The organism is Salinivibrio sp. IB868, assembly GCF_001995655.1.
GTDB lineage: Bacteria > Pseudomonadota > Gammaproteobacteria > Enterobacterales > Vibrionaceae > Salinivibrio > Salinivibrio siamensis.
On the sequence record NZ_MUEW01000012.1, the window covers coordinates 57,672 to 168,058 of the forward strand.

General features: G+C 48.7%; 90 protein-coding genes and 3 pseudogenes. 47 read left to right on the forward strand and 46 right to left on the reverse strand.

Features of this window, described 5'->3' with window-relative positions:
• Nucleotides 1–9 precede the first annotated feature (9 nt).
• From pcp to BZG20_RS13150, 4 genes are all read right to left on the reverse strand, one after another.
• Nucleotides 10–654, reverse strand: coding sequence for a pyroglutamyl-peptidase I (pcp, locus tag BZG20_RS13135; protein WP_077579293.1), 645 nt, complete (start codon nucleotides 652–654; stop codon nucleotides 10–12).
• Between the two features lie 74 nt (nucleotides 655–728).
• A complete protein-coding gene (gene msrB / locus BZG20_RS13140; RefSeq protein ID WP_077579294.1) occupies nucleotides 729–1,868 on the reverse strand; it encodes a peptide-methionine (R)-S-oxide reductase MsrB in 1,140 nt (379 codons plus the stop codon).
• 120 nt (nucleotides 1,869–1,988) lie between these two features.
• Nucleotides 1,989–2,696, reverse strand: coding sequence for an LrgB family protein (locus tag BZG20_RS13145; RefSeq protein ID WP_077579365.1), 708 nt, complete (start codon nucleotides 2,694–2,696; stop codon nucleotides 1,989–1,991).
• A gap of 6 nt (nucleotides 2,697–2,702) precedes the next feature.
• Nucleotides 2,703–3,134 carry a CidA/LrgA family protein gene (locus BZG20_RS13150; RefSeq protein WP_077579295.1) on the reverse strand — a complete coding sequence of 144 codons (432 nt, stop codon included), beginning with the start codon at nucleotides 3,132–3,134 and terminating at the stop codon, nucleotides 2,703–2,705.
• 416 nt (nucleotides 3,135–3,550) lie between these two features.
• Here BZG20_RS13150 and BZG20_RS13155 point away from each other — a divergent pair, with 416 nt between their 5' ends.
• The 3 genes from BZG20_RS13155 (at nucleotide 3,551) to BZG20_RS13165 (ending at nucleotide 6,075) form a co-directional block, all read left to right on the forward strand.
• Nucleotides 3,551–3,814: a helix-turn-helix transcriptional regulator gene (locus tag BZG20_RS13155; RefSeq protein WP_051503382.1), complete on the forward strand. Its 264-nt coding sequence runs from the start codon at nucleotides 3,551–3,553 to the stop codon at nucleotides 3,812–3,814.
• Between the two features lie 12 nt (nucleotides 3,815–3,826).
• Nucleotides 3,827–5,074, forward strand: coding sequence for a HipA domain-containing protein (locus tag BZG20_RS13160; protein WP_077579296.1), 1,248 nt, complete (start codon nucleotides 3,827–3,829; stop codon nucleotides 5,072–5,074).
• A gap of 98 nt (nucleotides 5,075–5,172) precedes the next feature.
• Nucleotides 5,173–6,075 carry a LysR family transcriptional regulator gene (locus tag BZG20_RS13165; RefSeq protein ID WP_077579297.1) on the forward strand — a complete coding sequence of 301 codons (903 nt, stop codon included), beginning with the start codon at nucleotides 5,173–5,175 and terminating at the stop codon, nucleotides 6,073–6,075.
• Nucleotides 6,076–6,316: 241 nt separating this feature from the next.
• Here the strand turns inward: BZG20_RS13165 and BZG20_RS13170 are convergent, their stop codons facing one another.
• The 16 genes from BZG20_RS13170 to folM all read right to left on the reverse strand — a co-directional run bounded on the left by BZG20_RS13170 (nucleotide 6,317) and on the right by folM (nucleotide 19,717).
• Nucleotides 6,317–6,772 (reverse strand): hypothetical protein, encoded by a 456-nt coding sequence (locus tag BZG20_RS13170; protein WP_077579298.1) that lies wholly within the window; start codon nucleotides 6,770–6,772, stop codon nucleotides 6,317–6,319.
• A 418-nt stretch (nucleotides 6,773–7,190) separates the two neighbouring features.
• Nucleotides 7,191–8,105, reverse strand: coding sequence for a hypothetical protein (locus BZG20_RS13175; RefSeq protein ID WP_077579299.1), 915 nt, complete (start codon nucleotides 8,103–8,105; stop codon nucleotides 7,191–7,193).
• 129 nt (nucleotides 8,106–8,234) lie between these two features.
• Nucleotides 8,235–9,749 (reverse strand): SIR2 family protein, encoded by a 1,515-nt coding sequence (locus BZG20_RS13180; protein ID WP_077579300.1) that lies wholly within the window; start codon nucleotides 9,747–9,749, stop codon nucleotides 8,235–8,237.
• 60 nt (nucleotides 9,750–9,809) lie between these two features.
• Nucleotides 9,810–10,382 carry an HNH endonuclease gene (locus tag BZG20_RS13185; protein WP_198531492.1) on the reverse strand — a complete coding sequence of 191 codons (573 nt, stop codon included), beginning with the start codon at nucleotides 10,380–10,382 and terminating at the stop codon, nucleotides 9,810–9,812.
• Between the two features lie 98 nt (nucleotides 10,383–10,480).
• Nucleotides 10,481–11,083, reverse strand: coding sequence for a hypothetical protein (locus BZG20_RS13190; RefSeq protein WP_077579301.1), 603 nt, complete (start codon nucleotides 11,081–11,083; stop codon nucleotides 10,481–10,483).
• Nucleotides 11,084–11,190: 107 nt separating this feature from the next.
• Complete coding sequence (locus tag BZG20_RS13195; protein ID WP_077579302.1) at nucleotides 11,191–11,634, reverse strand: hypothetical protein; 444 nt, start codon at nucleotides 11,632–11,634, stop codon at nucleotides 11,191–11,193.
• Between the two features lie 471 nt (nucleotides 11,635–12,105).
• On the reverse strand, nucleotides 12,106–12,987 hold the full coding sequence (locus BZG20_RS13200; protein WP_077579303.1) for a metal ABC transporter permease: 882 nt from the start codon (nucleotides 12,985–12,987) through the stop codon (nucleotides 12,106–12,108).
• Complete coding sequence (locus tag BZG20_RS13205; protein ID WP_074214347.1) at nucleotides 12,984–13,829, reverse strand: metal ABC transporter permease; 846 nt, start codon at nucleotides 13,827–13,829, stop codon at nucleotides 12,984–12,986. Before BZG20_RS13205 ends, BZG20_RS13200 begins: the two co-directional genes overlap by 4 nt.
• Nucleotides 13,826–14,707, reverse strand: coding sequence for an ATP-binding cassette domain-containing protein (locus BZG20_RS13210; RefSeq protein WP_077579304.1), 882 nt, complete (start codon nucleotides 14,705–14,707; stop codon nucleotides 13,826–13,828). Before BZG20_RS13210 ends, BZG20_RS13205 begins: the two co-directional genes overlap by 4 nt.
• Entirely contained in the window at nucleotides 14,694–15,578 is an 885-nt protein-coding gene (locus BZG20_RS13215) for a metal ABC transporter substrate-binding protein (RefSeq protein WP_077579305.1), read from the reverse strand. The genes BZG20_RS13210 and BZG20_RS13215 overlap by 14 nt, the downstream gene beginning before the upstream one ends.
• A 172-nt stretch (nucleotides 15,579–15,750) precedes the next feature.
• A complete protein-coding gene (locus BZG20_RS13220; protein ID WP_158010044.1) occupies nucleotides 15,751–16,458 on the reverse strand; it encodes an HAD family hydrolase in 708 nt (235 codons plus the stop codon).
• A 37-nt stretch (nucleotides 16,459–16,495) separates the two neighbouring features.
• Nucleotides 16,496–17,194, reverse strand: a complete 699-nt coding sequence (locus BZG20_RS13225) for a transporter substrate-binding domain-containing protein (protein WP_206744458.1) — start codon at nucleotides 17,192–17,194, stop codon at nucleotides 16,496–16,498.
• A gap of 220 nt (nucleotides 17,195–17,414) precedes the next feature.
• On the reverse strand, nucleotides 17,415–17,984 hold the full coding sequence (locus tag BZG20_RS13230) for a YceI family protein (RefSeq protein WP_046075932.1): 570 nt from the start codon (nucleotides 17,982–17,984) through the stop codon (nucleotides 17,415–17,417).
• Complete coding sequence (locus BZG20_RS13235) at nucleotides 17,981–18,520, reverse strand: cytochrome b (protein ID WP_046075931.1); 540 nt, start codon at nucleotides 18,518–18,520, stop codon at nucleotides 17,981–17,983. Before BZG20_RS13235 ends, BZG20_RS13230 begins: the two co-directional genes overlap by 4 nt.
• A gap of 111 nt (nucleotides 18,521–18,631) precedes the next feature.
• The gene (gene folX, locus BZG20_RS13240) at nucleotides 18,632–19,000 is read right to left on the reverse strand and encodes a dihydroneopterin triphosphate 2'-epimerase (RefSeq protein WP_198531495.1); all 369 of its coding nucleotides are present in this window, start codon (nucleotides 18,998–19,000) and stop codon (nucleotides 18,632–18,634) included.
• Between the two features lie 18 nt (nucleotides 19,001–19,018).
• Nucleotides 19,019–19,717, reverse strand: coding sequence for a dihydromonapterin reductase (gene folM, locus BZG20_RS13245; protein WP_077579309.1), 699 nt, complete (start codon nucleotides 19,715–19,717; stop codon nucleotides 19,019–19,021).
• A gap of 194 nt (nucleotides 19,718–19,911) precedes the next feature.
• Between folM and BZG20_RS13250 the strand changes: the two genes are divergently transcribed.
• Complete coding sequence (locus BZG20_RS13250; protein ID WP_077579310.1) at nucleotides 19,912–20,502, forward strand: DNA-3-methyladenine glycosylase I; 591 nt, start codon at nucleotides 19,912–19,914, stop codon at nucleotides 20,500–20,502.
• Here the strand turns inward: BZG20_RS13250 and BZG20_RS13255 are convergent.
• The 3 genes from BZG20_RS13255 to BZG20_RS13265 form a co-directional block, all read right to left on the reverse strand.
• Entirely contained in the window at nucleotides 20,499–20,981 is a 483-nt protein-coding gene (locus BZG20_RS13255; protein WP_077579311.1) for an NlpC/P60 family protein, read from the reverse strand. The two genes, BZG20_RS13250 and BZG20_RS13255, sit on opposite strands and share 4 nt — an antisense overlap.
• Nucleotides 20,978–22,207: a GGDEF domain-containing protein gene (locus BZG20_RS13260; protein ID WP_077579312.1), complete on the reverse strand. Its 1,230-nt coding sequence runs from the start codon at nucleotides 22,205–22,207 to the stop codon at nucleotides 20,978–20,980. Before BZG20_RS13260 ends, BZG20_RS13255 begins: the two co-directional genes overlap by 4 nt.
• A gap of 216 nt (nucleotides 22,208–22,423) precedes the next feature.
• Nucleotides 22,424–24,406, reverse strand: coding sequence for an exoribonuclease II (locus BZG20_RS13265; protein WP_077579313.1), 1,983 nt, complete (start codon nucleotides 24,404–24,406; stop codon nucleotides 22,424–22,426).
• A gap of 351 nt (nucleotides 24,407–24,757) precedes the next feature.
• Here BZG20_RS13265 and BZG20_RS13270 point away from each other — a divergent pair, with 351 nt between their 5' ends.
• Nucleotides 24,758–26,560 (forward strand): DEAD/DEAH box helicase, encoded by a 1,803-nt coding sequence (locus tag BZG20_RS13270; protein ID WP_046075924.1) that lies wholly within the window; start codon nucleotides 24,758–24,760, stop codon nucleotides 26,558–26,560.
• 235 nt (nucleotides 26,561–26,795) lie between these two features.
• On the forward strand, nucleotides 26,796–28,256 hold the full coding sequence (locus BZG20_RS13275) for a potassium transporter TrkG (protein WP_077579314.1): 1,461 nt from the start codon (nucleotides 26,796–26,798) through the stop codon (nucleotides 28,254–28,256).
• Here the strand turns inward: BZG20_RS13275 and BZG20_RS13280 are convergent, their stop codons facing one another.
• The 3 genes from BZG20_RS13280 to BZG20_RS13290 all read right to left on the reverse strand — a co-directional run bounded on the left by BZG20_RS13280 (nucleotide 28,257) and on the right by BZG20_RS13290 (nucleotide 32,671).
• Nucleotides 28,257–29,924: a pyridoxal-dependent decarboxylase gene (locus tag BZG20_RS13280; protein ID WP_077579315.1), complete on the reverse strand. Its 1,668-nt coding sequence runs from the start codon at nucleotides 29,922–29,924 to the stop codon at nucleotides 28,257–28,259.
• A gap of 98 nt (nucleotides 29,925–30,022) precedes the next feature.
• Nucleotides 30,023–31,933, reverse strand: coding sequence for a methyl-accepting chemotaxis protein (locus BZG20_RS13285; protein ID WP_077579316.1), 1,911 nt, complete (start codon nucleotides 31,931–31,933; stop codon nucleotides 30,023–30,025).
• 504 nt (nucleotides 31,934–32,437) lie between these two features.
• Entirely contained in the window at nucleotides 32,438–32,671 is a 234-nt protein-coding gene (locus BZG20_RS13290; protein ID WP_046075920.1) for a DUF3283 family protein, read from the reverse strand.
• 149 nt (nucleotides 32,672–32,820) lie between these two features.
• On the opposite strand from BZG20_RS13290, the gene BZG20_RS13295 reads away from it, so the two are divergent.
• Nucleotides 32,821–33,198 carry a hypothetical protein gene (locus BZG20_RS13295; protein WP_046076095.1) on the forward strand — a complete coding sequence of 126 codons (378 nt, stop codon included), beginning with the start codon at nucleotides 32,821–32,823 and terminating at the stop codon, nucleotides 33,196–33,198.
• On the opposite strand, the gene BZG20_RS13300 is transcribed toward BZG20_RS13295, so the two are convergent.
• From BZG20_RS13300 to pdsR, 4 genes are all read right to left on the reverse strand, one after another.
• Nucleotides 33,166–33,372: a DUF1289 domain-containing protein gene (locus BZG20_RS13300; protein ID WP_046075919.1), complete on the reverse strand. Its 207-nt coding sequence runs from the start codon at nucleotides 33,370–33,372 to the stop codon at nucleotides 33,166–33,168. The two genes, BZG20_RS13295 and BZG20_RS13300, sit on opposite strands and share 33 nt — an antisense overlap.
• A gap of 91 nt (nucleotides 33,373–33,463) precedes the next feature.
• Nucleotides 33,464–34,132, reverse strand: a complete 669-nt coding sequence (locus BZG20_RS13305) for a glutathione S-transferase N-terminal domain-containing protein (RefSeq protein WP_046075918.1) — start codon at nucleotides 34,130–34,132, stop codon at nucleotides 33,464–33,466.
• Between the two features lie 111 nt (nucleotides 34,133–34,243).
• Nucleotides 34,244–36,469, reverse strand: a complete 2,226-nt coding sequence (gene pdsS / locus BZG20_RS13310; RefSeq protein ID WP_077579317.1) for a proteobacterial dedicated sortase system histidine kinase — start codon at nucleotides 36,467–36,469, stop codon at nucleotides 34,244–34,246.
• Entirely contained in the window at nucleotides 36,466–37,164 is a 699-nt protein-coding gene (gene pdsR / locus BZG20_RS13315) for a proteobacterial dedicated sortase system response regulator (protein ID WP_077579318.1), read from the reverse strand. The genes pdsS and pdsR overlap by 4 nt, the downstream gene beginning before the upstream one ends.
• 201 nt (nucleotides 37,165–37,365) lie before the next feature.
• On the opposite strand from pdsR, the gene pdsO reads away from it, so the two are divergent.
• Nucleotides 37,366–38,082 (forward strand): sortase-associated OmpA-like protein PdsO, encoded by a 717-nt coding sequence (gene pdsO, locus BZG20_RS13320; RefSeq protein WP_052708148.1) that lies wholly within the window; start codon nucleotides 37,366–37,368, stop codon nucleotides 38,080–38,082.
• 102 nt (nucleotides 38,083–38,184) lie between these two features.
• The gene (locus tag BZG20_RS13325) at nucleotides 38,185–38,613 is read left to right on the forward strand and encodes an N-acetyltransferase (RefSeq protein WP_077579319.1); all 429 of its coding nucleotides are present in this window, start codon (nucleotides 38,185–38,187) and stop codon (nucleotides 38,611–38,613) included.
• A gap of 7 nt (nucleotides 38,614–38,620) precedes the next feature.
• Here BZG20_RS13325 and BZG20_RS13330 read toward each other — a convergent pair whose 3' ends face one another.
• The 3 genes from BZG20_RS13330 to BZG20_RS13340 form a co-directional block, all read right to left on the reverse strand.
• Entirely contained in the window at nucleotides 38,621–39,145 is a 525-nt protein-coding gene (locus BZG20_RS13330) for a methylated-DNA--[protein]-cysteine S-methyltransferase (RefSeq protein ID WP_077579320.1), read from the reverse strand.
• Between the two features lie 41 nt (nucleotides 39,146–39,186).
• Nucleotides 39,187–39,618, reverse strand: coding sequence for a DUF3010 family protein (locus BZG20_RS13335; protein WP_046075914.1), 432 nt, complete (start codon nucleotides 39,616–39,618; stop codon nucleotides 39,187–39,189).
• Between the two features lie 76 nt (nucleotides 39,619–39,694).
• Nucleotides 39,695–40,846, reverse strand: a complete 1,152-nt coding sequence (locus tag BZG20_RS13340) for an HD-GYP domain-containing protein (protein ID WP_077579321.1) — start codon at nucleotides 40,844–40,846, stop codon at nucleotides 39,695–39,697.
• A gap of 172 nt (nucleotides 40,847–41,018) precedes the next feature.
• Between BZG20_RS13340 and BZG20_RS13345 the strand changes: the two genes are divergently transcribed.
• The 3 genes from BZG20_RS13345 (at nucleotide 41,019) to BZG20_RS13355 (ending at nucleotide 42,941) form a co-directional block, all read left to right on the forward strand.
• Nucleotides 41,019–41,558, forward strand: a complete 540-nt coding sequence (locus tag BZG20_RS13345) for an NUDIX domain-containing protein (RefSeq protein WP_077579322.1) — start codon at nucleotides 41,019–41,021, stop codon at nucleotides 41,556–41,558.
• Between the two features lie 11 nt (nucleotides 41,559–41,569).
• The gene (locus BZG20_RS13350) at nucleotides 41,570–41,785 is read left to right on the forward strand and encodes a DUF3820 family protein (protein ID WP_101494499.1); all 216 of its coding nucleotides are present in this window, start codon (nucleotides 41,570–41,572) and stop codon (nucleotides 41,783–41,785) included.
• A 208-nt stretch (nucleotides 41,786–41,993) separates the two neighbouring features.
• Nucleotides 41,994–42,941 (forward strand): hypothetical protein, encoded by a 948-nt coding sequence (locus BZG20_RS13355; protein ID WP_131825356.1) that lies wholly within the window; start codon nucleotides 41,994–41,996, stop codon nucleotides 42,939–42,941.
• Nucleotides 42,942–42,948: 7 nt separating this feature from the next.
• Here BZG20_RS13355 and BZG20_RS13360 read toward each other — a convergent pair whose 3' ends face one another.
• On the reverse strand, nucleotides 42,949–43,467 hold the full coding sequence (locus BZG20_RS13360) for a hypothetical protein (RefSeq protein WP_077579325.1): 519 nt from the start codon (nucleotides 43,465–43,467) through the stop codon (nucleotides 42,949–42,951).
• 208 nt (nucleotides 43,468–43,675) lie between these two features.
• Here BZG20_RS13360 and BZG20_RS13365 point away from each other — a divergent pair, with 208 nt between their 5' ends.
• Nucleotides 43,676–45,373 (forward strand): SgrR family transcriptional regulator, encoded by a 1,698-nt coding sequence (locus BZG20_RS13365; protein WP_077579326.1) that lies wholly within the window; start codon nucleotides 43,676–43,678, stop codon nucleotides 45,371–45,373.
• Here BZG20_RS13365 and BZG20_RS13370 read toward each other — a convergent pair.
• Nucleotides 45,370–46,023 carry a hypothetical protein gene (locus tag BZG20_RS13370; RefSeq protein ID WP_046075909.1) on the reverse strand — a complete coding sequence of 218 codons (654 nt, stop codon included), beginning with the start codon at nucleotides 46,021–46,023 and terminating at the stop codon, nucleotides 45,370–45,372. The two genes, BZG20_RS13365 and BZG20_RS13370, sit on opposite strands and share 4 nt — an antisense overlap.
• A 401-nt stretch (nucleotides 46,024–46,424) precedes the next feature.
• On the opposite strand from BZG20_RS13370, the gene BZG20_RS13375 reads away from it, so the two are divergent.
• Nucleotides 46,425–46,853 (forward strand): hypothetical protein, encoded by a 429-nt coding sequence (locus tag BZG20_RS13375; protein WP_077579327.1) that lies wholly within the window; start codon nucleotides 46,425–46,427, stop codon nucleotides 46,851–46,853.
• Nucleotides 46,813–47,907 carry a L,D-transpeptidase family protein gene (locus BZG20_RS13380; protein WP_241829537.1) on the forward strand — a complete coding sequence of 365 codons (1,095 nt, stop codon included), beginning with the start codon at nucleotides 46,813–46,815 and terminating at the stop codon, nucleotides 47,905–47,907. The genes BZG20_RS13375 and BZG20_RS13380 overlap by 41 nt, the downstream gene beginning before the upstream one ends.
• A gap of 102 nt (nucleotides 47,908–48,009) precedes the next feature.
• Here the strand turns inward: BZG20_RS13380 and BZG20_RS13385 are convergent, their stop codons facing one another.
• From BZG20_RS13385 to malT, 8 genes are all read right to left on the reverse strand, one after another.
• A complete protein-coding gene (locus tag BZG20_RS13385) occupies nucleotides 48,010–48,255 on the reverse strand; it encodes an Lpp/OprI family alanine-zipper lipoprotein (RefSeq protein WP_046075907.1) in 246 nt (81 codons plus the stop codon).
• A 175-nt stretch (nucleotides 48,256–48,430) separates the two neighbouring features.
• Entirely contained in the window at nucleotides 48,431–48,907 is a 477-nt protein-coding gene (locus tag BZG20_RS13390) for a copper chaperone PCu(A)C (protein WP_052708145.1), read from the reverse strand.
• 2 nt (nucleotides 48,908–48,909) lie between these two features.
• Nucleotides 48,910–49,497, reverse strand: coding sequence for an SCO family protein (locus tag BZG20_RS13395; RefSeq protein ID WP_077579328.1), 588 nt, complete (start codon nucleotides 49,495–49,497; stop codon nucleotides 48,910–48,912).
• Nucleotides 49,494–49,976, reverse strand: coding sequence for a hypothetical protein (locus BZG20_RS13400; RefSeq protein WP_077579329.1), 483 nt, complete (start codon nucleotides 49,974–49,976; stop codon nucleotides 49,494–49,496). Before BZG20_RS13400 ends, BZG20_RS13395 begins: the two co-directional genes overlap by 4 nt.
• Nucleotides 49,977–50,906, reverse strand: coding sequence for a DUF368 domain-containing protein (locus tag BZG20_RS13405; RefSeq protein WP_077579368.1), 930 nt, complete (start codon nucleotides 50,904–50,906; stop codon nucleotides 49,977–49,979).
• Nucleotides 50,907–50,987: 81 nt separating this feature from the next.
• Nucleotides 50,988–52,754, reverse strand: a complete 1,767-nt coding sequence (locus BZG20_RS16270) for a PAS domain S-box protein (RefSeq protein ID WP_077579330.1) — start codon at nucleotides 52,752–52,754, stop codon at nucleotides 50,988–50,990.
• A gap of 330 nt (nucleotides 52,755–53,084) precedes the next feature.
• Complete coding sequence (gene pulA, locus BZG20_RS13415) at nucleotides 53,085–55,961, reverse strand: pullulanase-type alpha-1,6-glucosidase (RefSeq protein WP_077579331.1); 2,877 nt, start codon at nucleotides 55,959–55,961, stop codon at nucleotides 53,085–53,087.
• Between the two features lie 191 nt (nucleotides 55,962–56,152).
• Complete coding sequence (malT, locus tag BZG20_RS13420; RefSeq protein WP_077579332.1) at nucleotides 56,153–58,861, reverse strand: HTH-type transcriptional regulator MalT; 2,709 nt, start codon at nucleotides 58,859–58,861, stop codon at nucleotides 56,153–56,155.
• Between the two features lie 505 nt (nucleotides 58,862–59,366).
• Between malT and BZG20_RS13425 the strand changes: the two genes are divergently transcribed.
• The 3 genes and pseudogenes from BZG20_RS13425 to glgB all read left to right on the forward strand — a co-directional run.
• Nucleotides 59,367–61,817, forward strand: a complete 2,451-nt coding sequence (locus BZG20_RS13425; protein WP_077579333.1) for a glycogen/starch/alpha-glucan phosphorylase — start codon at nucleotides 59,367–59,369, stop codon at nucleotides 61,815–61,817.
• Between the two features lie 116 nt (nucleotides 61,818–61,933).
• On the forward strand, nucleotides 61,934–64,120 hold the full coding sequence (gene malQ, locus BZG20_RS13430) for a 4-alpha-glucanotransferase (protein WP_046075902.1): 2,187 nt from the start codon (nucleotides 61,934–61,936) through the stop codon (nucleotides 64,118–64,120).
• A 156-nt stretch (nucleotides 64,121–64,276) separates the two neighbouring features.
• Nucleotides 64,277–66,130: pseudogene (gene glgB, locus BZG20_RS13435) on the forward strand (1,4-alpha-glucan branching protein GlgB); the annotation flags it as partial.
• A 130-nt stretch (nucleotides 66,131–66,260) separates the two neighbouring features.
• Here the strand turns inward: glgB and malK are convergent.
• Nucleotides 66,261–67,400, reverse strand: a complete 1,140-nt coding sequence (gene malK, locus BZG20_RS13440) for a maltose/maltodextrin ABC transporter ATP-binding protein MalK (RefSeq protein WP_077579335.1) — start codon at nucleotides 67,398–67,400, stop codon at nucleotides 66,261–66,263.
• A gap of 499 nt (nucleotides 67,401–67,899) precedes the next feature.
• Here malK and malE point away from each other — a divergent pair, with 499 nt between their 5' ends.
• The 3 genes from malE (at nucleotide 67,900) to malG (ending at nucleotide 71,620) form a co-directional block, all read left to right on the forward strand.
• The gene (gene malE / locus BZG20_RS13445; RefSeq protein WP_077579336.1) at nucleotides 67,900–69,081 is read left to right on the forward strand and encodes a maltose/maltodextrin ABC transporter substrate-binding protein MalE; all 1,182 of its coding nucleotides are present in this window, start codon (nucleotides 67,900–67,902) and stop codon (nucleotides 69,079–69,081) included.
• Between the two features lie 62 nt (nucleotides 69,082–69,143).
• Entirely contained in the window at nucleotides 69,144–70,718 is a 1,575-nt protein-coding gene (gene malF, locus BZG20_RS13450) for a maltose ABC transporter permease MalF (RefSeq protein WP_077579337.1), read from the forward strand.
• 11 nt (nucleotides 70,719–70,729) lie between these two features.
• Nucleotides 70,730–71,620 carry a maltose ABC transporter permease MalG gene (gene malG, locus BZG20_RS13455; protein ID WP_046075898.1) on the forward strand — a complete coding sequence of 297 codons (891 nt, stop codon included), beginning with the start codon at nucleotides 70,730–70,732 and terminating at the stop codon, nucleotides 71,618–71,620.
• 83 nt (nucleotides 71,621–71,703) lie between these two features.
• On the opposite strand, the gene BZG20_RS13460 is transcribed toward malG, so the two are convergent.
• Nucleotides 71,704–73,668: an alpha-amylase family glycosyl hydrolase gene (locus BZG20_RS13460; protein ID WP_077579338.1), complete on the reverse strand. Its 1,965-nt coding sequence runs from the start codon at nucleotides 73,666–73,668 to the stop codon at nucleotides 71,704–71,706.
• 412 nt (nucleotides 73,669–74,080) lie between these two features.
• Here BZG20_RS13460 and BZG20_RS13465 point away from each other — a divergent pair, with 412 nt between their 5' ends.
• Nucleotides 74,081–75,388 carry a carbohydrate porin gene (locus BZG20_RS13465; protein ID WP_077579339.1) on the forward strand — a complete coding sequence of 436 codons (1,308 nt, stop codon included), beginning with the start codon at nucleotides 74,081–74,083 and terminating at the stop codon, nucleotides 75,386–75,388.
• 65 nt (nucleotides 75,389–75,453) lie between these two features.
• A complete protein-coding gene (locus BZG20_RS13470; protein ID WP_077579340.1) occupies nucleotides 75,454–76,317 on the forward strand; it encodes a MalM family protein in 864 nt (287 codons plus the stop codon).
• A 103-nt stretch (nucleotides 76,318–76,420) separates the two neighbouring features.
• On the opposite strand, the gene BZG20_RS13475 is transcribed toward BZG20_RS13470, so the two are convergent.
• Nucleotides 76,421–78,508, reverse strand: a complete 2,088-nt coding sequence (locus BZG20_RS13475; RefSeq protein WP_077579341.1) for a methyl-accepting chemotaxis protein — start codon at nucleotides 78,506–78,508, stop codon at nucleotides 76,421–76,423.
• 802 nt (nucleotides 78,509–79,310) lie between these two features.
• Here BZG20_RS13475 and tssB point away from each other — a divergent pair.
• The 24 genes and pseudogenes from tssB to BZG20_RS13595 form a co-directional block, all read left to right on the forward strand.
• Complete coding sequence (gene tssB / locus BZG20_RS13480) at nucleotides 79,311–79,820, forward strand: type VI secretion system contractile sheath small subunit (RefSeq protein ID WP_077579342.1); 510 nt, start codon at nucleotides 79,311–79,313, stop codon at nucleotides 79,818–79,820.
• 43 nt (nucleotides 79,821–79,863) lie between these two features.
• Entirely contained in the window at nucleotides 79,864–81,336 is a 1,473-nt protein-coding gene (tssC, locus tag BZG20_RS13485; RefSeq protein WP_077457793.1) for a type VI secretion system contractile sheath large subunit, read from the forward strand.
• A 2-nt stretch (nucleotides 81,337–81,338) separates the two neighbouring features.
• Nucleotides 81,339–81,776, forward strand: coding sequence for a type VI secretion system baseplate subunit TssE (gene tssE, locus BZG20_RS13490; protein ID WP_077579343.1), 438 nt, complete (start codon nucleotides 81,339–81,341; stop codon nucleotides 81,774–81,776).
• Between the two features lie 5 nt (nucleotides 81,777–81,781).
• The gene (tssF, locus tag BZG20_RS13495) at nucleotides 81,782–83,551 is read left to right on the forward strand and encodes a type VI secretion system baseplate subunit TssF (RefSeq protein WP_077579344.1); all 1,770 of its coding nucleotides are present in this window, start codon (nucleotides 81,782–81,784) and stop codon (nucleotides 83,549–83,551) included.
• Complete coding sequence (gene tssG, locus BZG20_RS13500; RefSeq protein ID WP_077579345.1) at nucleotides 83,515–84,516, forward strand: type VI secretion system baseplate subunit TssG; 1,002 nt, start codon at nucleotides 83,515–83,517, stop codon at nucleotides 84,514–84,516. Before tssF ends, tssG begins: the two co-directional genes overlap by 37 nt.
• A 2-nt stretch (nucleotides 84,517–84,518) precedes the next feature.
• Complete coding sequence (gene tagH / locus BZG20_RS13505; RefSeq protein WP_077579346.1) at nucleotides 84,519–85,985, forward strand: type VI secretion system-associated FHA domain protein TagH; 1,467 nt, start codon at nucleotides 84,519–84,521, stop codon at nucleotides 85,983–85,985.
• A gap of 2 nt (nucleotides 85,986–85,987) precedes the next feature.
• A complete protein-coding gene (gene tssJ / locus BZG20_RS13510) occupies nucleotides 85,988–86,464 on the forward strand; it encodes a type VI secretion system lipoprotein TssJ (protein WP_077579347.1) in 477 nt (158 codons plus the stop codon).
• A 5-nt stretch (nucleotides 86,465–86,469) separates the two neighbouring features.
• Nucleotides 86,470–87,804: a type VI secretion system baseplate subunit TssK gene (tssK, locus tag BZG20_RS13515; RefSeq protein WP_077579348.1), complete on the forward strand. Its 1,335-nt coding sequence runs from the start codon at nucleotides 86,470–86,472 to the stop codon at nucleotides 87,802–87,804.
• A 2-nt stretch (nucleotides 87,805–87,806) separates the two neighbouring features.
• The gene (icmH, locus tag BZG20_RS13520) at nucleotides 87,807–88,574 is read left to right on the forward strand and encodes a type IVB secretion system protein IcmH/DotU (protein WP_077579349.1); all 768 of its coding nucleotides are present in this window, start codon (nucleotides 87,807–87,809) and stop codon (nucleotides 88,572–88,574) included.
• Between the two features lie 38 nt (nucleotides 88,575–88,612).
• Nucleotides 88,613–91,252: a type VI secretion system ATPase TssH gene (gene tssH / locus BZG20_RS13525; protein ID WP_077579350.1), complete on the forward strand. Its 2,640-nt coding sequence runs from the start codon at nucleotides 88,613–88,615 to the stop codon at nucleotides 91,250–91,252.
• A 2-nt stretch (nucleotides 91,253–91,254) separates the two neighbouring features.
• Nucleotides 91,255–92,826 carry a sigma-54 dependent transcriptional regulator gene (locus BZG20_RS13530; protein WP_077579351.1) on the forward strand — a complete coding sequence of 524 codons (1,572 nt, stop codon included), beginning with the start codon at nucleotides 91,255–91,257 and terminating at the stop codon, nucleotides 92,824–92,826.
• A complete protein-coding gene (vasI, locus tag BZG20_RS13535; RefSeq protein WP_241829538.1) occupies nucleotides 92,823–93,497 on the forward strand; it encodes a type VI secretion system-associated protein VasI in 675 nt (224 codons plus the stop codon). The genes BZG20_RS13530 and vasI overlap by 4 nt, the downstream gene beginning before the upstream one ends.
• A gap of 2 nt (nucleotides 93,498–93,499) precedes the next feature.
• Nucleotides 93,500–94,915: a type VI secretion system protein TssA gene (gene tssA / locus BZG20_RS13540; RefSeq protein ID WP_077579352.1), complete on the forward strand. Its 1,416-nt coding sequence runs from the start codon at nucleotides 93,500–93,502 to the stop codon at nucleotides 94,913–94,915.
• 61 nt (nucleotides 94,916–94,976) lie between these two features.
• The gene (gene tssM / locus BZG20_RS13545) at nucleotides 94,977–98,477 is read left to right on the forward strand and encodes a type VI secretion system membrane subunit TssM (RefSeq protein WP_198531497.1); all 3,501 of its coding nucleotides are present in this window, start codon (nucleotides 94,977–94,979) and stop codon (nucleotides 98,475–98,477) included.
• A gap of 51 nt (nucleotides 98,478–98,528) precedes the next feature.
• On the forward strand, nucleotides 98,529–99,815 hold the full coding sequence (locus BZG20_RS13550) for a type VI secretion system ImpA family N-terminal domain-containing protein (protein ID WP_077579354.1): 1,287 nt from the start codon (nucleotides 98,529–98,531) through the stop codon (nucleotides 99,813–99,815).
• Between the two features lie 186 nt (nucleotides 99,816–100,001).
• Nucleotides 100,002–100,520, forward strand: a complete 519-nt coding sequence (gene hcp-2, locus BZG20_RS13555) for a type VI secretion system effector Hcp-2 (RefSeq protein WP_077579355.1) — start codon at nucleotides 100,002–100,004, stop codon at nucleotides 100,518–100,520.
• 123 nt (nucleotides 100,521–100,643) lie between these two features.
• Nucleotides 100,644–102,371 (forward strand): annotated as a pseudogene (locus BZG20_RS13560) (type VI secretion system tip protein VgrG); the annotation flags it as partial.
• Between the two features lie 43 nt (nucleotides 102,372–102,414).
• Nucleotides 102,415–102,903, forward strand: a pseudogene (locus BZG20_RS13565) (type VI secretion system tip protein VgrG); the annotation flags it as partial.
• Between the two features lie 218 nt (nucleotides 102,904–103,121).
• A complete protein-coding gene (locus BZG20_RS13570) occupies nucleotides 103,122–104,012 on the forward strand; it encodes a DUF4123 domain-containing protein (RefSeq protein ID WP_077579358.1) in 891 nt (296 codons plus the stop codon).
• Nucleotides 104,009–107,296 (forward strand): T6SS effector BTH_I2691 family protein, encoded by a 3,288-nt coding sequence (locus BZG20_RS16210; RefSeq protein WP_077579359.1) that lies wholly within the window; start codon nucleotides 104,009–104,011, stop codon nucleotides 107,294–107,296. Before BZG20_RS13570 ends, BZG20_RS16210 begins: the two co-directional genes overlap by 4 nt.
• The gene (locus BZG20_RS13580) at nucleotides 107,297–108,028 is read left to right on the forward strand and encodes a hypothetical protein (protein ID WP_077579360.1); all 732 of its coding nucleotides are present in this window, start codon (nucleotides 107,297–107,299) and stop codon (nucleotides 108,026–108,028) included.
• A gap of 71 nt (nucleotides 108,029–108,099) precedes the next feature.
• The gene (locus tag BZG20_RS13585; protein WP_077579361.1) at nucleotides 108,100–108,744 is read left to right on the forward strand and encodes a hypothetical protein; all 645 of its coding nucleotides are present in this window, start codon (nucleotides 108,100–108,102) and stop codon (nucleotides 108,742–108,744) included.
• A gap of 196 nt (nucleotides 108,745–108,940) precedes the next feature.
• Nucleotides 108,941–109,675: a hypothetical protein gene (locus tag BZG20_RS13590; RefSeq protein ID WP_077579362.1), complete on the forward strand. Its 735-nt coding sequence runs from the start codon at nucleotides 108,941–108,943 to the stop codon at nucleotides 109,673–109,675.
• 57 nt (nucleotides 109,676–109,732) lie between these two features.
• Nucleotides 109,733–110,387, forward strand: a 655-nt coding sequence (locus tag BZG20_RS13595; protein WP_077579363.1) for a hypothetical protein, incomplete at its 3' end; no start/stop codon positions are given.

Consider the following 110,387-nt stretch of genomic DNA (forward strand, 5'->3'; position numbering starts at 1 on the left):
TATCTTGCGTTAGTGCAACATGCCTTCACACACGGTGGTGACATCGTCATCCAATAAACTCAACTCAATGGCTATCTTGATCGCCGCCACCACATCACCCACTGGCATGCTCGGGGCGCGGTGCTTACACGCTTGTGCTGGGCTGTAGGGAATATGGATAAAGCCGGCGCGTACCTCAGTATGATGAGCCAGCGCATGCATCAAGCCATAAAACACGTGATTACACACAAAGGTGCCCGCGGTGTAAGAAATACTGGCAGGGTGATGGGCTTCGTTTAACGCGTTCACTAAACGGTTGAGCGGCAAGGTAGAAAAATAGGCATTGGGCCCAGATGACACCACCGGCGTGCCATGTGGCTGCTTACCGGCGTTGTCGGGAATAGGCGCATCTTGATAATTGATCGCTACTTTCTCCAAGCTTATCTCAGCGCGACCACCGGCTTGGCCAAGAGCGATCACCATCACCGGACTGAGCGATTCCAACGCGCTGTGTAACGTCGATAAGCTGTCTTCAAAAGTGCAGGGCAGCCGCACGGCTTTAACGATGCACTCCTCATTAGGCTGCCAGCCTTCTAATGCTTTTGCCACTTGCCAAGACGGATTGTCACTCTCGCCGCCGAAGGGTTCAAATCCAGTGATCAATATCGTGTGCATCCAATGCCTCGCGTAAAAAAGCGGTATAGCTTTACTCTACCGCAGGTTTACAAGCCAATCACGCACTGGTTGCGTTATTCAAACAGATAAAGATAATCCTCATAACCCGCCTCGGCCATTTTATCGACCGGCACAAAGCGCATCGCGGCTGAGTTCATGCAATAGCGCAAGCCGGTGGGGGCGGGGCCATCTTCAAACACATGGCCAAGGTGCGAATCGGCAACCTTGCTACGGACCTCGGTGCGCGTGTAGAACAGGGAGTTATCCGGCTTGGTAACCACATACTGCTCATTGATGGGCTGTGTGAAGCTCGGCCAGCCGGTACCGGATTTGTACTTATGGGTGGAGGAAAACAGCGGCTCACCCGAAACAATATCTACATAAATCCCGGCTTGCTTGTTGTCCCAATACGGGTTGCGGAACGCGGGTTCGGTACCGTCTTCTTGCGTGACTTCGTACTCAATATCTGACAACATCGCGCGAATTTTTTCATCCGAGGGGCGCGAGTAGCGGGTGTTCGTTGCTGTCATCTCTTCCGCTTTTTGCGCATCAATCATTTCTCGCAAGGTGACCGGATTGTCTTTGCGATCGTCACCAAAAATCTCGTCCAGATACTGGTCACGCCCTGAGGCATAGCGGTAGTAGCTATAGCGAATGCTGTGGTTTTTGTAGTAATCCTGATGATAGCTTTCTGCTGGCCAGAATTTCTCGAACGGGATCAGCTCGGTTTTCAGCGGCTTTTTGAACACGCCTAACGCTTCAATTTCCGCCATAAAATCCGCGGCAATTTGCTTTTGGGTTTCAGAGCGATAAAAGATCGCGGGACGATATTGCGGGCCACGGTCAACGAACGAGCCTTGGTCATCGGTGGGGTCGATATGACGGAAAAACTGATCGAGCACCTGTTCGTAATCCACGACTTTTGGATCATAGGTGACATCAATCACCTCAATGTGGCCACTGGTGCCGGACGAAACCTCTTTATAGGTGGGATTTTCAAGCTCACCGCCTGAGTAGCCAGATACCACATCAATCACGCCGTCGAGTTTTTCAAGATCAGCTTCCGTACACCAAAAGCAGCCGCCGGCAAGGGTCGCCTTTTGGTAGCCTTGCGACGTGGTGGCAGTGTCTTTCACCGCCGCATAACTTGCTATCGATAGCAAACTGAACGCTGTGAACGCGATAACTCGCCACATTGATTTGTGCTGTTTCATGATCGCCTCGTTATTAGGGTTGGTGAGGATCAAGACCTGCGCATCAAGCAGAAACTTTCATCCACTCCCACTTTTCTGTTGTTACAGATAACGTAGCGCAGAAAAGCCTTTAGCGATCACCTACCAAAGCAGCTGACCCAATATAGGCGCAAGCAGCACAGTGACCATGCCCGCAATCATCATTACCACACTCGACACCACCCCTTCGGCATGGCCTATCTGATAGGCTTTAGCGGTGCCCGCTCCGTGTGCCGACGCCCCTAAACTTGCGCCGCGACCTAAGCGCGAGCGAATCGCAATCACGGTCAGAATACTTTCACCAATCGCCATGCCAATCACCCCAGTGAGAACCACAAACAGCGCAGTGAGATCGCTTTGCCCGCCAATTGCTTTGGTGGCTTCTACAGCAAAAGGGGTGGTGATTGAGCGCATCGCCAAACTGCGTTGCAGCAGTTCAGATAGCTCAAACACCCGCGCTAGCACCACGGTACTGGTAATGGCGACCAGCACAGACACTGTGACGCCTATCGATAGTGACAACCAATGGCGGCGGATGAGCGCGCGGTTATCATACACGGGGATCGCAAACGCTACAGTCGCCGGGCCCAGCAGCCACAGCAGCCAGTACGATTGCGCCATGTAGTCTTGATACGGGATGTTAAACCCAACCACCACCGCCACAATCAGCAAGGGCGCGAGCAACAATGGCATTACCAGAATGGAGGGGTGACGGCGATACAGCCATTTGCTCATGTAATAAAAGCCAAGGGTCATTAAAAAGCAGGTAACGCTTAATAACGAGGCGTGAAGCCAAGCAGGTAAAGACATCATGGCTTAGCACTCCGGTTTTAGATCAGGATGATGCGTGTGATGATGATTACTGCGGCGGCGCGCCATTTTAACCTCAAAACGATACACTTTATCGACCACCCAAGCGGTTGACGCAATCACCATCGCGGTACTTAAAATCAGTACAACCATGATCTTACCGCCTTCTTGCAGCAATAAATCTTGGTAGTTGACCACCGCCACCACCGCCGGCACAAAAAACAGCAACATCTCGGCTAACAGCCACGCTGCCCCGCGACGTAACCAATCGGCACGGACAACTTTCAACATTAATGCGCCTAACAACAGCAACATACCGGTGAGGTTGGCCGGTAGTGGAATAGCAAAGGTTGTGACCAACCAATCAGACAAAAACCAAATGCCTGCTAAGACAAAGACTTGCAGTAAGGTAAGTAAGGCGTTTTTAATCAATTGCATCGAAGGCGTGCCAAGAATCTGTGAGATGGCTCATAGTTTACGTCTTGGCAGAGAGTGAATAAAGTGACTTTTTTTTATTTAAACTATGCCAAAATGGCATGATTTGTTGAGCGATAAATCTGCGTTAGCGACGACCCAGTCCCGTGAGGAATCAGTTTTTCGTCATACATGCCTGGCAATAAAAGTGAAACTATGTTTTCATATAACTCCTTAAAAATAATTTATAGTTTCATTTTTATGGGCAGTCCGTCATGTTGTTTTTGACAAAATCGAGTCTTATCAGATTGTCTTTGATTTCTTTTTAATGTGAAACTATGATTTCATATACTGAGTTTTTATCTAGTTTTAATTTCATTATGGTGAAGTGTGATAAGGAATCGCCGCCCAAGCGCGGTGCCACCGTGTTCCCGCGGCAGATGAAAATATTGCATCAATTGGGTGAAAACATCTTATTGGCGATGAAACGTCGAGGGATCAGTCAAGATAGAATGCATCAGCGCACAGGGATCTCGAAACCAACGCTACGAAAAATCACAAAAGGCGATCCGACAGTGTCGTTAGGCCATTATGTTAATGTGCTCGCCGTACTAGGTTTGTTAGACGATCTAGGTAAAGTCGCGCTCGATGATGAACTTGGTAGGAAACTGCAAGATATCGAGTTGTTGAAAACGAGACGATAGGGCATCAAACGAATGGAAATCTTTGTCTACGCTGATTGGATTGAAACTGAGCCGCCCTTGTTTATTGGGACACTGAGAGCATCGCGAATCCGTGGTAAAGAACATTTCAGCTTTTGCTATGACAAGACCTGGCTTAAATCTAAGTATGCTTCTCAAATCGACCCTTGCCTTCATTTATATAGTGGCGAGCAGCACGCTGAAGATGACAAAAACTTCAAGATATTCTTGGATTCTTGCCCTGATCGATGGGGGCGCTTGCTGATGCAACGTCGAGAGGCTGTTATAGCCCGCATTGAGGGACGTAGAGCGAACACATTGTACGAAACCGACTATCTCCTCGGTGTTCATGACTCTTTTAGAATGGGCGCTTTAAGGTTTTGCACCGAGCATGGTGGCAATTTTCTTGACGACAATGACGATCTGGCGGCTCCAGCTATGACTTCACTCGCGGAGCTAGAATGTGCAGCGCAAGGCATCGAGGACAAACCCGACTTTGATAATCCTGACTACCTCAAATGGTTGAATATGCTTATCTCACCAGGGTCATCGTTGGGCGGAGCTAGGCCGAAAGCTTCTGTAAGAGATGTCGATGGTACTTTATGGCTGGCAAAGTTTCCAAGTCGGTATGACGATTATGATATTGGCCTGTGGGAATACTTGGTTTACCAAATGGCCTTGGACTCTGGGATCAATATGGCTGAATGTAAAGTGCAGGCCATTGGTTCAGACCACCATATTTTCCTGACTAAGCGATTTGATCGTACCGATGACGGCAGGAGACTGCAATTTACGTCAGCAATGACACAGCTTGAATATTTCGATGGCAATGATGATGGAGCGAGCTACTTAGAGTTAGCGGAGTTTCTTATCCAGAATGGTTCTAATACGCGGGCGGACTTGGCACAGCTTTGGAGACGTATGCTGTTTAATATCATGGTTGCCAATAGTGACGATCACCTACGTAATCATGGCTTTATTTTTGACACGACAGGTTGGCGACTGTCACCCGCCTACGACATCAATTCAACACAACATGCCCACGGTCTGCACTTAAATATTGACGACAAAGATAACGCTTTAGATATTGACCTAGCGTTTGAGGTGGCAGAGTACTTTCAACTCGATGTGAAAACAGCTGACAAGATTTATCATCAAGTCGCCCAAGCCGTGTCAAAGTGGGAGAGCTTGGCAAAAGAAGCGGGTATCAAACGCGGTGAGCGAGACTTAATGAGAGACTGCTTCATGCTACCGAAAGTGTAACCTAGTGACGCATGGTAACAAGTGCCAGTTCCTCTGCTTTTTTCGCCATCAACTATGCCAAAATGGCATGGTTAACGATTAGCTTTTAAGGGCCGTTTATGGATATTCGTGCGTTGCGCTATTTTATTGCCTTGGTGGAAAAGCAGAGCTTTACCGCGGCATCGGCGTCGTTGCATGTGACGCAACCGACAATCAGTAAAATGGTGCGTAACCTTGAGCAAGATGTGGGTCAGCCATTGTTGCACCGAGAGGGAAGGCGGTTTTGGTTAACCGATGCTGGTGAGGTGGTGTATCAGCGTGCGCAGAGCATTATTGCTGAGTTCGAGCAGCTAAATACTGAGCTCGACGATCTCAATCAACTGGCACGCGGCCAACTCAGGTTGGGGATGCCACCGATGATAGGGCCGCTGTATGCCAATGTATTGCGTGAGTACCGCCAACGATATCCGAATGTCGCGCTCAGTATTGTCGAATACGGTGGGCGGCGCACCGAACAAGCCCTGATCAATGGTGAGATTGATGTGGCAATCACCATGCTCACTGACACCCAGCCTGAGTGTTTGCAAAGCTTACCCTTACAAACTCACCCCATTTATGCGGTGCTGCCCAACCAAGCCGTGTGGCGCGCGGAAAAAAGCCTGACATGGCAGGCAGTCAAAGACGAGCCGTTTTATCTGTATAGCGCTGAATTTACCTTAAGCGATCGGATTATTGCCCGTTGTGAAGAGCATGGTTATCAGCCAACTATTGCCGCGCGTAGCAGTCAGTGGGATTTTTTAGCCGCCTTAGTGAAAAGTGGTGCAGGGGTGGCGTTCTTACCTGCGCCCTTATGCCAGCGCCTCAGCGCCAGCTTGGAAGACAGTGAGTTATTGCTGGTGAAACCGATAAGCCCAGCGATTGAATGGCAACTGGGGTTAGTCTGGCACGGCGAGCGTTATGTCTCACGCACCGCCGAGGCTTGGATGCAGTTGTGCCAGTCGACAGAGGTAATGGAGAAATGACGATTCCTTTCCCAAAATTGTTCCACCGAAAGACAGAGCTATCGCTCGAGTAGAGAGCTAAGTAAGCGAGTGGGTCGTCACAAGGATAGCGGCGCTAGGTTGTGTGATGGGACGTAAACCTAGGTATTGGTAAACTAAAAGGTGTAAAACGGGAAAACTCTAATTGCCAGTGACCCGCTTTTTGGGAGTGAAAGAAATAAAAAATCGACAAAATCTAATAATTGAGAATATGGTATTTTTGCTATTTTTCTTTCAGTTTTTTATATAAAATGTATTCTCTAGCATATAGAAAAAACTGAAAGCAAATAACTATTGAGAATAGAATATATGCATAATTTGTATACTCAGGTGAGAAATTGACAACTAGATCTTTTAAAGAAAAGTTCCATATGCCAATCGCAGCTATTACCATTGTCAAAATCAACACAAGAAATGAGTGAGGGCTTTTGTGCGAATATTCACCTGTAGTCACGTTATATAGTCGATTCACATTCTTACCAAGACCAACGGCTATAGTGATTGTGTTGCCATTATTAATGTTCATTGCAGAACCAGGTCGCTTAAAAATATAAAGCTTATCATGTAACAAGAATTTTTGAACTTGATAGGTGACTTGCCTTTTATTATTTTCAGAGCCTTCAGACTGTTGATAACTAGAAGTATGAACTTGAGATACTTCTCCAGTAATGATTTTCATGAGTTTTCTCTTAAATTCAGCTGGTTGGTGTGCATAGGATCCAAGTTTTATAACCAAATTCAACATCTAGTTTTATTTTGGTTGTTTTTTTGAGATGTGAATCTCGTTTTTTGTGAACTAATTCGGCATTTAACAAAGGCTGTGTTTCCTAAATCATTGAACTTATCATCCGATCCGCGATCGGATCATCAAAGCCTCAAAACAGGTCATCAGATGATGAGTAAAGCCAAGTACAAAATTAGCAATTGGAAGCAATACAATCAGGCATTGGTAAACAAAGTCATAAGACTTGGGATACCTGTTAGTTATTGAGTTGATTGATGGGTTCAATCCCTTTGGGATTAGTGTGTTAGGTGAATAATTTGATCAACAACGCCGATTGACGACATACTCGTTAGCTGTATTTACTACGATATACCTAGTTCAATATTTCACGTAAAAATATGAGTTTAGGTAGCTTTTTACCTTGCTTATCAGTACCCCAAACTACAGTTATATGACCGTCAATTGATAGGCGATTCTTCAAGTCCATTGGCTTAATTGAAGGATCTAGCTGTAACTTTACACGACGTTTGTGTAATGACGGAGCTACAACAGCCCAGCCTCGCTTAGTTGAATCTAAATCAATCGCTCGTATTTCTAGTCGAACGTCATGAAAATCTTCGATTATGTCTTCCCGCTCATCAGATTTCTCCTTATATTCAGGCATAGCTCGAACTGACGCATTAGATATTTGAATGTTTGGATCTTCGTTGAACGTGATCGTAGCCTTTGAATCACGTTTGGCAGGTTTGACAACCTTTGAGGAGTTTTCTGCTAACTTTTCTTTATCTTTAATGGCCGATATAACTATTGAAGTAAACTCCTCTGCTGTCATATCCACCATACCAGCACCAATTTGAATAATAGTATTACTATTCGCCTCGATTGTCGCTTTAGCTTCTTTGTCCGTAGGGGAAGAAGTTCTCCCAAGATAATACGCACCGCCAGCTAAAATCATCGCCACCAGTATAGCGGATAAGAAATTAGGGTTGTTTTTCATGATTTTTTCTATACCCAATTTTTGCCTTGTATTATCTATGCACTCATCAAATCGTTGTTGATTACCAAATATAAACTTAACAACAAGATCTTCCCAAATACTGTCAGAGCGTATCTCCTTAATAAATACTTCTACATCAATAATTTTTGCATCAGGGAAAAGAGCCTCAAGCACCTCCGGTGCTTGCTTCACTAAGCTTTCAAAAGCAATTAATGAGTGGGCAATTTCTCCTACAGGTACATATTCCTTATTTGAGTAGTATATACGTTGGCTGACTGTTTGATATTGCATGTATTTTCTTCTAGGGTGAATGGTATTCTGCTAATGATACACTGTTTCTATATAGTACGTAATTGACTTTTATCACYATAAAGTTGACGCCGAATTCAACGGATTGTAAGTTGAAATGCAGTGTTAGTTTTAAGGCTGTAATATTTGATTAATGATATTAGGGATATCATCGTAGGATTCATACCAAATAATAGTAACTCCTAATTCCTTCATTAACTCTTCATTTAAAGTGTGATGTCGCTCCAAGAATTTTTCTGAAGCATCAATGTTTTTAATAACTTTTGATCTTTCCTTGCCATTTCCGTTATAAGAAAAATCGTTATTTGAAAGCCTCTTCATAAATGAAAAGTGCTTACTTCTTTCTATGTTCTTTGATGATATATCAAGTAATCTACGGAGATTCGGATCTGTCATAGAAAGGCCTATCATCAAACAATTGTTCTCACGAAATGAGTTTAGCTGAACTAGGTTTGACCAGTGATATGAATCTGAGTATATCTGATGATAACCTTCCTCTGAAAATACTAATGTTGAGCTATCGAGCCCATGATATGATTTTCTATCTTCAGGTAAGAAACCGTGTACATGATATATAGGAAGCTCATCAGGATCATAACTCTCATTATCTGAAAAGATACAACTATGAAGAATAGAGTTTGAAGTCAGCTGTCGTTCTAAGAGATCATCAAAATTGTAAGTAACAACTGACTTGACTTTTGCCCCTGTTCTTCTTGGTAAGCACATGGAGGAAATTGATTTAATCAACCTTGAATCTATATTGAATTTAGGATTTCTCAGCTTATATAGGTTCTTCGTAACTGCTTCTATGAAATCTTGTGCTTCATGCTCTCGCTTAGACAAACCTTTTCTCAAATATCTTGCAGCCATTAATGCTGACGGCTCATCAATACTATTAAGCCTATTAACTAACTCACTAATATCCTCATCACCAATGGCTACATCTCCATCAAATTCCTGTGTAAGGTAGGTAACAAAAAGTGAGTTTAACAATGTATTCCAATCAGGCATTCCTGCACTACTTGAAACTCCAGCACCTAAAAACAAAGAGAACTGACCTTTTTTATAACAAAACTTAAGGTTTTCTATGATTTCCTCTCGCTCTAACTTCCAGTCTCTAAGAGGCTTTGTGATTGCTGACTCTAATCTCAATGAAAATAGATTATTGGCTATCTTATTAACTATTTTTCTGTTTTTTGAGGCAACACGATTTAATTCTTCTGGCCCCCAAAAAGTGACCTTGTAGGGCAGTTGATATCGTTCAATACTTTCTTTGAGTCTGGTAAGCATTCTTGATGAAATTGGTCTAGCAGAAATTATCAAGAGATTTGAAATACTCTGTTCTTCCGACTCATGATTAAACTGATGGGCTATCCTTTTAAAAAGCAAAGTGGGTGGCACTTTTCCAAGGTTAAACTTGATTTCAATAAGGGTAGGGCCTTCAAATAAGTCGAATCCCTCAGGCGCAATAGCGTCGCCAAATCCATCTCGTTGACTTAGAGTTTGGAATACTTTTCCTTGGCTTTCAATATGGTGCTTGAATAAATTTTGAATGAAAGTTTCAAAAGAGTAGTAGCTCCTAGGCCCACCTTCATCTATTCCCTGTATAATATCATCGATGATCATTGTTCAATGTTTTCCTTTGAAAACTAACGTCGAGATAACCGGCGCGTAGTTAATTGTTTTTTATAGCTTTACATATGCTTTTTCTATTGTCTGTTTTATTTCAGTTGCCAACGATTGAGCTTGGCGCATAGTGTTTTGTACCGACTCCCAATTTGCCCAGTGTTGCTCCCACTGTTCTTTGCCAACCACGGATTCAAAATCAACTTTTGTTGGCTCTAGCCATGCCTCATAGTTTTGCAGCTTTTCAATGCGGTGATTAAGGTCTTGCACACCTCTAGATTTTGGCGACAGCTTTGCAGAGCTTGTAATCCAAGTATGCCACGGCTTATTGCCCTTTGATTGATTGCACTTTCCGCAAGCGGGAACCAAGTTGTGGATTTCGGAAATATAACCTGTTGGCTTTTTGTTAAGTACTAAAGGTCGCAAGTGATCCCACTCCGAAGCAGTGGCACCACAGTAGGCACATTGGAAATTATCGTGATCCATGCCAAGTATTTCCAATGCCTGTTTCACTTGCTCATTCGTTGGAACAATTATTGGGATAATTGAGTTTATAAATGAGTTTGTGATACTTGACGATCTCCCCGTGATTTTCATCGGGGTTGGCATTCTGAATAGTGATAAATAATCCATAACTCTCTTTAGCTATAACGCCGCTAACATGCGCGGCTACGAAATGGAGGCAAAGCGGCAGTTTAGCAGTGCTTGGCATTGTTATGGTATCTCTCAAACTAACCCGTTTGCCTTATTATTTTATCGAATTCGTGCGTCAGATCCCGTGAAACCCTGGCATCGTTGAAGATATGACAAACCTCCAAGCACGCTAGAAACGAAAGCATCATCGACTGTCGGATCAGCCAATCCAGTTGCTTAGGTTCATATCCACTTGAGATACGGTCGCCTTTGTCTCGGCTAGCTGACTGGTAGAGGCCTCCGTGAGTATGATCATTCAGAATATCCTTGATTGCCGCCATCATTGACGAAAGCTTACCGTGACGGTACCCATCTGTTTTCTCAACCTGTTCAAGTAACGTCTTTATACCAGGCATATTTTTTCCGTCCATAAAGTTCATCAGTTGGTGAGCCGATGCACACCTGAACATCCATATTCCGCGTAAAAACGCATCTCTCTGGGGACGTAAAAGTGCAAATGCAGAACCATGAACTCCTGCCTTCACCAAAGTAACAACTCCAGAATTGTGCTCAAGTGAAACATGCAGCAACGAGATCGATACCAACTTTTTATCATCGCGCTCAAACTCCAACCCATTGAGCAGTAATCGATATTGGTTGATCCACCTCTCGGCTAAGTCAATTTCCATGATTGATTGCATTTAAACCTCATCCATAACGCCGCCAGCACGCGCGGATTTGTATTGAAGGCGAAGCCGCAATGGAAAAGCCGTCACTGTGCCTGGCATTGTTAAAACCGCTACGTTAACTATTTTTGCTTGAATGCCTGTTTGAGTTTCGCGATACCTTCACCCAAAGGTGGAATCTCTATTTTCAGCTTGGTCAATCCGAACTCGAATTTACCACCAGAGACTATGAGGGCGGCCGTTAAGGCGACCCCTATACCCAAGAAAACGATTTCAAAAGGGTTGCGGCGCATAATATCTTGGATGTACAGCTCTTCTTGGGTAGATAGTTTCTGTTTAGTTAATCGATTAAAGTCGGCTGCTGAAAGACTGTTTGCGTGATGGATAATTGCCCCGGATAGATGTTCCACGCTAGTATCAACAGCAATATCGCCATCCTCCATTTCAAACCTTATTTCTTCGAGTGCCAAAATGTAACAGACTCTCAAGAGTTGAAAATATTCAGAAAACTGGTTGATGGGCACAGGACTACCGTCCGAGTGTATCGTTACTTCAACTTTTTTCATTATTTTCTCTCTTGAGTTTTAACATTGTATTATTGCGCATGCGCGATTTCCCAAAACCGTTATACGCACTCTTATTCATATAACCAACTGAAATAGATAGAATTTATCTCTCTTCATGCATATCTCTTTCCGCGAAATTGCGTATCTATCACGGATAAACACGCATGCTTGGCGTTTATCTAGCCGATAAACAGGTTAACCAGCCTGTATTTTGCCATGCTACCGCCAGCTAGTTGTCGGCACCTAACACGCCATTGAGCTGGCAGATTTGAGATTAGTGTATCAAGGGCTGTTTTGGTTTTCGTACGCTATTGTCCAAAGTGTTAGGTAAGCCATGTTTTGTGAGATGGGTACAAGAAGTTGGTTAGAATACAAGGCGAATCGTTTTGGTGGGGTGGTGCGCGATTAGAACGAGGCTCTGTCTCGCGCACTGCTGAGGTTGAAACGCTGCTGTGCCCGTCGCGATGCCGGTTAGTGTGATTGCGCCGAATGGGTGGTGGCAGAGCGCGTTGCTTTTGTTGTTTGTTGCGTCGGCTGTGGGCGTTGTTGGTTGCGGTGGATTTGATATTGCTGCCACGCAAAGGTCACCACGAAGCAGCCGGTGAGGAGCAATACAATGGTTGGGCCGGGTGCGCTGTCGAGGTAAAACGACAGAGTGACGCCGCCCACGGCGGTGACTAAGGCGATCGCACAGGCAATCCATAACATGCGGCTAAATTGTTTGCTGAGCATAAAGGCGGTGACGCCCGGTGCAATCAACATCGCCACCACTAAGATAATCCCCACAGCATGTAACCCCGCCACAATGGTGGCAATCATCACCGAGAGCAGGAGCCAGTGAAGCTTTTGTACTGGGAGCCCGAGCACGCTGGCTTGTGCAGGGTCGAACGATAGCAGCATTAAATCTCGCCCTTTAAGCAGCACGAGCGCGAGCACGACCAAGCCGGTGATGGCGGCGGTGAGCAGTTGTTGGTGGTTAATCCCCAATAGGTTACCAAACAGAATATGGTCAAGGTGCAAATCAGACGGGAACTGGCCTTGCAAAATCAGCCCCAGCGCGAAAAAGCCAGAAAACACAATCCCCAGCAAGGTGTCTTCTTTCACACGGCTATTTTGTTTGAGCCAATGCACACTGGTGGCGCATGCGGAGCCGGCGGCAAAGGCGCCGACAATCAGCGGCAGGCCAAATAAGTTTGCCAACACCAATCCCGGCAGCACCGCGTGAGCTACCGCATCGCCAATTAACGACCAGCCTTTTAATACTAAATAGCAAGAAAGCAGCGCGCAGGGCAGTGCCACTAAGACGGCCATCAGCAGTGCATCTTGCATAAAAGTCAGTTGATACGGATTCATTGCAGTGCCTCCTGACGTTTGGCGCGCCGCGCGAGTAAACCGTGTTTAGGGCCAAACACAAAGGCGGCTAGGAAGAGTCCCACTTGGGCCAGCACAATCAGTGCGCCGGCGTTAAGGTTGGCGAAATAGCTGATGTACACCCCAAACAGTGAGGTGAGTGTGCCGATGACACCGCTTAGCACCAACACGGGCCCAAAGCGATCACTCAATAAATAGGCGGTGGCGCCGGGGGCGATCACCAAGCAAATCACCAAAAAGGCACCGACACTTTTAAGTGCCGCCATGGTGCAGGCGCTGAGCAGCGCAAAAAACAGCACTTTGAGTCCCACTACAGGTAAACCAATGCAGCGGGCGTGGCTTTCATCGAAAAAGGTCAGCATAAAATCACGCCATTTCACCGCCAGTACGGTGAGGCTCACCAAGGCAATGATCAGCATTTGCACCGCATCGAGTGGGGCAATGGCGAGCAAATTACCCAGCATAATTTGTTGAATATCGACCGCGACGGGCGAAATGGAGACTAAAAAGAGGCCGAAGGCGAAAAAGCTCGAAAAAATCAAACCGATGATCGCATCTTGTTTGATGTGGCTGCGTTGGTGCAAAAACAGCATCACACTCGCGGCCATGCCGCCGGCAACAAAGGCACCGAGCGAAAAGGGCAGGCCTAGCATATAAGCGCCGGCAACGCCCGGTACAATCGCATGGGAGAGGGCATCGCCCATCAGCGACCAGCCTTTGAGCATCAAAAAGGCGGAGAGCAAGCCGCACACGCCGCCAATCAAAGTGGTGACCAGCAATGCTTTTTGCATGTATTGATAGGCGAGGGGATCGAGTAAGCTCATTCGCGGCGCTCCTGCGCGCTTTGTTCGCGCTTGCCATACACCACCAAGGGCCGCTCGTCGTCGGAAATCACCGATAGCTCGCGCGGATCGGCGTCTTGGTGGAGCTGATCGCTAGGCATGACATACTGGCGCAGTTTGCCGCCAAAAATGGCACTGAGATTCTCGGTAGTAAACACATGTTCGGTGCGCCCGCCTGCCACCACCGCGCGATTGACCAACACGGTGCGATCGCAAAAGTCGGGTACGGTGCCAAGGTTATGGGTGGCGATTAAAATGGTTTTGCCTTCGTCTTTGAGCTCGAGCAGCAAACGCATAATCGACTCTTCACTGGTGACATCTACGCCAGTAAAGGGCTCATCCAGTAGAATAAGCGGGCTGTGCTGAGCCAAGGCGCGGGCGAGAAAAACGCGTTTTTTCTGTCCGCCGGACAGTTCGCCAATTTGGCGCTGGCGAAATGCACTCATATCTACCCGGGCCAAGGCCTCATCCACCGCTTGATGATCCGCCGCTTTGGGGCGACGCATAAATGACATCTTGCCGTAGCGGCCCATCATTACTACATCTTCCACTAACACCGGGAACGACCAGTCGATCTCTTCGGATTGAGGGACATAAGCGACCAAGCCTGCTTTTTGCGCTTGCTTAATGGGAGTACCGTTGACCGCAATGCTGCCACTGCCAGGATTCACAAACCCCATGATGGCTTTAAACAAGGTGGATTTGCCGCTGCCATTGGCACCCACCAAGGCAGTGATGGTTTGCGCTGGCAGCGAGAAGCTGGCGTGCTCAAGGGCACACAAGCCGTTTCGATAGACGACACGTACCTCGTTGACATCTAACACACTGGGCGTGTCGTCGGTTAAATCATAGTGCGTCATGGCGCAACCCCGCTAAGACGGTTTCTGTGGTCACTGTCAGTAAGGATAGATAGTCAGGGACGGGTCCGTCAGCTTGACTGAGCGAATCGACATATAAAATGCCGCCATAGTGCGCGTCGGTTTCCGCGGCGACTTGTTTAGCGGGCGCATCAGACACGGTACTTTCAGAGAAGACAGCTCGCACTTGGTGTTCTCGTACGGTATCAATCAGCGCGCGAACTTGTTGCGGTGTGCCCTGACGCTCAGCGTTTATCGGCCATAAATAGGCTTCGTTGAGGTTTAAATCACGCGCCAGATAAGAGAAAGCGCCTTCGCTGCTTACTAGCCAACGCTGGGATTCGGGGACAGCGGATAGTGCGTCTTGTGCACGCGCGAACACGGCTTGAATTTGTGCCTTGTAGGCTTTGGCATTGGCTTGGTAGTGCGTTTGATTGGCAGGATCGTACTTAATCAGGGCTTGCTCGATATTATCAACGTATCGCATTGCATCAGAGGGCGACATCCACGCGTGCGGATTGGGTTTGCCGCGATACGGGCCCGAGGCAATCACAATCGGCTCCACGCCCTCAGATAAGATCACATTCGGCACTTTATCGATGTGCTGGAAAAAACGTTCGAACCAACGCTCTAGGCCTAATCCGTTCCACATCACCACATCCGCACCTTGCGCACGCAGAATATCCCCCGGGGTGGGTTGGTAGTTGTGGATCTCAGCACCGGGTTTAGTAAGTGACACTACCTCGGCATGATCACCCGCTACGTTAGCGGCCATATCAGCGAGAATGGTAAAGCTGGTCACCACTTTTAACTTGTCCGCGTGCGCCAGTGGAGAGAGCAAGAGCGCGACGATAATGATGATGTTCTTCTTCATAAGCCTTTATCTCTTTAACGATGCGTGTGACTACGGCGCGGTGCCGCCAGCCGATCATAAGTTAAAGATAACGGTTATGATAATCATTCTCAAGTAAGTATTGTTAAAAAGGACGCCGATAGCGCCCGTGAGAGATTGCATTTGTGTATTTGCACGTAAGGTGCATGACAGATTAATCGCGAATGGTATCGTGTCTCGCCCACTCCATGATGGTCCAATCTTTCTTTTGTGCGTGCAGACTTAGGTGTGGATCGGGGTTCACTGCAAACGCATTATCAACTTGTTCGAGAAGCGGCACATCCCAGTGCGAATCACTGTAGCCGTAGGTGTGACCTACGGTGTCGTGGCGGTCAGAGAGCCATGCCTGCATATAGTCATGCTTACCACGAAAATCACGTACACAATGAGAAATACTGCCCGTATAAACACCATTAATGGTTTCGAGCTCAATTGCGATCACAGTGTCGAGTTTGAGTAATGCGCCAATCGGTCTTGCTAAGTGTGCGGCGGTATTAGAAACCAGCACGCAGTGGTCGCCACGGTTGCGATGCCATTCAATGCGTTCTAACGCTTGCGGAACCACCACTGGGGCGACGAGCCTATCGATAAAGTCCGTGGCCCAATCATCGACCGTTTGGGTTGAGCGGCCTTTGAGTGGGGTAAGCTGAACGTGCATATATTGTTCAAGGTTAATTCGACCCTTTTTAAAGTCGATATAGGCTTGCTGCTCTTGAGCGACTCGATCACTCGACGCGTGCCCTTGTTGGTATAAATAATCCAGCCACGCTTGTTTGGTATCGGTGGCGATCAGGGTTTCGTCGAGATCAAAAAATGCGATGTTGATAGGTGCAGTCATAGCCAATTGCTGATTGTTTTTCATGCCGTCCATCCTAGACAACAACTATGACGATTGGGTTTCAGTTTGCAGTGGTATCGTCTGGTAAGAGCAGCCCGTATTTTTGCTTCAAATCGTCAAAGGTGCCATTTTGTTTGATTATTTCCAACCCGCGGTTAAAGGCTTGAATGTATTCTTGCGCTTTAGGGTTGGCTTTGCCGGCGGTGACATGGATGTGCTGTTTGATCATCGGGGTGGGAGAAAAGTGAAAATCATCAGTATCTAGGTTTAAAGGTTCGAGCTCTTGTTGCATGACAAAGCGATTGCCCACCGCCATATCAACGCGACCGGCGGCGAGCATTTGTAAGCTAGACATCAGTGAGGTGGTTTCCACTCGCTGAAAATATTCTGCGTCTAAAAACCATTGATCATAGCCGTAGTCACGTACGCTGGCGATACGTTTTCCCTTGAGGCTTTTAGGGCCGTTATAATCAAAAATTGTATCTTTTCGCATCATAATATCGATATTGGTTGCGAAATAGGGATCACTGTAAACGAGATATTCACTGCGTGCGTCGGTGTACCAGGTGGTGGTAATTAAGTCGATGCGTGCGTTTCTGACTTCGTGTAAGCCGCGCGCCCAAGGGAAGAGTAGAAATTCGATATCGTAGCCTTGCGTATGGAGTGCCGCGGTGACAACTTCAACAGAAAAGCCGGGTCTTGCATTATCGCGGGTGACGTAAGGTGGCCAGGCGTCGTTCACTGCGGTAATGATTTTCATCTTGCCATACGCAGAGAGAGTGAAGATACAGAGAGCAAAAACAAGGAAAAAACGCTTAAAAGAGGTGGGCCTCATAGATAGGTATCCTTATCGAACAATGGATATCATCGCCAGACCAAGGCGTCGCTTTTCATGAGTATAGTGAATGTTTTAGTGGTCGATAAAAAACACCCCAGCAGATGCCGGGGCGTTTGGATTCGGATGGTGAGAGACTCGCCGCTTATTGACGGATACCTTCGACGTGAAGCTCCATATCAACATAGGTGGCAGGGCCCATGGTAGGAATACCGAAGTCTTCGAGCTCAAGACGGGTGTTACCCATAAAGCCTGCGCGGTAGTTGCCCCATGGATCTTCACCGTGGCCAACCAGTTCTGCGTCGATTTCAATCGGCTTGGTTTGACCATGCAAGGTGAGATCGCCTGCAATGGTCATTGAGCCGTCGCCGTTGTCGGTGACCTTGGTGCTTTCAAAGGATGCTTGGCCATACTCGCCCACATCCAAGAAGTCACCGCTACGAATGTGCTTATCACGCTCGGCGTGGTTAGAATCGACACTGGTTGTATCAATAGTGACAGAGACACTGGATGCGCCAATGTTGTCTGGGTCGAATTCAAACTGGCCGTCGAACTGATTAAAGCGACCTTTGATAAAGCTGTAACCTAGGTGTGGCACTTTGAAGTTGACCGAGGCGTGTGCGCCCTTGGTGTCAATCATATAAGTGTCTGCGAGTGCAGGCCCAGATAAGAGTGTCGCGGCGCTCATTCCCATGGCTAACATGAGTTTTTTCATTTCGAGTTTCCTCCGATCATCTTCCGTAACGTATTGTCTTTATCAATAAAGTGGTGTTTAAGTGCCATGACTGCATGGCCAGCGGCCAATACAATCAAGGTAATGGCAACGTAGTAGTGTACATCCCCAGCAATATCTGACTGGTTGGGGAAAAGCTCACCGGCGCTTGGCACGGTAAACCAAGTGAAGACATCTATCCCTCGCCCATCTGATGTTGAGATCAGATAACCGGAGACAAACAAAGTGATAAGCAACAGATAGATTGTATGATGCCCAGCCGTTGCCGCTTTACGCTCCCACGCTTTGCCTTCGACAGCAGGCATGGTGTGTGTCGCTTTCCACACGAGCCTAAACAAGGTGGCAAGGGCGAGCAATAACCCAATGGATTTGTGCCAATGCGGCGCCGTCTGATACCAGCTGCTGTAATAACTGAGATCGACCATCCAAAGCCCAACAGCGAAAAGACCAATGATCACAATGGTTGATAGCCAGTGTAGCGTACGCATTATCAGATCGTAGCCCGTTTTCGTTGTCATCGTTGCAGCTCCTATTCACTATGCCAACACAGTATATAGGGTGAATGGTAATTCAGAACCGTTTCCCCTTGAACAAGATGTTCGAATAATTCTAACGAACTCTTGACTGGATTAGGCCTCGTCGGCGGTCCAGCTCAAGCTCAGAGAGACGGAATCAGCGAAGCGAAGTGCGTGAGGCTTATCAATGGTGACTTGCGCATAGCGCACCCAGTGATGATCACGTGCAATGTCTAGCACGCCTGCCACAAGCTTCTCCAGCAATAAAAAACGGCCATTTTCGACGTAATCGATAATCGCTTTCGTGATCACTTTATAGTTGAGTGCATCATCTACGTTGTCTTCTTCACAGGCTTTGTGGCCGGGATAGTGGATCTCAACATTGATCACTACATCTTGTTTTTTCTCTTGCTCGTCGGGATTAAAACCAATGTAAGTACGCAGGCGCAGGTTGGTTACTTTAATGACAGCGTCGTTCATAATCTTTCCCTGGTCACGAAATTAAATGAGATGGCGTCCGCCATCCAGCTTGATAGATTGGCCGGTCATATGTTGACTGGCGAGAATAAATCCGCAGGCATTCACTACCTCTTGTTCACCCGGTACAGTGCCTAAAATCGATTTACGGCGAGCTTTATCACGATAGGCGTCATCATCGCCTTCGTTGAACATGATTAGCGCAGGTGAAATGCTGTTCACCTTAATATGTGGCGCAAGCTTTTGCGCGAAGGAGAGCGTCAGGTTTTCTAGCGCCGCTTTGCTGGTTGCGTAGGCGGTATGCTTAGCGCTGCCCTTTTGCGCGACATAGTCGGTAAGGTGAATAATATCGCCCTGCTGCATCCAGCGTGACGCGGCCATGTTAATGAGATAAGGCGTTTTGGCGTGAATTTGCATCATATTATCGAATAACGTGGCAATATCTTGGCTTTGCGTTTCACTGTCCCACGACGATGCGTTGTGTATTACGGTATCGAAGGTCGGATGCATCGCATCGAGCGACTCGATAAATGCGTACACGCCCTCATCAGAGGAAAAGTCGGCTTGGAGACAGTGTGCGCCGCGTGCACGTAAGTCAGCCACTTGAGGCCGTTCGGTGCGATAAGATAGGGTCACCTGATGACCTTGGTGAAGAAAGTGACAGGCAAGTGCGTAGCCGATACGCTGCCCGGCGCCAGTGATCAAGAGATGCTTTTTTGTCACGCGTTTTCCTTTCTGTTTATGGATGTCATCAACAACAGGGAGTAACGGTTTTATTACGTTTCATGAACTTATCGCGATCAAAGATAGCGTGATATTCAGCGAAACGATAGCTTTTGCAAGGTTAAGCCGCTGATTTCGTGCCACAAGCAACAAAACGGCTGCGCAACGATTGTATGACAAGGGTGAGGGAAAAGATGGACATTTGCCAATGGGCACAACACAGTGAAGCTGAGCGGGCATACCACGATAGCGAGTGGGGTGTGCCGACATTTGATGATCAGCTGATTTTTGAATTCATTTGTTTAGAGGGCGCTCAAGCTGGGTTGAGTTGGCGCCTCATCTTACAAAAGCGTGCGGCTTATCGCGCGGCTTTCTTCGATTTCGACTTTTACCAACTCGCGAACGTGGCCGAACCGAATATCGCTGAGATCATGGCCAACCATGAAATTGTCCGTAATCGTTTGAAGGTAGCCTCTGTATTTACCAATGCCAAGGCGGCGGTGACGCTGGTGGAGGAGTACGGTTCATTGGCTAAAGCCCTTTGGCAGTTTACCGGCGGCGTGCCCATTGTAAACCATCACCAATCGGATGCCGATGTCGCTACCGCGACGGACGAGTCCCGCGCCATGAGCCGTTTTTTGAAAAAGCGCGGCTTTAAATTTGTGGGTGAGACGATTTGTTATTCGCTGATGCAAGCGCTCGGCATGGTCAATGATCATGTCGTCACGTGTCCGCGGTATCAACCCTGTTGCGAACTGGCTGACTCGGTAAAAGCCTCGCCTTAGAAATAACGACGGAATTGCCAGAAGCGCGCTTGCCAATAAGGGTTATCTAGTCGTGACACTGTCACGCCCTTTGAGGCGGAAGCATGCATAAAACGCTGTCCACCCAGAAAGATGCCCACATGGCGAAGGCCGGGGCGAATATGAAAAAACACCAGATCCCCTTGGCGTGCGGATTGATAATCAATGGCATAGCCGGTTTTTGCTTGGCCGTGGGTGGTGCGCGGTAGTGGGGTAGCGAGCGCCGATTGATACACGTGTTGGGTGTAAGCGGAACAATCAATACCTTGCCGCGTGGTGCCTCCCCACCGATAGGGGGTGCCTTGCCACTGACGATAAAGTTGAGTAAGTGCTTGGTCTAGCGCTTGATCGCTAATCGTCCTGTCCGAACTAGGCATATCAGATGTTGTTGCCGCGTCACGCTGCGTGACACAGCCTGCTAACATCAAGGCTAAAAAAGGTATCACTAAAACATGTTTCATACGCTGCCCTTAATGCAGTTGCGCCCTGCTTCTTTGGCTTTGTACAAGGCTTTATCCGCTAACTGCAATACCTCATCGGGCGTGTCGGCTTGTGAGGCATCGGCAAAGCCAATACTGACAGTAATATTAACGGGCTTTTGTTCGCTTGCACGTCCACGCTTTTGTCGGCCTTGCTTGTCATCATGAGGACGAGATTCATCACGCAGTATCAAAGGGTAGTTGGCGATGTCCTCACGTAGGGCGTCGAGAAACGGCAAGCAATGCTCAGTGGTTTTTCCTTTGAATAGCAGGGTAAATTCTTCACCGCCGTAGCGAAAGGCACTGGCTCCTCCTTCACAATGTGCCATATGTTTGGCAACGAGCTTAAGAACATCATCGCCGGTTTCGTGACCGTATTTATCATTGAAGTGCTTAAAGTGATCCACATCCAGCATGGCGAGCGTGTATTGTCTGCCTAGGTGTTTGAGCTCGTCTTCAAGTGCGCGACGCCCCGCAATTTCGGTAAGCCCATCAATGAATGCCAGTTGGTGGCTTAGCGAGACTTGGTTGGCAATTAATAACACGCCGGCCAATGAAAATATCAGCGAAGAAATGAAAGGCACATTAAAAAACACCAAGGTCGTGACACCGCATAATACACTGACGAAGGCGGCATGATCTTCAATGCTATTTTTGCGCAACAGTCGAATGGTGCTGACACAGACCAAAATCGAGAGCAACACGATCAGCAGCAGCGGCATGGGGCTAACGGCGGTCACTCTGACTAATACCGGATGCTGATGGAGGTAGGTGGAGAGTTCACCGAATTGCTGCACCAAAAGGCCGCACCAACCAATTTCCATACCAATCGCGAGGAAAAAGAACAGACCAAACCGAGAGGTGAGTTTTTGATCACGCACGATGATCATATACAGCAAGTTAATCGGAAGGGCGACGGTGAGCAGCAAGTACTCCATGTAGGTTGTGCCGTGATTGAGTGGAGACTGCAGCCGCGTAAGGATCACTGTGTATCCCACCAATAAGATCACGACCATCATACCGACACGGGCGCTTTTGAATAAGTGGCTTAAAAGTAGTGCGGTGAATAACAGAAAATACGGCGCTGCGTAAATTAAGTTGTAATAGGGGGCTAGCGCAGCAATCAAGGGTTGATAGCTCGCGGCAAGCAGCAGCAGTAAAACAATGGGCGTCCCCATACGGACCACGGATGAACGCAAAAATCCCATGAAACCTCTTATTGGGTTGAGGTAACACCATTAACTTACCACGGATCGCTTGTTAGGGGATGGCCTGACGCTCAGAATGTGATAACAGCAATGGTCTAGCGAGTCTCTTTAATTTAATGATTAGATTATCATTCTGGGGGCAAAAAGAAAGCCAAGCGATGGCTTGGCTTTCTGCTGACGTTTCGCATGACGTGCGTGGTTAGAGCGAGAACACGTTTATTCGCTCTGTGACGCCTCAGGCAGGGTAAATACCTGGGTCGGCTTGGCCACAATCGAGCGCGTTGTCTCTTTAATATCGGCAATCACCACTTCTAGGCTATCACCGAGCTTGAACTCAACGTTACCGTCGATAGTGACTGTGCCTGTTTCTTTATCGCAGGCAATCCGGCTTTTGTTATCGATGATCAGCGACGATGGAATAAAGGCAGGCGCGCCGTTTTCCAGCAAGCGTACACGCATTCCGGCCCGGTTGATGTCAAAAATCTCAGCGGTATAGCGGGTTTGCGCTTCAACTTCTGGCTTGAGCAAGCGGGTGTATAGCCAGTCAGCGACATCACGCTCAGCCATACGGTGATGTTTACGGTGGCCGGCAAGCTCTTCACCCACGGTATCGGCAGGGGCATTGGCCTCTGTTTCGCCGCGAATAATCGCTTTGAGCAAACGGTGGTTAATCATATCGCCGTATTTACGGATAGGTGATGTCCACGTGGCGTAGACATCTAGGCCCATCGCGTAGTGTGGCGCTGGCTCATGGCCAATCTCGCTGTATGCTTGGAAACGGCGTAAGCGATTATCGAGATAGGTGGTATCTAGGCTGTTTAGCCAGCGACGGAGCGCACTGAAGCCTTCGACGGTGGCTAGGCTTTCGCTGTCCGCCTCGCCGTCATGCGCTTTTACTAGCTCGACCACGTCGTCGAGTTTTTCACTGTTAAAGCCGGCGTGTGTGTTAAAGATACCAAACCCGAATGCGTCACGAAGCTTTCGACCCGCGCAGATGTTGGCGCTGATCATTGACTCTTCCACGATACGGTTAGCGATACGACGCTGATCGGTGTGGATAGCAATCACATCGTTATCTTCGCTGAGTTCAAAGCGGTAGTCAGGACGGTCGGGGAAGGTGACGGCATGCGTCTCACGCCACTGAATACGGGCTAGCGCAAATTGATGTAATTGATGGATTTGATCCGCAATGTCGCTGCTCTCTGGCTGCCACTGCGCTTGTTCACCGAGTTCGATGTAATCAGAGACTTTATCGTAAGCAAGCTGACCGTGTGATTGGATCCAAGCGGAGAAGAATTCAGCATCGTCGGCAATGGTGCCATCAGCATCGATATTAAAGGTGCAGCATAGTGCTGGGCGCTTTTCGTTTGCACGCAGTGAACATAAGTCATCACTGAGATCACGAGGCAGCATTGGGATGTTGCGCCCAGGCAAGTAAATAGTGAACCCACGGTCACGAGCGACTTGATCAAGCGCCTCATCGGCATCGATGTATGCTGTTGGATCGGCGATAGCCACTGTCATGGTGAAGCCACCTTGCGGGTTAGCTTTTACATACAGAGCATCATCCATGTCTTTGGTGGATTCGCTGTCGATGGTCACAAACGGTAAATCAGTCAGGTCGCGACGCTCTAGCCCTTGCTCCAACAATGGCCACGCATCTTTTGGCGCTGGCTCTTGGTTGGGCAAGTTGTGTTTGGCCAGCGTGACCCACCAAGGGGCAATTTTATCGTCCGCATCGGTGATTTTTTCACTGACCTGGCACATAAAGTTGTCATCGCCTTTCAGTGGGTGGCGGATGAGGGACGCCACGACCCAGTCACCTTCTTTCAAGTTGTCTTGCGACAAGCCACGCTGCGTTTTAGCGCGCAGAGCGTCTTTCATTTGCGGGTGATCGGGGACGACGTTTAAGCGATTACGGATCCACTGCACACGGCCAATAAAGCGATCTAAGCTGGCTTCTACCAGCGTATCCGGCTCAGCCACTTCGCGGTCTTTCTCGGTGCGAACAAAGGCTTCTACACGATCACCATGAAGCACTTTCTTCATATAAGGAGGCGGAATGAAAAGGCTGGTTTTGTCATCAACTTCGAGGAAGCCGAAGCCTTTTTCGGTGGCTTTTACCTGGCCTTCTTTTTTGGGCAAGGTTTCTTGGATCTGTTGCTTTAGCTGTGCTAGCAGGGGATTGTCTTGAAACATAACTCGGGTCTCGATAAACGGATCGCCACACTATACGGATTCACTGTTTCAAAACCAACCCGTGGCACTAAAATCCTGTGACCTGACTTAAATGCATGGAAAGTGCGGGGAATACCTGCGGATTTCGATGCCTCTGTGAACAAATTGCTATAAACCTGCCCACACGCCGCAAATTTTGTGAACTTGTTCAACTTTTTCTGGCTTTTTTGGTGTAAATAGCGCAGAATGCACATCCTTAATGACCGAGGCCCATGGCGCTGGTGACTGTCACTGCATGAAAGACAGTGTTGCATGGTTGAGCAGAACGCTTGAGGGGCCCCGTTTCGCTACACTCTATAGATTGGGATCCCAATGCAAGAATCTGTAACCAAATTTCGCCAGTTAGATCTGGCCGACACCCTTTTGTCTGCGCTTGACTCAATGGGCTTTGAAACACCGACACCAATTCAAGCCGCTTCCATCCCTGTTCTTCTTGAAGGCCGTGACGCACTTGGTAAAGCACAAACCGGTACAGGTAAAACCGCTGCATTTTCGCTGCCACTACTGAACAAAGTCGATCTAAGCCAGCGTAAACCACAAGCTATCATTATGGCTCCGACTCGTGAGCTTGCTATCCAAGTCGCGGCGGAAATGAAGACGCTGGCACAGAACATCAAAGGCCTCAAAGTGCTTGAGATCTATGGTGGTGCATCGATTGTTGACCAAATGAAAGCGCTAAAAAGCGGCGCGCACATCGTGGTGGGCACACCAGGGCGTGTGAAAGATTTGATCAACCGCGATCGCTTGAAGCTTGACGAAGTGCATACCTTTATCCTCGACGAAGCGGATGAAATGCTCAAAATGGGCTTTGTGGACGATGTTACCTGGATCATGGAGCAAGCGCCTGAGAGTGCACAGCGTATCCTGTTCTCGGCAACCATGCCTCCTATCGTTAAACAAATTGTTGACCGCTTCTTGCGTGAACCGGCGCGTGTTGATGTGGCGGGAAGTAATCGCACCGTTGAAAAAGTTGAGCAGCAGTTCTGGGTGGTTAAAGGCGTTGAAAAAGACGAAGCCATGAGCCGTCTGCTAGAAACGCAAGATACCGACGCTTCAATCGTGTTTGTGCGTACCCGTCAAGATACTGAGCGCCTTGCCGACTGGTTATCAGCGCGTGGTTTTAAAGCCGCGGCATTGCATGGGGACATCCCACAGTCACTGCGTGAGCGCACGGTTGATCACTTAAAGCGTGGTGTGATTGATATTTTGGTCGCGACCGACGTCGTGGCACGTGGCCTTGATGTGCCGCGTATCACTCACGTGTTTAACTACGACATTCCGTTTGATGCCGAATCGTACATTCACCGTATTGGTCGTACGGGGCGTGCAGGCCGTGCCGGTAAAGCGATTCTGTTGGTGCGTCCTAACCAAATGCGCATGCTACGCACGGTTGAGCGTGTCACGCAGACCAAAATGGAAGAAATTCAGCTTCCAAACCGCGATAAAGTGGCGGAAGCGCGTGTCGCTCAGCTAGCGGGCGAGTTGGCTGAGAAGAAAGATGGCGATGCCATGGCACCTTTCGTTGAGCTGATTGAGCAACTGCAAAACGATATCGATGTGGATGCAACCACTTTGGCGGCGATGTTGCTGCAACGCCAGCAAGGCAAGCGTCCATTGTTCTACAAAGGTCCAGACCCGATGATTGCAGCGATGGAGCGTGAGAAACAACGCCGTGAACGTCGTCGTGACGATCGTCAAAATGGTACTGACCGTCGTGATACTAACCCGGCTGATTGGGATACTTATCAGTTGGACGTGGGTCGTGAGCAAGGTGTACAAGTTAAAGATATCGTCGGTGCAATTGCCAATGAGCTTGGCTTAAACAAGCAAAACATTGGCGCGATTAAACTGGCACCGGCACACACGTTTGTACAGCTGCCTAAAACCATGCCGAAAGACGTGTTTGCACAATTGCAAAAACTGCGTATTCGTCAAAAAGAGACCAATGCACAGCGTGTTGAAGGTCAAATCATGCGCGAGCGTCGCGGTGGTGACCGCAATGGCGGTGGTCGTGGCCGCAATGAACGTGGCCGTGGCGAACGTCGTTTCAATCGTGACCGCGGCAACGAGCGTCGTGGTGGCCCTGCGCGCGGCGAACGTCGTCAAGCACAGTAAAAGTAGGAAGCCGGGCAGTGATGCCCGGCTTTTTTATAACGTGTCTGCGATGTAATGCCTTGTATGCAGGGTATTAACGACGTAGATATGAGGTCTTTAATCCACCATGACATTCTGGAACAAGACCGATATAGTTAAGCGGTGAGGTGATAAGCGTCACGCCACTGTTTGTCGCTACGCGTGGTGGCGATGGATCGATAAACCACGAGCGTGTTAATGATGAGTTGCCTCTGTCATGATTAACTTTAAAAATACCCTGCGTCTTCTGGGCATGCCTATTTTATGGATGGGTGTTGTCCAATTTGTTTTTGGACTCTTATCGCTTTTTATTTTCCGCGATGGTGTCTCAACCGATTTCTTTTACCCTTCCTTGCTAATGATGATTTCATCATTGGCCATCTCGTGGCTTTTTCGGCAAAGCAAACTCAATCAGGTCACTTTTCGCGATGCTCTACTATTTTCGACGCTGACCTGGATACTGGTGGGGTTGCTTGGCGGTATTCCGATCGAGTTGGTCACTGGGGTCAATTTTACCGATGCTACCTTTGAGTCGATCAGTGCCTTGAGTACGGCGGGTGCCACCATTTTAAGTGGCCTGGACAATATGCCTGCTTCGTTCTTGCTCTACCGCCAGTTTTTACAATGGATGGGGGGCCTTGGCGTGGTGATCTTCGTGGTTGCGGTATTGCCGATGCTCAATGTGGGTGGCATGCGGCTATTAAAAGCGGAAACACCTGGACCAATCAAAGACGAAAAACTCTCCCCCCGCATTTCAAAAACAGCCCACTATTTGTGGGGGGTATATGTGGTGATCACCATCGCATGTGCGCTGGCCTATTATATGGCCGGGATGAGCGCGTACGATGCGATCGCACATAGCTTTTCTACCGTCTCAACGGGGGGATTCTCCACCCACGATGCCAGTATGTGGCACTTTCAAAGCCATCTTATCTTAATGATTTCTAATGTTTTTATGCTGTTGGGGGCGATCAACTTTGGTTTACATTTTCGCATTTTCCGTATCGGTTGGCGCGGTTTAAAGCTGTATATCGATGATGAAGAGTCACGCGTGTTTTTGATTGTAGTGGCCTGCTTATCTCTGGTACTGGGCTTTTACCTTTATGGTGAAGCCCGTTATGAATCGCTCTGGATGTCACTGAGCTTTGCAGCGTTTCATGTGGTTTCGTTCATTACCAGTACTGGGTTTGGGGCAGCGGATCTAAGCTCGTGGCCAGCGGCAACCGCCTTATTCCTGGTGTTTTGTGCCTATCTTGGCGGGTGCTCAGGCTCAACGGCGGGCGGCAATAAAATTATTCGCGATATTGTTACCTTTAAAATCATTCGTCGCCAATTGCATCAATTGGTGCACCCCTCCGCGATCATCCCCATCCGTTATCAAGATAAGGTGGTCTCGAACGATGTGACCCAAGCGGTAATGGCGTTTATGTCGCTAGCAGCGCTGACCACAGGTGTGTTTACCCTATTGATGATGATGACAGGGCTCGATTTCTGGTCTGCATTTACCGCCGTAGTCGCTTGTATCAATGTGCTTGGGCCAGGGTTTGGTGAAGTCGGGAGTAACTTCCAGCCCGTGACAGACACAGGGATCTGGATCCTAAACATTGCCATGATCCTCGGTCGTTTGGAGTACTTCACCGTGCTGGCGTTGTTTATGCCGCATTTTTGGCGTTGGTAACTAAACCAATTGCTCCGCGTGCTCGGGGCATAGTGAAGCCACAAACTCATCAATGTGTGTGTAGCGCGTGTAAGGGTTTAAAAATACCGCTTTTTCACCAGGAATAAATAGGCATTGGCCATTGGGGTCGAACTCCGTGTGTGCAATGGACTCGACCCAGTTGGTTTGCAGCGTTTTACCTTGCCGGGCAAGAAAGTGCTGACGGTGAAACAGGCTATGTTGGGTAATGCTGTCAATGCGCGCCCCGACTTGATGCAAGGTTTGTTCTTGCTGGAACATGACATTTACATCCAGTGTAGGGGAAGGTTGGTAGAGGCGAAACGCCACCGTAGGGCCCAGGTTATCACCAGCGACGATCTTGCAATGGGGGAGGGCGTCTAGGTGGGCTTTTAAATACTCGGCATTTTGCAGGCTGTGCGCAATCATGGTCTGATAACCACGTTTTCCCAACATATTGAGGGCGCAATAACTCCCATAGGCGCCTGCTGCACCACGCGAGCACTCTATTGTTGACTGCAAATGCGTTTGCTGTGTTTTGCTGGTTTCAAAATAAGAAAAGTAATGCGGATCTTGCTTAAGATGTTCCATGTCCGTTTTCTGTTTGAACATCACCAAGCTGGCGGTATAGGGTACAAACCCCCACTTTTGAAAATCGATAGTGATGGAGTCGGCAAAGCGTAGTCCGCGAATACGGGGTATTAATGCTTGCAGTTTATTCCGTGTCGCCACGTTGATCCCTATCGGGTTGGCGGCAAAATCATAGTCGTTGAACATCACTAATGGCCAGCCCACGGCCGCATCGACGTGAATGTGTGGCCTAACCGGCGTGTTGAAACGCTCACAGGCGCGTGTTGTGATTTGATAGACGCGTTCAATGTCGTCAATGGCGAACGTGTCTGTGGTACCAAAGGTCAGCAAGATGGTGGGCACTGGCATCTTTTCTGCTAAACAATGATTGAGCGAATAGGCAAAGTCATCCAAGTCAAGCCGGTTGTTGGCATCCACTTTAATACGCAGGACTTGGTTGGGGATATCTGTGCCCAGTAAGCCGAGGTTGGTCATATTGGAATAATGGCCAGCCAGTGAGTTAATCATGCGGAAGTCTTGTCCTTGGAACCCCCGCTGGCCTGATAGCGGGAACTGCTTTCTTAGCCCCATTAAATAGCCGTATAAGTTGCCGAACGTCCCGCCTTGGGTAAAGATCCCGGTTGCCTGGTCAGGATCATAGCCAATCAAGTTTGCGACTTGACGTACGAGTGTTTTTTCTAGTTCAACTGACATCCCCGCGTATTCGCTATACACCAAGTTGGGATTAGCCATCGTCGCCAGTAATGCTCCATGTATCGCGGGATCACACGGCGCCGTGATCACGTTTTCCACGGCACGGGGCGATGTCCAATCTTTGGAGTAGGTGGCGGCTTGCAGTGCTAGGTTAGGCAGTGTCTTGGCGCTAATATCACTTTGTTCGGGAACATGCGTTTGTTGACTAAATGGATGCGCAGCGTCGGCCACCGCAGGATGCATGCCGTTCTCCAACCAATGAGCCAGTTCTGGCGTCCGATAGACGGGCCAACGATCAGGGTCTCGATTGAAAAAGTGCTGACGAATGGTTTGGTATTGTTGTGTAAACGTCGCGGTTAAGGCGTGTGTTGGTAAGGAACAAGACATAAAAACAATCCTCCCCAATGGGGATCAGGCAGCGTCTCGCTGCCTGATTCAGTGAACGTCAGCCATACTCACTCGCGTCGCGGTCTGGCCTTGGCGATTTACTGCAATTTAAAGTTATGCACCATGCGATCCAGCTCCTCATTTGAATGGGTGAGGGATTGAGTGGCCGCCGTGGTTTGATTGCCACTGTCTACCAGCTTGTTCACCATATCGCGAATCGACAGCATGTTTTTACTGAGCTCTTCAGCGACAGAGCTTTGCTGTTCAGTCGCTGTCGCAATTTGGGTGCTCACATCGTCGATTTCGGTGACAGACGAACTCATGATGGTCAAGCTGTTAGACACTTCCGAGGTTTTGTCTGCGGTGGTCTGACACTGTTCTTTGGTTTTCTCCATGGCCTCGACCACACTCGAAGTGCCATCGAGTAACGCGGTAAGCATTTCGGAAATTTCCGTGGTGCTGCTTTGTGTGCGAGCGGCTAACGCACGCACTTCATCGGCGACGACCGCAAAGCCTCGTCCTTGTTCGCCAGCGCGCGCTGCTTCAATGGCGGCATTCAATGCCAGCAAATTAGTTTGTTCAGAAATTTCGCCAATCACTGTCAGCACGTCACTAATTCGATTCGCATCTTTGTTCATGCTAGTGATCCGTCCCGACATTTCTTCCACCTCATCCACTAAGGCACTGACCGTGATCACCGCATTGTCGACCACTTTAAGTGATTGACTTGCCTCCTTACTTGCCGAGGCAGTGATACTGTTCGATTGGGAAACATTTTCTGCAATGTTTCTCGCGCTTTCGCTCATTTGAGTGATGGCAGTAACCACTTGCTCGGTTTCAGCTGAGTGAGCATCCAATACGGACTCATTTTCGCTGGTGGTTTGCGAAAGCTGGCTAATATTGGCTGAAATGGCTTGGCTGGACTCGGCGACGCTCAACATCATGCCTTGTAGATTTTCGACAAAGCGGTTGAAGCCGTCACTGATTTGCGCCAAATCATCATTGCCGTTCACATCGAGACGAGCAGTGAGATCCCCTTCGCCACGTGACAGATCCAGCACCGCTTCTTTGAGTTTGAGTAAGGGGCGATATGAAAATTGAATAATCGCATAAATCGCGCCAAGACTGACGATGAGCAGTATCACGCCTGTTCCGACAGAATCGATTTGTGCATCGCGAACCCCGGCCAGGGCGGTTTTTTGGTCAACAAAGACCATCAGGGTCCAATACCTGTCTTCGGTTAAGTTGACCCGTTGGAAATAGCCATCAAATTGAATGCCTAAATAGGGGAAAGTAAGATGACCCTGCTCGCTACTGCGGAACATGCTTTCCATCTGTGCAAAGTTCGCGCTTACCTGCGAGGGGGTCTTGCCGATATCATTAGGATCATCACTCGCGAAAAACACTGCGTTTTGATCCGCCAGTGTAGCCGCGCCCCCTGCAAAGCGCATGTCACTGACTTGAGTGATGACATCTTCTAACGGAATATCACCGAGGAGTGCCCCGATAAACTGGCCGTTTTCAAACACAGGCGCAACGGCACTGATCACTTTTCCACCGGTGACCTTGTCCGTGTAAATGTTTGTCAAGTGAATGGCCTGGTCGGATTTAACCGTGCGATACCAATCTCGATTGCGGAAGTTATATTCGTTGGTGGTCACGCCATTGCCATTGTGGTTTGACATGTACGAATCGCCGCTTTCATAGGTCATGATGACATTAGCAATACCGGCGGTATCTGCCAGCATTCGCACTTGCGCCACATTCTCCTGACCGGTGAGATCGGTTGAGAAGTGGCCAGCACCTTGCTCTACCGCAGTGAGCTGAGACTGCACCAGCTGCTCCAACTCGATGACATGATGATCGAGTTTATTTTGAGTTTGGGTGACCAAGGCTTCAACCATTCTGTCACGCAGCGACAGTGCGTTAATTGAGCCGAGGATCACGAGTGAGAGTGTGACGAGCAGTCCTACCCCCCAAATAATGCGAGACTTAAACCCTAAGGTCATAGCGATTACCCCTTACTGAGCGCGAGTTTGCCTGTCTAAAAAGTAAGGGTGCTTCCTGTGCTTGATGAGCGTGTTCTGTCCGCTTTTTTGTGCGGATTTTTGTGTTGCCCACCAAGGAGTCACCCAGCCAACGTTTATTAGAAATTAGTTTATATGGCGTCTATCTGCCAAATAAGAAAGAATTCTTGATAAGAATAACAATAGGGCGAGTGTTCATTTTTTGCTAGGTGAGGGGGTGAAAAATGTATGACATTTTAGCGCGCTTTTAATGAAGGTATTGTTAGAAAAAAAAGACAGGCGTTCGGATTTTAAACGCGCGTGTAAGATGCTTACTGACCTAAGCGTCTTATTTTAAGCATTTATCCGCAGCAAGTGAGATAAAACCAAACAGTGGCAAGGCGTTGAGACGCCTGAAGGGATGGCGCGATGCGCTCGGCGATAAAAACCGTGTGGCGTACGCTGACTGACAGGTTCCAGCACCAGTGTGAGGGTGCTGGTGAAACCTTATTCGGAGGGAGGGGCCTCAGGGATGATAAAAGCGTCAGGTTGCGCACGGTATTTTTCTACACTGGCGAGATACACCTCGCGTTGCCAGTCGACTAAGGCGCTGGCTTCTTGCTGGTAAAGGCTTTGTGGGGCTTGGTTATTGACTACCTTCCATACGGCGTAGGCAGCTTGTTTATCGAGTTCAATTTTTTGTTTCTCGTCGGCAGGTAGATTCGCCAAGTTGACGTCCATAGCACATCTCTTATCTGATCAGGGCACTCGGATCCTAACCGAGCCGCACGATTCCAGCAAGATTTACTCGCCGTTTACCCCGTGCTGACATTATAGGTAACAGGATTGCTAGGCTGGATGCTTTTAAATGATAGCCAGTGGAAACCGTGATGACCTTTAATGACCAAGACAGACAGGCTTTGTACGAAACATGGATGTCTTATAAAGCTAAAGCTCGGATTACCCAGATAGAAATGGCAAAAAAGCTTGAGATCAGTCACCTTAGCTTCTCTCGGTGCATTCATGGTGACGCCGTGCTCGATAGTCGGTTTGTGTTTGCGTTTTGCCAAGCTATGGGGGTGGAGCCGAACAAGGTCATACCGAGCTTGCGCGATCGTGAACAGGTTGATCAAGACGTGCTCGTCACCAGTAAAGTGATTGTCGATGGGGCGATTGAAGCCGTGCATTATGAAGGAAGCACGGTGATCATTGAGTATCGTAAGCCGCTTGCGCCTTCAGCCAGTGCGGCGCTTGAACGGGTTTCGTGACCGATAAGAGGGAACGGCAGAGGTAGGATCGGGCCGTTTGGGGAGTTGCGCCATAATGGATTCGCGCTCATCGTCGGTCATTTTTCCCCAGCGGACAATTTCATCAAGTGTACGTTTGCAGCCGACGCAAATATCGTCTTCACGTCGACAATGACCAATGCAAGGTGTTAACACGCGAGCTCCTCAACACTAATAAATGACAGACAGGCCGCGGGATACGCTGCCTGTCTGGTACCTAAGATCACGATCTAGTATAGCGATTTTGCTATCGCGTCACCATGCCACGTACTTGTTCGGCACGTTCGTCGTCCGTTGCCTCGTTGGGCGCGGGGGTGAGTAAGGCTTTTTGACAAGCAGGGCGCGCGGCAAGTTTATCGAGCCACGCGCTGAGTGCGTCTAATCCGCTGACATCAACGCCACTCCATTCGTGAATCCTTGCCCATGGCCAGGTCGCCATATCGGCAATGGTATAGCTATCCCCTGCCAAGTAAGGATGCTGTTGCAGTTGCTTATCCACCACTTCAAGCAGGCGGCGGCCTTCTTTTTGATAGCGCTCAATGGCGGCGGGGATTTTTTCAGGAAAATAACGATAGAAGACATTGGCTTGCCCCATCATTGGCCCCACGCCCCCCATTTGAAACATCAGCCACTGAATGGCTTGTGAGCGTGCCTTGGGCTCGCTGGGTAAGAATTGCCCCGTTTTTTCTGCGAGATAGAGTAAAATCGCCCCGGATTCAAACACCGGAAAGTCGCCATTGGCTTTATCGACAATCGCGGGAATGCGACCGTTGGGGTTGATGGCTAAGAAGTCAGGCTGTTTTTGCTCATTTGCCATCAAATCAACGCTGTGTAGTTGATAATCCAGCCCCATCTCTTCTAGTGCAATCGCAACTTTTTGGCCGTTGGGTGTCGCGGCAGAATAAAATTCAATCATATTGGCTCCTTGCTCGGGGCGTCACGCTATGTGTGACCCCATGAAAAGTGCGGGCCCTTATCAGTGTCGGGCATTATTAGTCAGTATTGGGGCCAATAGGGTTGAGATCAATCAGTGTGTCATTAACTGTGTATTGGGCCAAATAAGTGACAGCGTCACTCCATCTTGTTGTGGCCGGTTGTCAGCGACAAGATCGGCTTGATGAAAGTCAGCGATCAACCGTGCGATATACAGTCCTAAGCCAAGGTGCGGTTTATCCGCGCCGTGACCTTCAGGGCGGACACTGACCATAGAGTTAAACAATTGCTCGCGCATATGCTCGGGAAGCAATGGGCCGCTATTGCTGACGGTCATCGCGACCTGATGCGCATTTTGTGACAGCGATAAGGCGATGGGGGCGGCGCCGTTGTCAAACTCCACCGCATTGGCGATAAGCTTGTCGAGTAATTGTGCCAGATAATCAGGGACACCTAACACGTTTACCGTGTGGTGGGGAAGGCTTAAGGTAAAGGCCTTATCTGGATAAGCGAATTGGTAGCCTTGGGCACAGCCTTCAAGTAGGGCATTGAGATCCACCATCTCTTTATCGGCGTTATCAAAGCTCTGTTCTAGGCGTGTGGCCTCGGTTAACGTCGATAAAATGCCCGCTAAGCGGTGAACACCGTCTTGCGCGCGGTTAATATAGGTCAGTTGATCGGGGTTTTCCTGGGTGTAGGCCATGTTCTCAAGCGAGGAGCGCACCACGGCAATCGGTGTGCGTAGCTCGTGGGATAACCGTGAGCTCATGGCCTCCAAGTAGTGATTATACCCGGCAATTCGGCTGACCATATCGGCCATGGTGCGTGATAGTCGACCAATTTCATCATGGCTATGTGTGGTGGTGATATGCCCGGTAACCCGGCCTTGGCTATCGATTGCATGATCGGCCTCGTGCTGGAGGCGACGTAAACGCTTAGCGATATGCGATCCAAACAAGAGCAGTAAAAGCACGCCGGTACATATAACCGCCAGCATGACTGAAAACAGGGTTTCTAACGCTTCATTACGTAAGCTGCGAATGCCATTGGTCGTCTCTTCGACGATCACTGCACCGGCGACACGGTCGTCAAGCCAGATGGGATAAGCGGCCGATAAAATCATTGCTTGATTGTCGTCTGAGCTGCGCCAGCCTGCGTAAGGCCGCCCCTGTAATGCTTGCTGTGCTTGCACCCCTTGGTAGATGGATGCTTGTTGCATGGCGTCGACAAAGTGATCGGGTGGCGTCACGAGCAAGCGGTCATACCAGGGGCGCAGTAGTGTGTCGGTTATCCAGGGGATCAACCCTTCTGATTGGTCTGAGGGCGACTGAGGCTGCCAAACGCCATTGGAGGTTTGAATATCGCCGTCTTTGGCGAGCACGCGACTGTGCTTATCGACTACCCAAACCCGCGAGGCGTCGTTATTCATTCGCTCAATCAAAGATTGGATAGCCGCAGAGGGCATCATAAAGCTGCCTAATGAGGTGGGAGCGCGCGTTGAAGCACTGCCAATAATGGCGTTGAGTGGCCGCTCGAAACCATTGCCGCGATCATAGTAGGCGAGAGCCAGCTGCTGGCCGACCCAATTTGCCGGGAGTTTAACCTCAATGCTGTAACCCTTGTCTGTCGGTTGCCATTTTGCAGCAATAGGTAGGGGCTGAGCCGGGCCTTCTGTCGAGGTCTCGTCAGCTAATGTGGGTAGTCCACTGGTCAGGTGACGGATGTGAGCATTATTGCTGTGACTGTCTTGGCTGAGCGCAACACGATAAAAGGCACCTTGGGGGGAAGTGAGCGCCAAGATCATGTGATCTTGGCTGGTGATATCGCCGGTACGCTGTGCTGGGGTAGGACTGGCATCGGTCACTGTGATGCCAAAGTATACGGCATCTCCATTACTCCCAGTGAGCACAGATAACGCTAATTGATTGCTGTGGTAGGGACCTTGGTTAAAAATAAGCCCATCACGCTGATAGTGGCGTTGATGGTGGCGATCGCGCTGCCAGTCGCCTAAGTCACCGTCCAAGGTGATTGGATGATTGAGGCGAAACGCGTGCAGATCTTTTCCTGGGTCGAGTTGAGAGGGGATGTCTCGATAGGAAAACAAGCTGGGCCTGTCGTTCATCCCCATGGCGAAAGCGCGCGCGGTACCCATCAAAGTCTGTTCTTGTCCCTGTCGTAAGACGTTTTCCATCTCCCACACATATTGATAACCCAAGTAGGGCAATAGGAGTAAAAAGCTCGATAGCACCACAATCTTGGTACGGATACCCGCGATGTGTTGCCATAAATGCCGGGCAAGCAAATGTAACTTCGCGATCATTCGGGTGCCTCATCCCAACGGTAGCCCATGCCATAAACGGTACTGATGCAATCAAACTGTTCATCAACGACCATGAATTTCTTACGAATTCGTTTAATGTGTGAGGTAATGGTGCTGTCATCCACCACAGCATGTGCTTCATCCATGAGTGCTTGACGACTTTTAACATGCCCGGGTCGTTTGACGAGGGCGTGCACCATCCAAAATTCGGTCACGGTGAGATCAATCAGTTGGTTATGCCAATAGACCTGCATACGATCAAGATCGAGGTAAAGAGGACCACATTGGAGACGCTTATCTTCTTTTGAGGGGGTTTGTGCCAAAAGATCAGAGCGCCGGAATAATGCGGCGATACGTGCCATGAGGTGTGGGAGGGAGACATCTTTAGTGAGATAGTCATCCGCGCCCATCCGCAAACCAACCACGGTATCAATATCACTGTCTCGGGCGGTGAGGAATATAATTGGCACTGTCGCCGACACGGCGCGGAGGGATTGGCAAAGGGCAAAACCACCATCGATCTCACTGCCTAAGCCAATATCAATGATTGCTAGATCGGGCAATTGCCGCTCAAAGGCCGCTTGCGCGCTGGGCCGGTCTTGGTAGGTATGGACTTGGTAACCCTGGCGGCGGATAACATCGGCGTAGTTTTCTCGGATCGCCGCTTCATCTTCCACTATCGCGATGTGTTTCATAACTCTGTCTTCTTACTTGCGTTGTGATGACTATACCCAAACTGTGTGCAGAGAAAACCCTCTTCGCGTATGAAACGTAAATTGCCATTTTTTTGCCACTATTGATCGCCAGATTGCCATTTTTACTCCCGCAAAATGCCTTAAGTGCTTGCTGTAATAACGCCATATCAAACAGCACGATTCATCGTAAGCGAGGATAAGATGGATATTAAAAAACAACTGATTCACTCTGTATTTGCCGTTTCAATGTTCGCCGTTGCCACGCCACAAGGGATGGCCGCCAGTGAGGTTGAACGTAATAAACAACCCGAGTTGATCGGGATGGGAAGCGGCGCTATCGCGGGAGCGGTGGTGGCGGGCCCTGTCGGCGCGGTGGCAGGGGCCATTATTGGTACCGTGATGGGGCAAAATGCCAGCTATGAAAATTTGGCCACCGAGCAGGATGAAACGATTCAAACTATCCGGGATGAGAATCAATCATTGAGTCGCATCAGCCAAAAATATAATGAAGCGCAGCTTGAACTTGCGCGGTTACGCAGTGCGCAGAATCAGGTGGAAGACCTTACGCTGGCGATGAATATTCAATTTCGCACGAGCTCGGCTGATATTGAGCCGCACTTTATGATCCAGCTTGATGAGCTCGCAGGATTTATTCAACAAATGCCAAACGCTCAATGGCAACTCGCAGGCTATGCCGATCCAAGAGGACGTCAAGGCTATAACCAAGCGCTATCGGAACGTCGTGTGCAGGCCGTAAAAGATTACCTTGTGTCCGTGGGCGTCGATCCGCGTCAGCTCAACACGGTGGCGTATGGAGACAGTCAGCCACTGGATAGCCAAGCGGGGAATGAGGGCTTTTTCTTTGACCGCCGCGTGACAGTAAGCCGTATGTCGGGGACGCAAACCGCCCAGCGTTAGTCACTAATACGTGCGAGTGTTGCGACGTGATAACTCATAAAACCTCACCGGCAGATTGAACGGCGGTCTGCGGGTGGGGAAACCCAAACAAGGAAGGCGACAATGATAAGACAAGCCACTGATAAAGATATAGAAACCATTAGCCAACTCTGCGCCCATTGCCAGTCAGATGAGATAGACAAACGTCAGATGCACCGGCACATCAAGCATCTACTTAATCAGGACTTGGTGTCAGTGAGCGTGGCCGAGCTTTGCGGTTTGGTGGCGGGTGTGGTGGTCTGTCAAGTGATCCCACAATTAGGTTTGTCAGGCCACGTGGGTCGTATTAGTACCATTATTGTCGACGAGCCATTCCGCGATATGACGTTGGGACGCCAACTGCTTAATGCTGCCGAGCAGGCGCTGATAGCAAAAGGATGTGATCACATTGAAGTGGTCCCAAGCTACCAAAAAGACGACGCACAAAGCTTTTATATCCATTGTGGTTTTCATCTGACCCCGGAACGGCTGACCAAACCGCTTGCCGCCTGAGTGGAGACTAAGGCAGCGCTGGATCTGTGCTGGTCAGCGCATTGGAGACGTAATCGGGCCACTTGCCTGTGGCCTCCCAAATCAACAAGGTGCGTTTGGCGGTTAAACCACCCCCATAGCCGACCAACTGACCTTGACGGCCAATAATCCGGTGACAGGGGACAATAATCGAAATCGGATTCTTGCCATTCGCACTGCCCACGGCTTGGTTGGCTTTTGGGTTACCGATAAGATGAGAGATGGCTTGGTAACTGGCCGTTTCACCAAAGGGAATGGATTGAAGCGCCTGCCAAACGCGCTGTTGAAAGGCCGTTCCCTGCGGTGCAAGTGGCACCGAGAATGTCTGTCGCGTACCTGCAAAGTACTCATCCAGTTGATGGCAGGCAAGATCGAGAATGGCGACGCTGTCTTGCGAACTGTCTTGAACAAGGTGATTAGGTGCGCGGTTAGGGAGATACAGAGCCGTTAATCCCTGGCTATTGGCTTGCAGTGTTAATGGCCCTAGCGGGGAAGAGTAGATTTTCTTGCTCATGGTACCTCCGTGTTCGACGTGTTTTTTTGTCTTTATTACTGTTATTTTTTGTCTTTATTACAATAGGCGCACGCGGTTAGAAAGGCATTTTCCTGAAATTGCTTCAAGCCTAGCTCTTTTAAGTTTACATCGATGGGATGACGTTTTAGCGTTTGTTTCATCACGCTGGAGGAGAAGACTTCGGCGTCAACGCCTTCGATCAGTTGTAGGGCGGCCTCCATTTTAAAGCCGGCACTACTACCCGCGAACTTCCCTTTGGTTTGGCGCTCGCGAATAATGATTTTATCCACCTGATAATCTTCGATGAGCTTGCTCATGGTACGATGGAAATGTTGAATGCTCTCTTGCGCTTCTGGCGAGGGCAGCGTGATTTTCTTGGCTCGACACTCAGGTACCGAAAACAAATCGTTGTCACTGTCGAGTAACACAACATTCGCTTCGTTAGCTTTTAAATCAACCGCGCAAACTCTCATTTTTCTCTCTCTTTCTTAAAAGGCATTGTCACTGAGGGAGGGCAGTATACGCAAAAGCCCTCGCCTCGTCACAGGATTAACGAAATGCATCGACATTGATATCAAGGGCTGTCTCGCTGGTGGCGCGGGCGATACGCAAATCATGGCGCTTAGCGAGATCAATATACTCCACTTCACGAAACCGGTGACTGCGGACTGAATAAAACAACTTGACCACAGGGCGAGTCAAGTCGTCGAGGTTTTCTTGCCATACCAAGCCAACGCGTCCATCGGCTAACTCAACGAGGGAGCCAACGGGGTAAAAGCCAATACACTGAATAAAGGCGCGCAATAAATTGGGATCCAAATGAAACGGCGTGAGTCCCATCATGATCTTAAAGGCTTCAGACGGTGACATCGCTCGTTTGTAACAACGATCCGCGGTCAGTGCATCGTAAATATCGACAATGCCACTCATGCGGCCAATGGTATGTAACGCTTCGCCTTTTAGCCCGTTTGGGTAACCAGTGCCATCCAGTTTTTCGTGATGCATTAAACTCACGTCGCGAGCAATTTGTGATAAGTCAGGGATACTATCCAGTACCGGCTGAGAAAATACTTGGTGGAGTTTCATGTGGTCGAACTCTTCAGCGGTCAGTTTGCCCGGTTTATTGAGCACTTCGTCGGCAACTAGCACTTTACCAATATCATGCACCAGCCCACCGACGGCGAGCTCTTGCAAGGTCGCGTGATCAAACCCTAGATGCCTGCCAAAACTCACCAACAAAAAGGCCACGTTGAGCGAATGCTCCATCAGGTAAGCACTTTTATCTCGAATGCCACTGATCCAAGCAATGGCGTGCTGACGTTCAAAAATGTTGTCGACAATGTCACTGCCCAATGCCTCAAGGGGCGCGACATCAATGGCTTTATTGGCATAAATGTCATTTAACAAGCGACTCAGTTGTTGCTTCGACGAATCGATGAGCGCGCGTGCTTTGTCGATATCCGCGCCGGTWGACGCATACTTACCTTGATAGAGTGCGTCTTTGTACTGGATTTCATTGATATCTAGGATCTGATCAGCATCTACCCAAACATAGTTAACACCACATTGTTTTAGTTTTTGGATTGTCTCGGGACGGCGAACATAGCCAGGTTTGGTCATCCGGGTGGGTGACTGGGCTGTTTCTATTTGTTCCACGTACATCCCGAGTGTCAGCTTGTGGATACTAATTTTCTGCAGCATCGTACCCAGTCCTACCTTGTGTGTTTATCACCAATAATACTAATGATTTTTGGGCGGCTTAAGGTATCGGGTGCGAGACATATTTCATTTTTGTGCACCTGTTAGCGCCTTTCTGCTCTCTTGTTTGGTTGTGCTATACTCCCGCGCTTGTTTTTTGACTATCTGAGTAGTAATGGAAATCATAGCCAAATATACGGATGAGCGGGTGCTGCCGCTGCAAAATAAATCCGTCATTAAGCGCGACGCAGCACGCGCGATTGCCTTAGATGGCGATGAGATTTTGCTGATGTATACCGCACGTTATGATGATTATTCGCTCCCCGGTGGCGGTATGGATGCGGGCGAAACCCCAGAGCAAGCAATGATCCGTGAGCTGCAAGAAGAGACGGGCGCACGACAGATCCGTGATATCACTCCATTTGGCTGTTTTGAAGAGTACCGTCCTTGGTATCGAGATGGTGCGGATGTGATGCATATGTTGTCATACTGCTTCTACTGCCGCGTTGATCGAAATCTCGGTACACCGACCTTTGAGCATTATGAAATCAATAATGGTATGCGACCTGTGTGGGTGAGCCTTAATCATGCTATTGCGCATAACAAAGCAGTGATGGCGAACAGTGCCAAAGCCGGGCAATCGTTGATACGTGAAACCATGTTGCTTGAAATGATTGCAAGTCAACGTCTTGAACAGCGACATGCGACAGCCTAAAACGGGATGCATTGATGGATAAACAACAGCTTATGAAATTAGCCACAATGCCCATGCCATTCGGCAAATACGCTGGGCGCGTGTTGATTGATCTGCCAGAGGAATATCTGTTGTGGTTCCAAAACAAAGCCGAGTTTCCGAAAGGCGAATTAGGGGAGTTGATGAAGCTGTGCCTGGCACTGAAAGTGGAAGGGCTTGAGGAAGTGGTTCGCCCTCTCAAGAACTAATTATTGGATGGCTAGTGTGCAGCGAGTTACAGATACCTCGTGCGCCGTGTGAGTGGGTCATCTCTGGACTCTGGTCGACAATCTGAGACATATTTGTCGCATTTTTCTGGGCAATAGCGTATTTTTACGCGCGCCTTGAGCGTGAAGCCGTATCGTGTTTCGCGCGCTTAGCATACCAACATTATTATTTATCGCAGAGACGCCCACCATGAGTATTAACATACATTCTAACACCGCACCTAGCGGGCTTCTGATTGCAGGGATCCTCATGTTCCCTTTCTTATTTGTTTGGCAATTACTTGACAGAAAGTATAGCCAACTGAGCCGGATCCTTGGCTTTGGCTATATGTTGCTCATTTCGGTCTTGTATGTTGGTGGCCCAAATGAAGCTCAAGAAATATTGATGACCTTACTAACGACGGTTGCAATGTGTGCGGTCGGTTTTGGGGTTTATATGGGACGACAAGCTCATAAGTGGGGATGGAAAGCCGCGATTCAACAACTCAAACAAACTGTTAAAGAGACGACTCATGGTGCAAGTAATACGCAACCTGAGGCGACCAATGGCTTGCCTGGTTGGATGGGCAAGGATATTGAAGTCAGTGTCAATGCCGATGGTTCAATGCATCTTACTTTTCCTGCGGAGATGCCAGTATTAGCCAGAGATAACACGTTGCGCTTTTGCCGGGGAATGCCTGAGTTTCGCAATATGACTTGGGCTGTGGCAGAGACATCGTCTGATACGGCGGCGGTAGAGTGGAGTGATGAGGTTATCCCAAACACTGAGTTATTTGACGATAGCCGTGAAGAAATGCCGACTCAAACACACGATATCCGAGAAGAAATGTCGACTCAAACTCACGATATTCAAGAGGGTGTCAAGCTCCCTGTCCCCAAACATGGTTGGTTTAAAGTGAGCTTTCTGGGTTTTCCTAACGAAGAAGAAAGCGCACTGTCTGAGATGACGTTACAAAATGGGATGACAGTGAACGATCACGCGAGTGAAGCCGTTGATGTATTATGTTTCGGTGATTTTGCCAGCAACGCCATGATGGAAAAAGCAGAGTCGGAGGGGGCTGTTGTGCTCGATAAAGCCGCTTTCTTGCACTTTATTGCCAGTGGTGAGGTTCCCAAAGCCTGTTTATCGTGCGTTTAATCATTCACTAGCGGCCGATGAACCACAGCCTGTCATCGCCGTTCTCCTCCTGAGTGAGCGCATAGAGAAGTTGTGCTTGTGCGTTCTCATCAGGGGCGACGACATCATAAATACCACTGACTGCTTGACCGTCTAACACCGTATCGACCCGCATGGCGGCGGCGCAGGTTTCCCCGTTTTGGGTGCCGATACAGAGCGACACCGTGGCGTCAGCGATTTCAACACCATCTTCAAGCGCAAGCTGGGCAAAGTAAGCGAGCATATTGGCACGATCTGACTCTGGCCACTGTTGCGCCTGAAGCTTGGCATACTGAATCATCAGTGGGTGATTGTCGACCCAATAGAGAGTGAGTGGCTGATGAGTCGGTGCGTCAGGTTTGTCAAAAGGGTGTGGGGGATGAGCAGCGGCATGATAGATATCAAAACCCGCAAGGCTTTCCTTGGTTGGGAATTGCGCTTTTTTTACGTGGCAAGCCATCCAGCGTTGTTTGATATCAAAATGGGAAATAATAGCCGACGCGATCATAAACACCCTACTCATTATCGACAAAGAGAGGCATCATAACTGAGTCAGACGGAATAACAAACGTCTGCTCGTGAAAGCCGGTGATTATTGCCTGCCAGAGATCACAGCCTGAGTGCGTGTGATCAAGATATGAGCAGACGCTATGCCTTGTTCTGCGTAAAATAGGAAATACTTCCACTAGTTTTTGTGATTGTTGGGTTCCTCTTTTATGTCAGGTCAGCGACTTCGTGCTCAGTTCTCCCGCCTTTATCATCATTTCAATGGCGAAAACACCGATACAACGCTACAAGCTGTGGCGGATATTTTGGTCTGTACGCGGCGTAATGCGCGAATGGTGCTCAGTAAGTTAGAAGAGCAAGGATGGTTAACGTGGCAGCCTTCCGTGGGGCGGGGCAAGCTCTCTCGTTTAGCGTTTTTACGAAGTGAAATGGCACTGCGAGAAGAGCAGGCAGCACATTGGTTGGCGCAGGGCAAAATGGATCAAGCCTTGGCGTGCCTTGATCATGACTCCACCAAGCTCGCCGCCTTAATTCAAAAACAAATGGGACCGAGTACGCAAAACGGGCGGCAAATTGTTCGCCTGCCCTATTACCGTCAGCTTGAGACGCTGGATCCGCGCGAACCTTTGCGTCGCTCAGAGCAGCACTTGGTCGGTCAAATTTTTAATGGTTTGGTGCGTTATCGTGGTAGTGAACGTATTGTGACACCGGATTTAGCCCATCATTGGGAAGCGTTGTCGCCGACACATTGGCGATTTTACCTTCGTCCTGGTGTCCGCTTCCATGATGGTCAGCCAATGTGCGAGCAGGATGTGATAGCGAGCCTATCGTCGCTTTCTACGCGGCGTTTTTTTGCTCATCTTTCGCGTGTTGACTCGCCGGGCCCGCGAATGATTGATGTACATCTTTCGTCTCCCGACTCAAGGTTTGATCATGCGCTCACCTTGCCAGAAGCGGTCATTCGTCCTGCTGAGCGCCATCCAAGTCAATCCCTTGGTTATCAACCGATTGGGACAGGTCCTTATCGCGTGGCAGAGAAACAGCCACACCGTTTAGTGCTCGAGGCATTTGATGATTATTTTGGTTATCGTGCCCTGACCGATGAAATCCAGATTATGGTGTTTGATGAGGCCGCAATGTGCTATCTCACTCCCAGCACCTCACTGACGCCGGAGAGATTAGCAAGCCATCAAACCACGCTGAGTCAAAAGTTAGAAATGGATCAGGGGGCTGGTTACCTGTTGTTGAATTGTCGCGATGGATTAGCGAAGCAACCCGCATGGCGTGAATACCTGCATGCAAAGCTGTCATCGCTGCAATTACTGCCACGCTTGGCGCATTGTGGAATGGGTGAGTACCGATTGTTCAATGCGTATGGGCTGATGCCAGGTTGGATGCATCATGGTCTTTCGTCCATGTCGCCAGTTGCTCCGTCACCAACGTCACTGACCGTGGCGTATTTATCCGATCATCCTTTATACCCGCTTATCGCCAAGGCAATACACGCGCACTTACTTGAGGATGGTATTCAAGTGAAAACCTTGGCATTGTCATCCGCCGACTACTTTAGTGGTCAATATGGCCGCAAAATCGACATCTGGTTAGGGGCGATGAGCTTTGGTGAACGCGGGCAGGCGGGGTTATTTAACTGGCTAGGGACGCATGATCTGGTATTGAGTGCCTGCACAGATACCATGCTCGAGTCCATTGAGCGTCATACTCAGCGCTGGCGAGAGACACAAGACGATAGCTGTGCTGAGCACTTAGCCCGTCGCCTGGTTGAGCATCAAATGGTGCCCTTGTTTCATATTTGGATGGGTGTCATGGCGACGCCAGATCTCCAAGATGTGGCATCGAATGCGGTGGGATGGTTTGATTTCAAAGCCGTGTGGCACAAACCACATTAAAGACTGCTATTATCCTCTTCAACACCGAGCGGAAAGGTGGCGGTGAGCAAAAGGTATTTGTGCAGGGGTAAGCCATCTTTTTTGCGAAACAAAGGGTGAAAGATACGATATCGCCCCTCGGTTAACCCCAAGGGCGCGATGGTCTCAGCCAGGCTCGATGTTGCGCTGGTCAAGCGTATTCCTTGCGCGCGATAGGCGTCTGCGTGGATAGGTTGGTGTCCCAACCACCAAGAAGGAACAGCCTTACTGGCGTTGGTGCGGTCAATCCAGTGGTCACTGACCACAATGACACGCCCAGGCTCGGCAGGGTTTGTGATGCCATGATTCAGTAGCCAAGCAACGTCACGCACCAAGGCATCACGACAGGCGTTATTACCACTGAGTAGGCGATGGGCCAGTATGTATATCGCGCTGCCGTCAAGTTGTAGCTGATAGACGGTTTGGCTATGTGGTCGGGTATCGTCGAGCAAATTAAACGTTGCGGGTTTATCATGCGCCTCGAGAACCCGCATGAGTCGACGTGCGAGTGCTTTGCCCATGTGGGGATCACGCATTCCCCGATTGTGGACTGTGGGATAGTGATGCTCGCACAATTTGACACAATCTTGCTGAAACTGGCGCAGTGCCAGCGAGACCAGATCATCTAACAAAAACCCGTTACTCCTACCAAAAACGTCTTGAAAGCGGATGCTGCCTTGTCACGCATACTCGTAAAGGCGCACAGACTAAAGTATGCAGTATATCACTTAAATCGCCCAATAAATCAGGGAGAAACGCTACTTTGTGCGCACTTTCTCATCGATGGGCGGGGCGAGCGGCGATCGTTGTCATGTTGTGACCGATTAAAGCGGCATGGTTTGTACGCTTTGTACCTTTCCGTATTGGCAGATTATTGCCTCTTTCTGTGGGTGCTTGGTGATGCGTTCACCTCGTAACGCGAGTGATCACCGTATTCTTGCTTTGCCTGCCTAGCCCTGTTTTATGGTGTTATAACCTTGGCACTAAAATTGCTTTAATCCATGTGCTTATCACAGTAATACAACGGAATACCATGAATTTTAACCTTTGGCTTCGTGCGGCAGTCTGTTTGGCTGTTGTCTCATTTCCCGTTTCTTCTTACGCGGCTGATGGCCTTGCTGCGGGGGTTTTCCTTGGTTCGCCAATGTCTGGTGTGACCTTGAAGCAAAACCAATTTAAAATTCAAGCTGGCATCGATAAGGTGGGAGTGGCCGTCGATGGGACTTGGAATTTGGGTGAATGGCTCGGGCGAATGGAGTATGCGCCTATGTATGTCTATGCCGGAGGTCAGTGGGTAGACGATTCAACGCATCAGTGGGGACCACGTGCCGGGCTCGGTGTGACTCTTCCGGTGGGTACGGGTGATGTGGAACTATTTGCAGAAGCGGGCACCACTTGGTATTGGGAGGAGAAAGGCGATATTGAGTTTGAAGGCGCTGCTGGAGCACGAGTTTATTTCTAACCTCTCTTGGCCGATGGTAAGCAAAGGCGCCATACAGAGATTATTAGCCTGTGTGGTACTTTGGGTGTTAGCTGTGCCGACAGCATTTGCCACCCCGTATCCGTTACCCACCGACGGCAGTCGACTTGTTGGCTATCCAGAGGCGCACATCGTCAAAGAGGGCGAGCACTTAGAAGCCATTGCTAAACACTATGATATGGGGTTTCTAGCGCTTTTAGCGCTCAACCCAGGGATTGATCCCTACTTGCCTGAGCCTGGCTCTCTGGTGCGCTTACCCAACCAGCTCTTGTTGCCCTCACCACCTCACTCAGGGATAGTGATCAACCTTGCTGAACTACGCCTGTATTATTTTCCTGAACCAGACGCTAAGGTAACGGGAGAAAAGGCGGACGCGCAACGTGATGTTCATGTGTTTCCCATCGGGATCGGTAGAGTGGGTCGCGAAACCCCCACAATGAACACCTATATTAGCCAAAAGCGCGAACATCCGACTTGGACGCCACCGCAGAGCATTCGTGAGGAATATAAAAAACAGCGTGGCATCATTTTGCCTGATGTGGTGCCAGCAGGGCCAAACAACCCCTTAGGTGAGCATGCGCTAAGGTTGGGCTTCGGTAACGGTGAGTATTTGATTCATGGCACTAACAAGTCGTTTGGTATTGGGCTGCGAGTCAGTGCTGGCTGTATCCGGCTTCGACCTGACGATGTGGCATGGCTGTTTGAGCAAGTGGATGTCCACACCCCGGTTAGAATTATCAATCAACCCGCGAAGCTAAGCGTTGAGCCTGATGGGCGAGTGATGGTAGAGGCGCATCGTCCTTTGTCAAAAAATGAAAAAGAGACCAAAGCGCGTTTATCGGTTGAGCCTGATCCTCAGGTGTTAGCGATTTTAGCGCGGCTGGAACTGTCACCTCGGCGCTACCGAGCGGCGTTATCTGTCCAAGAAGGCGTGCCGACAGAGATCGCTACACTGACCCCAGCACAGTTGAAAGCCTGGCAGCGTCTAGAGCGTGTGGACGTAGATGCTAAGCAAATGACGCGATCTGAGCAGTAAAAGTCCGGATAAGGCGGATAAGATCACAGCATAAAAAAACGGCGCATCGCGCGCCGTTATTCATTGTTTGTTCAGCGAGTAATCGGTGCTTTAATCGATACGCTATTTCGTGTAAGACTGCGCCATATTATCAATGCGCTTATTGGCACGTTTTGCTTCGTCATATGCCATTTGAGAGGTATCTTTGGTATCGCTCACGTCGCTTTTCATCATAGATACATCATTCGATAATGCATCGACTTTCGCTGATAAATCATCAACGCTTTGCTGTAACGCTGTGTTGCTGGTACAACCGACGAGCAACATGCTCGATGCGACGGCAGCTAGCGCCATTGGACGGATTTTCATAAATAACCTCGCTATTGTTGTTTGTCATAGCAATCGCGTCATTAGGGTCACGCATCCACGCGACTATTGTCAACCTTAGACGCTTAAACGCATTTTTGCTGGATAATCCTTTACTTAAATAGCAGAGCTTGACCGAGTTAACACTTAGCGAGGTAAGAGGTATCCGATATTGTGCTTATTCGTGGTTTGCGTGCATCTCTTTGTTGTGATGTTTCATGCCCGCCATGACCGATTTCACTGGGATCTGCTTGGTGAGTGAATGACCGTCCGCGGTGTTTAATGTCAATGAAATGTGCTCGCCTACTTTGAGTGGCTGAGTCAGATCAAACAACATTACATGTAGGCCACCTGGCTTTAGGGTCACTTGCTCGCCTTCAGGCACCAGGATTTGCGCAATTTGTCGCATTTCCATCATGCCATCCACCATAGCATGCTCATGCAACTCTACCCGTTTCGCTGCCGGCGTGCTCGCACTCACTACCCGTTTTAGCACCTTGCTTTGATTATCGAGAACCATGAAAGCGGCGCTATTTGGTGCGCCTGGTGCAGTGGCACGCGCATAGGCATCATGAATAAAAAACTCACCATGGGCATGCACGAATGGTGCAACCATAAAGGCGATAGCGGCAACAAAAGATTTGAATGATGTCATTGTTATTCCTTATCTTGATCAGTCACCCGTTCAATCGCTGCGATCAGCATTTCAGGGTTTAAGGTATGAGGGACTTTCTCTAAGAGTTCACCGTTCGGTGAAAGAAAATAAAAAAAGGAGCTATGGTCAACGGCATAGTCCATGGCGGAGTCTTCCAGCTCGGTGATGCGATACAACACACCGTAGCGCTTTGCCAGCTGCGCAATTTGCGCCTCAGAACCACTGACACCGGTGATGGCCGGATGGAAAAAATGGGCATACTCCGCCGCTTTTTCGCTTGTATCACGCTTTGGGTCGAGGGTGATAAAGATTGGCGCCACCGCGTTTCGTGTCGACTCAGGGAGCGATTTTAACGCGGCAGATAACACGGCGAGCGAAGTGGGACAAACGTCAGGACAATGGGTATAGCCGAAATAAACAATGCGCGGACGTGGGTCATCGGTATTGTAAAGATTAAACGGTTGCCCTTGTGATTGTAATGCCCCTGCTTGAGCCTGCTTTTGTGACGTTTGATAGTTATCAAATAGCGCGCGGGCACCTAAGCCAAAACAAACGGCAATAATGGCGACAAGCCAAGCTTTCTTACTCATAGTCGCTCCATGCGTACTTTAATGGGGAACAGCGTGTTTGCGTCAGCATTTAGGGTAATGGTTCCTGCCCATGTCATGCTGTCTTCGGTGCAAACGGGCAGCATCAGTTGCCCTTGATAAGTCAGTTTATCGGTTTGTTTAAGCACCAGCCGATATTCACCCATGTTCATTTCGACGCCTTTGAGCTTAACGAGCAATGTATCCGTGTTAAGCGCTTGGGGGGCGGTCACAGTGAGGGTATTGGCGTGTAGTGGATGAACATCCGGATTGCCCAAGCGAGCTTGATAGCCCTCGTATTGGCACGTTTGCTGATTGAGTGAGCAGTAGGCGGCTGGTGCGATAGTTGTACTCGAGGCGGTCGAGAAAAAGCCAGACAGCCACGAGGGGATAAAAAAAGCCATCACTGCCAGCATCGCAATACTGGCGGTCATTATTAAGGGGTGACTCACGGCGAGCCGTGAGGAGGGTTCATTCATCATCTATTCCTGCTCAGGCGAGAAACGCTCCAGCAATAATACCAGCACAAAGCCACCTATCATGGCAACGATAGCCAAGCCAACTTGTGCCGAGTGTCCCACGATTGCCTCGTAGGCGCCGGGTAAAAGGTTATCTTGCACGAGGGGGACTTGTTCACCGGATGAATTTGTACGCCATGTGAGTGTGTGTTTCCAAGGCCAAATTTTGCCCAATGTGCCCAACATCAGACCGGTGAGAAACGCGAGCGTCAGTGCATAATAGCGGCGCAGCAGCCAGGACAATAGGTGCGAAAACGTCAGTAAGCCAGTTACTGCGCCGACAGCGAACAATCCTAATAAGCCGAATTGCGCTTGGTGAACCGCATCCAGAATGGGGCTGTACATTCCCAGCAATAGTAGGATAAAACTGCCAGAGATCCCCGGCAAAATCATGGCGCAAATCGCGATGGCACCGGCGAGAAAGACGGTGAGCGGACCTGCGGTGAGCTGCAGCGGGTTAGCAATGGTAATCCAGTAGGCAAACCCAATCCCTAACAGTACGGCGAGAACCGTTTTAGGCCGAACCTTGGGGGCGGGCAACTGTTTGGCAATATGCAACGCTGAGGCGATGATCAAGCCGAAGAAAAACGACCAGAGCGGGATCGGATGATGGGTGAGGGTCCAACTGATCCCTTTTGCCAAACTGGCAATACTGGTCAGGATGCCGGCTAGCAGCACACAAAGAAAGGTGCCGTTGGCATGTTGCCAGACGGCCTTGAAGCCTTCCTTGCGCCACAGTGCAAAAAGGCGCGGCGTGATACGCCGAATACTCTCCAATAGCTGCGTGTAAATGCCAGTAATAAATGCGATCGTGCCGCCAGAGACACCAGGAACCACATCCGCAGCGCCCATCGCCATGCCTTTTAGGTAAGTTGAGACCAGGTTCTTGATCATAATGCCATTCATCGATAAAAGCTGAGACGCGCATTATACCGATATGAATGGTGAGTGATAGGCCTCCTTATGCTAGGACGACTAGTCGTCTTCGCCATTTAAATTTTGAAGTGCATCGGCTAATGCGCGAACGCGCTCGTTGGTTTGGTCGACTAGCCGGCGGATCTCTGCTGCAGACTCTCCCGAGCGTTGTGCCAATTGTCGTACCTCATCGGCGACCACGGCAAAACCTCGGCCCGACTCACCGGCACGAGCTGCTTCAATCGCCGCGTTGAGCGCGAGTAAGTTTGTTTGTTCGGCAATGCCGTTTATTACACCAATAATTTGTTGTATCTCGCTGCTAGATGCTTCGACTTTTGTCATCTCCTTCTCGGTTACATCAACCGCTTGAGCTCTATTGGTCACATCAATGCCGTAGGAGACGAGGTAAACAGGGTTTCCTTCGGAGTCAAAAATGGGGGCGACGACAGTATCGAAACGGCGTTCGCTTCCGTCTGCAGCGGTAAACGTCAGTACTTCTTTTATTTGTTGACCCGATAGCACATCACTAAACACCGACTCTCCGAGCTTATTCTTAAGGTTGTTGCTTAGAATTTCTGAGTTTGATGCTGTTTCTGCGCGCAAGTGGTCGAGCATATACGAGTTAAACGAATCAGGTTTACCATCAAGCCGCCACTGCATAATCCCGTTGCTAACACTGATGGCTTCGAAGCGTCTTTCTGCTTCCAATGAGCGTTGCTTGGCTTCGGTGATATCAGCTTGAATGGAAATAAAGCTAGATAAGTGCCCGTTGTCATCAAAAATTGGATTAATAGAAACAGAAATCCAATAGGCATCACCCTGCTTGTTATAATTAAGGAGCTCGTCGTAAAAGGGTTCGCGGTTTTTTAGTTTCTGTGAAATCTTCGCGACTGTTTCGGTGTTAGTCCCTGGCCCTTGAAGCATAGTACCTGGTTTTTTGCCGCGCATTTCCGACATGGTATACCCGGTGAGTTTTTCAAACCCTTGGTTAACATAACGAGTATAGCCATCGGCATCGGTAATGATGACTGAATTATCTGTCTCATCCGCCACCATCGATAGCATTTTGAACTCTTCCCGACGCTCAACGTCTTCTGTGACGTCTTTGACAAACGCGGTGTATTGGATTTCGTTGTCGAGTTCAATTTTCGAGATCGAAAAGCTGCCCCAACGCTGCTCACCATCTTTGCGCACAACGGGCACTTCCCGCGTTGAACCCACAATTTTATTGATGCCAGTCCGGCGGTTTTTGTTGACCAATTCATCGTGCTCATGGCGGTGTTGCTCTGGCACCAGCATTTTGACATTGTTTCCTAACATCTCTTCACGCGTGTATCCCCACAAGCGCTCCGCAGAGCGGTTGGCGAAGGTGATAATGTTATTACCGTCAATGGTCACCACGGCATCCAATGCTTGTTCGAGCGTTTGGTTGACTATTTCTTGAGCTTGTTTTTGTGCAGAAATATCGTGAACAAACGCGGTGTAAGTAGATTTGCCAGCATGTTTAATGTGGTTCAAAGAGATATTGACCCATACACGAGAGCCATCTTTTCGTTCTAATTGCACATCGCGAGAGGTTCCGACGATGCGATTTTCTTGGGTCATACGGTGATGATTAATGAACCCGTCATGACTGCCCCGAATTTCTTCTGGAACCAGCATTTTGACGTTGTTACCCAATACTTCGTTGCGCTGATAGCCCCACAGTGATTCCGCAGCATCGTTGAAATAGATGACGTCATTTTTTTCGTCGATGGTCACGATAGCGTGTATCGACTGATCCAGTGTTTTTTTATAACGCCCATCAACGACCAAATCTTTTAACATTAACTTATTCCTTGTTGACCGTTCACACTCATCAATGGCTATTGATGAGTGTGATATCAGTTCCAATTAGAGAGAAATACCGTACCACATCCTGTACTCGGGTGTTGAGTGAACCGATCAGCGTTTATGCCAATAGCAACACAAAAAACGAGGAAATACTGTCAAAGCGTATTCAAGCGTTGATATCACTATAAATAACGCGAGCGCGGGCCATAAAACTAGTGTAATTAACGGCCTTTTAATGGGGGGACGCGGTCGATGAGGATTGTGCTACGGGTAGATGTCCGGGCGGCAAGTGAAACGGGGGAGCAGCACTCCCCCATATAATAGTTAAGGTTGATGAGGTTTCTCGAATACGGCGACGGACCAAGCGGGTACGGTGAGTTTGCCGTTGGTCACTTGAGCAGCCCTTTGGTTATACGCTATCGAGCGGTTGCCCGCATTAGCTTGCAAGCTGTGAAGTTGATAGCCGGTGGCGTCGATGTTGGCAAAGTCATTGATGGCTTGGCTTGAGGCATTGATCGCGACGATAATGCCGTCTCGCGTCGCATCAATCGAGCTGTCGTGCAGACTGCCACTGTTATCAAGCTGTATCACAATCAGCCCGGGGATTTGTGAGGCGCCCGTGTTGTGAAAGCTGACACGTTGGTTGATCACACTGCCTTGGCCTAAGTGGAATAGCCCAGATGAAGTGCGCAGCGCCACCAGCTCATTAAAGTAACTGTCCATGTTGCTGATTGCCTGCGGTGTTGGTTTGGCCTCGCTGTTTTGGTTGGCAATCACGGTTTCAATCATTGGCCAGTTGTCGCCGTCTTTATCTTCACGCGGCAACCCTTGATCCCACTGCGTGGTTTGTTGAGTAAAGTCGACGCGGTTATACCAATCGCCTGAGTCGTACGAGTCACGCTGCATGGATTTTGAACGAAGCAGTTCGCTGCCCATGTGAATAAAAGGCACCCCTTGTCCCAGCAGTGCCGTTGATAGTGACACGGCTTGGGCACGCACGCGTGTCGCGAGCGGCATGGCGTAAGGGAATTTGTATTGATGGTTATCCCACAAGGTTTGGTTGTCATGTTTGGAGACATAGTTTTGAACCTCCCAAGCATCTTTTGCGTAGCCAGCCGGCTGACCGTTGTAATCGACCTCGTCACCGCGCACGACATCACCATTGGCAATCTGTAACTGAAAATCTTTTAAGTTACCCGCCATACCCAAACGAACGAGATCGGCATTATGCAAGGCACTGGCTCTTTCCCCGCTGTCTTGCTGTTGTAAATCATTGGGGGCGACCCATTGACCATTACCAAAGCCTTGGTTTTTGCGTAGGTATTCGCCACCATCGAATGGACCGCCGCCGCGAACCGCATCACGAAGTCGGTCAGAAAACGAGCCAATGCCTGTGCCTGCAAGGTTTGCTTGGGTGGCTTGGACAAACTGGCGATCGTTGGCGACTTCACCGAAGTTCCAACCTTCACCATAGAAATACACATCTGGGTTGATGGCGCGGGCAACGGCAAGTGTGTGCTCGATCTGGGCCAGCGGATGATGACCCATCAAATCCCAACGGAAGGCATCGATTTTGTAGTCTTTCACCCAGGTGGCAATCGAGTCATCGATCAGTTTGGCAAACATGCGATGCTCAGGCGCGGTGTTTGAGCAGCAAGTGGATTGTTCAACGTCTCCAGTGACGGGGTTAAGGCGCTGATAATACCAAGGCACGACTTTATCCAGCACAGAATAGGGCCCTAAGCCTGCTTGGTGGGTGTGGTTGTAGACCACGTCCATTACCACATTCATGCCGATATTCTGTTTAATTGCCATGACCATTTTACGAAACTCGAGGATACGCGCGGTGCCTTCAGGCTCGGTCGCATAACTGCCTTCGGGCACGGTGTAATGGAAAGGATCGTAACCCCAGTTAAAGCTGTCGTACTGACGCATCGCCGCCATCACGGTTTGCACATAGGGAGTGTCAGCGCTGTCTTGGGTGGCTAAATCCATTAATGCCGCTTGGATGGTCTGATTGTTGTCGCACTCACTCGCCAGCCTTGGCGTCTCTTTCAGCGAAGGTGCTTTGTCACATAGCGTGGAGAAACGGTCGGTTAAATCGATACGTTGCGCGGCGTCTTCGTTGATGGAGGCAATGTCAAACACGGGGAGCAGGTGCAAGTGAGTAACCCCAGATTGCGCGAGCGCGGTTAAGTGATTGACCGGGGCGGTGCTATTTTGGGTAAAAGCCAGATATTTACCGCGTAGATTGTCTGGTGTGGATTGATCGAGCGCGGAAAAATCACGCACGTGCGCCTCATAAATCACACTGTTGGCAGGGTTTTGCTGCGAGTAAGGTGCACTCAGCGTATCCCAGCCACTGGGTTTAAGCGCGGGCGCATTTAGATCCACCACCTGTGAATAGCTAGAGTTGGTCGATAAGCTATGTGAGTAAGGGTCAGTGACTTCGAGACGCTCGATACGATGTGTGGTGGGGTGATAGACCGATAGTTGATAGCGGTAATAGTCGCCATGATTCAGCGCGGTGGTGGCAACATGCCAGCTTCCTGAGTTGGCGTCGAAGTCCATTTTAATGGGTGTTTGGCGCTGCTTTGGCGCGTTTTGTTCGCTCCCCGATTGATAGGGCACTAGCGAGACTTGCTGTGCGGTGGGAGCCCATATACGAAATTCAGTGTGTCCCGCGTCAGGGATGGCACCATAGGTAAGTTTTTCGGCGTGTTCGGCATACAAGGCATCAAGCGCCCGGGCCGGTTGCACATCGGTTGCGGTTAGTACGGTGTCGCCGTCTTTGGCGATGGCGAGAAGCTGTCCTTTGAGCCATTGCTTCAGGGCAATATTGGCGCTAACAAAGTCAAAGTCGAACCCTTTAACGTCGCCTTGCAAATGGGGGAGCGATGTCTGCCAATTATCGCTAGTAGCAAGGGTGGATTCGACACTCGCTGTGGCGTTTTCCACTTGCTGCGTGTCCGGGTTATAGCGCATCGTGCCATCAGCGGAGTAATACAAGGTGAGCGAGGTGGCGTTGGTTTGATGAGTGAGCAGGGTATCGGCGTCAGCAAATAGCACACTGGCATCGCTAGTGCCCGCATCTCTAGGGGGCAAATTGGGGTCGTTTTCGATATTGCAACCCGCTAACGCTATGGTAGCTGCAACGGCGACCGGTGTGCCGAGTGGTTGCAAAAAGTGAGTGCGCTTCATTGATCTTTCCTCATTTATCAATACTGAGCGCAGCTTACTCAAGGAGGGGATCTACCATGCGTGATCGGGTTAAAATTCAGCGTGTCATTACAGAAAAGATGATGAAATTCAGCAAAGTATCACGAAAGGTAGGGGGAGAGCGCGAGGCCTCTACGCCCCCAAGAAAAGCCTGAGGGCGTAGACAGGGTTGACTAATTCCCCATAAGTTGTAAAAGGTTTTCGGCGGTGACGACCGCTTCTTTGCGGTTAGCGATATTGAGCTTTTGATATAAGTTACGAATATGGGTTTTGATCGTTGTTCCCGCCACATCCAACTCATGGGCGATTTGCTCGTTACTGAAGCCTGAATAAATTAAGCCGAGCACTTGCCACTCGCGTTGTGTCAATGAGCTGGTTCGCACGAGCTCTGGCACGTTAGGGTGGTTGACCAACTTTTCGACAAAGGCTTCATCAAAGTGCGTTGAACGAGAGCGTTGATGGCTCGCAATTTCCTTGAGGAGTTGCTGCGCGCGGTGGCGTTCGAGGGCGCCGAGTGCGTGTTGTTCAATTAACGCATGCAGGAGCGGGGAGAGCGCCTCGCCCTCAATCAAAAAGTTACCCATCATGCCGGTTTGATTGGTGAGGATCAGCGCATCTTGCAAGAGGCTTTTGGCGTATTCTGTCTCTTGTTCTTTGCTGGCAAGGACGGCTTCAACAATCAAATTGCGGTTTTTATCGGTCACCAAGTTGGCTTTGTTCGCTTCGCGGCGCAGAAAATCAATCGCTTGACGTGCTTGGTCATACTGACCCAAATGCAGATGCGCACGGGCAATGTTTCGCCACTGAAGCTGACTAAAGTGGTTGCAGGCGGTAGCGGGGCGAGTGGCTTGGTGTAACCACTCGTCCATGTTGGTGAGTTCATTTTTGGCTTGCCAATAGAGTAACAGCGACAATGATGCATTGGCGGTCCAATCAACGTGATACACAGACTCGCGCAAAAGGTGTTCAATATGCTCAATGCTTTTTGCCGCTTTGTCTAACTCGCCGCGGCTAACGGCTACGCGTGCGAGCATGGAGTAACTATGCAAATGCTTGCTCGGTGGCTGATTTTCTAAAACCTGCAGTCCTTTGTAGGCGCAAGCTTCGGCTTCATCAAGCCGGTTCCAACACCATAAGATTTGGGCACGGAGACGTAAGGCAAACTCGTGGAGAGGGACTTGATGCAGTTGTTGATCCTCAATGAGCTGATCGGCGCTGTCGAGCAACTCAAACGCGGCTTGCACATAGCCTTGCGCAAGTAAGATCTCACTTTGTTGTAAAATCGCCCAAAGTGCTTGATGGTAAACTTGATGTTGCCGCGCTAATTTCTCGGTTTGTTGCATCATGGATAAGGCGCGATCCAGCTCACCGAGCACATGATTCACTTCTCCCACAACCGAGGTAGCGACAATGCGACCGCGGTAATTGGCGCTATCGAGTTGCTCGAGCGCTTTTTCTGCCAGCTGCATCGCCTGCTCAGGATTATTCGCGTTAATGGCCACTTGGGCGAGCAACGCATTGGCATTGCCTTGGTAATCGATATCAAGTGGGATTTGTCGGGTTTGATAGGCTTTTTCTGCGCTGGCTAAAAGTTCGCCAACTTCATGATACCTGTGCTGACTTTGCGCTAACCAAGCACGTAGCAGGCTTAAATTTGGGTATTGGTATAAAAGCTCGTCACTGAGTTTGATAATCGCGGCTTCTAGTGTCGACAATTCACCACGATTAAACATACGCCAGCCGTGCTGATTGAGTATATCGGCCAACAATGCATCGTCTTTGGCGTAGCGTGCATGACGCAACGCTTGATGGGGAGATTGTAACTTCAACCATGCCAGTGCGGCTTGTCTATGCAGGGGCTGTTGTTGGTGAGGGATCCGTGCTTGGCGCTCATGAGCCAAAAACTCCGCGAATAGATGGTGGAATCGGAACCAGTTGTTATCTCCCTCAAGTGGATAAATAAACAAGCCATAGCGATTTAGTGACTCGAGCATATTCAATGCATCTTCGCGTTCAGTGAGTGCGAAAACCAACTCGTCATTAAACATCTCTAGTACGGAGACTTTCATGAGAAATTGTCGTGTCTCAGCATCAAGCAAATCAAACACTTCTTCGGCCAAATAGTCCCAAAGGTGGGCATGGTTAAAACCAGCGTAAGACGCGGCGCTTTGCATCAGGGTACGCTTTTGGTGCTGCGCTTGAATCGCAATGAGCTGCAAGGCTGACGGCCAACCTTCAACGTAGTTGCATAATGCGTTCGCCGTGGATTCATCCACGCCATCGTCGACACGTTGATTAAAAAAGCGCGTCGTTTCTTCGTTATCGAACGCGAGAAGCTCGTTGCCGATCTCAATCATCAAGTCGCGTACGCGTAAATTCGCGGTGCCCAGTGGAGGGTTGGCGCGTGAGGTGACCACCAAAGTGAGATTATCTGGCATGTGCTTAATGAAAAAGCGCATCGCCTCATGAATCTCCTCGTTATCAATGAGCTGATAGTCATCCAACACCAAATAGCTAGTGGCATGAAACCCTGCCAGTTCAGCAAAGACATCAGACAAGAGCGCACGAAGTGATGAGAATTGGCGTTTTTCCGCCAGCTTTATCGTGTTGGCGCAGCCCTCTTGGGTAGCGTGGTGCAGCGCTTGCAGTAAGTAGTTAATGAAGCGAAAGCTGTCGTTGTCACTATCATCAATGCTAAACCAGCCGACATTGGATTGATCCGCGAGCCATTGTGCAGCCATGGTGGTTTTGCCATATCCGGCCGGAGAGCGAAACAGCACCAGCTTATAGTGAGGGGCTTGTTGTAAAATATCGAGCACACGCGGGCGTAATATCGCGTTATAAAGCCGTCCAGGCCGAGTCAGCTTTGATGGGATCCACATAAGACACTGTCCTTCACTGCAAATGCGGTGCGACCTTTTTGGTGCGCACCTCTGTCCTGATTGCAGTGTATGTAACTTCAAACGCACAAACTATGATCTATCCCTGATCTCTTAACGGATGCCCCAATTTAGTGCAGCTACGCCTTTTAATTGTGATTTATATCACTTAAACGTCATATTGGTGGCCTTTTTAATGATTGAGATACACATCCATCTCGGTTTATTAGGGCTTAATTTGCGTTAGCGCACAAAAATCACAAAAGGAAAGCGATGTTTTTCACCGTGGGCGTAGCGCCTTTTTTGTTTCATAGCGTGACTTAGGTCACTCGATAAAGGGCTGCTCATGGATTTGATGAGAGGCGGCTCACTATTGCTATGTGACCTGGCTCTCTACGCCCTGTGGTCTCCTCCTTTGATGACAACGACGTGGGAGGATGTTTGCCGTGCTCGGGTTGGGCAGGATGAATAACCATCAAGGTTTCATTCCATTATCGAGAGCGACGACATGACACCAAAACAGCAACATGCGTTTGATAAAAGTGCGTTTAAAATCAGTATGGTTCAACACCTAACCCAGCTAGGTCACGCACCAGACACCGCTCAGCTGCGCGACTGGTACCTCGCACTGGGCCGTGCATTAGCCGAACATACCACGAGTGATCTGGTAGCCACTGAACACGATCAAGCCATTAAACAAGCTAAAAGTGTTAACTATTTATCCCTCGAGTTTTTGATTGGTCGGTTAACCGGCAACAATTTAATTAGCATGGGCTTGTACGATGCGATTGCCGATGCCGTGAGTGAGCTTGGCCTCGGGTTAACGGATTTACTTGAACAAGAGCGTGATCCGTCTTTGGGCAATGGCGGCTTGGGGCGTCTCGCCGCTTGCTTTATGGATTCATTGGCGGCCCAACAGTATCCTGCGGTCGGCTATGGCTTGCACTATGAATATGGTTTGTTCCGCCAGTCATTCAAAGAGGGCGCACAACAAGAAGCACCGGATGCGTGGCGTGAGCCTGAAGGTTACCCGTGGGAAGTGGTACGTCCTGACTTAGCGCAAACCATTGGTTTTTATGGCCATGTAGAGGTGATTGAGGACTCAGGGCACACGTACCGTCAGTGGGTGCCGGGCATGAAAATTCAGGCCATGCCCTGGGATCTGCCGATTGTGGGTTATCAAAGCAATACGGTCTATCCGCTTCGCTTATGGGAAGGACGGGCGTTAACGCCGTTTGCCCTTGATGCCTTTAATGACGGTGACTATACCCAGGCTCAGCAATCCGCCATCGATGCAGGGAATTTGACCAAAGTCTTGTACCCCAACGATAACCACGATGCGGGTAAAACATTGCGCTTAATGCAGCAGTATTTCCACAGTGCAGCTTCTGTAGCAGACATTCTCCGTCGTCATCTAGAGGCAGGGCATGCATTGGCCGCATTGCCAGACTACGAAACCATTCAGTTGAACGATACTCACCCCACCATCGCTATTCCTGAGCTGATGCGCGTATTGCTGGATGATTATCGTCTGGGCTGGGATGAGGCTTGGTCCATCGCCAGTCGTACCTTTGCTTACACCAACCACACCTTACTGCCCGAAGCGCTGGAAACCTGGAGTGAGGCGTTGATTGCCAGTTTGCTGCCGCGTCATATGGAGATCATTTTTGAGATCAACCATCGCTTCATGCAAGAGGTAGAAGCGAAGTGGCCCGGCGATGTGGCCAAAAAGCAGGTGTTGTCTGTGATTGACGACAAAGGTGAGCGCATGGTGCGCATGGCTAATTTATGTGTGGTTGGCTCTTATGCGGTGAATGGCGTTGCCGCCTTGCATTCTCAGTTGGTTAAGCGTGATTTATTCCCAGAATTTGACGCGCTATACCCAGGGCGCATTCAAAATGTGACCAATGGCATCACACCGCGTCGTTGGTTGAAGTTCTGTAATCCTGATTTGTCCAACTTGATCAGTGAGAAAATCGGTGAGCAGTGGCCAGCGCAATTGGAGCAACTCGAGCAGATTGCACAATACGCCGATGACACTGCTTTTCAAAAGACATTTATGGATGTCAAAAAGCGCAACAAGCAGCGTTTGGCGGGATGGGTCAAAGAGCACCTCGATATCACCCTAAATACCGATGCGATTTTTGATGTACAAATTAAGCGCCTGCATGAATATAAGCGCCAGCACCTTAATCTATTACACGTCATTTCACTGTACCAGCGCCTCATCAATGAGCCGAATTTCGATATGGCGCCGCGTGTGGTCTTTTTTGCTGCGAAAGCGGCACCTGGCTATGAATTAGCAAAATCGATCATCTATGCGATTAATAAGGTGGCTGAAACCATTAATAATGATCCACGAGTCGGTGACAAGCTCAAAGTGGTATTTATTCCTGATTATCGTGTCAGTATGGCGGAAATCATTATTCCTGCTGCCGATGTGTCTGAGCAGATTTCTATGGCCGGTAAAGAAGCGTCTGGCACGGGGAACATGAAAATGGCACTCAACGGCGCGCTCACCATTGGCACCATGGATGGCGCGAACGTGGAAATCCGTGAAGAAGTGGGTGACAACAACATCTATATCTTTGGTCTTGATGTCGATGGCGTCACGGCGTTGCGCAAAAAAGGCTATCAGCCTGAAGCGGTCTATCATAGCCAGCCTCTATTGAAGGCCGCCTTGGACAGTCTGTTGGATGAGACGTTTACGCCAGGTCAGCCTGGGGCGTTGCGTCCTGTCTTTGACAGTGTCATGGGTAGCGGCGACCCGTACCTGTGTTTGGCTGACTTTGCCGATTACGTGCGCGCACACAATGACATTGACCGTGATTACCGTGACGCGTCTCAGTGGGCACGCAAAGCGATTTTGAATACCGCGTTAGTGGGCAAATTTAGCTCAGACCGCTCAATTCGCGATTACGTTACTAACATTTGGCAGTTAGAAGCGATTAAGCGCTAATTGCAAAATAATGGGTTAACAACCTCATAGATGGCAGGGAATGAGCCTTGCCATCTAACAATAATGACAACAATATTGCCCAATAAAAGAAGGGGGCAGACCCCTCGGAGAAAGCGATGAAAGAATCTGCATTGAAGACAGTCGCACAAATGGCCAACCTCGCTGATCGCTATATCAGTGCATGGGGCTCAGAAGCGGCCGTGCCGGACAGTACCTTACATGACTTACTAACGTCACTTGGCTATGACACACGAAATGACGAGGCGTTATTGGCATCGGCGGCGAAGAAACATAAAGCGGATGTGCTCGCGCCCGTGCAAGTGGTACAGGAGAATGAGCCAGTCGAAATTGCGCTTCATTTAGGGACCAGTGCGCGAGAAAGTGACTTTAGTTGGCGGCTGGAAACCGAACAGGGCGAGTGCTTTGAGGGTTACTTACAGTCACAAATCGTTCGCGATGAGCGCAGTAATGGCGGCCCATTAGTGTTTAGCCTGCCTTGCTCCCTACCGTGGGGCTATCATCGCCTTTCTGTGATACGTAAACGGCGTCAATCACCGTACCAAATGACGCTCATCATGGCGCCTACTCAATGCTATAAACAACCTGAACTGGATCAACACAAAAAAATGTGGGGGCCGAGTATTCAGCTCTACACACTGCGTACCCCTCACAACTGGGGAATTGGTGATTTTGGTGACTTGAAACAATTGGTCAGTGAGCTCGCCTCGCGTGGCGCGGACTTTGTTGGCCTTAACCCCATTCATGCGTTGTTCCCTGCCAATCCAGAAGCCGCGAGCCCTTATAGTCCGTCATCACGCCGCTGGCTTAATCTTTTGTACATTGATGTGAGCAACGTTCGTGAGTTTTGTTTGAGCGCCCGTGCGCAGCAACTCGTGGGCAGTGCCGAGTTCCAGCGTCGCCTGCAAGCAGTGCGCGATACTCACTGGGTCGATTATAGCGAAGTCGCCGCCCTAAAAATGGCCGTATTGCCTTTATTGTTTCAAGAGTTTAAGCAACGCGAGCTGCTGCAACAGACTCGACGTGGCCGAGCGTTTTTAGACTTTATTGAAAAAGGCGGAGAAAGCTTAAAACAGCAAGCCACCTTTGATGCCTTGCATCAACATTTACGCGCGGAAGACCCTCATGCTTGGGGCTGGCCCGTATTCCCTGAAAAATATCGTCGCTATGAAAATGCAGCGACGCAAGCATTTATCGAGCAGCACAGTGACGACATTCAACTGTACATGTATTTACAGTGGATTGCCGAAGGTCAAATGGAAGAGGTACAAGCCATTGCTGAAGAGCAGGGGATGTCGCTGGGCTTGTACCGTGATCTCGCCGTCGGCGTGTCTGATGCGGGAAGCGAAACCTGGTCGGACAACTCGCCCTTAGTACTGGATGCCAGTATCGGTGCGCCGCCCGATGTGTTGGGACCTCGGGGGCAAAACTGGGGCTTACCGCCATTTGATCCGCAAGCATTGAAACACACTGGCTATCATGCCTACATCGAGTTGTTGCGGGCCAACATGCGTCATTGTGGGGCTTTGCGTATCGATCATGTGCTGGGCTTGCTGCGCTTATGGTGGATCCCGAAGGGGAAAAATGCCACCGAGGGCGCTTACTTGTACTATCCCGTTAAAGACATGCTCGCGATTTTAGCGCTTGAGTCGCACCGTCATCAATGCAGTGTGATTGGCGAGGACTTGGGGACGGTACCAGATGAAATTGGTGCGTTACTTGCCGATGCGGGCGTGCATTCCTACAAGGTATTCTTCTTTGAAACCTCAGAAGAGGACGGGGGCTTTATTTCTCCGGCGCACTATACCGAGCAGGCGATGGCGACGCTTTCCACCCATGATATGCCAACCATTCGTGGCTTTTGGCATTGCGACGATTTAAAACTGGGTCAAGAGCTCGGCCTATACCCAGATGAAGCGCAACTTCAACAATTGTTTGATGATCGTTTGAAAGCCAAGCAGGGCATTTTAGACAGTGTGCGCTGGCATGGCATGCTACCAGATGGGGTTGGGGGCGATGCGCGTTATGTGCCGATGGATGGTCACTTGTGCCGCGCGTTGCAATTGCATGTTGCCGCTGGCAAGTCAGCACTATTAAGCGTCCAGTTGGAAGACTGGTTGGAGATGGACAAGCCCGTCAATATCCCTGGTACGGTAGACGAATACCCCAACTGGCGGCGTAAGCTTTCGGCCAGTTTGGAAACGCTCTTTAGCCGTGAAGAGTTGAATCAACTTGCCAGAGACTTATCTCGGGTGCGCATGCAAGCGAGTCGGCAAACGGCGTAACCACCATACCATGCTCTAACGCTCTATCCTCAGTGCCAGCCAACACGCATAGGATGGAGCGTTTTTTTATATAAGGAGTCGCTGATGCCAGATTCTTCCATTTCAATACTGCCCCAGTCTATTCAGCCTGATCATTTTGCAATTGATATGGCTGCTTTATATAACCCGAGAGTTGCACATCAGCAAATGGGCGCGCATCCGGTGACGTTACCCGTCGCGGGCAAACCGGTCGAGGGTATAAGGTTTGTGCTCTTTGCGCCTCATGCACAATCAGTGAGTGTGATCGGTGATTGGAACCAATGGCATGCAGAGGCTGGAAGCCTTATTGCCATCGAAGGTGGATTTTGGGTGGGGTTTGTCGCTCATCTTGGCCTTAATCAACGCTACAAATATGCGTTAACGGGTCCCGATGGACAATGTTTACCGCACAAAGCCGATCCTTATGGTGCATATGCTGAACAATACCCGTCATTTGCTTCTCTGACCTATGATCAACATGCTTATCAATGGCACGATCAGCAGTGGCAAGACCGCCCCGTGACTGAAAAACATACGCAAGCGCTCTCTTTTTATGAGCTTCACCTTGGTTCATGGCAGCGAGATGTATCGGGTCAGTGTCTGGGCTATCGTGAGCTTGCTCACCGTTTAGTCCCTTACTTGGTGGAAATGGGTTATACCCATGTAGAGCTGATGCCAGTCAGTGAGCATCCTTTTTATGGTTCTTGGGGCTATCAACCAGTGGGGCTTTTCGCGCCGACTAGCCGCTATGGCTCGCCGGATGATTTTAAGTACTTGGTGGATTGTTGCCACCAAGCGGGCATTGGCGTCATTCTCGACTGGGTGCCGGGGCATTTCCCTACCGATGATCATGGATTGGCCTATTTCGATGGTACGCCCTTATATCATGACCCTGATCCACGACGTGGCTGGCACAACGACTGGCATTGTCATCTTTACGATATGGGTAAAGAGCATGTGCGCCGCTTTTTGGTGAACAATGCGCTGTATTGGCTCGATCAGTTTCACATTGATGGTTTGCGTGTCGATGCCGTCGCGTCGATGCTTTATCTCGATTACTCGCGTGAGCAGGATCAATGGGTCCCCAACGTGGATGGCGGCAACGAGAACTACGACGCCATTGCCACGTTAAAATGGATGAACGAGTCGGTTTATCACTATTTTCCCAATGCGATGACGATTGCCGAAGAATCGACCACGTTTCCCGGGGTCTCTTCGCCAATTTATGCGGGTGGCCTGGGTTTCGGGTTTAAATGGAACATGGGTTGGATGAATGACAGTTTACGTTATATCCGTGAAGAGCCGGTGTATCGACGCTATCACCACGACACGCTAACATTTCCATTGGTTTATGCGTTTGGCGAGAACTATGTACTGCCTTTGTCTCATGATGAAGTGGTGTATGGAAAAGGCTCACTGATGGGAAAAATGCCTGGTGACGAGTGGCAGCAAACGGCGAACTTACGTGCCTATTTGGGCTACATGTATGGCCAGCCGGGGAAAAAACTCAATTTTATGGGCACGGAGATGGGTCAGACCGCAGAGTGGAACCATGACAGCCAGCTTGAATGGCATTGGCTGCAATACGGTCGCCATAAAGGTATCCAAGCATGGGTGAAAGCGCTGAACCACCTGTATGTCTCAACGCCGGCGCTGCATCGCCTCGACTGCGATCCGGCAGGATTTGAGTGGCGGTTAAAAGACGCTGCAGATATTAGCGTGATAGCCCATGAGCGGCTTGGCGATGACGGCTCGCGGATGCTGGTGGTGAGTAACTTCACCCCTGTCCCCCGGGATGGTTTTCAGCTGGGTGTGCCGATGAGTGGCGACTACCAATTGGTATTAAACTCGGATGATGAGGCGTTTTGGGGCAGTGGGTATCCCGTTTACGCAGCGCTTAGCACTGATAAAAGCGCGGCGCACGACCAGCCTCAATCGCTGACACTGAACCTCCCCCCATTAGCCACTGTGTTTTATCGCTGGCAAGGGTGAAGGTACTGACGCCCTTTGGGCGACAAAATGAAGATTGCGCCAAGTTAATCCTTGGCGTTTTTTCTGTCTGAATCGGTACCATAAAAAAGGCCGCGAATGCGGCCTAGTCGTAGTCTCTTACAAGGTGATATTAGGCTGCGTCTTCTTCATCAACGAAGGTGACGCCATTTTCACGATGCAGGCGTTTACACGCTCGACCGTCACTGTGGAACAAATGGCAGCGGTGAGCGGGAATACCAATGGCGTACTTCTCGCCGGGTTCAATCTCAACGGTATCGAGTTGGCGATAGATCACGTCTGCGTCTGCACTTTCAAGGTTGAGATAAATTTGCGTCTCGTTGCCTAGCTTCTCGACAATGGTCGCTTCCCCTTCAATCTGCGCATCGCCGTCTTTGGCGGCCACCAAATGCTCAGGACGAATGCCGAGAGACATACGATCGCCGCGCGTGACGGTTTTGCCATCGACCGGCATCCAAAAACTGGCGCCTTCACTGAGCTGCACTTTGACACGGTTTGGCTCAACATCCTCAATAAAGACACTCATAAAGTTCATTTTGGGTGAGCCGATAAACGACGCGACAAAGCGGTTTTGAGGGTAATGATAAAGCTCTAGCGGTTTGCCAACCTGCGCCACACGGCCTTCATCTAGTACCACGATTTTATCTGCCATGGTCATGGCTTCGATCTGATCGTGGGTCACATAAATCATGGTACAGCCAAGCTGACGTTGTAATTTGGTAATTTGTGCGCGCATTTGTACGCGTAGGCCAGCATCGAGGTTGGAAAGTGGCTCATCGAGGAGGAAAACACGAGGTTGAGACACCAGGGTGCGGCCAATCGCGACACGCTGACGTTGTCCCCCGGACAAAGACTTGGGTTGTCTGTCGAGTAAGTGGCCGAGTTGTAAGATCTCCGCCGCTTGATGGACGCGCTTATCGACTTCCGCTTTGTTCGTTTTGGCCAGTTTTAGGCCAAAAGACATGTTGTCATAAAGATTTAGGTGGGGATACAACGCGTAAGATTGAAACACCATTCCCACGCCGCGTTTAGAAGGCTCTATTTCATTGACGCGTTGCTCATCAATATAAAGATCGCCCGATGTAATATCTTCTAATCCGGCAACGCAGCGTAATAAAGTGGATTTACCGCAACCAGATGGACCGACAAAAACAACAAATTCGCCGTCTTTAATCTCTAGGTCAACGTTTTTTGAAATCATTACATCGTTGTCATACGCTTTACAAACGTTTTTAAACGTGACACTTGCCATGTCGCTCGCCCTCAATCGCTTTTCATTAATTCGGCTCAATACGCATTATAGGTGGTTGTGTTATTCAATATCGGCCATTTTTGAGCGTTATCTTTTTTGTTGAACGCTGTTTGGTCATTGATTAAGCACATTGGATAGGTTCCACCCGATGCTTTTTTGATGACAGCAGTGTCGCGTATCTGCGCAAGCGGTACATCCTCCCGGGGGAAATTATTGCAGGGGGAGTAGGCGGGGAGGAGGATGATCTCCTCCCTAATTTAGTTTGAGGGCGTACATCACAAAATGATTAGCAAATTAGTTGAAGTTGATCACGTACCGTTTATTTTTGTGAGCCGCATCATTAGCGACGAGCGATATGGATCACGAATTCGCTCGCACAGGCGTAGGGCGTAGAAGCCAGGATGATGAGGAATGCGCGGGAATTACCCATGATAGACCGTGAAATACAGCTCATCCTCCATGGAATCGTGCTACACCTCAGTAGAAGAAGGATAGAAAGATGAAAAAATCACTTAGCGCTGTTGCTCTCGGTACCCTCATTGCACTGGGTTCATTTGGCGCACACGCCAATATCGAAGAAGGCCAACTGACGATTTGGATTAACGGTGATAAAGGCTATAACGGCCTAGCAGAAGTGGGTGACCGCTTTGAGCAAGACACGGGGATTCCTGTGACCGTTGTTCACCCTGATGGTTTGCAGGACAAGTTCCCGCAAACGGCGTCAACGGGCGATGGTCCAGATATTGTTTTTTGGGCGCATGACCGTTTTGGCGGCTACGCAGAGTCAGGCCTGTTGGCAGAAATTCGCCCTTCAGACCGTCTTAAAGAAGGCATGGTCGACTTTGCTTGGGATGCGGTGAAATACAAAGGCAAATACGTTGGCTACCCAGTGGCAGTAGAATCGCTTTCCCTTATCTACAACAAAGATTTGGTGCCAAACCCGCCAGAAACGTGGCAAGACGTAGTTGAGATGGATGCCAAGCTCAAAGAGCAGGGTAAGTCAGCCATCATGTGGAACTTAAAAGAACCCTACTTTACATGGCCATTAATGGCGGCTGATGGCGGCTACGCGTTTAAGCAAACGGCAAACGGCTATGATGTTAAAGACGCGGGTATCAATAACCAAGGTGTGCATGACGCGCTACATTTCATGAAGCAGATGGTCAAAGATGGCGTGATTTCATCAGATATGGACTACTCAGTCTCTGAGTCTTCTTTTAACCAAGGTGACACAGCGATGACCATTAACGGCCCATGGTCGTGGGGCAACATCGAAAAGTCAGGTATCAATTATGGTGTCACCACCTTACCTACCTTCCAAGGTGAAGCGTCCAAGCCTTTTGTTGGTGTGCTTAGTGCCGGTATTAGCACCGCATCGCCAAATAAAGCACTAGCGGTTGAGTTCCTTGAAAACTACCTGCTGACGAAAGAAGGCCTTTCAACGGTCAATGCTGATAAGCCCCTAGGTGCGGTGGCGCTGAATGCGTATCAAGCAGAGCTGGCTCAAGATAGCCGTATTGCTGCGACCATGGAAAACGCCAAACATGGCGAGGTGATGCCGAATATTCCACAAATGAATGGGTTCTGGGCGGCTGCCAAAAACGCCATCATCAATGTGGTCGATGGCCGTCAAAGCGTCGAGGAAGCGCTCGACGATGCGGAAACGCAAATGGTCAAATAAGCTCTATCTGCAGGGGGGCTTGCCTCCCTGCATTTTTTAAAACTATGTGAGTAGCGTTCCTTATGCAGTCAGTCCAAGGTTCCCAAGCTATGACAACGTCAGGCTCTTCTTTGCCCAGCAGCACAAAAGCGTTCATAAAATGGGCGTTACTGGCTACTGTGGCCATCATCAATGGCTATGCCACCGTCTTGATGTATTCGCGTGGTGAAACTGCCTTTGCCCTGTTAACTGTGGTATTAACCGCACTAGCGCTGTACATTTTTGGCAGTAAAAAAACATACGCCCATCGCTATATCTATCCAGGTATCGCGGGGATGATCCTCTTCATTATTTTTCCGTTGGTTTATACCGTTGGGCTGTCATTCACCAACTATAGCGCCAAAAATCAACTCTCTTTCGAGCGTGCCCAGTCCGTATTACTCGAGCGAACCTTTCAAAGTGGCGACAGTTATCCTTTCTCGTTATATCAAACGGATCAAGGCGTTCGTATTGTGGTGGAAGGCGAAAACACACGTTTTGCCACCAAGCCATTTGAATTTGCAACACTGGCCGATGAAAACTTGTCACTTAGCCCGATTGACAGTGTTGAGGGACAAAAAGCGTCACTTCGCGATGTGATTCAAAATCGAGAGGCGCTCGGTAATCTAGATTTACAATTGTCAGATGATCAAACCATTCGTATGAGTGGGTTACGCAAGTTCGCCGCCATTCAGCCTTTGTATAGTTTGCAAGAGGATGGTCGCACGCTGATCAATAATAAGACGGGTGAGACACTCAAACCCAATGATGAGGTAGGGTATTACCAACCGGTTAATGCTTCGGGTGAGTTTGTTGACGACACGGTGTCGCCCGGTTATGTGGTGCAAATTGGCACCGATAACTTTGAGCGTGTCTGGACAGATGAGGGGATTAAAGAGCCCTTTATTGGCATCTTTATTTGGACGATTGTTTTTTCTGTACTCACCGTAGTGTTTACCCTCTTTATCGGTTTGATATTGGCGAGCTTGGTGCAGTGGGAAGAGCTGAAAGGCAAATCGATCTACCGTTTATTATTGATCCTGCCTTATGCGGTGCCAGCCTTTATTTCGATTCTGATTTTCCGCGGTTTGTTTAACCAAAGCTTTGGTGAAATCAACATGGTATTGGAAGCCCTGTTTGGCATCAGTCCGAATTGGTTCTCTGACCCGTTCTTGGCGCGGAGCATGGTGTTAACTGTCAATACCTGGCTTGGTTTCCCTTATATGATGATCCTCTGTATGGGCTTGCTTAAAGCGATCCCCGATGATCTCTACGAAGCTTCAGCGATTGACGGCGCGAATTTCATTCAGAACTTCACCCGTATTACGCTGCCGATGATGATTAAACCATTAACACCGTTGCTGATTGCTGCTTTTGCTTTTAACTTCAATAACTTTGTGATGATTATGCTGTTAACAGAAGGTGGGCCAAACCGCATTGGCACCACTGAGCCGGCCGGTTATACCGACTTGCTGGTCAGCTACACCTATCGCATCGCCTTTGAAGGTAGTGGTGGTCAAGACTTTGGCTTGGCAAGTGCCATCGCCACACTGATTTTCTTGATTGTCGGGGCACTGGCGTTAATCAACCTCCGCATGACGCAGAAAAACGAGCACTGAGGGACGTAAATATGGCAATGGTACAAGGTAAATCCTTAAAATATCGCGTCTGGGCAACCCATATTGGCTTGTGCTTATTTTTGGCGCTGATCCTATTCCCGCTGTTAATGATTATTGCGATTTCATTCCGTGAAGGGAATTTCGCCACCGGGAGTTTGATCCCGAAAAATCCATCACTTGAACATTGGAAATTAGCATTGGGCTTCCCGGTAACTAATCCGGATGGCTCGGTCACGCCACCGCCGTTTCCCGTTCTATTATGGCTGTGGAATTCGGTAAAAGTGGCCGGGATCACCTCGCTGTTTATCGTGGTGCTCTCAACCACCTCGGCGTATGCCTTTGCGCGTATGCGATTTAAAGGCAAGCAAACCATCTTGAACGCGATGATGATCTTCCAGATGTTCCCGGCGGTGTTGGCATTGGTAGCTATCTACGCCTTGTTTGATAAGTTGGGGCAGTACATTCCGTTCTTGGGGCTCAACACGCACGGTGGCTTGATCTTTGCCTACTTGGGCGGGATTGCATTACACGTTTGGACCATTAAAGGTTACTTCGAGAGCATTGATGGTTCATTGGAAGAAGCCGCAGCACTGGATGGCGCCACGCCATGGCAGGCGTTTAGGCTGGTGCTGCTTCCACTCTCCGTGCCTATCTTGGCTGTGGTCTTTATTCTGTCGTTTATCATGGCGGTAGGTGAGGTGCCAGTTGCTTCGATTCTGTTGTCGGATGTTGATTCGTATACCTTGGCGGTCGGCATGCAGCAGTACTTGTATCCGCAGAACTATCTGTGGGGCGACTTCGCGGCGGCAGCCGTGCTTTCAGCGGTACCGATCACAGGTGTTTTCTTACTCGCCCAACGCTGGTTAGTGGGTGGTTTGACGGCTGGTGGTGTGAAAGGCTAAGGCGTTACGCCCTCAGGCGAAGCAAGAGCGCGAAAGTAAAGGCAGCTAACATTAGCTGCCTTTTTGATGTGGGTAATATTGGGCTACAGCCAGTCACCGTCAATACAGACTACAAAGTGCTTGCCTGCCAATATCAGGGATGGTTCGGGTGTGGTGATAGTCGTTTCATTGGTTGCGCTGTCACAGACAATACGCCACTGATGATTTGGTGGAAGCCGTAGGTTGTGCGCGGTGTCGCCGCTGTTAATGGCAATGAGCAGCGATTGCCCCGCGTCAGAATGATGCGCACCGAGTGTGATCTGACAGCTGAGTGCTTGCAGGCTTGGCCATTGATGATCGTGAATAGGATCGCCATTCGGATGTCGCCACTCAATCTGATTGCAATGGCGCTGTGTGCCACTCAACGCATCAATAAAGCGCGGTATGATAGCATTGCGACGTGCAATCATGGTGGCAAGCCAGTTTGACCAAACATGATCCTGCGTTTGCCAGTTTAACCAACTGATGGAGTTGTCTTGGCAATAGGCATTGTTGTTTCCCTGTTGCGAGTGCCCTAAAACATCGGCCATTAGAATGTGCGGCGTCCCCAGCGAGAAGAGGGTGCTCGCCATCATATTCCTTTTTTGCCGAGTTCTTATCTCAATAATATCAGTATTGTTTGTGGATCCTTCAACACCATAGTTGGCGGAGCGATTATCGCCATGGCCATCTCGGTTGTTCTCGCCATTGGCGTGATTATGCCGCTTGGCATAACTGACCACATCCTGCAGGGTAAAGCCATCATGGTAGGTGATGTAGTTGATGGGCAGGTGATCCGGCCAATACGCTGCGCTGAAAAAGTCGCGTGACCCCATCAACCGCGTGGCGAAATTCTGTAGCATACCTGGCTCTCCTCGCCATAAACTGCGCGTGATGTCGCGGATTTTATCGTTACATTCGGCCCAGTTAACCGGAAATTGTCCTAGCTGATACCCATCGGGGCCTATATCCCATGGTTCCGCAATCAATTTGACCTTAGAAAGGATCGGATCTTGGGCGATGGCATGGAAAAAGGCATTGTGGGGATCAAAGATATCGCCGTCTCGCCCTAAGATGGCGGCGAGATCGAACCGAAACCCATCCACGTGATAGTCGGTAACCCACATCCGTAAGGTGTCGAGCACCTGTTTCAGTGCAGCAGGATGGCGTATATCAATGGTATTGCCACAGCCGGTATGGTTGCGCAGTCGTTGGCCATCATGTAAGTACATGGCATGATCAAGCGCTTTATAATGAAGAATCGGCCCACCTTCTCCGCCTTCTGCCGTGTGATTAAACACCACGTCTAGAATGACTTCGATGTCGTGGCGGTGTAGTTCGCGTATTGCCGTTTTCAGCTCGTTAACCGCATTTTTTTCCGCGTAGCGTGGATCCGGTGCCATCCAAACGTATGGGTTGTAGCCCCAGTAGTTGGTTTTTTGCTGGCTGAGTAAGTGCGGCTCCGGTAAGCAACAGGTAATCGGCAGCAGTTGCAGGCAATTAATCTGATGTTGTTGATAGAACGCCAACATCGCTGGTGACACCAAGCCTAAATAACGTCCTTGCTGTGTTGGCGCGACATCTGGGTGCTGTTGAGTTAGCCCTTTAACATGAGTTTCGAAAATAACGGTGTCGCACATTGAGCGTTGGGGCGATGACACGCCTTGCCAATCAAATAGCTCATGATCGACGACTTGGCAGCGCGCAACCTGTGTGCTTTGCGATGATGTATAGGGAGGCTGATAGGTTAAAGGGCCGGTAATGGCCTGAGCATAAGGGTCAGCCACACACCAGATTTGACCATCATGTGAGACCTCAAAGCTGTATTCTTGCCCTGCAACGACATCAGCAACATCTTGTGTCCAGTAGCCACGCTTATATTCGTGCATAGCGATCCGCTGAGGTTGGTGCGCTTGATGCCACAATAGTAAATGTACGCCGTCCTGGTCTGGCGCATACAGTGTAAACCGACAGCCTGATGGGTGTAATTGCGCCCCTAATACATAAGGAGATGGGAAACAAACCGACATAACTAACACCGTTAAATGAGACGAGTCGCTATTAGAGCGGTTAACTATAAATAATTCAATCTGACGTCACATTTATGATCATTGCCCCTCATGTAATAAAGTTTCATATCTCTATGAATAAAATTATTAATAGTGATCTATTCGACGTTTTGTAGGGGATAAACAAGAAACCCAGTTACCAATTACGCCTTGGTTCAGTGATCGATGTCGACAAGTTAGGATAATCCGCCTTAGCTCCTCCTTACTCCTCCTCCCCCTTCAACCACATCCCTGGATGACGCGCACTTTAGTGTGCAGGGATAGGATATTTCCAGGATAACGAAGAAAGCTAAGCCTTGGACACACTGTCTTTTTCCACTACCCACTGCCGGTGTGAAGGGACACGTAAAAAAGGCGCATTATGGAGTAAGGTATGAGAAAAGTAAGTTTAATTGCGGCGGCTGTCGCAGCTTCTTTCGCAGCGGGTTCTGCTTTAGCTGAAGACAAAGTGGAACAAGGTTGGAAAGTAAATGGGTATGGTCACTTGCTATATAACGTCGGTCAATCTTTGGATTTGAATGAATCCTATGAGCATCGTCGTGATTACCGTGCCGCAGGCGCCTCTTTTTCTGGAAACCCTAATCAAGTTGAGTTCACTGTAACTCGTGGCGATAATTATGATAATGGGGCCTGGTCCAAATATGTAATAAAAACTGAGTATGGTAATAATGAAGGTAGCGGTCGAGGCTTCTACACATCCTCTTCCGGTAGCGAAGGGTTTGGCGAATCAGGGCAGCTTGAATTTAAAGAAGCGTATGTTGAGTTAGGAGATCTACCTTACTTTGCTGAAGGAACGAGCATTTGGGCCGGGAAGCGTTATCTTAACCGTCAAGCAGGTATAATTACGAAAGAATACTGGAAACAATCGTCTGGTGTAGGCGGTGGCGTCCAGTACGAAAATATGGGGCTTGCTTTAGTTTCTGTTGATCCAGGCGATAGCTTCGAATCTAAAAAAGATAAAACTGACGACAACGGCAGTAGCACTACGTTGACATCTTTAGACCTTTACTATTCTGGATTTGAAGCTCTCAGTGGACGTTTTGACTTCGATATTAAATTTATGTCGCGAGAAAATGTTGATGAAGATCAAACAGCAGAAGATGGTCTGGGTCTAGGTATTACGTATTCTCGCGATTATTATGGTTTTGATGGTTGGACAACAACAGCACTAACTTATGGTAAAGGAATAGCTAGTACAAAAGGCTTGAACTTCGGTCAGTGGGTTGATGGATGGGGTAAAGATGATGAATCTATATTCTTTACGTCCTATGGTGTTGCCAACGTTTCAGATAATTTGCAGCTTGGTACGGAGCTTGTTTACTGGAAGTTGTACAACGATAAAACGGATTCTGTTTGGGGCTCTAAAGATGGGGTTCAGAGATTCTTCTTAGGTGCCACCCCATCTTACAAAGTTAACGAAAATCTGCGCCTAGAAACGACATTAACGTACGCAGTTGAAAGCTTGGGAGAAGATGGAACATGGGGAAGGGAAGATGCGGATACAAGTTTTTTCACCGCAACGTTTGCTCCTGTGTTTACAGCTAATGCTGACTACTGGGGACGCCCACAAATTAAACCGTTTGTCACTTACATGAGCTCAAGTGAAGATACGTATAACTGGAGCAAAGATGCCGAGGGAGATGAGACAAGGTTTGGTATTGAAGCGGAAATCTGGTTCTAATCACTCAGTAATCACTGTTTTTACTAAGGCGGCCTTATCGGTCGCCTTTTTTAGAGGTTTGTATAATGAATCTTGGTTGTAACAATAAAACGAGTGTCAAAGGTTTAAGCTTTGCCCTGGTGGCAATGTTAATTTCTGGATGTGCAACGTCTGTGCCCCAGCAAATGCCCTTAATGCCTGCAGATAATGTGAGCTGTTGTGATTCTCTGAAGCAGCTTTCTTATGTGCCCTTGAAAGAGGACGAAGAAATAAATGTTTCTTTGAGTAATAAATCGACCGTCTTTAACTTTGATGAGGGAAGTAGCTATTCGCAAAGTTTTGCATTTAGTCCTCGAACAAAGTCGGCGAGTGTCACAGTAAAGTCGATGATGAGAAATGGCCAAGCATTCAGTCCTAATGTGCTGCTTTTAAATAAAGATCATGAGGTTGTTGACAAAGTCACTTATCGTAAATTTAAAACACAATCGGCTGTTCTCACTAAACCAAGCCAGTTGATTGCAAGCTTTGATGCTAAAAATGCTCGTTATATGATTATCTATACGGATCGACGTAAATTAGGTAGCAAAATTGTCATTCCCCACCCAGCCAAAGTTAGGGCAAAACAGTTTGGAGAACCGATGCCCATGGTTACTGATCCAAGTTACCAGCGCGTTTCCGTCGGGAAACTAGCAATATCTATCCACACTACACAATATGCGAGTTATTCCAATGATGATGAACGCGTAAGCATCCTTTCTAACAACCCTTCAAATCCAGGTAAACCGCAACAAGAAAGCGTTAGTTTTTATCACCAGGCTATTCGGACCGCCATTGCAGACAACGATGTCGGCAAAGCAATGGGCTTGCTGCGTGATGCGGAGCAATTGGGTATTACTGACGCTGACCAAGTCTTTCGTGACGCGATGAAAGCACAATTAGACAAGAAGTAATCTCACCATTTAAGCTACGTTTTACATCACGTCTTCAACAAGACATAACCTCAAAAGGGCAACGTTGGTTGCCCTTTTTTAGTATGAGAGGTAAGGCTGGAAACTAGACCGTAAACGTATCGACCAGTTGGCGAATCGTTTTGGCCTCGTGGTTGAGGGTTTGGTTTGCGCCTTGCGCTTGCTCACTGAGTGACAAGGTTTGTTCTATGCGTTGTGACAGTGCTTGGATGTTTTCAGCCACCTGCTGAGAGACTGCACTTTGCTCTTCCGCCGCGCCTGCGGTTTGGTAATTGATATCGCCTAGCTGCTGCACCAAATCAACAATCTCGGTTAGGGTCTCCTGCACGGAAACACTCGCTTGATAACCCTCCGCCGCACCACGCTCACCTTGTTGGATGACGGCTTCAATATCGGTAAGGAGTTGGTTGAAGGTTTCAAGCGTCGATACGATTTGGTCGACAGATTTTTGTGAGTGCTGGGCCAAGGCGCGCACCTCGTCAGCGACGACCGCAAACCCTCGGCCAGCTTCACCGGCGCGTGCCGACTCAATCGCGGCATTGAGCGCTAGCAAGTTGGTTTGATCTGAAATGCCGCGAATGTCGTCGAGTAGAGAGGCAATATCGCTACCACTGGCTTTGACTTCGCTGACAAAACTGTTGGCTTTTTGCAGATCTGTGTTGGCGGTTTGGTTACGTGCCACATTGTTAGCCACATTCTCCATGCATTGATTCAGCGATGAAACCACTGCGGTATTTTTCTCTTTTGAGGCTTCAGAGTTGGTTGCCACATCTTTTGAGGTCGCGGTCAGTTGCTCCATTGCCGTCGCGGCTTGGTGTAATGTCTCGGTATTATCAGACAGGGCTTGGTGGGCATCGGTGATGGCGTTATTGGCGGTCGTTGATGTGTCGGACAAACGTCCACCTGCTTGTTGAATTTGTCCCACCATCGATTGCAGCGCATCCAACATGTGATTGACTGAGTGTTTAATACGATCAATCTCTGTCTTACCATTAACCGACAAGCGCTGCGTTAAATCGCCACCACCTTGGGCTATCGCTTGAATCGATTGCTCGACGCTACTCAGCGGTGCTAATTGACGTTTGATAACGATTTGAATGATCACAAAGGCCAGCAGAAGCACGAGGCCACTCACCCAATATATGGTGTTTTGAATATCGCTTTCGGCGTCTGTCATCATTTGATTCAGCTGTGTGACGGGTGCCATCGCGGCCTGCTTGGGGGTCACAATCATCACTGACCACGTCTGAGACATATTGCCAAATTCGATCGGTTGCGACACATAAAAGTGCGAATCGGTTTGTTTGAATTGGCTTTTATGGCTTTGCTTTTGAAGCTTGGCAAGAGAGTGATAAGCGGGAGAGGATAGTTTGGAGACCGCGGCACCATGCTGGACTTGTTGATCGGTGCTGGCAACGATTCGGCCATTTTGACTGACAACAAACAGCTTACCGTTAGTGTCGGCACGTTTAGCCAGAATGGACTGGATTTGTGCTGTAGTCAGTGTACTACCCACCATGGCAACGGCCTTATCGAAGCGGAAAACGGGGGTTGTCACATCAAACACCGTTTGGGTTTTGCCATTAATCTCAGCGGTTCTCGGGTCGGTGATACAATCTTTTTGTGTGCTCACCGGGCATTGATACCAAGGGTTAGTTTCAGAGAAATTTTGCGCAGCGGTAAGGTGCATTTCCCCGCTCTCATCTACCGACACAGACGGCACATAGCGTCCGTCTGCAGCGCTTGTTGGGTCGCCGTAGTAAAAAGCATCGGCGCCTAACACGTTTTTTTGCCACTCGGTGTAGATATTGTGCCATTCAGGTTGGCGTTTCAAAATCGAATACATGATCCGAGGTATATCATCTCGGTCGAGGATCCGTGCTGACTTATTCTTTTCCGCTTCGGAGGTATAAATCTGAGCGATAGTCCGTACCGTATCGAGGGGAGAGGCAATATACGCATGGATCTCCTCGCTAATCGCTGTCGCGCGATTTTGCATCTTAATCACTTGATCACGCTTTACGTTTTCAGTGACCTGGGATGACATTGCTGACTGACTGCTATTCAGCGTTGACAAGGAAACGGCACTCACTGCTCCAAGACCGATCAGGACGATGGACGAGGCAGCTAAGCTTATCCGTTGACTTATAGAAAGGGTACGCAACTTTTTCATAATCACTATCCGCACAAAGAAAACCGCACAAAGAAATACTCTGATTCGTCGAGTGGCGAGACAATGGCGTCGTGCGAAGAGTGATGGCACAACCTGTAGCGCGCCGACAGAGACGATAAGTGACACTAGTGTTACTTAATTAAGAAAAGGACACATCCTCCTAAGCAACGAGCGAAGAGAGGAGGAGAACAAAGGGAGGAGAGGGTATACGCACAACATAAGTGTTAGTGGTTCGAGTGCACATCTTGCGCGTGTTGTCGCGTTTAATGTGTCGCGATGATCACACGATTTCCACTCTATGCCTGTTCAAATACGGCTCTATTCACATTTTCATCACTAAAGTGTCGAGGTGGATGAATATGGAGGAGGTCAGATGGCTAGGTATCTGCTAGCCCACTACCTTCCCATTATTCTCATTATGTGAAGCTAAATACCTAAAGGTAATAAGATATTTCTTAATGACACTAGAGGTTGTTTAATTATATTCCCGTAAATAAAAAAGGGTATTTACCCTTATTCTAGAGCTATTGCTCACTAACGTATTATTTACACCTACCCATGTCATGGAATTGTCAAAATGTCAGAAAACCGTACCTTTTTGCCAATAAAAAATAAAAATGAGGCATTGCTCCAAATTTGTGCAATTTTAATTAATGTCTAATTTTTCGTTATGTATGCTGGCGCACCGTCAGTGATAGCAGCACAGCGAGTCATTGATGTTTTTAAGATGTTAACGCAGTTCAGCGTGACAGGGTCACTCCTGGCTGTGCTGTCATTTTGGTGAAGGTATCGAGGGTTCAAAGTGTCCAAAGAAGGAAGCGTAGCGCCTAAAGAGCGCATTAATATCAAGTACGTCCCCGCGACGGGTGACCAGCAAGCAGAAGTGGAGCTCCCGCTAAAAACCTTGGTTGTTGGTGATTTTAAGGGGCATACAGAAGAGACGCCCGTTGAAGACCGTGCAACAGTTTCTGTAGATAAAAACAATTTTGAAGATGTGATGCGCGAGAGCAATTTGCGTCTGTCCACCACGGTAAAAAATCAACTTGTCGACGATGAAGATGCAGAATTGCCTGTCGAGCTGTCTTTTAAATCCATGAGTGATTTTGCGCCAGACTCGGTTGCTGACCAAGTTCCTGAGCTCAAAAAGCTGATTGAGCTTCGTGAAGCTTTGGTTGCATTGAAAGGTCCTCTAGGCAACATTCCTGCTTTCCGCGATCGTTTGCAGGAGCTGCTTAATTCTGAGGAGTCTCGTGAAAAGTTGCTTGCTGAGCTAAATATCGTCGGTGGCGATGATGATGCTCCGAAAGAGTAATTGATTCAAATTAGTAGTTAATTAAGTCTTAGGAAATAGAAACATGTCTACAAGTGAATCAGTCGTAGAGTCTCCTGAAGTAAAAGAAGGTGGCTTACTTGACGAGATCATGGCGCAAACGCGTATTGAGCCTAGCGAAGAGGGCTATGATGTCGCCAAAAAAGGCGTTGCAGCCTTTATTGAAAACCTCGTGGGTAATGATCAAACACAAGAGCCTGTGAATAAGTCTCTTGTCGATCAGATGCTCGTTGAGCTTGATAAAAAGATCAGTGCTCAAATGGACGAAATTTTGCACGACACGTCTTTCCAAGAAATGGAATCAGCGTGGCGTGGGCTTAAATTGTTTGTCGACCGTACTGACTTCCGCGAGAACAACAAAGTTGACATCTTGCACGTTACCAAAGAAGAGTTGCTAGACGACTTTGAATTCGCGCCAGAAACAACACAATCAGGCCTGTATAAGCACGTATACTCGTCAGGTTATGGTCAATTTGGTGGTGAGCCAACAGGCGCCATTATTGGTAACTATGCCTTTACGCCATCAACCCCAGATATGAAGCTGCTGCAATATATGGGTGCGCTGGGCGCCATGGCACATGCGCCATTTATTTCAAGCGTCGGGCCAGAGTTCTTTGGCATTGAGTCGTTTGAGGAGCTTCCAAACATCAAAGATGTTAAATCTATCTTTGAGAGCCCTAAATACACGAAATGGCGCTCATTACGTGAGTCTGAAGATGCACGCTATCTTGGCCTGGCCGCGCCACGCTTCCTATTACGTGTGCCTTACGATCCAACGGAGAACCCGATCAAGTCTTTCGTTTACCACGAAAACGTCAGTCAAGATCATGAGCATTATCTTTGGGGTAACACCGCGTTTGCATTTGCAACACGCCTGACGGATAGCTTCGCCAAGTATCGCTGGTGTCCGAACATCATTGGTCCACAGAGCGGCGGTGCAGTAGAAGATCTGCCTGTTCACGTTTATGAATCAATGGGTGCCCTACAGACCAAGATCCCAACCGAAGTCTTGATCACCGATCGCAAAGAGTTCGAACTTGCGGAAGAAGGCTTTATTGGTCTGACAATGCGCAAAGGCAGTGACAATGCGGCGTTCTTCTCTGCTAACTCCATTCAGAAGCCTAAGGTATTCCCAAATACCAAAGAAGGTAAAGAAGCAGAGACGAACTACAAGCTTGGTACACAGCTTCCTTACATGATGATTATTAATCGTCTAGCGCACTACATCAAGGTGCTACAACGTGAGCAAATTGGCTCTTGGAAAGAGCGCCAAGACCTTGAGCGCGAGCTAAACACCTGGCTGAAGCAATATGTTGCTGACCAAGAGAACCCACCAGCAGACGTGCGTAGCCGTCGACCACTTCGTGCTGCCAAAATTGAAGTAAGCGATGTGGAAGGGAACCCTGGTTGGTATCAGGTGTCGCTAGCTGTTCGTCCTCACTTTAAGTATATGGGTGCGAACTTTGAGCTGTCTCTTGTTGGTAGGCTTGATCAGTAATCATGTCATACGTTGCGCTAGAAGACAGTGCATTTGGTGTCGGCTTCTTGGAGCGTCTAGAAGCCGATGCTAAGCCTGTTTCAATTACTCAGGGGCCGAGCAGTCCAGACGTAGTGAGATCGATAAAACGTAATATCGCTAATGTGTTGAATACGCGTATTGGTGGTGCGCAAAGCTCGCCTGGCTTGGGGCTGATCGATTTTAACGACGCGACACTCGAAAGCTTAGATCTGTCGCTGAGGGTCAAGTTAGCCATTAAAGGATGTTTGGAAAGATATGAGCCTAGGCTAACCAATATTTTGGTGACATCAGATTTTGATCCGCACTCGCCACTTATGCTGCGATTCAACATTGTTGCCACCGTGAATAGCGAAGCGCTCCACGAGAAAGTTCAACTTAGCTTGCTTTTAGACCAGAACCGCCAATATCGAGTGTTGTAAACCGCATGACGCAAGACAAGTATTTTCGAGAAGAGCTCGCGTTTTTAAAAGAGCAAGGTAAAGCCTTTACTGAACTGCACCCCCAGCTCGCACGCTTTTTACATGGTCGACATACAGACCCAGATGTAGAGCGTTTGTTGGAGGGATTTGCGTTTTTAACCGGCAAGCTGCGCGAAAAAGTTGATGATGATTTTCCTGAGCTGACTCACTCGATTATCAATATGCTCTGGCCTAACTATTTACGCCCAGTGCCGAGTATGTGTATCGCGCAATTTAAGCCAGAAGGGAGTTTGAGCGAAAAGCAAGTTGTTGCTAAGGGGACGGAGCTTGACAGTAAGCCTGTTATGGAAACCCAGTGTCGCTTTCAAACTTGCCGAGAGGTTGAGTTGTACCCGCTGTATTGTTCTAACGTTCACGCTGAACACACACGTGAAGCGACGACAATTCAGCTGCAAATGACCTTAGACGGTGATATGTCGGTACGAGATGCCAACATCAACACGCTGCGTTTTTACATTGGTGGTGATAAATATAGCGCACAAATGATCTATTTGTGGCTGAGTCATCATCTCGAAAAACTCACGGTACACGTCGATGGCACTGAGTTCTCGCTACCAAGAGATGCGTTTTCATCGGTTGGATTTAATCCTGGCGATGGTCTATTGCCATATCCACAAAATGTGTATGACGGTTATCGTGTCCTACAGGAATATTTGTCATTTCCTGAAGCGTTTCATTTCTTTGATATTAGCGGCTTAGATAAGGCAATACCGAACAATGTCTACGGCCAGTTTACGGTGCAGTTACATTTGTCTAAAACGTTGCCGTCAGATGTCAGAGTGAGATCAGAGAGCTTTCAGCTATATTGCACCCCCGTCATTAACTTGTTTGATCATGACGCAGACCCGATCGATCTCACCGGAAAGAGCACTGAATACAAAGTTATTCCATCAAGCGGTAAGCCAGCCCATTATGAAGTGTTCAGTATTGATAGTGTCACGGGTCGGCAAGACAAAGTCATTGATGGTAAACCGGTACGTGGTCAAAAGCGGGTTTATACCCCGTTTGAGAGCTTTCAACATGAAGTAGAGCGGGTGCGTAATCGAGAAACCCTTTATTACCGCTCACGGGTAAAAAACAGCATTCGCGGGGATGGTTTTGATTCTTTTATCTCGTTTATTCGCGGGGATGAGTCAGCATCCGTCGATGTCGATGAGGCGGTGTCAATTAAGCTGACCTGCACAAATCGTCAACTTCCATTGGACTTAGGTGTCGGAGATATTTGCTATCCAACGGACAGTTCACCGCCATTTGCAGAGTTCGAAAACATTACAATCCCAACGCAAGCATTGAGGCCTGTGCTGGATGGCAGCTTGCTATGGATGTTGATTTCTAATTTATCGTTGAATTACTTGTCGCTCCTGTCAAAAGACGCATTGAGCTGTGTATTAACCGCTTATGATTTTCGTGCGTTGGTGGATCGTCAAGCAGAGCGAGTGGGTAAGAAACGCCTAGACGCGATTGAAGATATTAAATCCAAGCCCATGGATAAGTTATTACGTGGCATGCCGGTTCGAGGCTTGCAGTCCACGATTTATCTCAATCAAGACGGCTTTGGCTCGGAAGGCGATTTATATTTATTTGGAACGGTGCTCAGCCACTTTTTCTCGTTATACGCGAGTATTAATTCTTTTCATGAGCTTACCGTTATCAACACAACGAATAACGAGACCTATACATGGCAGACGAGAGTCGGGATGCAACCACTCATCTAGAGGAGTTGGCACCTAGTGCGGCTGATCTTGTTCAAGATGCGCGAGTGTATAGCTTCTTCCAACTTGTTGAGCTTTTACAAAAGCATAAAGGGTTGAACCCTGAGGAAGAAGAGTGGGAGCGCGAGTGTCAGCTGGTGTTTAGCGCTAATCCCAGTCTTGGATTTGCTGCGTCAGATATATCATCGCTTGATCAGGTTAACGATCACACGGTGATGTTAACGAACTTTTTAGGGCTAGCAGGTTCGCAATCACCATTGCCGGCATTTATTACCGAGCAGCTTCTCCATGAAGAGCCTGGCGGTATTAAAAGACCATTTTTGGACTTTTTTAATAATCGGCTAATCGCGTTGGTATACCGGATCTGGCGTAAATATCGTTATTACGTGAGGTTTCAGCCAGGTGCAGAAGATCAGTTCTCTGCGCAGCTCTTCGCGCTTGTTGGGTTAGGAGATCCCCAGTTAAGGGGTGAGACCCCAATCAACTGGTGCAAAATGTTGGCCTATGCCGGCACGCTAGCGGGGAGAAGTCGTTCGCCAACTGTGGTTTCCGGCATCATTGCGCATTGTTTTGACCTTGAACAGGTTGAAATCCGCCAATGGGTGACTCGCAAAGTGAAAATAGCCAAGGAGCAGCAAATGTCTCTTGGGTGCATGAACGGGCGCTTAGGCGAGGACACCGTGATTGGCGAGTCGGTCTTTGATTGCAATGGCAAGTTTGTTATTTGCATCAAAAACCTGACCCGAGAGCGCTTTAACGACTTTCTGCCTGTGGGTAAAGAGTATCAGCCACTGTGCAAATTAGTTGAGTTCATTTTACGTGAGCAAATGGCGTTCGACATAGAGCTGTCGATGACAGACGAAGAAACGCCCGCGCTTCAATTAGGAAAACAGGTTGCGCTGGGATGGACGTCTTTCCTTGGGAAAGACTTGCAAGACAAGCGTGTACTCATTCAGGTAAGGCAATAAACATGGTCTCTCAACATCAAAACGGCATAACACTCGTGGTCGCGAACGCGCAAACCCTAGAGTCTGGGTTGTCGGCACAGATTCGCTTTGTTGAGACGGGTGGCACCATTGGATCGTCTGCAATGGCGAGCTGGCGATTGAAAGATCGAATGGCGCGTGTTCATGACGTGCATTGTGAAATCTTGGTGGTTGATGGCGCTTTTTGTGTCCGTGATGAGTGTGGACAAACGTTTGTTAACGGAACAGAGATGCCGTTAGGAAAAGGACAGCTTGCACGATTGGCACACAAAGATGAAATGCAAATTGGCCCTTACCAAGTGCGTGTGCTGACGGGCGAAGAGGGTGACGTTGATACGGGCCATATTGATACGCTTTTTGACAGCAATCATACCGATTTACTGGCTCACGCCAATGAACCCGTTGATGTAGAACCCGAGCTAGAAGATGCCTCTGCGCCTATTGATCCCCTCGTGGAGCTAGAAGCGAAGTCATCCTCTCAGGGAGCAAATTGGTTGCTGGATGATGGTCCATCAGCGCAAGACACAGAGACAGATAGCCTCGTCTCGAAAAAAAACCTAGTCGAAAAACGACCTTCTTTTACACCGCAAGCGGATAGCGAAGATGTGATGTCGGCCTCGGTGAGGTTAAAACGTATTTTTGGGTTCGGCCAAAAAAAGCAACGCGATAGTCGTTATCACTCAGACGAGACAGTACAGAGTGCGCCTCGAGTTGAAACGGCACCACAGACTCCATCGAAATTGACAGACAGTGAGACGAAGCCAATGGATGAAAAAGAATTAGGACTTCTCGAACAAGAAGTGGCGAAAAGTTTGAATAGTGATGCACCCTCTTCGAGAGAAGAAGGTGGGCATGGTCAGCATTTATTGACCGGGCCCATGTTGGAAGGGCTGGGAGTGCGTGTCACCAATGAACAAGACGTTCAACGTATGCACTTCCTCTCTCAGGAGATGGGGCAGTCTTTGCAAGCGTGCTTAAAAGGACTACTTGCACTGCACGAGCAAGCGGCAGAAGGGCGTTTTGGTACCATGAACCGCAACTTGCAACCGATTGAAGATAACCCGTTACGCTTAGGGCTTTCATACGAGGAAACGGTTCGCACCATGTATGACGCGGATAAAAGCCTCGTTCATCTGTCTGCACCGGCAGCGATTGCTGAAAGCCTGAAAAACGTCAGAGATCATAATGAAGCGACTCAAGATGCGATTGCGGAAGCACTAGATCAAATCTTGAACGCTTTTTCACCGGACGTGCTATTACGCCGCTTTCAACACTGCCGACGTAATACCGATGCACATGAGGAAGGTGAGTCTGCGTGGGCGTGGGAAATGTATTGTAATTACTACAAAGAGTTAACGTCTAACCGTCAGCAAGGTTTCTCCAAGCTGTTTTGGGAAATTTTCGAGCAAGTATACGACAAGCGTATTCGTGAAAAACAGCTGGAGGGCTAATTATGTTTAAGAAGCTCAGCATTGTGTGTGTGTTCTTGTTATTAACCGCATGCAGTTCTTCAGATGAATATAAACCTGAAGAGCAGCCAACCACCGTTACATTTAGCCTTGTCAGTGACGAAGGTGTAAACCCGAATATTGCGGGGGACCCGGCATCGATCGAGGTACAAGTGTTCGAATTGGAAGATGATTCCATGTTCATGTCGGCTGGGTTCGATCAGCTCCGCGCTGATTATGAAGATGCACTCAGTAGTAACTTTATAAATAACTACGACTATGTGCTCACACCGGGCCAGTTTAAATTCGTCAACGCGTTCGAGATTGATGAAGATACCAATTATATCGGTGTGATGGCGCATTTTTCAGAGCCGAATCTGGGTGAATGGAAAAAAGCCGTCAAGGTATTGAATAAAGGCCGGGAATATCACTTGCTCATGTTATTCCAAGATTATGACGTGAAGTTAGAAAAGGTTGAATAAAGTTAATGTTTGCACGTAATCGGGTGATATGGAGCGAAGGGCTCTTTATTAAGCCACAGCATTTTCAGCAGCATCAGCGGTACAGTGAGTACTTATTGGAGGAGCGACTGACTTCGGTAAGCAAGTACTTATATGGTATTTCTGAGCTATCACTGAATCCAGAGTATTTAGCGTTTGGTCGTATTGCGATAGAACGCGCCGTGGGTGTGATGCCAGACGGCACAACCTTTCGCATTCCACAAGAAGATGTGATGCCTGATGCACTTGAAATCGAAGATGGCTCGCTTTCTAACCAACTGGTTTACCTCGCGATTCCGTTGCGCAGTGAATCGATAATGGAAGTGAACTGGCCAGAAGAAAAAGGTTCAGGTCGCTATGAAAGTCGTCGTATTGATGTGCGTGATGTGCAAAGTATTCAGGGCGATACGACCACGTTAGATGTGTCACCAGTGCACTTGCAGTTGATGCTGGAGAAAGAAGATCGCAGCGCTTATGCGGCGATCCCTATCGCGCGTATTTCTGAAAAGCGTCCCGACGGCAGTGTGGTTCTGGATCAAGACTTTATTCCTTGTCATTTCAATGTGGCGGGCAATGCAACATTGCACCGCTTTATCAACGAAATGGCCGGATTGATGCAGGAACGCGCCAAAAACATCGCTCAACGTATTAGCTCCCCTTCTCAAGGCGGTGTCGCGGATGTATCAGACTTTATGTTATTGCACTCGCTAAACCGCCTTTATCCGCAAATGAAACACCTTGCATCGTTAGGCAGCTTGCACCCTGAACGCCTGTATGAGTGTTTATCGTCAATTTGTGGAGAATTGGCAACCTTTACCGATGAAAGCCGATTAGCGCCTGCCATGCCTGCTTATAACCATGATATGCCGGGTGACGCGTTCTGGCCGGTTATTCGCTTCTTGCGTCAAAGTCTCAGCGTGGTGTTGGAGCCGCGTGCAGTCTCCATTCAGCTGGACAAACGCAATTACGGGCTTATGGTTGCGCCGATTCAAGATCCGCAACTTATGGACTCTGCAGAGTTCATTGTGGCGGTGAAAGCGCGGATGCCACTCGACGAGCTACGACGCTTATTTACTCAGCAAACCAAGGTGTCTTCTGTTGAGAAAATCCGTGAGCTGATCTCTTTACAACTCCCTGGTATCCCACTGATCCCGCTGCCTGTTGCACCACGCCAACTGCCATATCACGCGGGTTACACCTATTACCAGTTGGATAAAGAAAGTGCGGCTTGGTCGATGCTGGCAAACTCCAGTGGCTTTGCATTCCACGTCGCGGCGGCGTTTGAAGACCTTGACATTCAATTCTGGGCAATAAGAGATTGATTATGGCTGCGACTGACGAAAGTGTGTTTAACGATCTTCTTTTTGATGACGTTGAGAAAATTAATCACGACCAAGATTACTGGTTTCAGCTACGTGGGCATAACCCCAATGCGCTGGTGGATGCAGCAACGCCTCTGTTTGGCCTTGCTCTGCGTGTTCGTTCACTTTCAAGCTGTGAGAATATTGAACAAATCTACCACCAGACCATTGAAGAAATAAAAGCGATTGAAATCGAGCTTTCCGAACAAGGGTATGAGCATGCCGTACTGATGGCATATCGCTATATCTTGTGCACATTCCTCGACGAAGCTGTGATGGGGACGGCATGGGGTGCTTCCACTTGTTGGGCTGAACACTCGATGCTTTCACGTTTTCACAATGAAACATGGGGGGGTGAGAAAGTATTTACCATTTTAGGTCGCTTGGAAAGTGAACCAGATAGGTACCGACCACTGTTAGTTTTTATTTATCACTGCTTGTGTTTGGGCTTTGAGGGTAAGTACCGCGTCATTGACGGTGGAAGTGCTCAACGCGAGAAAGTGATTAAAAGACTGCACGATCAATTGCTAGGTGATGAAAGGCAGCCGAAGCAATTAGGTGAGGCGAGTGATCATGTTGTGAGCACTCGTTATACGCTGAGCCGACAAATGCCGCTTTGGTCTGTATTTGTGGGATTTATCGTCCTTTGGGCCGGTATTTTTGCCGGTTACTCATACTTTCTCCACGAGAAATCTGAAAACGTGCTCAACCAACTGAATCAGTTGTTGTAAGCCAAATAATATTACATTGATTAGAACTAGGTGTCCCCGTGATTCGAATTGAATTATCTACGCTTATCTCGAAGCTGAATGAGCAAAGTAAGCTGGCGCTAGAACAAGCGGCTTCTCTGTGTATTGAGCGTCATCATCCTGAGGTGTTGGTTGAGCATTTTATTGAAGTATTGCTCGACAACCCCCTGTCTGACGTTCGCCTTATTGCCAAGCAAGCCAATATTGATACTGACCAGTTAAAGCAAGCGCTGGCGGGTAATTATGAGCGTGATACCACACTTGACACTTACCCTGCGTTTTCGCCGCTATTGGTTGAAGTCCTTCAAGAAGCGTGGTTGCTATCAACCACAGAGCTAAACCAATCAGAATTGCGGTCGGGAAGCGTCTTTTTTGCGGTGTTGAATCGTGTCGATCGCTATTTGTCGCGTTCGGCATCCAAGTTATTAGCGAGCATTAACCGTGAGAGCCTAAAAACGCACTTTGACGCCATTGTCGCGGATTCTGCTGAAACCGCTGTGGAAAGTGGCAATAAAAAAGGATCAAAAGCGCCATCGATGGAAGGAAGCGAGTCACCGCTTTACAAATATTGCTCAAATATTACCGCGCAAGCTAAAAATGGCGAACTTGATCCTGTGCTTTGTCGAGAAGAAGAGCTCAACCTGATGGTTGATATTCTTTGTCGCCGCCGTAAAAACAACCCGATCGTGGTTGGTGACGCCGGGGTAGGTAAAAGCGCAATGGTTGAAGGACTGGCTCTTCGTATTGCCGCTGGCAATGTGCCTGATCGTTTGCAAAACGTTGAGCTTTTCTGTCTGGATTTAGGTTTGCTGCAAGCCGGTGCATCGGTTAAGGGCGAATTTGAGAAGCGCTTGAAGGGCGTTATTGATGGGATAAAAAGTGCTCCCAACCCTATCATTTTGTTTATCGATGAAGCGCATACACTCATTGGATCCGGCAACCAAGAGGGTGGTAGTGATGCCGCCAACTTGCTCAAGCCAGCCTTAGCGCGTGGTGAGTTAAGTACCATTGCCGCAACGACTTGGAAAGAATACAAAAAATATTTCGAGAAAGATCCAGCGCTGACTCGTCGTTTTCAATTGGTGAAGCTTGAGGAGCCATCTGTTGACCAGGCCGTTGATATCATGCGAGGGCTTGGCAGTGTGTACGAAAAAGCGCACGGTGTGTTGATTGCTGATGATGCGCTCAAAGCGGCTGCCGAGCTGTCTGCACGGTATTTGTCTGGACGTCAGCTACCTGATAAAGCGATTGACGTGCTCGACACCGCTTGTGCGCGTATCGCGATTAATCTGACGACGCCTCCTAAGCGTTTAGCGCTATTGGAGACACTTTGCCATCAGCGTCAGCAAGAAATCGAGATGTTGAAGCGCGCACAATTTATTGGTCAACCTGTCGATCAGGTTCGCTTAGACGAATTAGAAACTCAAGAGCAAGCGGACGAAGCCGAGAAGCATGCACTGCAAGCACGCTGGGACGAGCAGCGTTTATTGGTTGAGGAAATCATTGATCTACGCGCGACATTGTTAACCCCGCCACTGTCAGCTGAGCTCAATGAAGGGCAAGGTGATGAAGTGTCACAAGAGCAAGACCGTGACGCGTTAGCAAAGACATTGGCAGACAAATACGATGCATTGAACGCTATTCCGCATGATCAGCGCTTGATGCACCCTCACGTCGACGCCGAACAGGTGGCAGAAGTTATCTCGGATTGGACGGGTGTGCCTATCGATCAAATGAACAGCGATGAGCTCTACAAAATCACAAACCTGACAACGCTGCTGGGTCAGGCGATTAAAGGGCAAGATATCGCGATAGAGCGTGTACATCGTCATTTGCTAACCGCACGTGCTGATTTGAGACGATCTGGACGCCCCAAAGGCGCATTTCTACTCGTGGGCCCAAGTGGTGTGGGCAAGACAGAGACAGTGGTTCAATTGGCTCAACAGCTGTATGGCGGTAAACAATTCTTAACCACCATCAATATGTCCGAGTACCAAGAAAAACACACCGTCTCTCGACTGATTGGTTCGCCCCCAGGGTATGTCGGATACGGTGAAGGTGGTGTCTTGACAGAGGCCATTCGCAAAATGCCGTATTCAGTGGTCTTGCTGGATGAAGTGGAAAAAGCTCACCCAGAAGTGCTGAACATCTTCTATCAAGCGTTTGATAAAGGTGAGCTGGCCGATGGCGAAGGCCGCATGATCGACTGCCAAAACACCGTGTTCTTCCTAACGTCGAACCTAGGCTATCAAACTATCGTCGACCATGCGCATCAACCGGATGCGATCGATGATGCTTTGTATCCAGAGCTTGCTGCATTCTTCAAACCAGCGTTGCTCGCGCGGATGGAAGTGGTGCCTTATGTGCCGCTTGAGCGAGACGTATTGGCAGAAATTGTTCGTGGGAAGCTCACGCACTTGGAAAACACCTTTTCGCAACGCTATGGCGCGACGGTGGACGTTGACGATAGCCTGATTGAAGAGATCTTAAAACGGGCCACGCGTAGTGAGAATGGCGCCCGTATGCTTGAGGCGATTATCGAAGGGCAGTTGTTGCCGCCTGTGTCTCTTGAGCTATTGAACAAGCTGGCAGACAAAGCAGAGATCACGCACGTGCGTTTATTTGCCGAAGAGGGCGAATTTAAAGGCGAGGTAGAGTAAGAATGCGTAACTGGCTAGCTTATGTTACTGACCTTGCTCGGGAAAGGCGAACAGCTGATTTACAGGATCGCTTTATCCAAGTGTTGGTCAAGGAGCTCAAGCTGCGCAAGGGAATGCTGCTGGTTCCTAGTTGCGATGGCAGACAACTCGTCTGCCATGCCAGCGGGGAATCTTGGTCTGTTACAGATTTTGATACCCCATTTGCTCACGTTTTACAAAATGCGGCACCAAAGCACCTCGAGGCGGAAGAGATTGTTTTTTGGCAATCTAATCGTGCTTTCCGTCAGGCGATTGGTGAGCTTGGCTTTTTTGAAGCTGTATCCATCCGGCCGCTGATCCGCCATGACAAAAATGTAAAGCTGCTACTTTGCTTGGTTGGTGACAGCCAAGCATTGTCTGCGCTTTGGCATGATGAGGCCTTTTTACAGGTAGTCGATGTTTTCCAACACCAGTGGTCATTGCTGAGTGACATGGAAGGAGAAGAGAGCAATCGTCGCGCCTTAAAAGCATCGCTGACGGATATCGAAAAACAAACGCGTCAACAAGAGCGAGCGGCCAGTCTGGCCTCGACGCTAATCGGTGATAGCGGATTGATGGTTCGCCTGCGTGAACAGATTGCTAATGCCGCGTCATCGCAACTTTCGGTATTGGTGCAAGGTGAAACGGGCAGCGGTAAAGAGTTAGTTGCGCGAGCAGTCCATGATTTGTCTCCTCGTCAGCATCAGCCTTTTGTGCCTATAAACTGCGCAGCCATTCCAGAGCACCTGCTTGAGAGTGAGCTGTTCGGTTATGAAAAAGGCGCTTTTTCTGGGGCCGTGGGTGACAAAGAGGGATTAATTGCACAAGCGAACGGCGGCACGCTATTTCTGGATGAAATCGGCGATATGCCTTTAAGTTTACAAGCTAAGTTGCTTCGCGTACTCGAACTGGGCGCATTTCGTCCAGTCGGTGGGCATCAAGAACGTCAATCAGATTTTCGTCTGGTCTCAGCGACGCATGTGCAATTACTCGACAAAGTTAAGGCGGGAACATTTCGCCAAGATCTTTACTATCGATTGCTTCAATACCCCATTCATGTGCCTGCATTGGCGAAACGTAAAGAGGACGTGCGCCAACTGAGCCACCATTTTATTACGCGATTTAATCAACAACATGGCACGAGCATTGGAGAGTTGCAGCCTCAAACACTTGATATGCTGCTGCATTACTCTTTTCCTGGGAATGTCAGAGAGTTAAAGCACCTTGTTGAATACGCCTGTGCGCAAACACCGGATGGTGAATCCATCGATAGAGCGGCGTTTAGTGGACGAGTGGGGGGAGCCCCTCCTCCAGCACGCGAGAGTATATCGTCCGCTGCGTTTGAGAATGGGATGTCGAATGTAAGCAGCGTATTAAACATTGATGCGGCGTCTATCGCTGATCTCAAACAAGCCTTGCTGGATTTTGAACAATGTATTATTTCGGATCGGCTATCCATGTTCGATGGCGATAAGAGTAAAGCTGCCGAGAGTTTGGGTATTCCTCATCGGACCCTAACCTATAAGTGCCGAAAACTAGGGATAAAAGCCCCATGAATAAGCAAAACTATTGTCTACTAGCCGGGGTCATGTTGGTGTCAGTGATGGCCTCGTCCACGGTGATAGGTGCCCCTATTTCTGCTCAACAACAAGTTGAGCAAGCTAAACAATGCCGCGTGGTGACGTCACGACTCGATCGTCTTGCATGCTTTGATCGTGTATTTAACACCCAAGTGGCGCCGGCCGAACCAACAGACAATCAATCTCAAAAGCCGTTGCAATGGCGACGTGCGATGACAGCCGCACAAGAAAGCGCTCCCCAGTCTTGGTCGTTGACCGAGAAGGGCGAGGGCCGAGGCAGCAGCGCGTGGATTACATTGCGGGCAAGTAATCTTTCGACTGGTTTCCGAGGCAGTGAACAGCCGCTGTTAATGCTTAGCTGTATCGATAATTTAAGTCGTGTTGAACTGATGCTTCCCGAGCCGATTGAGGATGGGCGAATGAAGTTGACTTTCCCAAATGGCCAGACGCAATACTGGCGTAACGGTGATTTAGGGGTCGTGCTTTCCTCGTCGCGGGGGTTGCCTGCGATTCGGTTAATGAAGGCATTGGCCAGAGAAGATCGCTTAACCATTCGTTCAAACTCCCAATACGTTGATGGTTTAACTTTTGATACCCAGCCGTTACCTGAGACGCTGGGTGCGCTTCGTTCTCGTTGTGGTTGGTAAACATGGAATTGAAAGACTATAAACGCTGTATTTCGCAACCAATCTCCGAGAACAGCGCCGTGGGCGAGCGGTTAGTGGACGATCCATTGTTTGATTTTGTTGAAGATCAAATGATGAAGGTTGGCTCGCTGTCCCATGCCGATGTGCAATGGGATGAGGTAGAGCACAGCGTCGTAAAACTGTTAGCGGAAAAGAGTAAAGACATTAAGTTGTTGACCTACTTGCTTCAGTGCCTGCATAACCAAGCCTCGCCAGCGCGTTTTATTCTCGCGTTTGAGGTGATGGCCAGCTTCATGACCCAGTATTGGGAAGACAGCTTCCCTGCCCCTGGCAAACGCGGCAATCTACCGCGTCGTAAGTTCTTTAGCCAAATGGCACAACGTTTTTCTATCGCGGTAGACAAAACCGACTTTGGTCAGTTTGATGCACAAGACAGAGAGGCGCTTAACCAAGCGGTGGAAGAATGGGAAAAGGCGATTGAAGGAAAAGCGCTCGCGAATGATGTCGTAAGCAGCGTCGTCAACAGTATTCGCGCCGAATTGCGCAAAGCGGAAGAGCGTCAGCGCGCGAACCAGGCAGCTAAAGAAACACCAACGTCCTCATCGCGCACGGCCACCACCACATCCACCAGTAGCGCTGGCTTAGATGTTGATCACTCCAGTGATAAGGCAACCAAGCAAACGTTACTTAAAATTGCTTCATTTTTGGCTGAGCAAGAAGACGGTGTGCCGTTGGCGATACGACTTCGACGCTATGCGGTCTGGTACAGCATTACCGCCTTACCCGATCATAAAACCGGGGGAGAAACGCAACTCCGTGGTATGCAGCAAGACCGAGTCAAAGATTATCAAGATAAGATGCGTCACCCTGATCTCGCGCTGTGGCGTCAGGTTGAACAAAGCCTCACCATGGCACCTTATTGGTTTGAAGGTCACCTGATGAGCCACACCATTGCGCAGAAGCTCGGCCACGCTAACTGGTGTGAGGCGATTCAATCGGAGGTCAGTCAATTTCTCGAGCGTCTTCCCGGACTGAAAGACTTACAGTTCAAAGGGGGAGAGCCGTTTGTATCGGATGCAGTTAAAGATTGGCTTGCCAGTGGAACTGGCGGTCAAGCGGCTGGCAAAGCGGTTGGCGGTGACTGGCAAGAGAAGAAAAAGGAAGCGCTATCGCTCGCCAAAGAAGGTGGGATAGCCGTGGCGTTATCCATGCTCAATGATGGATTACAAGCGGCCAGAGAGCCTCGCGACCATTTTTATTGGCGGATGATCTCGGCGGATTTGCTGCAAGCGAACCAACTGAACAGCATGGCTCAGGAGCAGTATCAAACGCTACACCAAGAAATCAAAACCATGAGCGTCACCGACTGGGAACCCAGCTTGGTTGAACAACTTGAACGCAATACAACGTCAGAGTGATTAAGGGCGAAAATTCATGTGGAAAAACATTTTTAAAATAGCGAAAAAGCTCAAGCCTGGCATGGTCGCAGCGTTTCCTATTTTATTGGCAGCGATTTTTATACTCGTTAATGTCGCCATTTGGTGGGCTGGCCCTTGGTTAACCATTGGTGAACAAAAGCCACTGGCCTCGGTGACAGCGCGTGCAATATGTAGTGGTTTTATTACCCTAGGCGCACTGGCAATTTGGGGTGTGTGGCAATGGCGTAAGTTGCAAAGTATTCAAGCGGAGCAAGCGCATACCGAACGACTTCGAGAAGATCCGATTCAAGTCTACGAAGAGCGCCAAGAGAAAGAACTAAACCAGGTTGTTGCCAACATGAAGCAAAACCTGAACAAGCGTAATCACCTTTATGCGTTACCTTGGTATTTGGTGCTAGGGCTTGAAAATGCGGGTAAGACCAGCCTGATTAATCGTTCTGGACAAAACTTTGTCTTTTCGTCGGTGATGCGCGCATCCGGGAAAAAAAGCGAAAACCCTTTTTCCTTTGATTGGTGGATAGGGGATGAGTCTGTCCTTATCGACCCTGACGGTGAATTGCTCACACAAGGCAATAAAGATGAAAACAATGATGGTGAGCTGGAGCGTCGTCTTTGGTCTCACTTCGTTAAATGGTTAGAGCAGACCCGCAGTCGCCGTCCGCTAAATGGTATTGTATTGACTCTTGATGCTTCGCACCTCGCGACGGCGACAGCGTCAGAACGTAAAGCATACGCCAATTTACTGCGCGCTCGGTTGCGTGAGTTAATGGAGACCCTCTCGACGCGCTTGCCTGTTTACATTGCGCTAACCAAGCTTGATTTGCTCTATGGGTTTGAACCCTTTTTTAAGCACTATTCAAAGCAGCAACGCGACGAAGTGCTTGGCTTTACCTTTTCGCTAAACTCGGTTGATGATCTTGATTCTTGGCTTAAAGAATTTGATGAAGACTACTCTGCCTTCATTGAGCGGATTAATGCCATTGTTCCTCACGCATTAGCTGCCCCGCTGGATTTTGAAGATCGTAAAGCAATTTACAGCTTTTCACGCCAAGTGGCAGGGCTGAAAGACATTCTAGCGACTTTCTTTAATGAAGCCTTAGCCAGTGATCAGTTCTCGACCTCTGCTTTAGTTAGGGGCGCATACTTTACGTCTGTGTATCAACAGGGCGTGCCGACCAACGCGTTTGATGATGCCGCTTCTCGTCGTTATGGATTGTCACACGCGGTCAATCACGCGCAGAAGTCGAAAAATTCGACGGTGTATTTTACCCAAAAACTGTTCAGCAACATCATCTACCCGGAGGCGGGGCTCGCATCGGATAACTTCCGTGTCGCCAAGCATAAGCGCCGTCTGATGGGGATGTCGGTATTGGCGTGCTCGATTGCCACTGTGTTACTGGTGGGGACTTGGCACCGCTATTACTTGGCCAACGTCGCGCATGCTGATGCGGTATTGACCAAGGTCGATCAATATAAAACACAGTTTCCTAGTAATGCCGATGGCGCATCCCAGCGTGAGGTATTAAAGCCGCTTAATCAGATCCGCCAAGCCACGTTAGAATTTGGCTTTTTCCGTGAAAAGCCCAAATACATTTCTGATTTTGGTCTTTATCAGGGGCATGTGATTGGTCCTAAAGTCGAGCAAACTTACCTCAACTTGCTGAAGAGCCGTTTCTTGCCGTTATTAATGGCAGATACCGTGGTTGATTTGAATCAGGCTACGACGGATCAAGAGCAGTTGGTGGCTTTGCGAGTCTATCGCATGATGGTTGATAAAAGTGGTCGCTATCACGATTACGTAATGGACTATTTCAGCCAGCAGTGGCAGCGTGAGTTCGCAGGGCAAAAGGTTATTCAAGAGCGTTTACTGGGTCACCTGGATTACGCCATGCGACACACGGACCTGACCGCAGCACGCCGTCAAGGTGATGAGGTGGCAGAGCGTGTGATGCGCCCTTACGACATGACCATTGCCCGTGCTCAAGCAGATCTTCGCACTATGCCGACCGATCAGCGTGTGTATCGTAACTTGAAGCTGGATGCCGAGACGGTATTGGGCGCGCCAATGAACTTACGTAATGCTGTTGGGCCGGTATTTGATGTGGTGTTTGAAGAAAGGGAAGTGGACAGTGACAACCTGTACATTCCGCAAATGCTCACTAAAAAAGGCTTCGAAGATTACTTTGTGCCCAAGCTGCAATCTGTCTCTGATTTGGCTCTGATTGATAGTTGGGTACTGGGTGAAGCCGAGACGGCAGAGTTCAGCAAAGCCGATAAGAAGGCATTGCGTAATAAAATTCGCGATCTTTATGTTGCTGACTATACCAACAGCTGGCGGATGGCTCTTAATGAAATTGATGTCAAATTCTTCAGTGATATCAACGATGCAGTGTCGGTACTGGATAACTTCACCGGCCACGTGGGGCCGCTACAACGTTTGTTACGCACGTTGGAGACCAACACGCAGCTAGCGTCTGGTTTGGGACTAGATGAAGAAGCGCAAGATGCCATTGCAGAAAACCCCAAATACAAGGTGGCATCACAAATTCAAGCGCCGTTTGCTGACTTAAATAGCTTGCTAAAAGCGGTGAACGATAAACCTGCTTACTTGAGTGAAGTTCTCGCGTCGGTTCAAGAGCTGAAGAGTTACTTGAAATCGATTCAAGATGCACCGGATGTTGGCACTGCTGCGCTCGATGCCACCAAAGCTCGCGTGAAACTGGTTAATACAGACCCCATTTATACGCTTAAGCGTATCGCCACAGGCTTGCCTGAGCCACTTGATGGCATGGTGGATAAGCTGGCAGACGAGAGCTGGCATGTCGTCAAACAAGCTGCGATCAAGCACCTGGAAGTTCGTTGGTATCAAGATGTTTATCGTCCATACCAACAAAAGTTAGCCAATCGCTATCCGTTTAATCCTAAGGCGAGTAAAGATGCCTCGTTGACGGACTTTGAGCGCTTCTTCGCGCCGGGTGGTACGCTTGATAACTTCTACAACACGCAACTGAAAATGTTTATTGATGAAAACATTTCAGTGGGAGACAAAGGCGTGGATGGCTCCCTGATCCGTCGTGATTTGTTGGCTCAGATCCGCCAAGCGCAAAAAATCCGTGAAGCCTTCTTTAATCGTAAAGGGATTTTGGACGTGAGCTTCTCGGTTGAGCCGTTACGTTTGAGCAGTAACAAACGTCGAAGTGTCCTGAATGTTGATGGGCAGTATGTTACCTATAGTCACGGACCAAGAGACAGCATTGAGCTAATCTGGCCAAATACATTACGCGACTCAGCAACATCAAAACTGACGCTGGTTCCGACAAAAACCAACTTGTCGCCGCGTAGTGTAGTCATTCGAGGACCATGGGCGCTGTTCCGCTTACTGGATAGAGGGGCTGTTGTCTCTGCAAGTACTACGTCCGTTGACTATCAGTTCAATGTCGACGGGGGTGGGATGATCTATCGAGTGAATGCCCAAGCGGCCACTAACCCGTTTACTCAACGCTTGTTCAAGTCGTTCAAGCTCTCCCGCAACCTCTACTAACTGATCATGGGGCGAGTGCACTCGCCCCTGCTTTATCAGGAATGCTAAGCCATGTCTTTTATTCTCTCTATTGATAATCAGCCGTTTCGTGTTATCCAAGATGTTCAACCATTGCGTGATGACGAACGTTATCAAGCAATTAGAGACCAAATCAACAAACGCCACTCGCCACTATCTGGGGGGACCGACTGGCAATTTGTAAAAGATAACTGTCAAGCACTCGCCAGTGAGCAAGGCATTGATTTACTACTCAGTGGTTACTATGCCGTCGCGGCGTTAAAGGTTGGCGGTTTGGCAGGATTTGCAAATGGGCTGGAGCTGATCCTTGCTTGTTTGAATAACGAAGAAGCGGTCTCTGAAAAACGTGCCCGGGCGCGTAAAGAGGCGCTGGAGTGGGTAAATGCTCGCGTACTGGGCGAGCTTAATCAGATAAAGCCAGATCAACAAGCATTGCGCGATTTGTATCGTTGCGAACGGCTTTGTGATGCCCTTTACCATGTTTTGGCCCAACAGCAACCCAGTTACACGGTCGATTATGAAGGGTTGGCCTATGTATTGTTTGAGCATATTGACCGTATAGAAACGCGTTTTCATAGCGCGATAAAGCAACAGCAGAAAAATGAGAGCCTTAACCCGACGATCACGGTTAAAAAAAGCCGACTGCGCAGTTTACTGGCAGGAATTGTAGGTGCCGGCCTAGTGGTGACCGCCTGGCAGGTCTACCCACATATTCCCTATTTTCAAACCCCGTATAAAGTGGAGACGCCACAGCCTTCCCTTAACAATACGCAAGCGCTGAGTGTGTTCACCGAGCAGCATTCGCCGTCAACCCTATCGCGGTGGGAGCCACAATTTATTTCTTTATACACGGGCGCGGTCGAGCAGGAGATGGCGCAATCGGTTGAAGCGGCGAAAACCTCTGCCAAACAACACCTCAATGCGTTAACCACCTTGTACGGTGATAACGAGAAAACGACCTCATTAGTAGCAACTTACCAAGCTGAGCGTGCTAAAGCGTTGGAAAGCACAGCAAAATACATCGATAAGTTTCGCGCAGTTCGAACAAAGATGGCGAACATTGCGTTGCTGGCAGAGCAAAATCGCTGGTGGGCATTACAGAAGCAGACACGCTCACTGGAGAGTTTTGCTATCGGACTGTCTCCTATCTATGGTCGCGCGGATTATGTCACAACTTTGGTTGAACAGGGTGAGATAGACAAAGCGAACCAAGAGCTGTCGGTGCTTACTGAACGCCTGAATCACTTGAGCTGGAAAGTGTCTCAGCTGCAAGAGGTGATTAAAGAAAACCAGAGTAAAGCGGTGCAAAGGCGTCAGTAATGCTAAGCAACTTTTTGCTTGGCTTGGCAAGAAGTTGCTTGGCACGTGCAAAAAATTGGTCAGCCATATTCTAAGGTTCTGATTTATATAGATAAAAAACTTGGCATGCATTTCGCAAGATAAGACAGCGAACAGGCACACCGCCACGGTGGCGATGTGTCTTCCATGACATATAAAGGAGCGATTATGCCAACGCCATGTTATATCTCGATTGAAGGTGAAACTCAGGGTTTGATTACTGCCGGTGCCTGCACCGCGGATTCTATCGGTGATGCCTTTGTCGAAGGCCATGAAGACGAGATGCTGGTACAACAGTTTGACCACAATGTGACCGTACCGACGGACCCTCAGTCCGGTCAGCCATCAGGCCAACGTGTGCACAAGCCATTTAAATTCACCGTTGCGCTCAACAAAGCGGTGCCGTTGCTTTATAACGCACTGGCGTCAGGCGAGAAGATGTCCACCGTTGAGCTGAAGTGGTACCGCACCTCGATTGAAGGTAAACAAGAAAACTTCTTTACCACCAAGCTGGAAAGTGCCTCGATTGTGGACATTCACTGCGAGATGCCTCATTGCCAAGACCCGGCGAAGTCAGACTTCACGCAGAACCTGACGGTGTCGATGTCTTACCGCAAAGTGACGTGGGACCACGTCAACGCAGGCACCTCAGGCTCAGACGACTGGCGCAAGCCTATCGAAGCCTAATCTTTCATGGCGACATGAAGACACAAACAGCCTGCCTTTACGGGCGGGCTGTGGTGCGTTGAGCCAGACGGCAGGGTCTGGCTGAACGTATCAGGGTAAACAAGCAGGGCGAAGGATACACAGATGGCGACATTGCAAATAGCGTTAACCGTGGCGGGGCTCGACCCGCAACCGTTCGTGGTGGTGGACTACCAAGGGGACGAGTGCCTCTCTCACCAAGCCGGCCTGAATGGCAACCCGGTGTATGGGTTCCAGTATGAGGTGGCATTGGCCAGCCGCCATACCGACATCACGCCAGAGCAAGTGGTCGACAAGCCGGTGCAGCTGACGCTGTGGCGCAACGGCGAGCTGGTCAAACGGGTGCAGGGCATTGCCAGTGCCTTTAGCCAAGGTGACATTGGTCATCACTTTACCCGCTACCGCTTAACCTTGGTGCCCGCCTTGTATCGCCTGTCGCTTCGCCAGAACAGTCGCACCTTCCAGCACCAAACCGTGCCGACCATCTTAGACACCCTGCTCACGGAAATGGGGGTGACGGAGGTTAGCTTCTCGCTAACCCGTGACTATGCCGAACGTGAATACTGTGTGCAGCATCGAGAAAGCGACCTAGCCTTCTTCCACCGCTTAGCGGCAGAAGAAGGCTTGGTGTATCACCATGAGCACGATGCTAACACCCACACCCTGATAATAACCGATGCGCCCGACAGCTTGCCCCAGCTTGACAGTCCTGTGCCCTATAATGCTGTCAGTGGCGGTCGCACCGATACCCCGTATATCTATGGCCTGATACGCCATACCGCGGCGCAGCCTAGCCACACGGCGTTAAAAGACTACAGCTTTAAAAAGCCGCGTTACAGTTTTCAACAAGCGGCGCAAGCCGATGGCATTGATTACCAGCGCACCGACAGCTACGAGCACTTTGACTTCCCGGGCCGCTTTAAAGACGACGCCACTGGACAGGCGTTTAACCAAACCCGCCTCGAGTACTTACGCCGTGAAGCCGAACATGCCAACGGGCAAAGCAATGAACCGGCATTAAGAGCCGGCTATCGCTTTACCATCAGCGACCATCTGGATGAAAGCGTCAACCAAGCATGGCAAGTGGTGCGAGTGCATCACCAAGGCAGCCAACCGCAAGCACTGGAAGAAGAGGGCGGACAAGGGGCCACCACCTACAACAACCAGTTTATGCTTATCCCTGCCACCACTCCGTGGCGCGCAACCCCCACGCCCAAACCTCAAGTGGATGGCCCCATGATAGGCACCGTGGTGGGACCGGACGGCGAAGAAATTTTCTGTGATGAACACGGGCGAGTGAAAGTCCACTTCCCGTGGGACCGTTATTCCAACGGCGATGACAAAAGCAGCTGCTGGATACGAGTGGCGCAAGGCTGGGCAGGCAGCCAATACGGCATGATGGCGATTCCCCGCATTGGTCATGAAGTGATTGTGTCCTTCTTACACGGTGACCCTGACCAACCGATTATCACCGGCCGCACGTATCACGCGACCAATGTACCGCCTTATACTTTACCGGCACACAAAACCAAGACGGTTTGGCGCAGCGAGAGTCATCAAGGTGAGGGCTATAACGAGCTGACGTTCGAAGACCAATCGGGCAGTGAGCAAGTGTATTTACACGCGCAAAAAGACTGGCACACCGAGGTAGAAAACGACCGCGTGACCGAGATAGGTCATGACAACCACCATCAAGTACACAACGACCAATTTCATCGTGTGATGGGCAATGCGCATCATACCGTGGAGGGAGAGAGTCGCCAGTACACTCAACAAGACCAAACCCTGATTGTMGACGGCTCGCTGCATGTCAAAGCTGGCCAAGTATGGGTGACANGGTTTGGCGCAGCGAGAGTCATCAAGGTGAGGGCTATAAGTTTGGCGCAGCGAGAGTCATCAAGGTGAGGGCTATAACGAGCTGACGTTCGAAGACCAATCGGGCAGTGAGCAAGTGTATTTACACGCGCAAAAAGACTGGCACACCGAGGTAGAAAACGACCGCGTGACCGAGATAGGTCATGACAACCACCATCAAGTACACAACGACCAATTTCATCGTGTGATGGGCAATGCACATCATACCGTGGAGGGAGAGAGTCGCACCCATATTGGTGGCAACCACTCCAACCTCGTCAAAGCTAGTGAGCACTATAAAATTGGTAAGGTTCATGCTGTAGATGCAGGGAGTGACATTCACCTAAAAACGGGCGCCAAACTGGTGATCGAAGCCGGTGCAGAAGTTACCTTAAGTGCCGGCGGTAGCTTTGTGAAAGTGGATGCGGCAGGCGTGCATGCTTCTGGTGCCGCAGTGAACCTAAACTCAGGCGGCAGCGCAGGCAGTGGCCCAGGCTTTAATGGCCAAATGGCCAAGCGTCCAAAAACCATCGACGCCTTAGCCGATCCCGAAGCCGCGCCACTCCCCGATATCCAAGCGGTTGATGTAATGACCACATCAGAAACACAGCAAGGGGCACCGACGCCATCGTGGGCGCCTAGGGCGCCAGACACTCAACCATTAGCTCCTAAACGCCAAGCTGAGGCATTAAAAGGACAGTCTCCACTAAGTGAGGAGTGTGAATAGCCATGACAGTATTGGCTCACGACAATGTATTCGCTAGCGTCCCTGACATGCAGTCGCAAGAGGGCCATCGTTTGTATTTGATGGTAGATGGCGGACAAATTGAAGAGATAGCGCAGCAGCTCTATAGCTTGGAAGGGGAGTTAGACATTATGCCTGTCTATACGCAACCGCCTTATGACCAGCTGCTTACGGTTTCTCCTTTTATTGTGCGATTGACCGATGCGGTATGGACATGGTTTACCACGCTCAATCAACCCACTGCCGGATATGTATTCGCGTCTTCACACCCCGGGCTTGATGTAGCACATCAGTTACGGGACTTTATTCAAGTGCTGTCACCCTATGGCAGCAAAGTGTTCTTAAAGTTGGCGCACAGCGAATGCATTGATGCATTGCTTATCAATGATTTTGGTGGTTTTTGGTCCTTAATGTCTGCACTTTGGCTGCCGACGCGTGAAGGTTGGCAAGTTTATCATGCACCTGAGTCGGCCAAACCAGTCTCGTTGCCTTATCAACTCTCTGATCCGCAATGGAACGCGCTAGGTACAGTGGTGTGGCGCAATCAAATACAAAGCCTTAAACAACATATGCAAACTTACTTTCCTGAGCGTCTTGCCTCTCAATCAGAACCTGACCAATGGCTACAGACATGGGCAGAAACTGCGTATCGACAAGGGTTTCATACAGGGCAAGACCTGATGCAATTTTTTAATGTATTAGGTTTTGTGGGGGAGCAAGCACTCGAAGTATCCGTGTATCCCGATATAAGCAATCTTGTTCTCAATCCATCGGCAATGACGCCTTCTCAACGCATTGAGCAAGCAGCCTTATTAGCAAAGCGTGAATCAGTGCAAGCCGAGTCTTACTTAGCGAATCAGCAGGAGCAGGTATGAGTGACCCAATCTCAGCGGCCAAATGTGCCAATAATCAAGATAGCCGCGATCCAACCGGGCCGTGTCCATTAAAAGGTGGCAGCGTTGGTTTTGTTCCTGTGCGTTATGCGTTCGATAATGGCTATGAGCAAGACGATCAAACTCCTAGATTTACTTTACCCAAAAAGTGGCAAGGCGAAGCGTGGATCGAGGCAGAGCATAGCCAGCGTACATTGCGTCAACTGAGGGACGGTTGGTTATATGTCTACGACCAAGATGCGGACCGCTTGGATGAATACCAAGTATCTGGCACCAAACTCATTAAAAAGCTGGATGATGACAGCGATGGCGAAACATCAAGCCGTTTAAACTATCCCGTTAAACACACGGTCTATCTCGCGTTTTCACATCTACGCTGGACGGCGCGCTTAAAAACGCTGATGCAAGAAAAGGGTCAGCTACGTAGTGCGTGGATGCGAGAGCTCGATCTTGATTATTATCGCGAGAACATGGCGCACCCACACACCGGGAGTTTAAAGCAACTCGGGCAAAGTGTGATTGATATTGGCGAGGAGTCCGCGCCGGCTGGGCTATTCACAAGTACGTGTACACCGCTTGATGAAATCGATGATCTAGAAACCGATGATCAAGACGATCAACAACACCAGCACGTTGCACACAAACCAGGTAGCACAGTCACTGACTACAAGGTGGATTTGGAAAAACCCAATGAAGGCTTTTTTGTTGCACTGGATGATAGGTTGGCTGATGTGACCGATCTTTTCTTCCCACTGTCTACCGATGTTCAACAACTTGTAGGCTTGCAAGGGGATGAAGACACGACACACAAACTGCAAATGGCAGAGATAACTCGCGCGCTTGGCCGAGTGAAGCTACCTGAAGAGAAACTGCCTTCACATATCCGAAACAACCCCATCCAGGTGTTAGAGTTTGAGCGAGATCTCAGCGAGTATGTGGCGCTGCAACAGCGTTCAAATCAGGTGGAAGGCACGACTAGCAACAGTGTTTACTATAATACAGATGCCCCCATTACCGCCGAAGATAAACTCGCCAAAGAAACCTTAGATTTTTTAAGCGAATCAGCAATGAACGCCAAATTGCAACTTGAGGATAAATATGACACTCAGGTTGATGAAAGCTTGGTAGAAGAGGCAAGCAGGCAGTCAATTTTTACCGATGAAGTGGATTGGGAAGCGCTAGATCAGTTTCTTTCTGACCACTATAGCCAGTTACAAGGTCTTGATGAGCGTATTGCCACTCGCTACAAAGACTTTATGCATGGCATCGAACAATTAAGCACCGATCCAGCCATTGTGGGTGTAGACAATCAAGACACGGATCATTTGGTGTATCTGCTGAGCTTAATAAGTCAATACTTGGTCGGCGTCAAACACGCGATAAACAATGAAGAAGCACATGCCGAGCTGAATAAAGTTCTGGACTTTGACCAGCCTGCTAATCTATTGGCGCTGGCGTCAGTAGGTTTCTCCAAAGACAACTGGCAAGCATTGAATGATGAAGTGCAGAAGATTGAGCATCACTTTCTCGCTTTAGATAGCTCGGCAGACATGTCGGCATTGGTTGGCGCGATTGAGAGCTGGAACGGATTTACGGGCGATGTTCGTATCCAAGAGAAAGAGTGGTTTCAATCATTCGCCGAGCCTGTGAAAAAAAGTTTTGCTGCGCTGCAGCATGCGGTATCAGGGGCGGCGGAACAGACGTGGCGAGCGACAACCAACCTGTTGTTTCCTAGCCAAATGAATACCACGAGTAGCCCTTTAGGCATGATCAGTAATTTACGGTTAGTGATATTGGAGGCAATCGTTAATCCAGAAGCGATTGTTGCACACAATCCAGACTATCCAGCACAAGTTTCGGCATGGCAGCGAAAGGTGAATGCCGAAGTGGCGATGATTACACGCATCAGTCAACCACCGGTAGGGCAACCGACCCCTAAAAATCACCAGATTAAGTCCATGCATGCAGCTCAGCAAAGGCTGCAGAAGCTATTGAGTAGTGAGCTACCTCAAATGGTAATGCTAAAGCATCAAGCGGCGAATGATGCAGCGAAAAAAATGCTCAATCAAACAATAGATCGCATCTGGCAAAAAGGCGCACAAGTTGCTCAAACATCGTGGAACAAGCTCGGTAACATGGGAGGTATACTTGCGATCCTCAATATTTGGAATAGCGCATCAGTTTTACATAATATTCGCTATAAAGCCGAGCAGCACCCAGAGACTAGCTTGTGGGCAAATCCAGCACTAAGAGAGGCCACCTACTCGACCGCCTATGCGGTCTCACAGGTCGCGGGACTTTGGCGCGATGCGGCATGGAAAAAAATAATTGCGGACAAAAAGCTATTAGAAATTAGTTTAAGCGAAGCTTTAGATGTTTCTGTAACCTCCGAGAAGGCGAGACTAAGAGCTTTTACAAGAGCCACAGCGATGGTTTCGTTGTTTGGTTTTATCGCAGCAGGGTTGGAAGCATGGGATAGCTATAAGAAGTATGATGACTTGAGTAATACTCCAATGGAGAGTCTTGGTTACATTTTAAAAGGAGTAGCCACTGGTTCGCAAGCGGTTGTGTTTCTCGCTCAGGCCGTGGCAAATTTCGCCAGTAGGTTTGGAATATTAGGCACAAGTATTGGGTCAATAATTGCTACTTGGATGATGACCACACTAATGGTTGCAGGTATTTTGTCTCTACTTGCCGTTTTAATTATTAATCTTGTTAAGCGCTCAGAGCTTGAAGTGTGGTTGCTTCACTCAACTTGGGGGAAGCAAACGAAACAATGGGTTTTCCTCGAAGAGCTGAAGCGTTTGGAGCATATTATTAATAAACCTCAAATTCAGTTGAATGCTATCCCTAATCAAAACACTTCGCAACGGATGAACTTAGGTACCGAGCAATGGCAGCTAGAATTAATACTGCCTGCGTTTACTCGGGATACAAAAATTGGTTTACAAGTCACCCGCAAGCCCAAAGACAAAAATTATCACTACCGTGTCGCTGAGCCGAAACCTGCAGTAGTAGTCAATGAGCAGCGTGGCACTTGGAGCAAAGAAAAAATATCAGGTAATCCTATCTACCGATTAGATATCGGAGGTAGTACTAACGATACTGTGGCAGTACTCGTCAGCATGCCTTTTGCTTGGCAAGTATCAGAAAGTGAGATGCTTGGCTATGTGGCTGTCGGTAGTCATCAAGGTGAGCTAACTGTAAACCCAGCACCGAAGGACAAAAAACTGGGCAATCGCAACATTGAAGTGAGAGTAGACTAGATGATTTCAAAGAAAGATATTGAATTACTAGAGCAGCAGTTATACCAAGAGAAAACTGAGTATTACTGGGAGTTTTCTGGTATTGGTGGCAAGCATTCTGCTCCCGTTAGGCTGATTGTCTCTCTTTTTATTGGTCTATTTCTACCTGTATTATTAATGGTAGCTGAAGATACCCCAATATGGAGCTCTGGCTCTTTGTTTTGTTTTACATTAGCAACCATGGGGTTTTTAATGACGAGGTATCTCTTTTTCCCTGACAAACATCGCTGCTATCACTTAACATCTTTAGGTATTCATTATACAGTAAAAGATGTGATCCCAGAGGCTGCTTACAAAGTCGTTCGCGGGATTTCTTGGGTGGGTATCGCAGTCTGCATTATTGCTGGGTTTATGCTAGGTCCTCTTGCCTTTGTTGGGGCTTGTGGGTTTGCGCTGATGTCATTTGGGATGACGAATTTTCGTCCTTCTATTGATAACCATTATATATTGATCTCTGAGCGTACGGTTGTGTTTGATTTAGAGAACGATGGTGTTTTGTCATTCGTCGTCCCTGAGAAAGGTGTATATGCTTATTATGGTAATATATACACTAAGACATTCGAACAAAAGCAAAAGTTACTCTCCAAATTACGCTTACTTTTCCCAAATGTCGAATTCGTTAAGATAAAAAGATTGAAGGATAAGTCTAAACATCCTGTTTATCAGCAAGAAGAAGAGAAAGCGGCTGAGTAGTATGGCGTCCAATAACTCACTTCAATTCGGAAAAAGTTAATGATACGCACTATTGAAGTGAGAGTTTAAAAATGACTAATAGAGAAAACATAGATTCTATTAAAAAGAGACTCTATGAGGCGGAAGTCGTCCACTATTGGGAGCACAAAGGATGGGGAGGAAAGTACGAATACCTATGGCGCTGGGGAGTCGCAATATTTGTTAACTATTCAATATTTATTTTGTTATGGTTGGCTCTTGATGGTTTTACAGTAGGCAGGCCCTTTTTTTGGGTGGTTTTGTCTTTCATGACCATGATGATGTTGATAACAAGATACCTCTTTACGCCTGACAAGCATCGCTGTTATCACTTAACGCCCTTGGGTATTCATTACACAGAAAATGACATGATTCCCGATGTTGCTTATCAAGTGGTGCGTGGTTTTGCGTGGGTGGGAATCGTGGTCTGTATTATTGCCGTGTTTGTGCTCGGTCCTCTCGCGTTTGTTGGGGCAGGTGGTTTTGCGCTAATGTCGTTTGGGATGACGAATTTTAAGCCAACGACGGAAAAACATGAGGTGTTTTTTTCGGATAGACCCATATTATTTAATCCGATGAACGATAGCGTATTACGCATTGATAGTAATATTCCCACTGAATACTGCAGTAGTCGAAACTTTTACTTCTCTTCTTTGGAAGAGAAAGATGCGGTTGTATCCTTGATTAAAAAAAATTAGGAAAGATATCGAGTATGTGGAAATGGCTAAAATGAATGATATGTTTAAACATCCAATCTTCATTCAGGATTAGTATTGTTGGATATCAAAAGTAAGCATTGGTTTTATAGTGTTATGTTACCTATGGGTGATGCTCTATTTATATTAATATATCTTAAAAATCACTTGGGAGAACGGTTGAAGTAAGAGCAGAAAAATGAGTAATAGCGAAACTATAGATCCCATTGAAAAGAGACTCTACGAGGGAGAAGTTCGGCACTATTGGGAACACAAAGGATGGGGCGGAAAATTTGATCACCTTGGAATTTGGGGACTATCAATTTTTGCAGGGCTAACCCCTTTTTGCTTTCTATGGTTTGTAATCGACGAGCTCACCATAGACTCCATTGCATTTTGGGGATTATTTTCTTTCATGACGATGATGGTATTAGTCTCAAGGTATCTTTTTTTCCCCGACAAGCATCGCTGTTACTACTTAACGCCTCTGGGTATTCACTACACAGAAAAAGACATGATCCCTGATGTTGCCTATCAGGTAGTACGTGGCTTTGCATGGGTGGGTATTGTGGTCTGCATTATTGCCGCGTTTATGCTCGGTCCTCTTGCCTTTGTTGGGGCCGGTGGTTTTGCACTGATGTCGTTTGGGATGACGAATTTTCGTCCTAATGTAAACCACTCTTACATATTGATGGACGAACGAACTATTTTGTTTGACCTGATTAACGATAATGTGCTCTCTTTCACCATTCCAGAGAAAGATAATCTGGAATATAAACGTCGTGTATATACTCAAACGTATGAGGAAAAGCTCACCGTTGTAAACCACCTATATACTCTTTTCCCTAATCTAGAAGTTATCAAAATCAATAGGGCTAATGATCAATATAAACACCCTATCTATCAGCAGGAAGAAGAGAAAGCAGCCGAATAACCCACTTGAATTCGGAGAGAGCTAATTATATTCACCATTAAAGTGAGGATTAATTAAATGGCTTCTAATACAGAAACCGAAGTACTAAAAGAGCAATTGTATAAGAGTAAAGTTGAATATTATTGGGAGTTTTCTGGTATTGCTGGAAAACATTCTAGCCYCATTAGATTGGTTGTTGCTCTCTTTATTGGCTTCTTTCTACCTGTATTCTTGATGGTCGTTGAGGACACTCCGATATGGAGCTCTGGTTCTTTGTTTTGTTTTACATTAGCAACCATGGGTTTTTTAATGACGAGATATCTCTTTTTTCCTGACAAACATCGCTGTTATCACTTGACCTCATTGGGAATTCATTACACAGAGAAAGATGTGATCCCAGAGGCTGCTTACAAAGTCGTTCGCGGCATTTCTTGGGTGGGTATCGCAGTCTGTATTATTGCAGGGTTTATGCTAGGTCCTCTTGCGTTTGTTGGGGCTGGTGGGTTTGCGCTGATGTCATTTGGGATGACGAATTTTAGCCCTAAGATTGATAAGTATTGCATATTGATTTCTGAGCGTACGGTTGTGTTTGATTTAGAGAACGATGGTGTCTTATCGTTCGCTGTCCCCGAGAAAGGTGCGCATGCATACGGTGGTGATATATACACCATGACAGTCGACCAAAAGCAAGAGTTACTCTCCAAATTACACTCACTTTTTCCAAGTATCGAGT

What these genes read in the sequence shown, in the direction of transcription:
- tssF (WP_077579344.1), top strand. Translation starts at nt 81,782, where the DNA reads ATGACGCAAGACAAGTATTTTCGAGAAGAGCTCGCGTTTTTAAAAGAG.
- BZG20_RS16210 (WP_077579359.1), top strand. Translation starts at nt 104,009, where the DNA reads ATGAGTGACCCAATCTCAGCGGCCAAATGTGCCAATAATCAAGATAGC.
- BZG20_RS13235 (WP_046075931.1), bottom strand. Translation starts at nt 18,520, where the DNA reads ATGACAACGAAAACGGGCTACGATCTGATAATGCGTACGCTACACTGG.
- BZG20_RS13355 (WP_131825356.1), top strand. Translation starts at nt 41,994, where the DNA reads ATGAGTATTAACATACATTCTAACACCGCACCTAGCGGGCTTCTGATT.
- BZG20_RS13170 (WP_077579298.1), bottom strand. Translation starts at nt 6,772, where the DNA reads ATGAAAATCATTACTGGAGAAGTATCTCAAGTTCATACTTCTAGTTAT.
- BZG20_RS13330 (WP_077579320.1), bottom strand. Translation starts at nt 39,145, where the DNA reads ATGAGCAAGAAAATCTACTCTTCCCCGCTAGGGCCATTAACACTGCAA.
- BZG20_RS13345 (WP_077579322.1), top strand. Translation starts at nt 41,019, where the DNA reads ATGGAAATCATAGCCAAATATACGGATGAGCGGGTGCTGCCGCTGCAA.
- BZG20_RS13180 (WP_077579300.1), bottom strand. Translation starts at nt 9,749, where the DNA reads ATGATCATCGATGATATTATACAGGGAATAGATGAAGGTGGGCCTAGG.
- BZG20_RS13465 (WP_077579339.1), top strand. Translation starts at nt 74,081, where the DNA reads ATGAGAAAAGTAAGTTTAATTGCGGCGGCTGTCGCAGCTTCTTTCGCA.
- BZG20_RS13590 (WP_077579362.1), top strand. Translation starts at nt 108,941, where the DNA reads ATGAGTAATAGCGAAACTATAGATCCCATTGAAAAGAGACTCTACGAG.
- BZG20_RS13390 (WP_052708145.1), bottom strand. Translation starts at nt 48,907, where the DNA reads ATGACATCATTCAAATCTTTTGTTGCCGCTATCGCCTTTATGGTTGCA.
- BZG20_RS13270 (WP_046075924.1), top strand. Translation starts at nt 24,758, where the DNA reads ATGCAAGAATCTGTAACCAAATTTCGCCAGTTAGATCTGGCCGACACC.
- malT (WP_077579332.1), bottom strand. Translation starts at nt 58,861, where the DNA reads ATGTGGATCCCATCAAAGCTGACTCGGCCTGGACGGCTTTATAACGCG.
- icmH (WP_077579349.1), top strand. Translation starts at nt 87,807, where the DNA reads ATGGCTGCGACTGACGAAAGTGTGTTTAACGATCTTCTTTTTGATGAC.
- malG (WP_046075898.1), top strand. Translation starts at nt 70,730, where the DNA reads ATGGCAATGGTACAAGGTAAATCCTTAAAATATCGCGTCTGGGCAACC.
- BZG20_RS13160 (WP_077579296.1), top strand. Translation starts at nt 3,827, where the DNA reads ATGGAAATCTTTGTCTACGCTGATTGGATTGAAACTGAGCCGCCCTTG.
- malQ (WP_046075902.1), top strand. Translation starts at nt 61,934, where the DNA reads ATGAAAGAATCTGCATTGAAGACAGTCGCACAAATGGCCAACCTCGCT.
- pdsO (WP_052708148.1), top strand. Translation starts at nt 37,366, where the DNA reads ATGGATATTAAAAAACAACTGATTCACTCTGTATTTGCCGTTTCAATG.
- BZG20_RS13260 (WP_077579312.1), bottom strand. Translation starts at nt 22,207, where the DNA reads ATGGGATTTTTGCGTTCATCCGTGGTCCGTATGGGGACGCCCATTGTT.
- BZG20_RS13290 (WP_046075920.1), bottom strand. Translation starts at nt 32,671, where the DNA reads ATGGACGTCAACTTGGCGAATCTACCTGCCGACGAGAAACAAAAAATT.
- BZG20_RS13580 (WP_077579360.1), top strand. Translation starts at nt 107,297, where the DNA reads ATGATTTCAAAGAAAGATATTGAATTACTAGAGCAGCAGTTATACCAA.
- BZG20_RS13470 (WP_077579340.1), top strand. Translation starts at nt 75,454, where the DNA reads ATGAATCTTGGTTGTAACAATAAAACGAGTGTCAAAGGTTTAAGCTTT.
- BZG20_RS13215 (WP_077579305.1), bottom strand. Translation starts at nt 15,578, where the DNA reads ATGAAGAAGAACATCATCATTATCGTCGCGCTCTTGCTCTCTCCACTG.
- BZG20_RS13365 (WP_077579326.1), top strand. Translation starts at nt 43,676, where the DNA reads ATGTCAGGTCAGCGACTTCGTGCTCAGTTCTCCCGCCTTTATCATCAT.
- BZG20_RS13385 (WP_046075907.1), bottom strand. Translation starts at nt 48,255, where the DNA reads ATGAAAATCCGTCCAATGGCGCTAGCTGCCGTCGCATCGAGCATGTTG.
- BZG20_RS13475 (WP_077579341.1), bottom strand. Translation starts at nt 78,508, where the DNA reads ATGAAAAAGTTGCGTACCCTTTCTATAAGTCAACGGATAAGCTTAGCT.
- BZG20_RS13255 (WP_077579311.1), bottom strand. Translation starts at nt 20,981, where the DNA reads ATGAAACATGTTTTAGTGATACCTTTTTTAGCCTTGATGTTAGCAGGC.
- BZG20_RS13155 (WP_051503382.1), top strand. Translation starts at nt 3,551, where the DNA reads ATGAAAATATTGCATCAATTGGGTGAAAACATCTTATTGGCGATGAAA.
- BZG20_RS13225 (WP_206744458.1), bottom strand. Translation starts at nt 17,194, where the DNA reads ATGAAAATCATTACCGCAGTGAACGACGCCTGGCCACCTTACGTCACC.
- tssA (WP_077579352.1), top strand. Translation starts at nt 93,500, where the DNA reads ATGGAATTGAAAGACTATAAACGCTGTATTTCGCAACCAATCTCCGAG.
- BZG20_RS13145 (WP_077579365.1), bottom strand. Translation starts at nt 2,696, where the DNA reads ATGTCTTTACCTGCTTGGCTTCACGCCTCGTTATTAAGCGTTACCTGC.
- BZG20_RS13335 (WP_046075914.1), bottom strand. Translation starts at nt 39,618, where the DNA reads ATGAGAGTTTGCGCGGTTGATTTAAAAGCTAACGAAGCGAATGTTGTG.
- pcp (WP_077579293.1), bottom strand. Translation starts at nt 654, where the DNA reads ATGCACACGATATTGATCACTGGATTTGAACCCTTCGGCGGCGAGAGT.
- tssG (WP_077579345.1), top strand. Translation starts at nt 83,515, where the DNA reads ATGGCAGACGAGAGTCGGGATGCAACCACTCATCTAGAGGAGTTGGCA.
- BZG20_RS13460 (WP_077579338.1), bottom strand. Translation starts at nt 73,668, where the DNA reads ATGTCGGTTTGTTTCCCATCTCCTTATGTATTAGGGGCGCAATTACAC.
- pdsR (WP_077579318.1), bottom strand. Translation starts at nt 37,164, where the DNA reads ATGAAACACATCGCGATAGTGGAAGATGAAGCGGCGATCCGAGAAAAC.
- BZG20_RS13530 (WP_077579351.1), top strand. Translation starts at nt 91,255, where the DNA reads ATGCGTAACTGGCTAGCTTATGTTACTGACCTTGCTCGGGAAAGGCGA.
- BZG20_RS13165 (WP_077579297.1), top strand. Translation starts at nt 5,173, where the DNA reads ATGGATATTCGTGCGTTGCGCTATTTTATTGCCTTGGTGGAAAAGCAG.
- BZG20_RS13585 (WP_077579361.1), top strand. Translation starts at nt 108,100, where the DNA reads ATGACTAATAGAGAAAACATAGATTCTATTAAAAAGAGACTCTATGAG.
- BZG20_RS13250 (WP_077579310.1), top strand. Translation starts at nt 19,912, where the DNA reads ATGGACATTTGCCAATGGGCACAACACAGTGAAGCTGAGCGGGCATAC.
- BZG20_RS13265 (WP_077579313.1), bottom strand. Translation starts at nt 24,406, where the DNA reads ATGTTTCAAGACAATCCCCTGCTAGCACAGCTAAAGCAACAGATCCAA.
- malF (WP_077579337.1), top strand. Translation starts at nt 69,144, where the DNA reads ATGCAGTCAGTCCAAGGTTCCCAAGCTATGACAACGTCAGGCTCTTCT.
- BZG20_RS13550 (WP_077579354.1), top strand. Translation starts at nt 98,529, where the DNA reads ATGTCTTTTATTCTCTCTATTGATAATCAGCCGTTTCGTGTTATCCAA.
- BZG20_RS16270 (WP_077579330.1), bottom strand. Translation starts at nt 52,754, where the DNA reads ATGTTAAAAGATTTGGTCGTTGATGGGCGTTATAAAAAAACACTGGAT.
- BZG20_RS13150 (WP_077579295.1), bottom strand. Translation starts at nt 3,134, where the DNA reads ATGCAATTGATTAAAAACGCCTTACTTACCTTACTGCAAGTCTTTGTC.
- BZG20_RS13570 (WP_077579358.1), top strand. Translation starts at nt 103,122, where the DNA reads ATGACAGTATTGGCTCACGACAATGTATTCGCTAGCGTCCCTGACATG.
- hcp-2 (WP_077579355.1), top strand. Translation starts at nt 100,002, where the DNA reads ATGCCAACGCCATGTTATATCTCGATTGAAGGTGAAACTCAGGGTTTG.
- BZG20_RS13400 (WP_077579329.1), bottom strand. Translation starts at nt 49,976, where the DNA reads ATGATGAATGAACCCTCCTCACGGCTCGCCGTGAGTCACCCCTTAATA.
- BZG20_RS13230 (WP_046075932.1), bottom strand. Translation starts at nt 17,984, where the DNA reads ATGAAAAAACTCATGTTAGCCATGGGAATGAGCGCCGCGACACTCTTA.
- BZG20_RS13175 (WP_077579299.1), bottom strand. Translation starts at nt 8,105, where the DNA reads ATGCAATATCAAACAGTCAGCCAACGTATATACTACTCAAATAAGGAA.
- tagH (WP_077579346.1), top strand. Translation starts at nt 84,519, where the DNA reads ATGGTCTCTCAACATCAAAACGGCATAACACTCGTGGTCGCGAACGCG.
- tssK (WP_077579348.1), top strand. Translation starts at nt 86,470, where the DNA reads ATGTTTGCACGTAATCGGGTGATATGGAGCGAAGGGCTCTTTATTAAG.
- tssC (WP_077457793.1), top strand. Translation starts at nt 79,864, where the DNA reads ATGTCTACAAGTGAATCAGTCGTAGAGTCTCCTGAAGTAAAAGAAGGT.
- BZG20_RS13375 (WP_077579327.1), top strand. Translation starts at nt 46,425, where the DNA reads ATGAATTTTAACCTTTGGCTTCGTGCGGCAGTCTGTTTGGCTGTTGTC.
- BZG20_RS13275 (WP_077579314.1), top strand. Translation starts at nt 26,796, where the DNA reads ATGATTAACTTTAAAAATACCCTGCGTCTTCTGGGCATGCCTATTTTA.
- BZG20_RS13295 (WP_046076095.1), top strand. Translation starts at nt 32,821, where the DNA reads ATGACCTTTAATGACCAAGACAGACAGGCTTTGTACGAAACATGGATG.
- msrB (WP_077579294.1), bottom strand. Translation starts at nt 1,868, where the DNA reads ATGAAACAGCACAAATCAATGTGGCGAGTTATCGCGTTCACAGCGTTC.
- tssM (WP_198531497.1), top strand. Translation starts at nt 94,977, where the DNA reads ATGGTCGCAGCGTTTCCTATTTTATTGGCAGCGATTTTTATACTCGTT.
- BZG20_RS13425 (WP_077579333.1), top strand. Translation starts at nt 59,367, where the DNA reads ATGACACCAAAACAGCAACATGCGTTTGATAAAAGTGCGTTTAAAATC.
- pulA (WP_077579331.1), bottom strand. Translation starts at nt 55,961, where the DNA reads ATGAAGCGCACTCACTTTTTGCAACCACTCGGCACACCGGTCGCCGTT.
- BZG20_RS13305 (WP_046075918.1), bottom strand. Translation starts at nt 34,132, where the DNA reads ATGATTGAATTTTATTCTGCCGCGACACCCAACGGCCAAAAAGTTGCG.
- tssE (WP_077579343.1), top strand. Translation starts at nt 81,339, where the DNA reads ATGTCATACGTTGCGCTAGAAGACAGTGCATTTGGTGTCGGCTTCTTG.
- tssJ (WP_077579347.1), top strand. Translation starts at nt 85,988, where the DNA reads ATGTTTAAGAAGCTCAGCATTGTGTGTGTGTTCTTGTTATTAACCGCA.
- malE (WP_077579336.1), top strand. Translation starts at nt 67,900, where the DNA reads ATGAAAAAATCACTTAGCGCTGTTGCTCTCGGTACCCTCATTGCACTG.
- BZG20_RS13325 (WP_077579319.1), top strand. Translation starts at nt 38,185, where the DNA reads ATGATAAGACAAGCCACTGATAAAGATATAGAAACCATTAGCCAACTC.
- BZG20_RS13360 (WP_077579325.1), bottom strand. Translation starts at nt 43,467, where the DNA reads ATGATCGCGTCGGCTATTATTTCCCATTTTGATATCAAACAACGCTGG.
- BZG20_RS13200 (WP_077579303.1), bottom strand. Translation starts at nt 12,987, where the DNA reads ATGAATCCGTATCAACTGACTTTTATGCAAGATGCACTGCTGATGGCC.
- BZG20_RS13185 (WP_198531492.1), bottom strand. Translation starts at nt 10,382, where the DNA reads ATGGATTATTTATCACTATTCAGAATGCCAACCCCGATGAAAATCACG.
- BZG20_RS13220 (WP_158010044.1), bottom strand. Translation starts at nt 16,458, where the DNA reads ATGAAAAACAATCAGCAATTGGCTATGACTGCACCTATCAACATCGCA.
- BZG20_RS13395 (WP_077579328.1), bottom strand. Translation starts at nt 49,497, where the DNA reads ATGAGTAAGAAAGCTTGGCTTGTCGCCATTATTGCCGTTTGTTTTGGC.
- pdsS (WP_077579317.1), bottom strand. Translation starts at nt 36,469, where the DNA reads ATGATCGCGAAGTTACATTTGCTTGCCCGGCATTTATGGCAACACATC.
- BZG20_RS13280 (WP_077579315.1), bottom strand. Translation starts at nt 29,924, where the DNA reads ATGTCTTGTTCCTTACCAACACACGCCTTAACCGCGACGTTTACACAA.
- BZG20_RS13285 (WP_077579316.1), bottom strand. Translation starts at nt 31,933, where the DNA reads ATGACCTTAGGGTTTAAGTCTCGCATTATTTGGGGGGTAGGACTGCTC.
- BZG20_RS13210 (WP_077579304.1), bottom strand. Translation starts at nt 14,707, where the DNA reads ATGACGCACTATGATTTAACCGACGACACGCCCAGTGTGTTAGATGTC.
- BZG20_RS13205 (WP_074214347.1), bottom strand. Translation starts at nt 13,829, where the DNA reads ATGAGCTTACTCGATCCCCTCGCCTATCAATACATGCAAAAAGCATTG.
- BZG20_RS13195 (WP_077579302.1), bottom strand. Translation starts at nt 11,634, where the DNA reads ATGAAAAAAGTTGAAGTAACGATACACTCGGACGGTAGTCCTGTGCCC.
- BZG20_RS13405 (WP_077579368.1), bottom strand. Translation starts at nt 50,906, where the DNA reads ATGATCAAGAACCTGGTCTCAACTTACCTAAAAGGCATGGCGATGGGC.
- vasI (WP_241829538.1), top strand. Translation starts at nt 92,823, where the DNA reads ATGAATAAGCAAAACTATTGTCTACTAGCCGGGGTCATGTTGGTGTCA.
- malK (WP_077579335.1), bottom strand. Translation starts at nt 67,400, where the DNA reads ATGGCAAGTGTCACGTTTAAAAACGTTTGTAAAGCGTATGACAACGAT.
- BZG20_RS13190 (WP_077579301.1), bottom strand. Translation starts at nt 11,083, where the DNA reads ATGCAATCAATCATGGAAATTGACTTAGCCGAGAGGTGGATCAACCAA.